Genomic DNA, 115,343 nt, shown 5'->3' with positions numbered 1-115,343 from the left:
GACAATTTCTCTTGCTGCAAATGCATTGAAAGAAGCCGGAGCAAAAGACGTTTACGCTTCTTGTACACATCCCGTTTTATCAGGACCAGCCTTACAACGTATTGAAGATTCAGCAATTGAACGCTTAGTTGTAACAGACTCTATTTACCTATCTGATGATCGTAAAATTGCTAAAATTGACGAAGTCAGCGTTGGTGAATTAATCGGAGATGCGATTAAACGTATCCACGAAAACAAACCAGTTAGTCCGTTATTTGAAACAAAAAATAAATAATTACAAAAAACCGCCCACATCATTTTTCTGATGTGGGCGGTTTTTTCTCTAAATCATTTTATCTAAAAAAATATTGTAACCTGAATATTTATTAGGCATTCATGATATACGATAAGTGTAGAGAAGTTAAGGCGGAGGCAAGCGCAAAGGAACATGCGCTTTGCGACGAGCATCGCAACAAAGTGAGAAGCGTAGGAGCAGAGACTTTCCCCTTTCAGTGAGGTGGTGCGTATGAGCGTACTTCCAAAATTTACAGAAAGGAGAGGCCTGTTGTCAGCATATGAAACAATTCAGACGATCCTAGGGTTTGGTATGTTTACCATTGCTTTGATTGCGCTGATTGTGAAATTGCTTAAAAATGACAATAAAAAATAACCGTTTACTTTGATCGAGTACGGTTATTTTTTGTAACAAAATCGGTCACCGTCTTAAACGGTTCTACATCAGAGAGGTATGTTGACGCATATCTCTCTTTTCGTTTTCATTATAGCACATTTTCCCGAAAAGTACGAATAAATTTAGCGTTAATCCGTGAAATTATAAAAGCTGTTAAAAATGACAATAAAAAATAACCGTCTACTTTGACCAGTACGGTTATTTTTAAATAATACAATTGGTCACCGTCTCAAACGGCTCTACACTAGAGAGGTATGTTGACGCATCTCTCTCTTTTCATCTACATTCTAGCATAGATACAATGTAGATGAAAAGAGGTGCCTGCTGCTAAAGGTTCTTGTCATTCTTTAGCGATTGAGCAGTGCATCAACGCTTAGTTCAGTCATTTCAGAAACTTGCATGTCGGCTCCGATTAAGGGTTGGCTGGCCGACAAGCCGACGGCATAGATGCCCGCGGCTTTCAAGCCGTCAATGCCTGATTGTGCATCTTCAAAGCCAATGGCGTTTTGCGGTAGCACGCCAATACTGTCAGCGGCGGCTAAAAAGATTTCAGGATCAGGTTTGCCTTTACTTAACGAGTCGGGATCGACAATTGTGGCGAAGTACGCGCGCACGCCTAATTTTTCCAAAATCAGGGGCGCGTTTTTTGAAGCCGAAGCCACGGCACAGGGAATGTGACGTGCTTGGGCTTGCTGTAGCAATGGCACGACACCAGGTAAAACATCTTCTGTTGTTAAATGTTCTAATAATTGAACGTAGTGATCATTTTTTTGCTGAGCTAAGGCTTCTTTTTCTGCTGGAGTAAACGCATTTTCACGGTGGCCATGGGCTAAAATGCGGTCCAAGGAATCCATCCGACTAATGCCTTTTAATGTTTCGTTGAAGGTTTCGTCAATGGGAATACCTAGCGAATCGGCCAACGCTTTCCAAGCTTGATAATGAAATTTGGCAGTGTCAGTAATGACACCATCCAAATCAAAAATAAATCCAATCGTCATTGTGGTTCGCTCCTTTATTGATAATGTACTTCTTTTGGTCGTTCGGCGGTTAACGGAATCAACGCGCCCTGAACCAATAATTGTGTGTCTTTATCTGCTGTAATCGTGACACTGGTTTGTGTTAATGAAAATTGATACGTCACGCCTTGATGAATAAACTGGAACGCCAGCGCTTGCCAATGTTCAGGTAAGTTTGGACAAATTGATAACTCTTTCTGGCGCGTGTCAACGCCTGCATACGTCGCTAAAGTAACGTGAATCGTCGCAGCCATGACCCCTGTATGAATTCCTTCAGCGGTCGTGCCACCTTGAATGTCACGATAATCGGAATACAACGCTTCTTGATAAAGTTGCCAAGATAGCTCATGGAATTGCGCCATTTCTGCCAATTGGGCATGAACAATTCGTGACAAAGTCGAACCATGAGACGTCCGTTTTAGATAATACAAAAGATTTTTTTCCAAATAATCCGCAGGCAATTGATACCCTAAATCTTCTAAAATTTGATCCACCCGAGTTTTGTCTAAGTTGTAGAACAACATTAACGTGTCGGCTTGTTTCGCCACTTTGTAATCATCGGGAGATTCTCCTTCGGCTTTTAAAATTCGATCCATGCGGTAAATATTGCCGTATTTCTCTTTCATCGCTGTCCAGTCAATCTCTTTTAAGCCGAAATACCCTTCATATTGCGCAATAATACCGTCAGAATTAACTTCAATTTCCAGTGAATTTTGAATTTGCTGCATGCGGGCTAGATCAGCCGAAGAGGTCTGCGTTTTGGCAAAAAGTTGTGCCTGTTCTTCCTCAGAGAAAAGTGCCAAAATGTTGGTTAATTCTTCGAATAGCCAAACCACCATCAAATTCGTATAGGCGTTGTTTTTCAAGCCGCTTTCCGCTTGGTCTGGATAGCCCTCGTGAAACTCATCAGGTCCCATCACTTTATCAATAAAGAACCGTCCTGTTGCGTCATCTAACGTCGCAGCGCTGTTCCAAAATTGAGCGATTTCTAACAACATTTCGCCGCCATATTGTTTCATAAATTCATGATCCTGTGTACTATGCCAATACAACCAAGCATTGTAAGCAATCGCTAAGGACACATGCCGTTGCAAAATACTATGATCCTCGCCCCAATGTCCATTCAACGGATTTAAGTGAAGTTTTTGCGTGGTTTCACGCCCATCACGCCCTGATTGCCACGGATACATTGCGCCACGATACTGGCTGGCCGCCGCATTCTCCTTCGCTTTCTCTAATCGGTGGTAACGATACAGCAACAATTGTTTCGCTGTGTCAGGATAATGTTGAATATAAAAAGGTAAAATAAAAATTTCATCCCAGAAAATATGTCCACGATACGCTTCACCATGCAAGCCTCGGGCGGTAATCGAGACGTCTAATGCTTGGGCTTGGTTACTAAAAGGCGAAGCCGAAGCCAGCAAGTGATAACTGTGAATCCGTAAAAGTTTTTGAGACATCAAATCGCCTGTCACAGTAATGTTGGCTTGTTGCCAAAGAGTTTGCCAAGCGCGGGCGCTTTCCTGAGCGGCGGCCGCAAAAGAGTCCTTCGGCGTAAACGGTACCTGCCAACTTTGTTCGGCGTGGCTGGCTTGCACAAAGACTTGTTTTTCTAGCGTATAGCGCGTTCCTTGGTGCGCCATCACGGTCACCACTTGGGCGATTTTTTCCGCTTCTTCTTGAATCATAATGGCTTCTTTTTCAAAAAAATCACCGGTTATCAAGGCCGTTTCTCGGACGCTCAAGTTGGATTGATTGGTACAAACCTCAATCACGGTTTTGTTTTCCTGCGCGCTTAATGCTGTCACCTGAAAATGTTTCGCTGTTAAGTTGCGATACCGCACCACGTTATAGTTGTAGACACTGCCATCCGTGACGGTTTTCAAAGTAATTGGGGCTGAAAAGTTTAACGGCTCAAACGTATATTGCAGATGATAGTCATTCGGCTGTGCCATATTGGCGATTTTTTTCGTCGTTAATTTAATTTGCTGATTGTCCGCATCTTTCAAAATCATTTCTGCGACAAACAATCCCGTTTTCAAGTTCAATTGACGATGTAATTGTTGTAGCGTGTCTGGAGAAATCGTTAACCAGTCGGTGGCATTGCCAATTTTTAAAGCGATGTGTTGGTTGTCAGGAGCATTGACGAAATCTTCATTTTCCACTACTTGACCCGCAACTTCCGAAGCCGCTGTATTATAAAGCCCCGCAATATAGGTCGCTGGATAATGATCATCAGAAATCGTCATCTCAGGTGTCGTGCCGCGCAAGCCTAAAAAGCCATTGCCGACAGTTAACAGGGACTCCACCGCATATTCATTTTTCCCAGGTACGTAGCCATAATAATCTAAATGCCAAGCCAGATACTGCCGTTTTTCTTCAAATGCTGCCAGCAGATTCGGTGCCGCCGCTTGTTCGGCTGCCGTTAAAAGTGGCGTGTTCAACTGTTCCGCGAATGCTTGAATCACCGCTTGCGGAACCAGCGCCAACGTTTCCTCTGGCGAAAAGAAATCCGCTGGGAAATCAGCCACAATCCCCCCCAGAATCGGCGCAGCCTCTGCCACAATCAATTGGCACAGTTCAGGAACCGTTTCTTCGATAGTCAAGGCTTCAAAAGGGAATGTTTTTTGGTGAAGCGGTTCCAATTTATGGTTAAAAAAAGTCGTCGTTAGTTGGTTCGTTGCGAATGTTAATTCTAAAATGGTCATGTTTGGCGCCTCCTTGTAAACTTGTATAGACATGTTGTGTTTGACTACAGTATAGTATGAACGAATCAGAATTACAAGGATTTTCCCTAGATTCTTGGGAAAACTTTTCCAGAAGGGGGCAGCAACAGACTGCGCTGGGTCCGAAAAAAAGGCGGTCAATCAGTGGTTTGGCTGGGGGAGTTTGTGGCGTAAGCAAGGCAGAAAGTGCGGGGGATTTTTCTGACCAGCTCTAGGTTTTTCGGAGGGAATATGCTATGCTTTTAGAAAAGAAATTGTTGGTAGAGGAGGATCGGCATGAACAAGTTTCATGACATATTTTTAGAATTAGAACAACAAATTGTCCAAGGCGACTATCAGCCAGGCGATTTATTACCTAGTGAAAATCAATTAGTGGAAACTTACAATGTTTCCCGTGAAACAATTCGGAAAGCCTTGAATTTACTGATTAACGCTGGCTACATTCAGAAAAAACAAGGCAAAGGCTCGATTGTGCTCAACTTTAAAAAGTTTAATTTTCCTATTTCAGGGGTGACCAGTTACAAGGAGTTACAACAAACGCAGCATATTGAAAGTCATACTCATGTGGTTTCCTTAGAAGAAATTCCTGTGGAGCGCAACTTGGCTCAGTTGACTGGCTGGACGGAAGGGGCCCCTGTGTGGCGCTTAGTTCGGCAACGGGAGATTGAAGGGGAAGTCGATATTTTAGATATTGATTACTTGATTAAAGAGATTGTCCCTGAACTGCCGAAGCACCGTGCCGAAGATTCGATTTTCGATTATCTGGAAAACGACCTTGGCTTGGCGATTAGTTATGCCCAGAAAGAGATTACCGTGGAACCGCTCACAGAGATGGACAAGCAGCTGATTGGTGAAGTCGAAGGCAATCATGTCGTCGTGGTCCGCAGTATCATGAACTTGGAAGATACCCGCTGTTTTGGCTATACGGAATCTCGTCACCGCTTAAACAAATTTAAGTTTGTGGAATTCGCTCGTCGCCGTAAATTGTAAGTCTTAGTGATGAACAAATATAAAAACGGCTGTCATTAAATGGAAATTGACGGTTTTTTCGCAAGAACCGCCGGTAAATGTATAAGATTTTAGGAGAAAACGTCAAAAAGTAGAGGTCTAACTCTTACTTTTTGACGTTTTTTCCTTGTTTTTTAAACGAATTTGACGAAAAAATCATTAAATAACATTTATAAATATCAAAAAGTGCTGAAATTAAAGCTTGAAATCAAGAGGAACGCTTGGTTTTAAAGGAATCATCAATTTTTACGAATGGCTGTTAAATATTTAAAATTACGAAGAGGGCAGATTCTTGTATAATAAGGCTATAGCTTCGGAAGCGCAGAAAAAAGAACCGCGCGCTCTGGAAATTCATACAGTAAAAGGAGATGTACATATTATGATGAAAAAGAAAATGATGGCAAGTTTATTAGTTGGTAGCGCAGTGGTCGGCGCAAGTTTAGCACCTCTTTCGGCACAGGCGACTACGACAGGGAATACGCCAGTGCAGGTAGAGTTTGGTGGAGGGGTGTTGCCAGACCAAGGTGATGAAATTGGTACTGTAGATCCAGATCCTGGTACATCTAATACAGATTTTGATTTATTGGCAGTTCCGAAAGGATTGAACTTTCCTTTGACAAAAATTGGCGAAGATTTATCTGCTATCAAGTTGCCTACTAATGAACGCTTTAGAAGTGTTATGGTAGGGGACTTACGAGGAACGAAAGAAGGTTGGCATGTGACCAGTGAAATAGCTGGATTGACTAACGGCACAGAGCAATTAGCTGGGACTATCGACATAGCTTTAACTGCTAGTTATGCACAATATCTCACTCCTGAAACTGAAAAAGGATATTATGTAGCCGCAATTGTCCAAAATGGAATAAATATTGCTAATGACCCAACGGCGCCTGATTTCAGTGGAACAAGCATAAAAATTGGTGGTGGTGCTACTTTATTAATGAATGCTACTGTTGGAAAAGGTCAAGGTACTTGGGCAGGGCGTTTTGATGATATGACATTAAACGTCACAACTCCAATGCAACAACTGAAAAAAGGCGCCTACACAGGCAACATCACATGGAACCTCGTCGCGGGACCATCAATCTAAGCACAAGCAACGAAAAACAGAGGACGGACCATCAGCTGGTAACTGCTGCTGGTCTGCCCTCTAATAATCATTCAATCGTAAAGGAGAAGAACACAAATGAAAAAGAAAATGATGACAAGTTTATTAGTTGGTAGCGCAGTTGTTGGCGCAAGTTTAGCACCACTTTCGGTACAGGCGACTACGACAGGGAATACACCAGTCACAGCAGAATTTGAAGGCGGCACGTTGCCAGACGGCAACGGCGATGCCAATACCGTTGATCCAGACCCGAATGGCTCAAACAGTAACTTCGATTTACTGTTTATTCCTCGCGAATTTAATTTTGGGAAATTATCAATTTCTGATGATTTAACGAAACCAATTCTTAACCAAAGAGACCCAGAAGCCATCAACGGCCATACAGAAATGATTGGTGTTGGTGACGTACGCGGCGGCAAAGAAGGTTGGCATTTAACGGCCCAATCTAATGGCCTAAAATTAGGCACTGAAAGCTTACAAGGCAACATTAAAGTGGCGCTGATTACTCAACTTGATTTGGAATACGAGGCAACAAGCAATAGTTATGTAGCTCTGACGACAGCAGTCTCTGCGCCAGAAGTCAGACCACAACTGGCTGCTCCGCAAAATTGGACCCTTGATTTAGGCGGGGAAGCCCAATTAATGGCTAACGCAGCAGCTGGTCAAGGCCAAGGATTATGGCAATTTTCACTGTTTAATACAGCTTTAAACATCACAACACCAGCCAACAATATTAAAGCAGGGGCCTACACAGGCAGTATCACATGGAACCTCGTCGCAGGACCATCTGTGTAAGTCCAAACAAAAAAGTCATCCCCTTAGGATGACTTTTTGCTTATTTCTCTGTGAAAGTGCTGTCTGTTTTGACAGTTTCAGCAGGCGGTGTTTGCGCCGCTAGCAAGTCGCGAATTTCTTTTAAGTAATCTTCGCTCGTTGGTACCACTTCTTCTTCTGCCGCTTCTTCTTTTTTGCCGCGGTTTTTCATTTTGTTGGCCGCTTTGACAATTAAGAAGAGGACGAAGGCCGTAATTAAAAATGTAATAAGTGCACTAATCACGCTACCAATATTGAATTCAACGCCTTCGACTTTATAGACAAGGGCTCCCAATGCATCGTCGGCACTCTTTTTCCCAGTCGTCAAGACAAAAATCAGACTAATTAACGGGGTAATCAAGCCTTCCACCACTTGTGTCACAATCGCTGTAAACGCACTACCAATGACAACACCAACGGCTAGGTCTAAGACACTCCCGCGCATGATAAACTCTTTAAATTCTTTAATCATTCTTTTTTCCCTCCTCACTTTAAAAACAGTATACCGAATCTTCTTGAAAATTTGAACTGAAAAACTCTTATCATTCAGAAAGCACCTGAAGCTGTGTTATAATGGAGCTATTGGAAAAAACATTAAAAAATGCTTTAGAATTTACGCGATACATATATTTCACAGCATTCTTTAGGTAAGATGAAGCAAATGAAGGAGCGATGCGGCAATGTCTGTTCAATTAGTTAAAGGCGTGAATTTACACGTCATTCCTACAGAAAAATATAAAACGGTGCGTCTTTTAGTCCGCTTTAATACACGATTAAATCATGAAACCATTACAAAAAGAACGCTGTTGTCCAGTTTGATGGAAACCAACAGCTTGAATTACCCGAATCAAGTCAAGTTAAGTGAGCGTTTGGCGGAACTTTACGGCGCCAGCTTTGGGATTGGCGTTTCCAAAAAAGGCAATCAACATTGGTTTAATATTTCTATGAACATTGTCAATGATCATTATTTACAGGATAGTCAGGTTCTCGCCGAAGCGGTGGACTTTTTGAAGGAAATTATTTTTGCCCCCAATATTCAAGCGGGCCAATTTGAGGCGGAAACCTTCCAACGGGAAAAAGAGAACTTGAAAGCGTACTTGGAAAGTATTGTGGAGGATAAGCAAACCTATGCCTCTTTGGTGCTTCAAAGTGTCTATTTTAATCAATCGGAGGATCAAAAAATCCCTAGTTTCGGGACTGTTGCGGCGTTAGCTGAGGAAACAGCGGCGTCATTAGCGGCATATTATCAAAAAATGCTGGCGGAAGATCAAGTGGATATTTTTGTTTTAGGTGATGTCAATGAGGCGGAGTTAGTGCCATTATTCAAGCAATTACCGTTTACGCCTCGTGAAGAAGGCAAAGCCGCGATTTTCTACAATCAACCAATTCGCAACGTGATTGAAGAGCGGACCGAGCGTGAGGTGTTAGCCCAATCGAAATTAAACTTGGCTTACAACACGGATATTTATTATGGCGATAGCTATTATTTTGCGTTGCAAGTGTTTAATGGGATTTTTGGCGGTTTCCCGCATTCTAAATTATTTATGAATGTCCGTGAAAAAGAGCATTTAGCGTATTATGCTTCTAGTAGTATCGACACTTTCCGTGGCTTCATGACGGTTCAAACAGGGATCGATGGCAAAAATCGGAATCAGGTCTTGCGTTTGATTTCGACAGAATTGGAAAATATTCGCTTAGGTAAGATTAGCGAATTAGAAATTGAACAAACGAAAGCAATGCTAAAAAATCAGTATATCTTAGCGTTAGATAATGCAGGCGCGTGGCTGGAAAAAGAATACTTGAACGAATTAATGCCACAGACGATGCTGACGGCGGAGGAATGGATTGCGCGGATTAATGCCGTGACTATTCCAGAAATCCAAGAAATAGCCAAGCGCTTGGAACTTCAAGCAATCTTCTTTTTGGAAGGAGACACGGAAAATGATTAAAAAAGACTATGCACAAATTAAAGAAACATTGTATACAGAAACACTGGAAAATGGTTTAAAGGTTTACCTATTACCGAAAAATGATTTCCAAAAAACGTATGGCTTGTTTACGATTGATTATGGTTCAATTGACAATACGTTCGTGCCAATTGGTCAAGAGGAAATGATTGAAGTGCCTGACGGAATCGCCCACTTTTTAGAACATAAAATGTTTGAAAAAGAAGATGGCGATGTCTTCCAAAAATTTGGGCAACAAGGGGCTTCAGCGAATGCCTTTACCAGTTTTACGAAAACGAGTTATTTGTTTTCAACGACGGATCAAGTGACACAAAATCTAGAAACGTTGCTTGATTTTGTGCAATCGCCGTATTTCACGAAGGAAACGGTCGAAAAAGAAAAAGGCATCATCGGACAAGAAATTCAAATGTATTTAGATGATCCTAACTGGCGCTTGTTCTTTGGTATTTTAGGTAACCTTTATCCGAAACATCCATTGCATATTGATATAGCCGGCACAGTGGCAAGTATTGCGGAGATTACCGCAGAGGATTTGTATACATGTTACAATACGTTTTATCATCCAAGTAATATGACCTTGTTCGTGGTAGGGAAAATGGACCCCGAAGCGTTAATGGCGTTCATTCGTGAAAATCAAGCGGCGAAAGAGTTTCCTGCCGCCCAACCTATTCGTCGGCATTTTCCTGAAGAAACAGCTGCTGACATTGTCAAAGAGAGCGCCATTGAAATGGCAGTCACACGGGCAAAAGTGCTTGTTGGCTTGAAAGGCTTAGATGAAGTGCCAACAACGGGTCGTGACTTAATGAAATATCAAGTCACCGTGAACTTGTTGTTACAATTATTGTTTGGTAATACCTCTCAAAACTATTTGGCTCTTTATGATGAAGGCTTGTTAGATGATAGTTTTAGTTATGACTTTAATTTAGATCGCAGTTTCCATTTTGCGGATATTGGCGGCGATAGTGAGCAACCAGAAGTCTTAGCAGAACGAATTGAAGCTATTTTATTATCTGCCACAACAAGTCCAGAATTAACGGAAGAAAATTTGTCCTTATTGAAGAAAAAAATGATTGGTAAATATTTCCAATCCTTAAACTCTTTAGAGTATATCGCCAACCAATTTTCACAATCATTGTTTGGGGAAACCACGCTGTTTGATAAGATTGAAGTCATTGAAAGCATTCAATTAGCCGACGTCCGCCAAGTAGCAGAGACCTTGATTCGTGAAGAAGGATTGAGCCGTTTCTACATGTATCCTAAAGGAGAAACCGAGCAATAAACCAACTGTTTAAGAAAAAGAAAAATCTTTGAAATCTTTCAATTTTGTTATCCTCAGTTGGCTTCTTTTGTGGTATTCTTAAAGGACGGGAATGTTTTCCTTGGCAATTGAAAAAGACTGATGAGACAATCGATAAATTAACAAAATAGACTGGAGAAGATGGACGAGTGGCCAGCGTAAATATTGGAGAAACACTAAAAGAAGCAAGATTGCAGAAGAACATCTCAATTGATGAACTGCAACAAATGACAAAAATTCAAAAAAGATATTTAGAAATTATTGAACAAAACGATTTTGAGTCCTTACCAGGCACCTTTTATGTGCGGGCGTTTATCCGCCAATATGCAAGTGCGGTCGGCTTAGATGGCAATCAATTGGTAGATATCTATGATGGCAAAGAACCAGCAATTGTCGAAGAACCCAAGCCAGTGTATGAAGAGCTTGAAGGATCACGTAAGCAATTGCATGACGAAGAAAAGCAATCCAGTTGGTTACTGCGGAACTTACCAGCCATTGCCTTTTCGTTAATTGGTTTAGCCATTGCGGTCGTGGTGCTGTATATTATGTGGCAAGATCAAAAAGCCGAACCGATTATTCAAACACCGGCAACTAGTGCCAGTGTGGAAAAACCCAAAGAATCAAGTCAAGCCCCAGAAAGTAGCACACAAAGTAGTACACCGCCGTCTTCTTCAAGCGAACCAGAGAAGAAAACAGCTGTGGCTGTGGTGAGTGATGCCAATAATCAAGTAACTGCAACGGTTAAAGATGCGAATAGTCCAATCAACATTACCTTTAAAGGGACTGAAGGCTCTTGCTGGATTGGCGTGATGGTCGATGGCAACTATACGTACCAACACACCCTGCAAGCAGGAGAGACCCAAACAACAGCTTTACCTGCGAATGCCGCCAATGCAACACTGATTCTAGGCGCCTCAAATAACGTCGCCATTCAAGTCGATGGCGCCGATTTAACACTGGAAAAAACGCCAGTTTTAATTCGTAAGGATGTTACATTAGGGATTACGTATCGTTAGAAATGGTGTAAGAAGAATCTGGATAAACTGTCAAACGGCAATTATTCCAGATTCTTTTCTTTTTTTCGTGACACTGCCAGCAAGATAACGTAAAATAGAATAGGAGAAGGAAGGGGCAATTGAAGTGAATTTACCAAATAAATTAACAGTTTTAAGAATATTTATGATTCCGATTTTTATTATTATTGTGTCGGTGCCGATGGACTGGGGAACGATTAGTTTTGGCGACACAACGTTAGCCGTTACCCAATTAGTGGGCGCGATTATTTTTGCAGTTGCTAGTTTTACAGACTGGTTGGATGGCAAAATTGCCCGTGCGCAAGGCTTGGTGACGAACTTCGGAAAATTTGCGGACCCATTAGCGGACAAAATGCTAGTGATGACCGCCTTTATCGTCTTAGTTGGTCAAGGCAAAGTACCCGCTTGGATTGTAGCAATTATTGTTTGTCGTGAATTGGCAGTAACTGGTTTACGGTTGTTATTAGTCGAACATGGCGAAGTAATGGCAGCAGCTTGGCCGGGAAAAGTAAAAACAGCTACCCAAATGGTTGCAATTATTTTACTGTTCATTAACAACATTCCATTTTCAGCACTCCATCTACCACTAGATCAAATCATGCTATATGCCTGCTTGATTTTCACCATTTACTCTGGTGTTGATTATTTTGCTAAGAATAAAGATGTTTTTAAAGGTTCGATGTAAAGAGAGAATCAAAACGCTTGGCTTGTGCCAAGCGTTTTTTAGTATTCATGATTGAATAGGCAAATAAACTGTGCTTGTTTAAAGGGAACAAGGAAGGGTACACTGCTTTAATGACCGATAGCTTTTCAGCGCTATGGAATGGAACAGGAGGAGATAATTATGAAAAAAATCGGGTATCTTTGTTGTATTATTTTGTTCATATTTTTAACGGAGTGTAGTCATAATGAAAAAGAAAGCGGACATCTTTTAGATAACAATTCGTTTCCATTGATACTTACCACGATCACTGAACAGGAAGAAGACCTAACAAAAGGTTCAATTTTTTTTAATAAGGATAAAACCATGACGTTTGAAAAAGAATATTTGGTTAATCCAAATAATGAAGACACACTAAAAACAAGTAGAGGAGAAAAAGAGGTGTATCAAAATATTAAAATAAAAGAAAATAGAGATAGTTATGAAATTACTGGTCAGTTGGACAAGAAAACGAACACAATAACGTTTAAAAAAGTTGATAAAGGAAAACGTCTATCTGATGCAGAAGGAAATGTGTATGGCGATTTCGGTGGTAAATAGAAAAATGGTCAGAAGTTTTAAAGGGCAAATATAATACAATTCCGTTTTAATTGAAACTAGATATTTTAACAATTGGCTGCCGCTTAATTAGTATTTCAATGTGAGATACTAGTTAAGCGGTAGCCAATTTTTGTCACCGACTTTCCTTTACGACAAATAATGCGGATCGGTCTTAGTCGTGCTAATGTTGTCGCGGATTTTTTTCAAGGAATCGGCATTTTGATCAAAATTGTGATACATCGTATTTGTATATAAAATATCCATTACCGTTAAGTAACTAATCCGTGAAGCCAAGGATTCCGCACGAAACAAGCCTTCTTCAGTGACGACAATAATTGCTTCGTCGGACAAGCCTGCCAACTCTGAACCGCTGTTACCGGTTAACGTAATCATTTTTGCGTTGGTTTTTTTAACTTGTCGTGCTAGGTTGATTGATTCTTTGGTTTTGCCTGAATGGGAAAAAATAAACACGCAATCTTCACTGGTTAATTTTGTGACAAAACTTAACTGCATGTGGTAATCAAAAATGTAGTTGCACCGATAGTTGGTCCGAATGAATTTATGGAAACTATCAAAAGCCACAATCGAGGAGCCGCCTTGCCCAAAAAAGTGAAGCGTTTTGGCAGAGTACATCAAAGCCAACACGTTATCTAACAGCTCCTTTGTTAAGAACTGTGTGGCGTTACTGAGGGAATAAATATTGGCTTGTAAGACTTTTTTAGCAATGGTAATACTATCATCATCTGGTGAAATATCATCGGCGCCATTCACGCTATTGATGTTTTGAAAAGTCGGCTGATAATTAGAATTTCTAGCAATATCAATTTTAAATTCTTGGAACCCAGAATAGCCAATCTTTTTTACAAATTGATACACGGAAGATTGGGAGACGCCAATTTCGTTGGCAAGACTTTCTAACGTCATTTGTGTCAATAATGATTCAGAATGAACAAAGTAATCGGAAATTTTCTTTTCTGTGAGGCTCAAATTCGGTTTTTTGATCCGAATCCGTTGATCCAAATAGTGGTTTTTCATTAACACGTTCCTCCAATCTTATTTTTTAAAATAGAATGAATGCCTTTTCATTGTTGGTATAGACTGATTATAGTGGAAAAAGAGGACAAATACAATTTCTCTTTTTCTCCACAAAAAAGAAATTCTTTAAAAAAAGCCAAAAAAAAATAAATAATCTTTTTTCTGAAAAATGAAGGGGTCTTGAAAAGACTTCTCTCAACTAAAGAAAGTAGCCAGTAAAAAGAACGTGATACCAAGAGATTTACTTGTGTTTTTTGTATGAAAGCTCCTTAAAAATAAAAACGTTTTACCTTTTGAGTAGGCAAGATTTTTGCTAAAAAATAAAAAATATTTTTTAATTAGTGTAATCGTTTACATTATTTTTTTTATCCTTTATGATTGAAGTATCAAAAGAGGCAGGTGAAAGAAAAATGGACATTGGCTTTATTGGACTTGGGAAAATGGGTTTGAACATGGCATTAAATGTTCACGAACAAGGCTGGCCCATTATTGGCTTTGATGTAACAAAGGAAGCAAGAGCGACTGCTAGAGAACAGGGTCTTTCCGTTGTAGATTCGTTGCCGGAATTATTGAAAGCGCTTAATAAAAGGAAGGTGATTTTTTTAAGTACCCCCGCTGGTCAGATTACCAATCAATTAGTGGCAGAATTGGTAGAGCAATTAGCACCAGAGGATATCATTGTGGATAGTGGCAATTCAAATTTTCATGATAGTGTTGCGAATGCTCAGCTTGCTAAGGAAAAAGGAATTTATTTTATTGATTGTGGTACTTCTGGTGGCATCAAAGGAGCGCGGGAAGGAGCGTGTTTAATGGTTGGCGGTGCGCCTGAAGCTGTCAAGGTGTTAACCCCATTTTTTGAAGATTTAGCTTGTGAACAAGGGTATCTTTATGCTGGAAAATCAGGAGCTGGTCACTATTTGAAAATGGTGCATAACGGGATTGAGTACGTCATGATGCAAGCCATGGGCGAAGGATTCAATTTATTAGAAGCTGCCGAATATGATTTTGCGTTGGAGAAAGTAGCCGATGTGTGGAATCACGGCTCGATTATTGAAGCTCGCTTGATGGGCTTAGCGAAAGAGGTTTTTGCGGAAAATCCTACGTTAGCCAATTTAGAAGGGAAAGTTGCAGCAAATGGCGAAGCCAAATGGATGATTGAAGAAGCATTGCGTTTGGAGATGCCCGTCCCAACTACGGCGTTGTCCTTATTTACTCGAAATGAAAGTATGCTAGCAAATCATTTTTCAAACAAAGTGGTCGCTTCTTTGCGACAAGGATTTGGCGGGCATGAAGTCGTAAAAAGTCAGTAAAGGAGTTTAGTCATGTTAAAAAAACAAAAAATTGCCATAGTGAATTCCAGTAGTTTTGGTCAAATTTTTCCTGAACACTTGACGCGCTTAGAAAAAATAGGCACCGTGAAGCATTTTACAGTCGACAGTGAAATTGGTGGCAAAGTGTTAGCGGAACGTTTACAAGGATATACGATTATTATTGCTAGCGTGACGCCATTTTTCACGAAAGAATTTTTTGAACATAAAGATGAATTGTTGCTGATTTCTCGCCACGGCATTGGGTATAACAACATCGATTTAGACGCTGCAAAACAGCATGACACAATTGTTTCCATCATCCCAGCTTTAGTAGAACGAGATGCCGTGGCGGAAAACAATGTCACAAATTTACTAGCTGTTTTACGGCAAACCGTGGCTGCAGATGCCAGCGTTAAAGCAGATCAATGGGAAAAACGAGCGAATTTTGTCGGTCGGACGTTATTTAACAAAACTGTGGGTGTCATTGGTGTTGGGAACACAGGAAGTTGTGTCGTGGAGACGTTACGAAACGGATTTCGCTGTGACGTGTTAGCGTATGATCCCTATAAATCCGCCACTTATCTGCAAAGTTATGGAGCCAAAAAAGTAGACTTAGATACGTTGCTAGCTTCAGCAGACATCATTTGTTTATGTGCCAATTTAACTGAAGAAAGTTATCACATGATTGGCTCGGCGGAAATTGCCAAGATGAAAGACGGCGTCTATCTTTCCAATAGCGCACGAGGCGCCTTGATTGATGAAGAAGCCATGATTGCCGGTTTGCAATCGGGCAAAATTGCTGGGCTTGGGACAGATGTTTTAGAAGAGGAACCAGGTCGGAAAAATCATCCTTATCTTGCGTTTGAAAATGTAGTAATGACGCCGCACACCTCCGCTTATACCATGGAATGCCTGCAAGCGATGGGAGAAAAATGCGTGCAAGATGTGGAAGACGTGGTGCAAGGTATTTTACCTCAACGGGCAGTGCAAGAAGTCAGTCGTTACGTTAGTTAAGAAGGAGGAGGAGCATGTTAACTGATTTAAAAGTGAAAGTTGGACCGCAATTTTATCGTTACCACGAAGGCGCCTTAGCTTCGGTGCCGTCACTTTTCAAGGAATATCACGCCCAACGAATTTTGGTGGTGCATGGCACCGTATCCTTTGAAAAAGCTCAGCCATTTTTGCCCTTCTTGGCAGATTCAGAGTATCAATTCTTCTATCACACTTACACAGGAGAATGTAGTTATTTTGGCGCCGAACAAATTTCACAGCAAATAAAGGAACACCAGATTGACTTTCTTCTGGGAGTCGGCGGCGGTAAGTTAGCCGATTTAGTGGGCTACAGCGCCCATTTAAACAATCTGAATTTTGGCTTAGTCCCTACTTTGGCTAGTAACTGTGCGCCGTGGACACCGTTAGCTGTGATGTATCAAGAAAATGGCGCGGCCGAAGGCAAAACGGAACATTTCTTTCGCCAAGCTGCGTTTTTAATCACTGATCCTAAGTTGCTTCTGGATGCGCCCCGTGATTATTTTGTCGCTGGTTTAGCTGATACGTTAGCGAAATGGTATGAATCAGAGACCATTTTACGCCAAGCCCATTTGCAAGGGGAACCCTTTTTGCAATTAGCGGGAGCGACCGCCAAGCTTTCGCAAGAAGCGATTATGCGGGACTCAAAAACAGCCTTAGCAGCGATGGACGAGGGCAAACTCACGCCTGAATTTGTCCATCTTTCAGAAATTGTTTTCGCTGTTTCTGGATTAGTCGGCGGCTTCGGCGACAAATACGCCCGCAATGCAGCAGCACACGCCATGCATGATGCTATGAGTAAATTTTTACCAAAAAGTCATGACTATTTACATGGCGAAAAAGTAGCTTACGGCATCTTCTATCAATTAGCATTGGAAAAAAGGTGGGCCATCATAGACGCATTAATCCCCTTTTATCAAGAGCTAAACTTACCCATGTCGTTACGACAAATGGGCCTTTACCCAGAAGAAGAAGCAGTACTCGATGCAATGGTTCAATTTATTGATTCAAAAGAAAAGGTTCATTTAATTCCTATTGAGATTTCGGAAGAACGTTTACGTCAAGGGATTGAAGAGCTAGAAAAGTATATCCAAAACCAAGGATAAGAAGGAGGAACTATGGAAACGTTAAGTGTTTTACAAAGTTTGATAATGGCGCTTTGGGTGGCAGCAATTATGTCCAGATGGCTTGGAGGAGGAGCAACGTTAACGTTGCGTTTCTCGCCCTTAATGACAGGGTTAGTAGCAGGTTTAGTGATGGGCGATGTCCCGAAAGCGATGATCGTCACCGCAGCATTACAAATGATTTACATGGGTGTTTTTTCACCAGGTGGCTCTATGCCAGCAGAACCATCAATTGCGGCAGCGATTGCTGTGCCAGTTGCGTTGCTAGGGAATTTGAAGCCGGAAGCGGCTATCGCCGTAGCGGTTCCTGTCGGTCTTTTAGGAAGTTATTTATATCAATTCCGTTTCTTTATTAACACGTTTTTAGGGAAGTATACCGATCGTGCGGTGGCTGAACTAAATTCTAAAAAAATTGCCCGCTCAATTATCTGGTATCCAACGATTGCCTCATTTATTTTATTCGTTCCATTAGTCTTTTTTGCTCTTTATCTAGGGGCACCAGTCATTGCCGATATTATTAAAGCATTAGAAGGAACCGTTGTGATTCACGTGTTAGAAGTAGTCGGTGGTGGTTTAGCCGCAATTGGGATTGCGACAACGGTCTATGTCATTGGTCGAAAAGATTTCTTGGTTTTCTTTTTCCTTGCATACTTCATGAGTATCGTCTTTAAGTCATTGGAAATTACCATGGTAACGTATGCCATCTTTGGCGTAATTATTGCGTTAATTTTTGTGCAAGTCCAAAAAGGCAAACCTGTAGCAGAAAGTGCTGGTTCCGCCAGTGCCACCACTGATTTTGATGATGATGACGATTACGATGACGGGTTTTAAAAGAAAAAGGAGGAACTGAAATGACGGAAACAACAGAAAAAGTCGTGCCGAAAACAACGAATTTAGCACCAGAAGAAATTACCAATAAAGATGTTACAAAAGCCTATCTCCGTTGGCATTTTGCCAATGAAATTCCCCATTCCTTTGAACGTTACTTGGCGCCTTCGTTATTGTACGCAATGATGCCACTTTTAAAGAAATTATATAAAGACGATGAACAATTAAAAGCCGCTTATATGCGTCAACTGCTGTTTTTCAATACGCAATTAAGCTGGGGCGGCGGGGTCATTACTGGGTTGATGGCTTCCATGGAACAAGAGCGGGCCAAAGAAGAACATGAAGGCCGCGAAATCATGATGCAAGATGATTTAATGTATAACACCAAAGCTGGCTTGATGGGCGCGTTAGCGGGGATTGGTGATGCGATTGACTCAGGTACGGTTCAATATATTTTTATTGCGATTGCGGTGCCGTGGGCGCAACAAGGTAGCGCATTAGGTGCGATTTTCCCCTTTGTCGCGTTTGCCCTTTATCAAGTACTGCTAGGTGTGTTCTTTGCGAGACAATCCTTTAAAATGGGGCGGAATGCCACAGGCTTAATGCAAAGTGCGGGGATTCAAAAAGCTATTGAAATGTTATCTGTTTTAGGGTTGTTCATGATGGGAATTTTAGCTGGTAATTATGTCAAAGTTTCTTCAACCCTTCAATTTAAACTTTCTGGCCGTGAGTTTGTGGTCCAAGATATCCTTGATCAGATTGTCCCAGGACTCTTGCCGCTAGCTGTCGTAATGGGCGTGTATTGGTTCTATACGAAAAAAGGCTTGAAAGTTACGCAAGCATTATTGTGGTTAACAGGTATTTTAATTGTCTTAGCAACAGTCGGTATTTTATAAAAAGAAAAGGACGTGAATCAGATGGGCGTAGTAAATTTAGCAAGAGTAGATGAACGATTAATTCATGGACAAGTGATGGTGACCTTGTCCCAAAAAAGTGGCGTTAATTCCATTTTCGTTGTCGATGAAGTGGTGGCAAAGGATAAATTTATGCGTGATTTATACAAAAGTGCAGGCAGTCGGACAGGACAAAAAACCATTGTCATTACGCCGGAAAAAGCTAAATTTTATTGGGATGAATACCAATTCAAAGAGTACAACTGTATTTTAATCGCTAAAACCGTCTCTGTAATTTATGACTTAGTAAAACACGGAGTCCCTATGAAGGAGTTAAACATCGGCGGTATTGCACAGAAGAATCCAGAAAAAGATTTATTAGTAACCAAATCAGTTTATTTAAACAAAGAAGATGCCGAAAAATTAAAAGAGCTACATGAGGTGTATGGCGTAGAAGATATTTATTTCCAAGCAACGCCTTCTGCACCAAAAACTAGTTTAAAAGAGGTTTTAGGCAAATTTAATTTATAAAAAAGGTCAGTCGCTTGAGTCATTGCATGACTGTTTGAAATAATGACTCAAGCCACTGAATTGAAGGAGGAACTTTTATGTTAGGGATTGTGATTGCTACACACGGTGCACTAAGTGACGGTGCGAAAGACGCAGCTACCGTGATTATGGGCGCAACCGAAAATATCGAAACCGTTAATCTAAATAGTGGAGACGATGTCCAAGCACTAGGCGGGCAAATTAAAACAGCGATTGAGAACGTCCAACAAGGGGATGGCGTGTTGGTCATGGTTGACTTATTAAGTGCGAGTCCTTACAATCAGGCAGTTTTGGTGATTAACGAACTCGAACCAGCACTACAAAAGAAAATCTTTGTGGTGAGTGGTACCAACCTACCAATGGTCTTAGAAGCGATAAACCATCAATTATTGGGCACACCGATTGCTGAAGCGGCGCAAGCGATTGTTGCGCAAGGCAAAGAAAGTGTGCAAGCATGGGATATTTCTATGACTTCCTTTGAGGATGAAGAGGATGAGGACGATGATTTTTAAGAATGTAGTAAAGGGTGAAAGCAATGAAATGGGGATTTAGATGGTACGGAGCGGCAGGCGATGCCATTCCGTTAAAACACATTCGACAGATTCCAGGAATTACTGGCGTTGTCGGTACCTTGTTAAATAAACTACCAGGTGATGTTTGGACAGTAGCCGAAATTCAGGCACTTAAACAATCGGTGGAACAAGAAGGATTAGCACTTTTAGGAATTGAAAGTGTCGCTATTCATGATGCCATTAAAGCGGGAACGGATCAACGAGACCACTATATTGATAATTATCGCCAAACGTTACGTAACTTGGGGAAATGCGGAATTTCCTTAGTGTGCTACAGTTTCAAACCTATTTTTGGTTGGGCTAAAACGGACTTGGCGTATGAGAATGAAGATGGCAGCTTATCGTTGTTATTTGATCAAGCTGTGGTAGAGCACATGCAGCCAGAAGACATGTATCAATTAATTCACAGTCAGTCAAAAGGATTCCGGTTACCAGGTTGGGAAGAGGAGCGTTTGCAACAATTTCAAGAATTGAAAGCTATGTATGCCGGCGTAACAGAAGAAGATTTGGTCGAAAATTTGCGCTACTTTTTAGAACGTGTGATTCCTGTCTGTGAAGAAGAAAATATCAAAATGGGGATTCACCCCGATGATCCACCTTGGGAAATTTTTGGTTTGCCAAGAATCACTAAAAATTTAGCGGATTTGAAACGAATCCTTTCCTTAGTGGACTCACCAGCAAATGGGATTACATTTTGTACAGGTTCCCTTGGTGCGGATCCGACGAATGATTTGCCTACTATGATTCGTGAAATAGGTCACAGAATTAATTTTGTTCATTTCCGCAATGTGAAGTATTTAGGTGAGCATCGTTTTGAAGAAACGGCGCATCCTAGTGTCGCTGGTTCGTTAGATATGGCGGAATTAATGCAAGCACTGGTAGACGTAGGGTATGAAGGCGTTATTCGCCCTGACCATGGGCGGGCAATTTGGGATGAAAAAGCGATGCCTGGTTATGGTTTATATGATCGAGCAATGGGGTTGACCTATATTCAAGGACTGTACGAAGCAACCAAAGCCAAACAAAATAGGAAGTGACAGAATGGAAACAAAAGTTGAAAAAAATCAACTGTATCAACAATTAGCGACATGTAAACTTTTACCACTATACACTGCAACAGATTTACGCTATTTGCCACAAGTAGAATCAGTCTTAGTAGAAAACGAATTACCGTTTATTGAAGTCACTTTTCGGAGTCAGCTGGCCTTGCCTGCCATCAAACAACTTGCTGCTTCAGGAAATTTAATAGTAGGCGCAGGAACTGTTCGAACCTTGAAAGAAGCCCAAGAGGCAGTAGCGAGCGGTGCACAGTTCATTGTTTCCCCAGCGATTGTTCCAGAAGTCATTGATTTTTGTCTGGCAAATGAGGTGCCTATTTTTCCAGGAACAGCTACGCCTGGGGAGATTCAGCGAGCGCTGGCGTATGGCTTACGAGTGGTTAAATTTTTCCCAGCCGATATTTACGGCGGGTTAAAAGCCATTAAAAGTTTAAGCGGTCCGTTTTATGATGTTCAATTTTTACCAACTGGTGGGATTGATGAAACAAACTTTATAGAGTATGTGGAAGCAGAAGAAGTATTAGCAGTGGGCGGATCCTTTATTTTATCGGAAAAGATGCTTCAAGAAGATGAAGCTTCGGCACGCCAGCATGTTCAATCTTTACTCACGAAAATCAAAGAACGACAAGCAAAATAAAAAGATGGGCTAAGTTTTGTTACTTAGTCCTCTTTTTTTTCTGTCCAAATACTACTGTCATTATTTTAGTTTTCATTTTGTAAAAATAGTATAGGAGAAAAGCAATCAGTTATGTATAATTAGTGAAAGAAGGTTGCGTGAAGTAAAAATAAAAAGGAGAGCAAAGGATGTTAAAAAATGTAGAAGTGTTCTGGCAAAACTTTTTAGATAAACATGAATTAGATATGTTGATGCCCGATGTGTGGATGTTTGGTGATGGCTCTTCTGAGATGGGTAACCGTTTGGGTCAATTGGTTGTTTCTGGTCGTAAGACAGCGACATGTTCTTCTTTAGATATTTATAAGATGGAAGAAGAACAACTCCCTAAAGCTGGTCAATACGACATAATTTTAGATGGTCAGTCTCAACCGCTGGCTATTATTCGAACAACCAAAGTTGAAATTATGCCCATGAACAAGGTCTCAGAATCTTTTGCACAAGCGGAAGGTGAAGGAGATTTGACATTGGATTATTGGTATGAAGAGCATGCGCGGTTCTTTAAAGAAGAACTGGCCCCCTATCAGCTACAATTTTATCCCGACATGCTGTTAGTTTGCCAAAGTTTTGAAGTGGTGGATCTTTATACAGAAAAAGAATAGACAGAGAAGCGGTGACTGACACTATTGAAACGAGCAGTCGTCGCTTTTTTTACTGATTTTTTGAAAAAGTTGCGTATGTTTATATAGACAGGGTGATAGAAAAGAGATGTGTATTTTAAGTGTCGAGGAAAAGATGGTACAATAACCTAAGGAATACTAACAAGGAGTGAATGTTATGAAAGAAGAATTTTCATATGAAATTTTAGAAGAAGTCGCTGTGTTATCTGAGAATGCTCGTGGCTGGCGTAAAGAATTGAATTTAATTAGTTGGAATGGTCGTCCACCAAAATTTGATTTGCGTGAGTGGGCCCCTGATCACGAAAAAATGGGTAAAGGCATCACCTTAACTAACGAAGAATTTGCTGAATTAAGCAAAACAATTAAATCCATGTAAAAGGAGCACCCTGTCAATGAAAAGTATGACTGGATTTGGAAAAAAGACCATTCAAAATGAAAATTATCAATTGGATGTTGAAGTCAAAAGTGTCAACCAGCGGTTTTTAGATATTCTATTGCGTATGCCAAAGGAACTGAATGCCTATGAACTGGTGATTCGGCAAGTAATCAAACGCACGTTAAAACGTGGACGTGTGGAAGTCTATGTAAATCTCCAAAAAATCGGCAACAATCAAAAAGAAGTACGCGTGCAGTGGGACTTAATTGATCAATTATTAACTTCGGTAGATCAACATTTAAAGGAAAACTATCCGGAAGCAACGTTTGATGCAGGGGACACGGTCAACCATTTATTAAAGCAAAATGATTTTGTCGAAATAGTGGAAGCAGAAATCGTTGATCAGACATTTGAACCATTTCTTGTTCAAGCATTTGAAGCAGCCATCGCTAGTCTTGACCAAAGCCGTGTGCAAGAAGGAACGCAAATTAAACAAGTCCTGCTTGACTATGTAGCAGTGTTGACCCAATCAATTCAAGAACTGCAAGCGTTTGTGGGCGTTTTTGAACAAGAATACCGTCAACGTTTTGAAGCGAAATTAAACGAATGGTTAGGTAGCCAAGTGGATGAAACACGCTTATTAACAGAAATGGCCATTTTATTGGAAAAAGGCGATATTCATGAAGAATTAGATCGTTTGGATATCCATATTGATAAGTTGCATCAGTTGCTTGACGAAACAGAACCAGTGGGCCGAGAACTAGATTTCTTAATTCAAGAAATGAACCGTGAAGTCAATACGATTGGTTCGAAATCAAGTCCAATTGAAATAAAAAATAGTGTCGTTCAAATGAAAACAACCTTAGAAAAGATTCGTGAACAAATTCAAAATGTCGAATAGAGAAAATGGTTTCGTGTTTTTCCAGAAAACGCTATAATATAGAAGTAACGAATAAATGACAGAGGTGAAAGCAATGACTAAATTTTATGATGTAACCTTTCAAGAATTAAGTGGTCGTTCTGTGGTAAAAACAGAAGTCGCTTCAGACAGAGAACCATTTGACGTCTGGCAAGATGCTTGTGCAAGCTATTCTGAAACAGAATTAAATATCCAAATTAACGAAGACACGTTTGTTACTTTGAATCGTCATTTTGTTGTTCGCATTGACGTGAAAGAAGTTGACGGCCCTGTCGACAAACAAGTTCGTCGTCGCGATGAATTGATGAACGTGGTCAATACGCTTTCTAATATGGGCTTATAAAAAATGCCACCAAGCATTTCACGCTTGGTGGTATTTTTTTTAATTAGAATAAAAGAAACAAGCCAACGGCGCATAGGAAAGAAAGAACTGCGGCACTTAAAAAGATTGTCCGCATGGATGCAGTTTTACTGCTTTCTTTGCCGTGTTTTTTCTGACGTTCTAAACGTTTTTGAAGCTGACGGGTAATTACTGAGAAAATCAGCCCGAAAAGGACTAAAACACTTGTGGCAATCGATTTGGGAATAAAATGATTCGGTTCTGCAACGGTGGTGTCCCCAGAATGTTCGTTTGATTCTTCCGCAGCTTCCGCTGTTGTTTGTTTTGGCTTAACTTCTTGGTAAGCCACTTTTGGCGCTTGAACCGTACTATTTAATAATGTCAAGGGCGTGTCGACTTGCACCTGCCCTGCTACTAATTTAAAAGTAGGCTGACTGCCTTTGGGAACGACACCGTATAAATCGTTAGCCAAAGTGACTTTTTTGTGATCAATGGTTTGTGGTCCTTTGTCTAAAAGTTTTTTGCGTTCGTATGTCGTATAGGCATAGTCCAGCAAAGCATTCCCAGCCACATGCCGTTCGTATTCACCATCTTGGTTTTGCCAATTACCAACGCCTAAAATGACTTCAATTAAACGGAAATCTCCTTGTTTGACAGTCGCAATATAGTTAAAGCCGCCTGTTGGACTAGAGCCTGTTTTTAAACCATCCACGCCTTGATAACCATACTTAGCGCCTGGTAAAGAATAATTGTATGCTTCAAACGTTTCCTCGTAAGGCGTGCCGACCATTGTTTTCACCACTGGTTTATTGGTGATTTCTAAAATTTCTGGATAATTTTTCAGAAAATGATAAGTTAGTGAAGCTAAATCTCTAGCTGTAGAGACGTTATCGCCATTTGGGTCAATTCCTTGCATTTGATACAGGCCGTTAAAGGCACTTGCTTGCGCCCCACTGCAGTTGTAATAGGTAGTATTTGTCATCCCTAATTCAGCCGCTTTTTGATTCATTAAATGAACAAAGTCAGTAGGCTGGTCCCCTGAAATTAAATTTGCCAACATGAGAGTCGCCACATTAGAAGAGGGGACAGCAATCATTTTTAATAGTTCACGGACTGGATAAGCAACACCTAACGTAATTTTGTTATTACTAATGGCATATATTTTAGAAATATCGACATCTTTTTGCGTAGCAGTCACAGTGGTATCCATTGTAAATTTTCCTTGCTCCATTGCTTCAAAGGCCAAGTACATGGTCATCACTTTGGCAATACTGGCAGGATTCCACGCTAAATCTGGTTGCTGCGACCAGAGAATTTCTCCAGAATCAGCATCAACAACGATGGCTGCTTTGGGAATGCCATCCTCTTTCAGGGTCGTCCCCATTTTTTTAGCAATCGCGGTAATATCTTCTTCTGCGTGAGTCACAGTAGGTTGGGCAAAAAAGGCCCCACAACTGACGACTAAGCCTAGCAGAAACAATGTAAATGGTTTAATTCGTGCGATGTTTCTCAGTCCTTTCTTATTCACGTTTTTTCATCCTAAAGGAGTCATCACTTCATTTTACTTAAAAAATGGCTGCCTGTATAGGAATTCTAGGTAATTTGTTTAAAAAAAGAACAAGTTATGAAAGCCAAATTAAAGAAGAAATGTTATTTTTTCAGTGAATCTCCAAGAAAGTCTTGAAAATTGCAGAAAAAAAGTGCAAAATAGAACTAATACTGTGAAATTATGTTTTGAAAGGAAGTCGTTATGTCAGAGCGCGGGTTATTAATCGTATTGTCAGGTCCTTCAGGAGTGGGGAAAGGGACTGTAAGAAAGGCTATTTTCGACAGTGAAGAAAATGATTTTCAATATTCAATCTCAATGACCACTCGGAAACAGCGAGAAGGCGAAGTGGATGGAGTAGATTACTATTTCCGTTCAAGAGAAGAATTTGAAGCGATGATTGAAGCTGGAGAAATGTTGGAATATGCGGAATATGTTGGTAACTATTATGGGACACCATTAACGTATGTTAACCAGACGCTAGATGAAGGCAAAGACGTCTTTTTAGAAATCGAAGTCCAAGGGGCTAAACAAGTCAAAGACAAAGTGCCTGATGGCGTATTTATCTTTTTGACACCCCCCGATTTAGCGGAATTAAAATCAAGAATTATTGGCCGCGGAACAGACGAAATGTCTGTGATTGAAGAACGAATGGCTGTGGCCAGAGAAGAAATCGAAATGATGGCGCTGTATGATTATGCGGTAGTGAATGATGAAGTTCCTTTAGCCGTGCAACGAATTAAAGACATTATCGCGAGTGAGCACTTCCGTGTTGACCGTGTAATTGGAAAATATATTAAAATGTTAGAGGAGATGTAGCCTTATGATGTTAAAACCGTCAATTGACTCATTATTAAAAGAAGTCCCTTCAAAATATTCTTTGGTTATTTTAGCAAGCAAACGTGCGCATGAATTAGATGAAGGCGTTCAACCAACCGTTGAATCCTTTGATTCTGTAAAAAGTGTAGGTCGTGCGTTAGAAGAAATCGAAGCAGGAACAGTGATCAGTGATCCAAATCCTGAAGAAAAACGCGAACGTCTACGCATTGAACGTGAAGAACGCAAACGCCAACGTGAACAAGAACAAAAAGAATTAGAAAACCGTTTACGTGACGAAAAAAATTAATTGAATGAAAAACAAGTCTATGATTGAAGCTTTCTTCAAGTAAAGGCTTGTTTTTTTGTGATTGCAAATGTTGTGGGATGACTTTTGTGGTATACTGTTTTTGTAGATAAGTTATGACGGTGGCTACTTCTGGAAGGTGGTGGTGCTTATGAGCATAAGTACTGAAATCTATGAAAGGGGAAAGCCGTATTTGTCCGCATTAGATGTAATCGGACTAATTTTCGACTTTGGTTTATATACCATTGCGTTGATTAGTTTGGTTGTCACTTTGCTAAAAAAAGACAAAAAGAAATAACCAGTCATAAACTTTGAACGGTTAACTGGTTATTTCTTTTTAATTAAGTAAAAACTAAGTTACTGTCATGATTCTACAGTTAGAGAGATGGACCAACATCTCTCTTTCAAAATGATTATACCATAAAAAAATGTAGAGTGCTAACACTAGTTAGCAGTGTAAGTTTCAAAGTATTTTAAGAGGATTACTAAAAGCTACTTTCTTAGATCATTTGTTTAGGAAAGCTAGCTTTTTATATTTTAAGGGGAAATTAACTAAGCTTAACAACAACGAGACACACAAGACAAATCAGTCAATCTTTAGTACAATAGGCAAAGAGAATTTACATAAAAAGGAGGACGCACCATGCAAAAAGTAGCCAAAGTTATTGTGGATGTACCAACGATGCAAACCGATCAACCATTCACTTATTTAGTTCCTGAAAATTTAAATGAGCAATTGGCTGTCGGCATGCGTGTAGAAGTGCCTTTTGGTAACGGTAATCGGCATGTTCAAGGGTTTGTTCTAGCCATTGAACCAATGGCTGCAACGGTTCTTGACGAAACCAATGTTCAGTTGAAAGAACTAGTGGCGGTGTTGGATTTAAAACCTGTCTTAAATACAGAAATGTTGGCTTTAGCTGATTATATGAAGGAAAAAACGTTTGCTTTTAAAATCACTTGTTTGCAAACCATGTTGCCTAGCGTAATGCGTGCCGATTACCAAAAATATATTTATTTAACGGATGAGCTTTCTGAAGAATTACAAGATCAGTTATTTTATGGTTTAGAGGAAATTTCGTGGGACCAAGCGCAAGAACGTGGGCTTTTGCCTCAACTAATGGCGTTGCGTAAACAGCAAAAAGTCGATATTCGCTACGAAGTTACGACGAGAAATAAAGTAAAAATGGTCCGCTTCATTCAAGCCGCTAAGGAATTTGAACAACTAGAGGAAATTCGTTTGGGTTTACGCAAGGGAGCTAAGAAGAAAGAGCAACTTCTTTACTATTTACAACGCTTGGGCACTGAAAAAATCACCGCTGTGAAGGAAATGAAAGAATTAGGTTTCAGTACCGCGCTTTTAAATGAAGCGGCCAAAAACGGCTGGTTAACGTTCATTGAAAAAGAAGCGTATCGTGATCCGTTTGCTAATCAGACGTTTGAAAAAACGACTGCGTTATCTTTGAATGCAGAACAACAGGTGGCTGTGGAAACAATCTTACAATCTGTCCAAGAACAGCAAAGCCAAACCTACTTATTGGAAGGTATTACAGGAAGTGGGAAAACAGAAGTTTATCTACAGGTCATTGCAGAAGTTCTTAACCAAGGCAAAACAGCCATTATGCTTGTCCCTGAAATTTCTTTAACTCCGCAAATGGTGCAACGCTTTAAAAGTCGCTTTGGCGAACATGTTGCTGTAATGCACAGTGGCTTATCGCAAGGTGAAAAATACGATGAGTGGCGGAAGATTGAACGAGGAGAAGCGGAAGTGGTGGTTGGCGCGCGTTCAGCCATTTTTGCGCCAATCGAAAACATCGGCGTGATCATTGTTGATGAAGAACACGAGGCAAGTTATAAACAAGAAGAAACCCCGCGCTACCACGCGAGAGATTTAGCGATTTGGCGTTCGGAGTACCATCATTGCCCTGTTGTTTTAGGCAGTGCCACGCCGTCCTTGGAATCACGCGCTCGCGCACAAAAAAATGTTTATCAGCGGTTACGATTAACACAGCGTGCCAATCAAGCGGCAACCTTGCCTACGATTGATGTAGTGGATATGCGGCAAGAAGTAGAAAATGGCAATGTCTCTTCTTTTTCCATGTCGTTGCAAGAAAAACTCCAAGAACGCTTAGAGAAAAACGAACAAAGTGTTCTCCTACTTAATCGCCGTGGCTATTCGTCATTTGTGATGTGTCGCGATTGTGGCTATGTGTTGCCGTGTCCGAATTGTGATATTTCCTTAACTTTGCATATGGATAGTAAAACAATGAAATGTCATTATTGTGGGCATGAAGAACGGATTCCTTATCGCTGTCCTAACTGTGGCCAAGATAAAATTCGCTACTACGGAACAGGCACACAAAAAGTAGAAGAAGAATTACAAACGTTATTACCAGAAAGTCGTATTCTCCGAATGGATGTTGATACGACCCGTCGCAAAGGTGCGCATGAAAAGATTTTGCGAACATTTGGTGAAGGACAAGCGGATATCTTATTAGGCACACAAATGATTGCCAAAGGACTGGACTTTCCAAATGTGACGTTAGTCGGTGTCTTAAATGCTGATACCGCCTTGAATTTACCCGATTTTCGTTCCAGTGAACGGACCTTCCAATTATTGACACAGGTCAGTGGCCGAGCTGGTCGTGCTGAAAAACCGGGAGAAGTCATCATTCAATCTTTTAACCCCGAGCATTATGCGATACAATTGGCAAAAGCCCAAGATTATGAAGATTTTTATACAAAAGAAATGTATATTCGTCATCGTGGGGATTATCCACCGTACTATTTTACGGTCCAAATTACGGCTAGCCATCCTGAAGAAAATGAAGCAGCGAAACAAATGTTTCAAATTGCGACGAAATTAAAACAAGGCTTATCGCCGCAAGCCATTTTGTTGGGACCAACGCCCAACGCAATTATGCGTGTCAATAATCGATACTTTTATCAAGTGATTATCAAGTATAAACAAGAACCAATGCTTCAACCATTATTGAAAGAAATTTTAACCGATACACAACGAGCAACGGCTCGTGGCTTAAAGCTTTCCATTGATGCAGAACCCATGAATTTTATTTAAAAAATACAGCTTTGAAAGGAGCACTTATGCGCTATCCAGTTGTGATTCACCCGAACGAACACTTAAAAATGAAGGCTCAACCTGTGACGATTATTACCGATGAAATTGTGCAGTTACTAGAGGATATGTATGAAACAATGCTGGCCCATGATGGGATTGGCTTAGCAGCCCCGCAAATTGGTAAAAATTTGCAAATGGCAGTGATTGAAATCGATGAAGAATCTGGTCGTTTTGAACTAATTAATCCAGTGATTATTGAAAAAAAGGGAACCAGTATTGATGTGGAAGGCTGTTTAAGTATTCCAGAAACATATGGAACCGTTGAACGAGCAGATGAAGTGACTGTCCGTTATTTTGACCGTGAAGGTGAAGAAATGGAAGTTACGGCTTACGGTTATTTAGCTCGAGCTTTTCAACACGAAATTGATCATTTGAACGGCGAGTTATTTATCGATAAAATGATTGAGAAAATTGCACCAGAAGATTTAGAAGCGTATATGGAGGAACATTTTGATGACTAAAATTGTATTTATGGGCACACCAGCCTTTTCTGTTCCGATTTTAGAAAGTTTAATCGAGGCAGGCTATGACGTTCAAGCGGTTGTCACGCAACCAGATCGACCAGTTGGCCGAAAAAAAGTGATTACCCCAACGCCTGTCAAAGAAGCAGCTTTAAAACATAACTTATTAGTCTTACAACCAGAGAAAATTTCAGGTTCTCCTGAAATGGAAAAAGTGATTGACTTAGCACCAGATGTAATTGTGACAGCAGCCTTTGGACAATTTTTACCAGAGAAAATTTTAAAAGCGCCCAAACTAGGTGCGATTAATGTCCATGCCTCACTTTTACCAAAATATCGTGGCGGCGCACCTGTACATTACTCGATTATTGAAGGAGAAAAAGAAACAGGCGTCACGATTATGGAAATGGTGAAAAAAATGGATGCTGGCGCGATTTTAGCGCAACGTGCAATTCCGATTACGAAACAAGACGATGTAGGCACCATGTTTGAAAAATTAAGCATTCTAGGAAAAGAACTTTTATTAGAAACGTTACCCAAGCTAATTGCTGGCGAAATCACGCCTATTCCACAAGTGGAAGAAGAGGCTACTTTTTCACCAAATATTACCCGAGAACAAGAACGAATTGACTGGCAAAAAACTGCTGAGGCAATCGATAACCAAGTGCGTGGTATGCGTCCTTGGCCAACAGCGTTCACAACCTATCAAGGGACCAACTGGAAAATTTGGGCAGTGACACCACTGACTGAAACAACAACTAGCGCCCCAGGAACGATTATCCAGCGTAGTAAAAAAGCGCTATGGATTGCTTGTGGTGAAGGGACAGTCCTTCAAATTGATCGCCTGCAACCAGCAGGTAAAGGTCAATTAACGATTCAAGAATTTTTAAATGGCGTTGGTCAAAATGTCGCAGAAAAAGATAAGGTGGACTAACAAAAATGGCTGAAAAAATCCCCAAGAAATTAAAACGTTCTGTTCGATACGTTGCTTTAGAAACCATCGAACGTGTGGATAAAGGTGGGGCGTACTCCAATCTTTTACTTAATGAAATGATGACAAAATCAGAACTAAGCGAGAAAGATGGCCGCTTGTTTACAGAACTTGTCTACGGCACAATTAGTCGCAAATTATTGTTGGAATACTACTTAACACCATTTGTTAAGAAACCGCAAAAAGTCGATAATTGGGTGAAAAATTTATTGATTTTATCGTTATATCAATTACTTTATTTAGATAAAGTGCCCGATCATGCAGTCATTAATGAAGCGGTTGAAATTGGCAAACGTCGTGGCAATCCTGGGATTGGTAAATTCGTGAATGGCGTGCTGCGGGCGTTCCAACGAAATGGAGCACCTAGTTTGGCCGCAATTAGCGATCCAGTTGATCGTTTAGCCACGGAAATTAGCATGCCACGTTGGTTAACAGAAAAATTACTTGCCCAATTAGGCGAAGAAGAAACACGGCAGTTAGGTTTATCATTATTTGAAAAAAGCCATGCGAGTGGCCGAGTAAACACACGGTTTATTTCACGAGAAGAAGCGCTGGAAGAATTACAAGAAACAGGGATTGCCGCGAAGGAAAGTCAACTTTCCCCTTATGGTGTTGTCGCTGAAAAAGGCTACTTAGCTGGCAGTGAACTGTTTATTAACGGTTGTTTAACCATTCAAGATGAAAGCTCTATGCTCGTGGCTCCAGCGATGCAAATTGAACCGCATCATCGTGTCTTGGATGCTTGTGCGGCTCCTGGTGGCAAAACGACTCATATCGCAACTTTTTTAGAGGCTGAAGCAGGTGGTCGTGTGACCTCTTTAGATATTCATGCGCACAAAATTAAGCTAATTAATGAAAATGCGCAACGCCTCCATGTGGCGGATGTCGTCCAAGCAGAAAAGCTTGATGCGCGACAAGTGGCCGAAGAATTTCCCGCAGAAACCTTTGATCGGATTTTAGTTGATGCACCATGTTCAGGCTTAGGGCTAATGCGCCGTAAACCAGACATTAAATACCATAAAACGGCCAATGATTTTCAAAATTTACCTAAAATTCAGTTAGAAATCTTAGAAAGTGTTGCCCCAACACTAAAACAATGGGGTATAATGGTCTATAGCACTTGTACTATTACGCCAGAAGAAAATCAGGAAGTAGTGGCAGCCTTTTTAGCCAAACACCCTGAATTTGAAAAAATTGAAATTGTTGCAAATGAAAATGTCCAAGCAGTAGTAAAAGAGCAAGAACTGGTTCTGTATCCCCATCAATACATGACAGATGGCTTCTTTATTTGCTGTATGCGGAAAGTTAGTTCAAATGAGGTGAAATAATTTGGAAATCAACGTTCAATCAGATGTCGGTCGCAAAAGAAATACGAACCAAGATTATGCCAACGTTTTTGAGAACCAACAACACATAACCTTTGCTGTTTTAGCAGATGGCATGGGTGGTCACCAAGCAGGTGATGTCGCTAGCCAAATGGCAGTCAATAATTTAGGTGAGAGTTGGTCCAATGCGTCTGTCGACTCAGCTGAAAAATCTGCACAGTGGTTAATTCAAGCAATTCAAAAGGAAAATGAAAAAATTTATGAACGCGGACAATCGAAACCAGAGTATTTAGGAATGGGGACAACCGTGGTTGGTGCCATCCTTTTACCGGATTCATTTGTCTTAGCAAATGTGGGGGACAGTCGTGCTTATTTAGTTCGTGACCAACACATGTTACAATTAACAGAAGATCATTCTTTAGTGAATGAACTAGTAAAATCAGGGGAGATTACTCGTGAGATGGCTGCAAATCATCCACGAAAAAATGTCCTAACACGTTCTTTGGGAATGCCTGGCACTGTCGAAGTCGATGTAACCAATCATGAATGGCTGCCTAATGACTATTTACTGTTATGTTCGGACGGTTTAACCAATATGGTTCCTGAGACAAAAATTTTAGAAATTTTAGAGACGTCAGATCCCTTAGAATCCAAATTAAGCCAACTCGTTGCCCAAGCAAATGAAGCAGGTGGTTTAGATAACATTACCGTGTTAGTGATACACTTTGACGAACAGAAGGAGGAAAACCAATGATAGAAATCGGCAAGAAGCTGAATGGTCGATATCACATTATTGGCAGCATCGGAAGCGGCGGCATGGCCAACGTCTATTTAGCACACGATTTAATTTTAGACCGAGACGTTGCAGTAAAAGTCTTGCGCTTTGACTTCCAAAACGATCAAGCCGCCATCCGACGTTTTCAGCGTGAAGCACTAGCCGCAACTGAGCTGGTTCACCCGAATATCGTCAGTGTGTACGATGTAGGCGAAGAAGATGGACTACAATATTTAGTCATGGAATATGTGAAAGGAATGGACTTAAAACGGTACATCCAAACGCATTTCCCAATTCCTTATTCCACAGTTGTGGACATTACGCAACAAATTTTATCTGCTGTCGCAATGGCACATGAACATAGAATTATTCACCGGGATTTAAAACCGCAAAACATTCTGATTGACGAACACGGCACAGTCAAAATTACTGACTTTGGGATTGCGATTGCCTTGTCAGAAACGTCAATTACGCAAACGAACACAATGTTAGGTTCGGTGCATTACTTATCGCCAGAACAAGCGCGCGGAAGCATGGCGACCAACCAATCAGATATTTACGCTGTGGGAATTATTCTCTATGAAATGCTAACAGGGAATGTACCTTTTGATGGTGAATCAGCCGTAACGATTGCCTTAAAACATTTCCAAGAAGAAATTCCTTCTGTCAAAATGTTTGATCCAGGGATTCCTCAATCATTGGAAAATGTGGTTCGTCACGCAACCGCAAAAGACCCAAGCGATCGCTACAAAACAGCGAATGAGATGGCAGAAGACTTATACACGTCCTTGTCAGCCAGTCGTTTAAACGAACCTGCGTGGGAACCAACGGCTTTATTAGGAGAAACGAAAGTATTAACTCCGATTCCCGAAGACATCGCTGAACCGGAAGAGACAACGCCTGTCGAAGTCCCAGAAGATATCGCAGATGACATTTTAGCTGAACAACCACCGAAGAAAAACCGCAAAAAATTGTGGATTGGCTTAGCAATTGCGGCATTAATTGCTTTAGCAATAGGTGGCTTAGCCTTTGCAATGTCGGGCGGTAAAGACGTTGAAGTTCCTGATGTTACAAATGAAACGAAAGCGGACGCTTCACAAGCGCTACAAAGTGCCGGGCTGAAAGTCGATAGTGAAACCAAAAAAATTCCCGATGATAAGATTGAAGAAGGCAAGGTGGTCAAAACAGACCCCGAAGCAAAATCATCTGTGAAAAAAGGCCGATCTGTTACTTTATATATCAGCTCTGGAACAGAAAAAATTGAGATGGCCGATTATACAAAGGAATCGTATGAATCTGCTGTCGAAGCCTTGAAAAAACTAGGGTTTTCAGAAGACCAAATTACAACGAAAAAAGAATACAGTGATTCTGTGTCTACAGATAACATTATTAAACAAAAACCAGCTGCAGGTAAAAAAGTTGATCCGAAAAAAGACAACGTCACTTTAACGGTCAGTGAAGGACCAGAAGCGGTTACTTTGCCTAGTTACGCCGGTTATTCTTACACAAATGCAGTAAATGCACTGGCACAGTTAGGCATTTCTGAATCTCAAATTACGCGTGTCGACCAAGCAAGCGATACGGTAGAACCAGGTTTAGTCATTACGCAAGACCCCGCACCAGGGGGCACCGTGACACCTAAAAATGGTCAAGTGACATTATATGTAAGTAAAGGTAGCGACAAAGTGACACTTTCTGATTATAGCGGAATTTCTTACGATAATGCGGTAAGTCGCTTAATTGCTTTAGGTATCCCAGAATCTCAAATTAAACGAGTGGACGAAGAAAGCGACAAGGTTGAAAAAGATACCGTGATTAGTCAAGAACCAGCTTCTGGTACCGCTGTTGATCCGAAAAATGACACGATTACTTTACATGTCAGCAAAGGCAGTGACTCAGTAACTGTTCCTGATATTTCAGGTTATTCGCCAAAAGCTGCAGAAGACAGCATCAATAACGCTGGCCTTAAAATCAATGAACAAGGATTATCTGGCTCTGGCGATGGCCAAGTCGTTGAACGAACTAGCCCATCCGCTGGCAGCAAAGTCAAAAAAGGCGACTCTGTTACAGTTTATTATTCAAAAGCAAATGATTCAAAAAGCACCACTAGTGAAAGTAGTACGAGTAATTAAGACAAGAGGTTGGGACAGGAGGGTTTAGCTTCAAGAACCAAGTAGGTACTGTTTAACATCTATTTGCTTTTCAAATAGTGTTTCTCAGCAATAAGAAGAAGCTGCTCCTGTCTCGCCATTTATCTTAAGATTTAGGTCTAGGAAGGTAAGTCATTTCGACTTATGTCCTAGGCTCTTTTTAATTAATAGAATCGAGAGGCTCCCTTGATTTCTCTGCCACTATCCTGTATATTCGAAAGTAGTTAGGAGTGGTTTATCTGAAAGGTCAAATCAGAAAAGCGTTAAGCGGTTTTTATTATGTATACGCAGATGGAGAAACATATCAAACAAGAGCGCGAGGGAATTTTCGTAATCGAAAAATTACGCCACTCGTGGGAGATGAAGTACTTTTTGAAAGCGATAATTTAACAGATGGTTATGTGTTGGAAATTTTACCAAGACGAAATGAATTAGTGCGCCCGCCTGTTGCAAATGTGGATCTAGGTGTGGTTGTCATGAGTATGGTTTCGCCAAATTTTTCGTTTAATTTGTTGGATCGTTTCTTAGTCAGCTTAGAGTATAAGGATATAGAACCAGTTATTTATTTAACGAAAGTTGATCTATTAGATGAGCCGCAACGTCAAGAAGTCACTGAAATTAAACAGATTTATGAAGCGTTAGGTTATGCGGTAATCGCTTCGGAAGACGTAGAAGCCACCAAAGAATTAGAACGCTTTTTCCCAGAACGGTTGACTGTTTTTATGGGACAATCAGGCGCTGGAAAATCAACATTGTTGAATCAAATTTCACCAGAATTACAACTAGCAACTGCGGAAATTTCCCAATCTTTAGGACGGGGCAAACATACGACCCGTCACGTGGAATTGATTCCGTTATACGACGGTTTGGTCGCTGATACACCAGGATTTAGTGCCATCGATTTCTTGGAGATGGAAGCAGTGGAATTACCAAAGCAATTTCCTGAATTTGTTGCCGCGGCCTCTCACTGTAAGTTTCGTGAATGTATGCACCACAAAGAACCTGGTTGTGAAGTGAAACGTCAAGTGGAAGCGGGAACCATTGCGACGAGTCGTTACGAAAATTATTTACAGTTTTTAATGGAAATCGAGAATCGACGACCTGTTTATAAGAAAAAATCATAGCAAATATAAAGGGAGCGAGCCAAATGAAACTAGCACCATCCATTTTAAGTGCCGATTTTGCCAATTTAGAAAGAGATATCCGTTTAGTAGAAGAATTAGGAGCAGATTATATTCATGTTGATGTCATGGACGGTCAATTTGTGCCCAACATTACCTTAGGACCGAATATCGTTTCAGCGATTCGTCCAGTGACAAAACTACCATTGGATGTTCATTTGATGATTGTACAACCTGAAAACTATATCAATGCCTTTGCGGAAGCCGGTGCGGATATTATTACTGTCCATCAAGAAGCAACACCCCATATTCATCGTGTCTTACAAATGATTAAAAATGCGGGTGTGAAAGCTGGCGTAACCATCAATCCTGGGACACCACTTTCGATGATCGAAAATGTATTAGATTTGGCAGATCAAGTCTTGGTAATGACTGTCAATCCAGGCTTTGGCGGACAATCATTTATTGAAAACTCACTAGAAAAAATTGCTCAATTAAAAGAATGGAAAGAAACAAAAGGATACACCTATGAAATTGAAGTCGATGGCGGGATTGTTCCTGAAACTGCCGCACGCTGCAAAGAAGCTGGTGCGGAAGTGTTCGTTGCAGGCTCCTACATTTATAATGCTGAAAATCCTCAAGAACGAATCGATGCACTGAGAGCAGTGCTAGACAAATGAGTCGTGTCTTACTGGTAGCTGGGGGCAATCCAAGTGATTGGCCAACCATTGAACCAGCTACGTATGATTATTTCGTAGGTATTGATCGCGGCTGTCTCCATTTATTAGAGGCCGATTTACCGTTACAATTAGCGGTGGGCGATTTTGATTCATTATCACGAGAAGAATACCATTTTGTCCAAGAAACTGCCGAAACACTCATCCAAGCACCTGCTGAAAAAGATGATACAGATACACAATTAGCGCTTCAAGAAGCTTTACAACGATTTCCACAAGCAGAGATGACGATTATCGGTGCGACAGGGGGCAGAATTGACCACTTATTAGCCAATCTTTGGTTACCCTTTGAACCACGATTTCAAGGCGTACTTCGCCAAATCCGTCTATGCGATCGTCAAAATAGCATCCAGTATTACGCCCCTGGTTCGTATATCGTACCAAAAGAGCCAGATAAAGAATATCTGGCCTACTGCTGTTTGACGCCTGTAGAAAACTTGACGCTACGACGCAGTAAATATTTATTAACCAATCAAGATGTTCCTTACCCAACATCGTATGCAAGTAATGAATTTATCGAAGAAGCCGCTGCTTTTTCCTTCGATGCAGGGATGATTGCGGTTATTCAAAGTAAAGACAAGTAAAAAGAGGTTGGACCTTCATCAATGCGATGAAGGTCCAGCCTCTTTTTTTATGCAATAAAAAAAGCCGAACAACGAACGTCCAGCTTTGCTTATTTAAGTTTATTAAACACGTTCGATTTTACCAGATTTCAAAGCACGAGTTGACACCCAAACTTTTTTAGGTTTACCATCGATTAATACGCGAACTTTTTGTAAGTTAGGTTTCACAGTGCGTTTTGTTGAGTTCATCGCATGTGAACGGTTATTACCACTTGAAGTCTTACGACCAGTGAAGTAACATACTTTTGCCATTTTAAGTTTCCTCCTTTGCCTTGATCTTGGAGCGATAATATTCAGCTCATACTAACTTAATTTATCATATTAGGCACTGATTTGCAAGAAGATTTTTTTCTATGATTTGACTTTAGCAATCAAAAAGAGTAAATTGAAATCTTGCTAGAATGTTCACTTAGAAGTGGAAGAATGAAAATATCTGACAAACTTCCTTTTAATTAAAGGCTGGATATGATAAAATGTTATGGAAGAAAATAGGGCGAATGTGCTCTTATAAGGAGGCTTTCATCAATGGCTGTAAAAATTCAAACACCCGCAGGTACCATTGAGATTACCAATGATGTGATCGCTACAGTAGTTGGCGGAGCTGCGACAGATATTTACGGAATTGTCGGAATGGCAAGCAAAAATCAAATTAAAGATAACTTAAACGATATTTTACGTCGTGAGAATTACTCACGTGGTGTCGTTGTTCGTCAAGAAGACAACGGAATCGCAGTGGATGTCTACACGATTGTTAGTTATGGTACAAAAATTTCTGAAGTTTCTCGTAACGTCCAAGAAAAAGTAAAATATAATCTTGAAACATTATTAGGTGTCACTGCGAATTCAGTTAACGTTTTTGTTCAAGGAGTTCGTGTATTACCGGATTAGAGGTAGTGTACTGTCAACGATGCAATTGCACAAGGAAGTCGTGTGTTGCCGTTAGCGGTAAATCTGAAGGAGGATTTTTTAGGTGAATGTAACAGAAATCAGCGCAGGTCAGTTCCAGGAAATGGTCCAGGCAGGTGCGACTCGTCTGCACACAAATGCAGAATATGTCAACTCATTAAACGTTTTCCCTGTACCCGATGGTGATACAGGAACAAATATGAACTTATCAATGACCAGTGGTGCAAAGGCTGTGGCCGATTCTCGCTCTGAAAAAGTAGGAGAATTAGCAGGTGCGTTATCCAAAGGGTTATTAATGGGTGCTCGTGGAAATTCTGGGGTTATTTTATCTCAATTATTCCGCGGCTTCTCAAAACAAATTCCTGAGGTTACAACATTAAATGCCAAAGACTTGGCCGCTGCCTTTACACATGGTGTAGAAACAGCGTATAAAGCAGTGATGAAACCCGTTGAAGGAACAATCTTAACTGTTTCTCGTGAAGCGGCGCGTTCTGGTGAACGTAAAGCGAAAGAAACAGATGACTGTATCGAAGTTATGACAGCTGTTGTAGCAGGTGCTAAACGTGCTTTAGCGAAAACACCTGATTTATTACCTGTCCTAAAAGAAGTCGGCGTTGTAGATAGTGGGGGTCAAGGACTACTATTTATCTATGAAGGATTTTTAGAAGCGCTTAGTGGTGAATTTTTACCAACTGAAACGTATGAACCAAGTCCTGCCGAAATGGACGAAATGGTTAATGCTGAACATCATCGTGGTGTTAGTGGTCACGTTGCGACAGAAGACATTAAATTTGGCTATTGTACAGAAATTATGGTTCGTATCGGCGAAGGCCCAACCGTGGACAGCGCTTTTGATTATGAAACATTCAGAAACTACTTAAATGAACTAGGCGATTCTCTATTAGTCGTTAACGATGACGAAATTATCAAAGTTCACGTACACACTGAGCATCCAGGTGAAGTGATGAACTACGGCCAAAAATTTGGTTCGTTAGTAAAAATAAAAGTAGACAATATGCGTTTACAACATGAAACGTTAGTTGAACGCGATGCTCAGCAAGAAGCGTTGACTGAAAAAGTTCGCGTACCGTTTGCTGTGATTGCTATTGCAGCCGGTGAAGGCGTTCAAGAATTATTCCGAAGTTTAGGTGCAAGCTACATTATTAGTGGTGGCCAAACAATGAACCCAAGTACGGAAGATATTTTAAAAGCAGTCAAAGAAGTGAATGCAGAGCAAGTCATTATTTTACCAAACAATAAAAACATCTTTATGGCGGCTGATCAAGCAGCAGAAGTTGCCGATGTACCAGTAGCGGTTGTTCCATCTAAAACCATTTCTCAAGGAATGACAGCAATGTTAGCTTTCAATGATCAACAATCATTAGAAGAAAACAAAGCAAGTATGACGGAAATGTTAGACAGCGTTGTGAGTGGTCAAGTAACCACAGCTGTTCGTGACACAACCATTGATGACGTTGAAATTAAAAAAGATGACTTCTTAGGAATGATTGATGGTAAAATCGTCGTTTCTGAAGCAGATCGTTTTAATGCATCATTAGACACGTTGAACCGCATGATTGATGAAGACACTGAAATCGTGACAATTATTGTCGGCGAAGATGGTTCTGTTGAAGAAGCTGAAAAGCTAATCGCTATTTTAGTTTCTGAAAACGATGAACTAGAAACAGAACTTCATGAAGGTGGACAACCTGTATATCCATACTTATTCTCAGCAGAATAGGTTTTCGTGATGAAAAAATAAAAACGAATAGGCTGGTTCATTAGTTAGGGCTAATGAACCAGCCTATTTAATGAATGATCCATTTTTTTGCGTATATTAATGAGGAGGGGATTTTATGGACATCACAGATTTAGTCAGCGTATTGCCCGGTGTTGGCCCAAAACGTGCTGAAAATTTACAAGAACTGGGGATTGCTACAATTGAAGACTTATTGACGTATTATCCCTTCCGCTACGATGATATCCAAGAAAAGGATTTAAGCGAGATTCAGGATCAGGAAAAAGTTACGCTAAAAGGGCTAGTGGTTTCGGAAGCAGTCGTTAGTCGGTACGGTTATAAGAAGAGCCGGTTAACGTTTCGAATGATGCAAGAACATGCGGTCATTAATGTTTCCTTCTTCAATCAACCTTTTTTAAAAGACAAAGTAGTTCTTTCCGAAGAAATTGCTGTTTATGGCAAATGGGACGCCAAGAGAAAATCATTAAATGGCATGAAAATCTTAGCTTCTAAAGGAGACAATGAAGATTTCGCCCCCATTTATCATGTGAATAAAAAAGTCCGCCAAAGCACGTTGGTTCAGTTAATCCGCACTGCTTTTGAAGAGTATGGTTCACTGGTTGAAGAGATTTTACCGAATGATTTATTAGAAAAGTACCGCTTGATGCCTAGAAAAGAAGCAATGTGGGCGATGCATTTTCCCAGTAATCCAGAAGAAAGCCATCAAGCCAAACGGCGAGTAGTCTTTGAAGAGTTTTTCCTTTTCCAACTTAAAATGCAAGGATTGAAGAAACAAGAAAAAGCGGAAAAAAATGGTTTAGCTATTCAATATGACGTGGATCGCTTAAAAACGTTCACCCAAGGACTGCCTTTTGAATTGACAGGCGCCCAAAAAAAAGTGACCAATGAAATTTGTCGAGACTTGCGAAGTCCGAAGCATATGCAACGATTGCTTCAAGGTGACGTGGGGAGTGGGAAAACGGTAGTGGCTGCGATTGCGCTATACGCCACCATGACCGCTGGCTTTCAAGGAGCGTTGATGGTTCCGACTGAAATTTTAGCGCAGCAACACATGGAAAGCTTACAGCAGTTGTTTGATCCATTAGAAGTGCGAACGGCCTTATTAACAGGTTCCACCAAAACGAAAGAACGTCGTCTAATTCTCGAAGAACTGGCCAATGGCGAGATTGACATTGTGGTAGGGACCCATGCTTTGATACAACAAGATGTCAGTTTCCATCAATTAGGTTTGGTAATCACCGATGAGCAACATCGTTTTGGTGTGAATCAGAGAAAAATATTAAGAGAAAAAGGCTTAAAACCAGATGTTCTATTTATGACGGCCACTCCGATTCCTCGAACGCTGGCAATTACAGCCTATGGCGAAATGGATGTATCAATCATTGATGAAATGCCAGCTGGACGGATTCCAATCGAAACACGTTGGATTCGGCCGCCGCAGTTAGATACTGTTTTAGAATGGATGGAAAAAGAACTGGCTCGAGGACATCAAGCCTATATTATTTGTCCCTTGATTGAAGAATCAGAAGCCTTAGATGTGAAAAACGCAACAGAAATTTTTGAACATATGCAAAGCTTTTATTCCCCAAGATATCAAGTGGGATTACTACATGGTAAAATGAAAAATCAAGAAAAAGATGACATTATGCAGGAGTTCAAAGACAATCAGCTACAATTATTGGTTTCTACCACCGTTATTGAAGTTGGCGTGAATGTACCAAATGCCACGGTGATGTTAATTATGGATGCGGACCGGTTTGGGTTAGCACAGTTACATCAGTTACGGGGCCGTGTGGGGCGTGGCTCCAGTGCATCTTATTGTATTTTAGTGGCCAATCCGAAAAATGAAATGGGCGTTGAGCGTATGAAAATCATGACAGAAACCACCAATGGTTTTGTCTTGAGTGAGCGTGATTTGGAACTTCGCGGACCTGGGGAAGTGTTCGGTGCACGGCAATCAGGGGTGCCTCAATTTGCGGTAGGAGATATCGTGACGGACTTTAACATTTTAGAAGTTGCGCGCCAAGAAGCAAGTGCCCTATGGCAAGTGAAAGAATGGTGGCAATATCCTGCTTATCAAGGCTTAGCCAATCGAGTGAAACCCCAAGATGAGGCGGCCCAATTTTTCGATTAGAAGAGGTAATTTTTGAAGCCAGAAAGTAAAAGCCAATGCGTATTTCTTTGAAAAAAATATGTTATACTTGTTAGGAAACAAAAAAGTAGGAGGGAATCACTCATGAAAATTGCTGTAGATGCAATGGGTGGAGATAACGCCCCACAAGCAATTGTTGAAGGGGTTATGCTAGCCAAACAAGACTTCCCAGACATTGAATTTCAATTATATGGAAAAGAAGCCGAAATAAAAAAATACATCACCGATGAAAAAAACATTACGATTATTCATACCGATGAAAAAATTGCTAGTGACGATGAGCCAGTGAAGGCAATCCGTCGTAAGAAAACTGCCTCCATGGTTTTAGCAGCGCAAGCAGTTAAAAATGGGGAAGCCGATGCGATTTTTTCTGCAGGCAACACCGGAGCGCTATTAGCAGCGGGTCTGTTCATTGTCGGCCGCATCAAAAATGTGGAACGTCCCGGTTTGATGTCAACTTTACCTGTCATGGGAGAACCAGACAAAGGGTTTGACATGTTAGATTTAGGAGCCAATGCAGACAATAAACCAGAACATTTGGTTCAGTATGCCGTTTTAGGTTCATTCTATGCTGAAAAAGTTCGGAACGTTCAGAATCCTCGTGTCGGTCTATTAAATAACGGAACTGAGGAAACAAAGGGCAGTGAATTAACGAAAAAAGCCTTCGAATTGTTAGCAGCAGATGAAACGATTAATTTTGTCGGAAACGTTGAAGCACGAGAATTATTAAATGGCGTAGCTGACGTGGTGGTGACAGATGGCTTCACAGGGAATGCCGTTTTAAAATCCATCGAAGGCACAGCTATGAACATGATGAGCTTGCTGAAAACAGCGATTCTTTCTGAAGGTGTCAAAGGAAAAATGGGCGCCTTATTATTAAAGAATGCGTTGCGTGGCATGAAAGACGAAATGGACTACTCAAAACATGGGGGAGCGGTTTTATTTGGCTTAAAAGCGCCAGTCATTAAAACGCATGGGGCCACGGGTCCTGATGCCGTCCGCTACACCATTCGTCAAATTCATACAATGTTAGAAACCCAAGTTGTCCCACAATTAGTGGAATATTATGAAGGCAAAGCAGAGTAATTTGCAATTGTCTTGACATCAGTTTGTTACTCAAATGAAAAAAAGATGGACAAATACCCAAATTGTGAGTACAATGTATCTTAGCGTTTTAGTAAAAGAAAGAACCTTTTTTCAAAAGCAGTGGAGGTGAATACAGTTGACTCGTGAAGAAGTACTTCAAAAAGTAGCGAAGATTATCTCAAACCACTTTGATATTGAAGCGGATCAAGTAACAGATCAATTAAACATTAAAGATGATTTGAACGCTGACTCAATTAGCGTAATGGAGTTTGTTTTAGAACTTGAAGATGAATTTGGAACAGAGATTTCAGATGAAGATGCAGAAAAAATTGAAACAGTTGGTGCCGCTGTAGATTATATTGTGAGTAATTCATAAAAAATAATAAGACAAAGTCGATTAACATTCCTGTTAATCGACTTTTTTTGCGTACATAATGGTTATTTTATTAAGCAATAAGGCTATTTTTACACATATTTTTGTAAAAAAAATCATACATGTAAAAAAATAACTGCGAAAAAAGTTATTTTATCTTGCTTTTTATGGAATAATTCTATAAAATTATGAAAAAACAATGAGCTGTAAATTAACATTGATAAAAATTAGAAAGTGCTATCATTAAATATTAGTTAATTTATATAATGTTTTTGAAAGGACGTAAGGGGTGCGTATGGATGCAAGGAAATGAACAATTACTAGAGGTTTCAGGATTAGAAACAGCATTTAGAATCAAAGATGATTATTATAATGCCGTCGATGATGTTTCATTTGAATTGAAGAAAAATGAGATTCTAGCAATCGTCGGAGAATCTGGTTGTGGAAAAAGTACCTTAGCAACAACGATTATGGGCTTACATGATCCCAATCATACCAAAATTACTGGGGAAATTTTATACAACAATTTAAACTTAACTACGTTTAATGAAACATTGTACAACAAAGTCAGAGGAAACGATATTGGGATGATTTTCCAAGATCCGTTGTCTGCACTGAATCCGCTCATGCGAATTGAAGACCAAATTAAAGAAAGTCTCACGTATCATACCAAAATGACCGCACAACAAAAACAAGCACGGGCCATTGAACTGTTAGATCAAGTGGGAATTCCCAACCCAGAGCGTGTCGGGAAACAGTATCCTCATGAATTGTCTGGCGGCATGCGCCAACGGGTGATTATTGCCATTGCAATCGCGTGTAAACCACCGATTTTAATTGCAGATGAACCAACAACGGCCTTAGACGTTACCATTCAGGCACAAATTCTCGATTTGTTAAAAGATTTACAAGAAGAAACAGGGAGCGGCATTATTTTAATTACCCATGACTTAGGTGTAGTTGCGGAAATGGCTGATCGTGTAGCGGTTATGTATGCGGGTCAGTTTGTAGAAGTAGCCACTGCTGAAGAATTGTTTAGTCATCCGAAACATCCATATACACGTTCCTTACTTCAGTCCATTCCCCAAGAGAATTCTGATGAAGAAGAACTTCATGTGATTGAAGGGATTGTTCCTTCGTTAACCAAATTACCTAGAAAAGGTTGTCGGTTTGCCCCACGAATTCCTTGGATTGATGCATCGGAACATGAAGAAAATCCAACATTACATGAAGTTGCACCGAATCATTATGTTCGTTGTACATGTTATAAACATTTTCATTTTAGAGACGGGGAAGGGGAAGCGTAATGACAGAAATTATTCAAATTAAAGATTTAAAAGTTCATTATCCAATTCGCAGCGGCTTCTTCAATCGAATCACTGATCATGTTTTGGCGGTTGATGGTGTGGATTTCATGATTGAACAAGGTAAAACGTATGGGTTAGTTGGTGAATCGGGTTCTGGAAAATCAACGACAGGAAAAGCAATTATTGGTTTAGAAAAAATTACAAATGGTGAAATTATTTATCAAGGACAAGATGTAACCAAGCCGCGAAGTCGAAAAGCGATTGGATACAACAAAGATGTCCAAATGATTTTCCAAGATTCGATGTCAAGTTTAAACCCTAAAAAACGAGTACTAGATATTATCGCCGAACCAATTCGAAATTTTGAACGGTTAAGTGACCAAGAAGAAAAGAAAAAAGTCAAAAGTTTGTTGGACATTGTGGGGATGCCAGAAGATGCGTTGTACAAATATCCTCATGAATTTTCTGGTGGACAACGCCAACGTTTAGGCGTCGCCCGAGCGGTGGCTACCAGCCCCAAATTAATTATTGCAGATGAACCTGTTTCAGCACTGGACTTATCTGTGCAAGCACAGGTATTGAATTTTATGAAGAACATTCAACAGGAATATGGGTTAAGTTACTTATTTATTTCCCATGATTTGGGCGTAGTTAAACATATGTGTGACAACATTGCCATTATGTACAAAGGCCGTTTTGTAGAAATCGGTACACGCCAAGATATTTACACTAATCCACAACACATTTATACCAAACGCTTACTTTCAGCAATTCCTAAAATTGACGTAGCGAACCGAGAAGCTCACAAAGAAGAACGAAGAAGAGTTGAGCAAGAGTATCGGGAAAATCATAAAGACTATTATGATGAAAATGGGCGGGTTTATAACTTACATGCGATTAGTCCAACCCACCAAGTAGCGTTAAAAAATGGAGGTGCTGAATAATGTGGAAAACAATTTTACGCCGTTTGTTATTGATGATTCCGCAAGTGATTATTTTAAGTGTCTTGATTTTCCTGTTGGCTAAAATGATGCCAGGTGATCCGTTTACAGGATTGATTAATCCGAACCAAGACCCGAAAGTGATTGAAGCCATGCGCGAAGCTGCCGGGTTAAATGATCCTTGGTACGAACAATATTTCCGTTGGATTGGCAATGCCTTACATGGAGATTTTGGGCATAGTTTTATCTTTAAGTTACCTGTGTCCACGCTCATTGCTGGTCGGGTGGGGAATACGATTGCATTGGCCGCTGTGTCAGTTATAATCACGTATTTAATCGCCATTCCTTTCGGTTTAATTGCTGGCCGTTACCAAAATTCATGGTTTGACAAAATGGTGGTTATCTACAACTTCTTCAGTTTTGCCGTGCCATTATTCATCTTTGCCTTGATTATGCTCTTTATTTTTGGGTATCGCTTAGACTGGTTCCCAACGAGTGGAACCGTGACTGTTGGTTTGGCTGAGGGAACGTGGCCGTATTATTTAGATAAACTGAAGCATTTAATTTTACCAGGGGTCACTCAAGCGTTGCTAGGGACAGCGGTCACTATTCAATATTTGCGCAGTGAAGTGATTGATGTTAAAAACATGGACTTTGTTCGTACTGCTCGTTCAAAAGGAGTGCCAACGAATAAAATTTTTAATCGACACATTTTTAGAAATGCAGCATTACCAATTGCCTCTCAATTAGGTTATGAAATTACTGCTTTGATTGCCGGATCAGTCGTTATTGAAAAGATTTTTGCTTTCCCAGGAATTGGAAAATTATTTATTGATAGTATCATTCAACGTGACTATTCCGTTATTACCGCTCTCGTGTTGATTTTGGGATTGGCAACCCTTATCGGAACCTTAATTTCTGATATTGTAATGAGTATTGTTGATCCAAGAATTCGAATTCAGTAGAAAAAACACGAAGAAAGGGTGATAAAAATGGAATTGACAGAAGAAAAAAGAGAAGAAGTCTTACAAGAAAGTATTCCACCAATGGGCTTTCGGATGATTGCGCGAGAATTCGTCAAAGAAAAAATGGCGATGTTTTCTTTAATCCTTTTGGTCATTATCTTATTAGCCGTTTTTATCGGTTCGTTAGTGTTAGACCAAAGTGCCGTTATGCATGTAAGTATTTTAGATAAGTATGCGGAACCAGGTACCGTTACAATGAATGGCACCAAGTTCATTTTAGGTGCCGATGAAGGGGGTCGTGATGTTTTAGGACAATTGATTATCGGGGCTAGGAACTCGATTTTAATCGGTTTTGCCATTACGATTATTACGTCTATTATCGGGGTCGGTTTAGGGATTATTTCCGGTTATTATGGAGGCATGATTGATAATATTTTGATGCGTATCGTGGATTTTATTATGATTTTGCCAATTATGTTAATTATTATTGTGTTCGTTTCCGTGATTCCTAAATATAGTATCTGGTCCTTTATTTGGATTATGTGTGCGTTTTATTGGGTTGGAAAAGCGCGGTTGTTCCGCAGTAAAACGTTATCTGAAGGGCGCCGAGATTACGTTAGTGCCTCTAAGACAATGGGAACAAGCGATTTTAAAATTATGTTTCGAGAAATTATGCCGAATTTAAGTTCATTAATTATTACGAACTTAACGATTAATTTCGCGGCCAATATCGGGATCGAAACAACGTTAACTTTCTTAGGCTTCGGGTTACCACAAAGTGTCCCAAGTTTAGGAACCTTAATTGGCTACGCCAGCAGTGGGGATGTATTAGTCAATAAACAATGGGTTTGGTTACCTGCATCAATTCTAATTTTAGTCTTGATGTTAAGTATAAACTATGTTGGACAAGCATTTAAGCGCTCAGCAGATGCACGACAACGATTAGGCTAATTAGCCAAAAAATGAGGGAGGAAAAGAGATGAACAAGAAACGGATTTTAGGTGCAATCACGTTAGCTTCTGTGTTAGTATTCGGGTTAGCTGCATGTGGTGGCGGCAATAAAGGCGGGGGCAATAAAGCAACGGAAACAGAAGACATTTCAAAAATGCCAATCGCTGTTAAAAATGATAAAAAAGCAATTGATGGCGGGACATTAGATGTCGCTGTAGTTATGGATACACAATTCCAAGGACTTTTCCAGCAAGAATTTTATCAAGACAACTATGATGCACAATACATGCTTCCAACGGTACAGCCATTATTTAACAATGATGCAGACTTTAAGATTGTCGATGGGGGTCCTGCGGATCTGAAATTAGATGAAGATGCCAATACAGCAACCATTAAATTACGTGACAATTTGAAATGGTCTGACGGTAAAGATGTGACGGCAGATGACGTGATTTTCTCTTATGAAGTCATTGGTCATAAAGACTATACAGGGATTCGTTATGATGATAACTTTACGAATATTGTTGGTATGGAAGACTACCATGCTGGTAAATCGCCAACCATTTCTGGCATAGAAAAAGTCAATGATAAAGAAGTTAAAATCACTTATAAAGAAGTTCACCCAGGAATGCAACAATTAGGTGGCGGTGTTTGGGGTTCAGTTTTACCAAAACATGCCTTTGAAGGAATTGCTGTCAAAGACATGGAGTCAAGCGATGCAGTTCGTAAAAACCCTGTGACTATTGGACCATACTACATGAGTAATATTGTGACAGGTGAATCTGTTGAATACCTACCAAATGAGTATTACTACGGTGGCAAACCTAAATTAGATAAATTAGTGTTCAAATCTGTTCCTTCTGCGAGCATTGTAGAAGCGATGAAAGCGAAACAATACGATATTGCATTATCAATGCCAACAGATACGTATCCAACATACAAAGATACTGAAGGGTATCAAATCTTAGGACGTCCCGAACAAGCCTACACGTATATTGGCTTTAAAATGGGTACGTTTGACAAAGAAACCAATACAGTGAAATACAATCCAAAAGCTAAAATGGCAGATAAAAGCTTACGTCAAGCCATGGGCTATGCAATTGACAATGATGCAGTCGGCCAAAAATTCTACAACGGCTTACGAACAGGGGCAACAACGTTAATCCCACCAGTCTTCAAGAGCTTGCATGATAGCGAAGCGAAAGGCTATACGCTTGATTTAGACAAAGCGAAAAAATTATTAGACGATGCTGGTTATAAAGACGTAGACGGCGATGGCATTCGCGAAGACAAAGAAGGCAAACCACTAGAAATCAAGTTTGCTTCAATGTCAGGCGGCGAAACTGCACAACCACTTGCTGATTACTATGTCCAACAATGGAAAGAAATTGGCTTAAACGTAACGTATACAACAGGACGCTTAATTGATTTCCAAGCCTTCTATGATAAATTGAAAAATGATGACCCAGAAGTAGATATCTATCAAGGCGCGTGGGGCACAGGTTCAGATCCTTCACCAACCGGCTTATATGGTCCAAACTCAGCCTTTAACTATACACGTTTTGAGTCAGAAGAAAATACTAAATTACTTGATGCGATTGATTCAAAAGCATCATTTGATGAAGAAAAACGTAAAAAAGCCTTCTACGATTGGCAAGAGTATGCCATTGATGAAGCGTTTGTAATCCCAACGCTTTACAGAAATGAAGTCTTGCCTGTCAACGACCGTGTAGTTGACTTTACTTGGGCAGTTGATACGAAAGATAATCCATGGGCAACGGTGGGTGTCACTGCGGAAAAACGTTAAACAACGTTCCGCTGATTTAATAGAGATAGAACGAGGTCGGGACAGAAGTGTTTAACTCCGAGAAATAAGGAGGAGTTGCTTCTGTTCCCGCCGTTTATCAGTTTTTGAGCGTGGCGCAAAAATCCAAAGTGATTTTTGTCCCACGCTCTTTCTATCTCTTACGTAAACAAACGCTTTTATCTCAGTCATAGCTCTATTTATTTATTTTTTTCTAAAAAATAATGAGAACACAGTGAATAACAGGCTTTTTCTGAATAGAACCATTTAAAAAAAGTGAAAAAAAAAGTATAATGAAACAAGGTGTAAATAAATGTAAAGGAATGTGGAGAATGGACAATCAGTTAACAACAGAGTTAAAAGAACGTTACGGCATTGTTTTCCATGATGTCAATCTATTAGAGCAAGCTTTTACTCATTCATCCTATGTGAATGAGCATCGCTATTTAAAATTATCCGATAATGAACGTCTTGAATTTTTAGGAGATGCAGTTTTAGAATTAATTGTTTCACAATATTTGTATTTAAAATTCCCAGAACTTCCAGAAGGAAAATTAACGAAGATGCGCGCAGCCATCGTTCGGGAAGATAGTTTAGCCAAATTTGCGAAAGAATGTCACTTCGACAACTACATTTTATTAGGTAAAGGAGAAGAAGCATCGGGCGGACGAACACGTGCATCATTATTATGTGACTTATTTGAAGCCTTTTTAGGTGCCCTCTACTTAGACCAAAAATTTGGCGCAGCCAAGAAATTTATTGAAGACGTTATTTTTCCGAAAATTGATGCCGGTGCTTTTTCACATGAGATGGATCACAAAACACAATTACAAGAAGTTTTACAACGCAAAGGCGATGTTTCAATTGAATATCGCTTAATTAAAGAAGAAGGCCCTGCTCATGACCGCACCTTTTTCACTGAAGTTTACATGAATGGTGAACTCATTGGGTTAGGCCAAGGAAAATCGAAGAAGTTAGCTGAACAGGATGCCGCTGAGCGGGCACTGAAAAGTATTCCTCAGTAAGGCTGGAAGGAGCAATATTCGTGTATTTAAAACGAATTGAAATTACAGGATTTAAATCATTTGCAGATAAAACCATTATTGAATTTGAAGATGATGTGACAGCAGTGGTTGGTCCGAATGGAAGTGGGAAAAGTAATATCACGGAAGCTGTTCGCTGGGTATTAGGTGAACAATCTGCGAAAAACCTTCGCGGTGGCAAAATGAACGACATTATCTTTGCCGGTTCGGAAGGTCGTAAGCCGCTAAATATTGCGGAAGTTACCGTGACGTTAGACAACAGCGACCATTATTTAGCATTGGATTATAGTGAGATTAGTGTCACCCGTCGTTTAAAACGAACGGGCGAAAGTGACTTTTTTATTAATAAACAAGCGTGCCGTTTAAAAGACATTCAAGATTTATTTATGGATTCAGGGTTAGGCAAAGAATCTTTTTCAATTATTTCACAAGGGAAAGTTGAAGCGATTTTTAATAGTAAACCTGAAGACCGTCGTGGGATCTTTGAAGAAGCAGCGGGCGTTTTAAAATACAAACAACGGAAGAAAAAGGCTGAACAAAAGCTTTTCGAAACTGAGGACAACTTAAGCCGTGTCCAAGATATCATTTACGAGTTGGAAGACCAATTAGTTCCTCTAGCCGCCCAAGCAGATGCGGCTAAAAAGTATTTAGCTTTGAAAGAAGAACTTACCGAAATTGATGTCAATTTAACTGTGACCGAAATTCAAGAAGCAAAAGCTATTTGGGAAACGAAAACGCAAGAATTAACAGCCATTGAAGAAAAGTTAGCCGGCGCAAGTAAGCAAGTCCATGACTTAGAAGGCAAATTGGTACGTTTACGCAGCAAGCGCAATCGTTTAGATGAACAAATTGAAACGGAACAACAACAATTATTACAAGTGACAGAAGCGTTGAAACAAGCAGAAGGACAAAAAAATGTTTTAATTGAACGTTCCAAACACACCTCCCAAACGGCAAGCGAATACGAAGAGACATTGGCAGAAACGGCCGAAAAAATTGTTCGTTATCGAGAAGAATTGCAGACGCTGGAAACAGCAATCGCAGAAAAAACGGCACAACGTCAGACGTTAAAAGAAGCATTGGCTTTGGCAACGAAAGATGTGGAAAAATATAGTAAGTCTTCTAAAGAATTGATGGAGGAATTGCGCAGCCAGTATGTGGAAGTCATGCAAGAACAAGCCAATACAGCCAATGACTTAAAATATTTAGAACGACAATATCAACAAGAAACAGCTAAAAATCAACAATCGCTAGCAAAACACGAAGCGCTAGAAGAACAGATGGTTGAAGCTCTCGCAATGAAAGAGACGCTAGAAAAAGAGCAAAAAGTTGCAAAACAAGGCTTACAAGAACAGCTGGAAGAATACACTGCGTTGAAAGCAACGCTTGAAGCCAAACGTGAACGATTAGCACAGCGTCAAAATGATATGTACCAAGCGATGAATCAAGTGCAACAAGCGAAGGCACGCCAAAAAAGTTTGCAAGAAATTCAAGAAAATTACGCTGGCTTCTATCAAGGCGTGAAAGCTGTATTGCGTCACAAAAACCAACTAACTGGGATTGTTGGCGCAGTGGCTGAGTTAATTGAAGTGCCTAAAGAATATACGTTGGCGATTGAAACGGCCTTAGGTGGTGCGGCGCAACATATTGTTGTGGAAAATGAGAAAGATGGTCGAGCAGGCATCACCTTCTTAAAACAACAACACAGTGGCCGAGCAACCTTTTTACCATTGACTACCATTAAGCCGCGCTCTGTATCGGCGATGGTTCAGAATCGTTTGACTGGTGCACCAGGATTCGTAGGGATTGCCAGTGAATTAGTTCGTTATCCAGAACAAGTACAAACCGTTATTCAAAATCTCTTAGGCGTCACGATTTTAGCGGCAGATTTAACGAGTGCCAACCAGTTAGCAAAATTAGTCAATTACCAATATCGCGTTGTCTCATTGGAAGGCGATGTGATGAATCCTGGCGGTTCGATGACTGGGGGAGCCAATAAACGTGGCAACCAAGGAAGCCTATTTTCACAAGCGCAAGAACTTCAAACAATTACTGAACAAATGACTCAATTAGAAACACAACTAAGAAGTGTAGAACAAGAAGTCCAAGCGCTCTCGCAAGAAGTGAAAACAGCCACGGAACGTGCAGAAATGTTGCGCTCTGCTGGTGAACAAAATCGTTTAAAACAACAAGAAATTGACAATAAATTAGCCAATCAAACAGAAACGATTACTCGTTTAACAAAAGAAAAACGCTTGTTTGAATATGAATCACGTGAATTGCATCAATTCTTAACCGAATATCAAACGAAAAAAGCCACATTGACAGAGCAACAAGCAAACTTAACGGCAACGAAAGAACGTTTAGATGCTGAAATGAAACAAGTGGAACAAGAAGCTAGCCAAATGGAAACCTTTAAAGCCCAAGCGCAAGAACGCTTGACGACAGTTCAAGCAGAACAAGCAGTAGCGGCGGAACAATGTGCCCATTTTGCTCGTCAAAAACAAGACAAACAAGAACAATTGGACGAATTGTTGATTCGAGAAACGGCCATCCGTCAACAGCTACAACAATTAAGTAGCCATTCTAGCGATCACCAGTTAACCGAAGAAGGCTTAGCGGCACAAGTCGCGCAATTAGCGGAGAAACAAACAGCGTTGCAAACGTCTTTACAAACGGCACGTAGTCAACGACAAGCGTTGCAAGAAGAAGTAGACGAGTTAGATACAAAATTAGCGGAAGAAAACAAACGCCAACAACAGTATTTAGCAGATAAAACACAAATCGAAGTCCTAAAAAATCGTGCAGAAATGCAATTAGATAGCTCATTAAGTTACTTACAGGAAGAATACAGCTTAACCTTTGAAGCTGCCTATGAAGCGTATTTCCCAATCGATGATTTGGCGCAAGCGCAGCAAACAGTGAAACGCCTAAAACAAGAAATTGAGCGGTTAGGACCTGTTAACTTAAGTGCCATCGAGCAATTTGAACAAGTCGATGAGCGCCATCAATTTTTAGTCAGTCAACGAGATGATTTATTAAATGCGAAAGAACAATTATTTGAAACCATGGATGAAATGGACCAAGAAGTGAAAGAACGGTTTAAAGAAGTCTTTGAAGCAATTCGTGGCCAGTTCAAAGTGGTATTTCCTAATATGTTTGGTGGCGGACGGGCAGAACTGGTGCTAACCAACCCAGAGGATCTCTTGAATACAGGGATTGAGATTGAGGCGCAACCACCAGGGAAAAAATTACAACATTTAAGCTTGTTGTCTGGAGGCGAACGAGCATTAACGGCGATTGCATTACTCTTTTCAATTATTCGTGTTCGACCAGTTCCGTTCTGTATTTTAGATGAAGTAGAAGCAGCTTTAGATGAAGCCAACGTTGCTCGTTTTGGCCATTATTTAAGCGAATTTGAAGATGGCACACAGTTTATTGTGGTGACGCATCGTAAAGGGACAATGGAAGCCGCAGATGTTTTATATGGCGTGACTATGCAAGAATCTGGGGTTTCAAAAATCGTTTCAGTTCGCTTGGAAGAGGTCAAAGAAGGTGGCGCAATTGAAAAAAGCAATTAGCCAGAAGCAAGGAGGAGCGAACGTTTGATAAAATTAGTTGCTATTGATTTAGATGGAACATTATTAAATAGCCAAAAAGAGATTTCTTTACGGAATAAACAAGCACTGATGGCTGCGAAACAAGCAGGCGTGAAAGTTGTTATCTGCACAGGTCGACCTTTGGCAGCCATTGGTCCTTACTTAGAAGAATTAGGTTTACAAGATGAAGGCGATTATAGCATTACTTTTAACGGCGGGTTGGTTCAAAAAAATGATACAGGGGCCATTATTGAGAAAACATTGATGCCCTTGGAAGCGATTCATGAGCTGTACCAATTAGCAACCACACTCAATATGCCGTTTGATGTCTTATCCGATGAGGTCGTGATGCAACTGCCTTCTGCCCCAAATTATCCTTCAATTTATAGTTCTCTAAACAAATTATTAACCTTTGAGTCCTACAAATTAGAAGAGTTAACCCCGAATCGAATTTATAATAAAGTTGTTGTTGCGATTGATGAAGCGTATTTAAATGAACGCATCAAGGAAATTCCAGCCTCTTTTTATGAGCGCTTTGAAATTATTAAAACGCGAAATAACTTATTAGAATTTATGCCAAAAGGGATTACGAAAGCCTATGGTATTTCCTTGTTAGCCAAAGATTTAGGAATCCGTGCAGAAGAAATCATGACCCTAGGGGACGAAGAAAACGATTTACCGATGATCGAATACGCTGGCTTAGGTGTCGCCATGGCAAATGCGATTCCATTAGTTAAAGAAGCCGCAGATGTCGTCACAGACACGAATGACCAAGATGGCGTTGCCAAAGCGGTCGAAAAATATATTTTAACGCCGTTGGAAGGAGGCCAATAAGAATGGGATTTTTTGATAAAATTAAAAAAGCTTTTTCCGCTGAAAAAAAGGAAGAAGAAAAACAAGAGATAATTGAAGAAACAGTAGACGAAACACCTAGTGATGAATCAGCGCCTGCTGAATCAAAAGAAACCGCAGCAGAAGAGGCGCAAATAACGCCAGAAACGACAGCGGAAGAAGTCACAGAAACAGCCGATTTAACAGATAACGCTGAAATGGAAAAATTAGCTGATGTAGAAGAAGCGTTAGATGAAGAGCCAGAAGAAATCCTGACAGAGGAAACACAAGAAGTTGTTGTGGAAGCGCCTGAGGAAGAAAATAACGTCGTGACTCCTTTGGCAGAAACAACAGACACGCAGGTTTCAGAAGAAATTGAAGAGTCAAAAGAAGAGCAGGTCCAAGAAAAATATGAAAAAGGCTTGGAAAAAACGCGTAAAACATTTGGTCAACGGTTGAACGAATTGTTTGCTAATTTCCGAAGCGTCGATGAAGATTTCTTTGAAGAATTAGAAGAAACGTTAATTGGTGCAGATGTAGGCTTTGATACATCCTTAAAAATTACAGAAGCCTTGCGACAAGAAGTGAAACTGCGAAATGTGAAAAAACCAGCTCAAGTTCAAAATACCATCATTGAAAAAATGGTTGATTTGTATGAAGAAGCAGGAATTAATGAAAATAATGCGATTAACTTACAGCCAAATGGCTTAACCGTGATTTTATTTGTCGGTGTTAATGGAGTCGGTAAAACAACCAGCATTGGTAAATTAGCCCATCAATACAAGTTGGAAGGAAAGAAAGTTTTAATGGCAGCTGCCGATACGTTCCGAGCGGGCGCCATCGATCAATTAGTTGTTTGGGGCGAACGGGCTGGCGTTGAAGTTGTACGTGGGAATGCTGGCGGCGACCCAGCAGCGGTCGTTTTCGATGCAGTGGAACGTGCCAAGGCAGAACAGGCCGATGTTTTGCTAGTGGATACAGCAGGTCGTTTACAAAATAAAGTCAACTTAATGAAAGAATTAGAAAAAATCAAACGAGTCATCCAACGAGAAATTCCAGATGCGCCTCACGAAGTTCTCTTAGTCGTGGACGCAACTACTGGGCAAAATGCGATGACACAAGCCAAACAGTTCAAAGAAACAACCGATGTCACTGGTTTAGTTTTAACCAAACTAGACGGAACAGCCAAAGGTGGTATTGTCATTGCTATTCGGAATGAATTACACTTGCCAGTGAAATTAGTTGGTCTAGGTGAAGGCATTAACGATTTAGAACCATTTAATGCCAACGATTTCGCAATGGGCTTATTTAAAGGCTTATTAAAAGATGTTTAGTTGTAGAAAATAAACAGGTTTGGGAAGAACGTGGGACAGGAGCCTGGGACAAAAATCACTTTGGATTTTTGTCCCAGGCTCAAAACCTGATAAACGGCGGGAACAGAACCAACTCCTTCGGAAATAAGTCGAAATTCTCCAAAAATTAAAGAGCAATTTTCGGAAATTTCTTCTTATTTCTCGGAGCTAAACGGTTCTGTCCCGACCTCCTGTCCCGCCGTTTATTTTAGGATTGGGACGGATGTTCTAAGTTCTTCCTAAATTGTTTCTGAAAAAATGAAGGAGTGAGGGAGAAGATGACAGAACAAATGTGGATTGAGAAGTTAGGATTAGAAGCGCATCCTGAGGGCGGTTATTTTAAACAAACCAATAAAAGTGAACAATTGATTCCGACCAAACGAGGCGAACGGGCGTTGCATACAGCGATTTTGTTTCTATTAAATACAGAAAGTCCGTCACATTTTCATCGTTTAAAAGCGGATGAATTATGGTTTTTTCACGATGGTCAGCCGTTAACCGTTCACTGTATTTTTCCTGATGGAACGTATCAAGCTGTTCAGTTAGGGAAAGACTTAGTTCAAGGACAACAGCTTTCGTTCTCAGTTCCTGCCGGCACAATCTTTGGCTCTACAGTAGCGGCAGGATTTGCGTTAGTCAGTTGTGTGGTTACACCAGGCTTTGAGTTTGAAGACTTCGAGTTATTTACTCAAGCGGAATTGTTAAACGATTATCCACAACATAGTGAAATCATTCAGCACTTGGCTTATCGAGAATTACCTTAAGAAAACGTTTTAGTAACATTTCTTTTATGAATATGCTAGTATAAATCAAACAAGCTTGTTGATTTTGTCGCAACGCACAGTTAGCTGTCGTAGATGATTAAAAGAAAGGGATGAATCACATGGGCACAATGGTTTTTGTTAACTTCCCAGTAGCGGATGTCCAACGTTCTACAGCCTTTTATGAAAAACTTGGATTCAAAAAGAACGAGGAATTTTCAACAGAGGAAGCTAGTTCGATGATGTGGGATGATCAATTTTGGATTATGTTGTTGAACCATGACTTTTATGGAAAATTTATCCAAGAAAAGCAAATTATTGATGCGCAAACAACCAGTGGGGCATTAATTTCCTTTAGTTTAGAGAGTGCCGAAGCCGTAAAACAGTTTGGCGAAACCGCCAAAGCTAACGGAGGCAACTGCTACCGAGTTGATATGGGAATACCAGAAGAGCAAATGTATGGCTTAGAAGTGCAAGATTTGGATGGCAATAGCTTAGAACCTGTCTGGATGAAGATGTAAAAAGAGCCGCAAAATCTCTACAGAAAAAATATTATAACCAAACAAAAATATACGCCATTCTTCAAACTTAGATTAAAAAGTCTAACTTTGAAAATGGTGTATATTCTTTTACATTTGAATTACTTCATCAAATTTACTAGAAATATCATTGTTTACATGATGAAGAACAGCAAGGACTGTTTTAGAACTTTCAGCTAATAGGGATAAAACTTTTTCAGTATTTTCTTTATCTGTTGAAGAAGTTGGTTCATCTACCAATAAAAATGGACGATTTTCATATAGCGCCCGAGCCAAGGAAACTAACATAGCCTCACCACCACTGATTGTGGCAGTAGATTGATTGGAAATTATTTCAAAATTGGCACCAAAAACTTTTTTACCAATTTCATGTAACTTCTCTTTATTAGGTTTATTGAAAGAAGTAATATTTTCTGCGACTGTCCCATCATAAAGCTTGGCTTTTTGGGAAACATAGCCAATCATTGTCGAGAAGTCGACTGTGCGTAATTCTTGTTGTTGATTCAATAATATTTTTCCTTGATACTGATTTATCTCTTGTGTCAATAATTTTAGGAAAGATGATTTTCCACTTCCGTTTTTACCAATGATTATATACTTTTTTCCTGAATATAATTCTAAATTAATCGGACCAATATTTTTTTCTTCATAAGTAATCAAAACATTATTAAATAAAATTGTTTTGGGAACTATAGAAGAATGAAGAAGTTTAGGTTCGGTGGAAAGCAAGACATCATTAACTTTGCGAATCTCTTTTGTAGAATAAAGTTCTGTTAATACAGTTGAGAGCCAAAAAATAGGAGTAGTAATTGTTTCGACAGATTGTGTTATCGCTAATAGTTCGGGAAAAGTCAATTCTTGCTGGCGAATTAAAAAAATACCTATTAATAACAAACCAATTTGAATAAACCACCCACAAGTATCATTAATAACTGTTATCGTTGATTGGAAAAAATTATTCTTGAAAAAATGTTTTTCAGCTTCTTTGTTTTTTTGAGAAAAACGAGGAAAGAGATGTTTGCCAATAGAAAAAATTTTTAATACTGCTAAGTCTTCAAAAATATCTTGCAATGTTTGTACAATATTAGCTTGTGAATCATTAAATTTTTTTTGATATATAGCGATTTTTTTGACAAAATGTTTCGTTGTAAAAAAAGAAATCAACGTTAAGGCTAATAAATAGAGCCAAATATGCCAATTAATTGTTAGAATTAATAGCGAACCTAGAGAAAATGAACAAATAAAATAAATCAAACTAATTAGCGCACCTAGATATTTTTTTATCACAAAAGGATTGTCAATCGTCATTATTTTAACAACTTTTTCTGTAGGATATTTTTTTATTAAAGTAGCCAGCGGTAACCGAATCAAAGCTTGGTACATTTGATTATTCATTTTTTTTAAAGAACTGGCAAAAAAATGTTGTTGAACAATTTGTGATCCTAAATTAATTAAAACAAGACTAAATAGAATTCCTAAGTTGATACAAACTAAGATGTAAAAAGGGAAAGTTTGTTCTTGTTTAATATAATTTGAGTCGAATAAAATCAGTAGCGAAAAAATCGGTTTGTAGGTAGCGAAAAGTAATGTCATCAGAAATGTAGCAAGGAATAACTTTCGATTTTTACTGAATAAAAATTTAAGCATCGAGGTGGGATGTCCTTTCTATGAATAATTTTTCTAATATAAAATATGGATTTATTATCTTTTCTTCTGTTTGTTTTAAATAAGAATCAAAGTCTTGAGAAATCTCCTTATACAAATAATCAAGGAGAGTTAAATTTTCTAATGTCAAACAGATAGTTTTTGCACCTAATGACCTTGGATAGAGTGAAATTGATGTGTCAGGAGATATCCAAATAGATGAAAAGAAGTTATCTATTTGTTTCTGATAATCAATTTTTAGTGATTTTACGGAATGTAAATCTGTAATTATTAAAGGAAGGTCCTTATCTAAAGAGTAAGTAACGATTTTTTTATAAATATTATTTGCATTGGCGAACAGAATATTGTTTAATGCTTTTCCTATAGGCAGGCAAGAATTAATTCTCCAAAAATTTGGTTTTATTTTTTTTATCAAAACAGAAAGCTCATCTAAAGTTTCAAAATTTTGACTAGACACAGTAGTAGCTAGGGTTAAAGGTATGTTTTTTTTAATTATTTTATTAATATTTTGTATAGTTGATTTATAGCTGCCTCGCCTTTTTCTTAAAATATCGTGAATAGCCGAGGGACCATCTACACTAATTATAAAAGAATCAATTACATTTGAATCCAGAAGATTTTCATCTATAATAGTTCCATTTGTGTATAACGTAGTATGAAACCCTAAATGTTTAGCAGTATAGAATATTTCTTTACTATATTGATAAAGAAGGGGTTCCCCACCAGTGAAAGATATAGAGTTACATCCCTGAATTTTTAAAGAAAGTAAGATGTTTTTACAATGTGCAAAAGGAATGCTTTGATGGGAGACTTCAGAATCTGTTGCATAACAAAATGAACAATTTAGATTACAATTATCAGTTAACATAATATTAGCATGTCTTTTTTTCAAAAAATCCCTCCCCGTGTAGTAAATGTATATAATACGCTAAAGGAAAATAATTGTAAGAATGATTTAATACATAAGTAGAATAGACTGATTTCAACATACTTAAATAATATTCTTTCTTGTCCAAAAGTATCTCATATAAAAGGTTGTCAGTTAATTCACCTAAAAAAATTTCATTATCAGCATATAATTGTAACTTGTTATCTATGAAAAGTTGTGTAGGTAATCCAGATTTTTTTTCATGACAGGAGTTACCGGAACATGCATGTACATTGCAGGGATGATTTTGAATTAAACTTGTTTTTAAATGTTTTTTTTCAAGTAATAAGTATTTATTAGAGTGATTACAAATTAAATGAATAACACTATCATATATATTCAACGGACTATCTATATCAGGACAGATGATTGGATTACATATTGTATAACCATTGAAACTTTTTGAAATATCCAATGCTTTAATAAGTTTACTTTTGCTGAAGCTTTTATCAATTTCAATATTATAAAACAAAATGTCTCTTAAACTGTTCAGTTTGTTCAACGAGGATAGAGAAATGCTTCGGTAGGAACACTGGAAAATTTTTGGTAGTGGAGATTCATCACAAATAAAACGATTGAACAACTTATTAAAATTTACGGATGGAAATTTAGTTTGTAGTGTAGAGACTAAATTTTGAGAAGGCTCGGTTAAAACAATTGTTTGAATATTGAGCTCTAATGCTTGCTGAATAATATTTAATACGTTGGCTTCTGATAAACCAGAAGCTAGCGTTATGCTAGGGAATTCTAAATTTGTGTACTTCATCAATATGCTCCTCCAATATATCAAATAGATTACACATCACAGGGTCTACGGAATTGATATCTCCATTAGAAAAATGATACGCTCTTGAGCGACATCCTCCATGACAATTTTTAAAAAAGGCACAACTTTTTTTATGACGGCATTCTATATCATTTTTTTTAGTTTCCATTAAGGCACACATTTTTTCCAAGGGAGTGTGTAAGATATTTCCTAAACAAAACATAGATGAATGATCTATGCGTAATGAGGGACAAATACCCACATTGCCTAAATGATCGATAAATAAAAAACTCTTTTGTATGCCACAGTCATTAGCATAGATACAATTTTTTGAAATGTTGCATTCATTTTCAAATGTAAATTGAGTAGAACTAGTTTGTTGATCGACTGCAATAACTTTATAAGCTTCAACTAATCTGTAAAACTCTTTAATGTCGACACAATCAGCTCTACCTGTAGGAATTATAATATCCATCAAATAATCAACTGTAAGTTCTTGTTTTAAAAAATTAACGAAGTCTTCAATTTCAATGTTAGATTTTCCATCTAATATTGAATTCACTCTGACAGGAACTCTTTCTTCTTTTAATAATTTGATAGAATTTAATGTTGTATTGAAGGCTCCTACTTTTCCTCTAAATGTATCATGTTGTTTATCTGTTAAAAAATCTAAGCTTGTAACAATACTAATATGAAATTTTTTTATTAAAGCAAGATGCTTATTTTTTAGAAGAGTTAGATTAGTAAATATTTTTATTGAAAAACCTGATTTAAATAGATATTCCAAAATATCAACTATGTCCTTTCTAAGAAGAGGTTCTCCACCAGTTAATTGAACTTTAAAAATACCTAAAGATTTGGCTTGATCAATAAGTTTAAATAGCTCAGCAGTAGTTAGAGTATCTTTTATAGAATATAAAGATTCATTATAGCAATGCTGACATTTTAAATTACATTTTTTACTTAATTCTATAAACAGCATCTCTACTGAATAGTTTTTTATAAAAAAATTATCGCAAGATAATTGTGAAATGGAAGTCAATATATTTTTTTCCTTAAGTTCCATAATTAAAGAAGAAATTTCTACATATTTATCTGAATCAATACCGTTTAATTTTTGTATTTCATTAAGCAAATGAAACATATCTTCATTAATAGTGGTCTTTTTTTGGTCTTTTTTCTCAAATAAAAAATAGTGTTGGTCTTCTTTAATAATAGAAAAAGCATTATTAAAATATAATTTCATAAAACGACTCCTTTGCATAATAACTTAACAAGAGTGGAAAAACTATCCACTCTTGTTTTTTAATGTATCATTCAAAAATTAGGCGCGTATGTTTGAAGCGCTACAATGACATGTGCCGCAAATAATATGATTTTCTGTAGGTTTTTTTGTATCAGAGACAAATGCAGGATTAATAGATGTGATTTTTAACGTTCCAAAAAGATTGTTTTTTTGGTTCACATGTACATGATTTACTTCTACGTTGTATTTTTTAGTTTTGATTTTCATAAAGAGTCCTCCTAATTGTGTAATTTTTATCAAAAATTAGAAAAACCATAAAATATAAAAATTAATATAAATAATAATCACCTCCAGTCTATATTTGTATTTTTCTGAATTTTTGATTAGAATTATGTTAACAAATAAAATTAAGAAAAAATCAGTTTGTACACTTTAGTCACAAGTATTATAAAAAGGAGTGATGGTGGTGAAATGGAATTTTGGGAAAGTTTATAAGGAGGTAAGAGAGTCTAAAGGTATTTCGCAGAAAAAAATTTGTCATGAAGCATTATCCAGAACAACCTTATCCAAATTAGAAAATTGTAAAATAATGCCCAGTTATCAAACTATGGAGTATTTATTACAACAAATAAATATGAGTTTTTCTGAGTTCGAGTATATATGTAATGTTTATCAGCCCCAGGAAAGAGAGTGTATCATTGAAGAATTCAATTCTTTAATAAATAATACAGACAAAGTGAATATCAAGGACTTGCTAAAACGATGCGAAAAATTTTTAAAAATAACGGATGATTATTATATCAAAGATATTCAGATGCTATTAAAAGCTCAGTTAGCCTTCCAATTAGAATCAATGAGTAGCAATGTGTGCAAATCGAAACTGCTAATTAGTCAAATTTGGACTAGATTAGAGAAAATGGATGTATGGTATTATAATGAGATTCGCTTACTTAATGGTATTTTGTTTTATTTCCCACTTGAAACAATCGAAGCCATATCCGATAAGTTATTGTATTCTTTAAAGAAATACAGTACATATGCTAAAATTAAAGATCTTGAAATATCTATATTGACTAATTTATCAACCATTTATTTGAAAAATTGTAAGATGGCTGAGTGTGAAAATGTTTTGCTTCGAATGAAACAACTAGCACTAGATTTAAAACGATATGATTTTTTAGGCGTTTATTTTGTTAGAATGGGAATTTGTGAAAAAAATAGCGTACTAATAGAGCGAGGAATGAAAATCTTAACATTAACCGATGAAAACGAATTAATCGAAGAATTGAATAAAGAAATCGAATTTTTTAAGATGACTGAACAATAGAGTATAAATTAAGAGCCGCAAAATCTCTACAGATTTTGCGGCTCTTTTCCTACAAAAAACTATTGTAAATTATTGGCATTAGTAGCTTCAACGCCATAAGAATCAGCTACTTTTTTCAAGCTAAATCCTTTTCCGTAGACTTCACTCGCACTCATTGAAATCAAAAAAGCTTCTTCATCAATCTCAAGAATGGCTTCTTTTAAGCGGGGAAAATCTTTTTCACGAATGACAGTCATTAAGAGCATGCCTTTCGCGCTTCGATAACCGCCTTCGATTGGCACCAAGGTCACACCTTTATCTAGTTCACGTAATAAGCGTTCTTGAATAGCGACATATTTTGGTGAAATAATCATCACATTCTTCGAGCGAACCAGACCAACTTGAATCATGTCAACGACACGACCAATTGTAAATAAACAAATTAAAGAGAATAGCACAATATCTGCATTAAAAGCATACATTGCTGATAAAATGACTAAACCATCGACGAATAAAATAGCAATACCTAAGGAAACTTTGAAGTATTTATTGACAATTTGTGAAATGATTGCTGTCCCACCAGTTGAAGCATTGCCACGGAAAACCAAGCCTAGGCCAGCACCTGTAATAATACCGCCAAATAATGCTGCTAGAAAAATATTATGTGTTAAAACAGGCATCCCCGAAGTAATTCCTACAAAAAATGGATAAATAAGACTGCCATAAATGGTTTTGACACCGACCTCTTTCCCAAGAAGTAAGAAACAAAGCACTAAAAGAGGAATATTGATGGCGTAAAGAACAATGGCGGGACTAATCCCGAAAACATAATTAATAACAATACTAATACCATTGGCTCCGCCTGCGACAAGTTTATTTGGCAATAAGACCGCATTGATTGAAATGGCCAAAATGAATGCACCGACTGTTACATAGGCGGTGTCTTTTAAACGTTGGGCTGTAAAAAATTTGTTCATAAAATACCTCCAATTATTTATTAGTTTAGTGAATGATGACATAAAAAAAGACAGAACATGAGAGACAAGCCTAATCGACTTATGTCCCACACTCTAAATCTTCAACTAATCAACTGAACACTTTTTCCTTATACTAACATGAAATACGACAAGAAAACATAGTGAACAAACAATTTTTGGAAAAGCCCTCAATTTATTGAAGGCAAAAAAGTCAAAAAGCGGCCAGCCCAAATAGCTTCATGATGTTGGATAATTTGTGCCGCGGTTAAATGTCCATTATCCAAGGTGGAAGTGGTTTTCGGTGTCATCAAACACGTATAGCCTAAACCATGAGCCATCCGAATTGTAGTGTCCACACAAAACTCGGTTTGCACGCCAGCAATTTCTAACGTTTGAATGTCGTGTTCCGTCAATAAATCATTTAAATTTGTTTGGTAAAAGGCATTCGCATGTGTTTTGCGGATGAAAAAATCTGTGGGCTGTGCATCCAGCTTTTCAAAAAGTTGCCAAGAGTCTGAGCCAAAAGGTAGTTCAGTTTCTTCATGTTGAACAAAAATAATGGGCGCATGGTGTTGGCGGTAGACAGCAATACGCTGATTGACCTTTTCCAACACTGCTGGCAGACGGTACAATTGCTGCGTCGGACTTTCGATGCCTTTTTGAAAGTCAATTAAAAGTAATGCACGATTTTTCATGAGCAATCCCCACTTTCTATAAACTAGTTGTTTTCAGTATAACGGAAAAAGGTGCTCTCTAAAAGTGTCTCGAAAATTCCCAAGCGAACGTTCAAAAAAACAGCATATTTACTCGTTTTCCTATATAATAGTAAGAGAAACAGATAGTTTGTAGAAAGAAAGGCGACAAGATGAATTATAGAGAATTAATGCAAAAGAAAAATGTTCGTCCTTACGTATTGATGGCTCGTTTTGGTTTAGAAAAAGAAAACCAACGTAGTACACGAGAAGGGCTTTTAGCGACAACTGATCATCCAACGGTTTTTGGTAACCGTTCTTATCATCCATATATTCAAACAGATTTTAGTGAAACACAATTAGAACTAATCACGCCTGTAGCAAATAGCGGCACAGAAATGCTTCGTTTTTTAGATGCCATTCACGATGTGGCTCGTCGTTCGATTCCAGAAGATGAAATGCTGTGGCCATTAAGTATGCCGCCACAATTACCAACAAAAGATGAAGAGATTAAAATTGCTAAATTAGATCAATATGATGCAGTGTTATATCGTCGTTATTTGGCAAAAGAGTATGGCAAACGAAAACAAATGGTCAGCGGAATTCATTTTAATTTTGAGTATGACCAAGCCCTGATTCAGCAATTATATGATGAACAATCCGAAGTGACAGATTGCAAACAATTTAAAACGAAAGTGTACATGAAAGTTGCCCGTAACTTTTTACGTTATCGCTGGTTAATTACGTATCTTTTTGGGGCTTCACCAGTTAGTGAAGACGGCTACTTTAGAGTCTATGACGACCAACCGCAAGAACCCATTCGCAGTATTCGGAATAGTACGTATGGCTACAGAAATCATGACAATGTGAAAGTATCGTATGCCTCATTGGAACGCTATTTAGAAGATATTCATCGCATGGTGGAAAATGGTTTACTTTCTGAAGAAAAAGAATTTTATGCGCCTGTGCGCTTACGTGGCGGGAAACAAATGTCTGATCTGCCTAAAACAGGTATTCGCTATATCGAGTTGCGTAATTTAGACTTAAATCCTTTTTCACGTTTAGGCATTGTGGAAGATACCGTGGATTTCTTACATTATTTCATGTTGTATTTATTGTGGACAGATGAAAAAGAAGAAGCGGATGAATGGGTAAAAACTGGCGATATTTTTAATGAACAAGTGGCTCTTGGTCATCCTCATGAAACGATTAAGTTAATTGCAGAAGGCGATCGGATTTTTTCAGAAATGATTGATATGTTAGATGCTCTAGGCATTCGTAAAGGCAAAGAAGTTGTCGGTAAGTATTATCAACAACTGCGGAATCCACAAGACACCGTTTCTGGCAAAATGTGGACGATTATTCAAGAAAACTCCAACAGTGAACTGGGAAATATTTTTGGAAACCAATATCAAAGTATGGCCTTTGAACGCCCTTATCAATTAGCTGGTTTCCGTGAGATGGAATTATCCACACAAATTTTCTTGTTTGATGCGATTCAAAAAGGTTTGGAAATCGAAATTTTAGATGAACAAGAGCAATTTTTGAAACTGCAACATGGCGAGCACATTGAATACGTCAAAAATGCCAACATGACTAGCAAAGATAACTACGTGGTACCATTGATTATGGAAAACAAAACCGTGACAAAGAAAATTTTGTCTGCAGCAGGGTTCCATGTGCCTGGCGGTGAAGAATTTTCATCTTTTATTGAGGCACAGGAAGCACATTTACGCTACGCCAATAAAGCGTTTGTCGTGAAACCAAAATCAACGAATTACGGTTTAGGAATTACCATTTTTAAAGAAGGCGCTTCGTTGGAAGACTTTACGGAAGCGTTACGGATTGCTTTTAAAGAGGACACAGCGGTTTTAATTGAAGAATTTTTACCTGGAACAGAATATCGGTTCTTTGTGTTAGATAATGATGTAAAAGCCATCATGTTGCGCGTGCCAGCCAATGTTACGGGAGATGGCAAACACACTGTAGAAGAATTGGTGGCCGCTAAAAATAGTGATCCATTGCGGGGGACCAATCACCGTGCACCACTAGAGTTAATCCAGTTAAATGATTTAGAAAAACTAATGTTGAAAGAACAAGGTTTAACTATCTATTCTGTGCCAGAAAAAGAGCAAATCGTGTACTTGCGAGAAAATTCTAATGTTAGCACGGGCGGGGATTCGATTGATATGACCGATGTCATTGATGATAGTTATAAACAAATCGCCATTGAGGCCGTAGCTGCTTTAGGAGCCAAAATTTGTGGTATTGATTTAATCATTCCTGACAAAGACGTAAAAGGCGCACGTGATAGCTTAACGTACGGGATTATCGAAGCAAACTTTAATCCAGCCATGCACATGCATGTGTATCCTTACGCTGGAAAAGGACGCCGTTTAACAATGGACGTTTTAAAACTTTTATACCCAGAAGTGGTTCAATAAAAAAAGAATACCGCCAAAAAATTCATAATAGATTTTTTGGCGGTATTCTTTATAAAAACGTTTTCTTGGTGAACCCAATAGGTTATACTAAAACTATTACCAATGAAAGTTGTATGACGGTGGCTCTGAGTTAGAGAGGCAGGTGATGCCTATGTGTATCCGATGCACTTTAACGAAAGGAGCATTTTTTTTGTCAATCGAAGCGACATTGGAATTGATGATTAGTTTTGCAACCCTTGTTGCGTTACTGATTTTCGGTATCCTTGAAGCAACGAAAAACGATAAAAAATAACCGTTCATAAGCTTAGACGGCTGAACGGTTAAAGAACAATAAAAACTTAACTCAGTAAGCCACCAGTTCTTATAACTGGCGCTGGTATAAAGGAGAGGTATGTTACCCGCATACCTCTCTTTTTCATCTTTATAATAGCACAATTCTATTATAAATGGAAGCGCTCATAACTTTCCTTGAGCTTTTTATGAGTGAAATAGCTTTTGCCAAAAGCCTTTTTTAGCTGTTGGCTCTTCTTTTGGCGTTTCTGTTGCTTGAGGATATTTTTCTGTAACGTCAATCACAGGTTCATCGACTGCATGTTTTTCAGCTAACAGTAAGCCGAGAGAGTCAGGGTTGTTCTCCACAAAATTGTTAACAATCTTAAAGGTTGCGCCATGCTGATTTAATAATTTAATATAGGTACTTTGCAGGTCAGAAGAGATTTCGCCATTTAAAAGTACTGTAACTTCAGGATGCTTCGCTAATTCTTCTAATAAATGTTTTTGGTTCTGTGCATCTTTCATTTCAGCGACGGTCATGGAGAGACGGCAGCGTTCACGAAATGTGCCCATGTATTTGTGTTGTTCTTCAGGATTAACGAGGGGCGTACCGTACATTCCTTTATCCAGACGTTGTTGTAAGTCATCATTCGCCATTCAGTAACACTCCTTTCCTAACGTTTCCCTCCATTATAGCATATCTTAGATAAGTCGTTGGTCAGTCGGCTTGAGAAGAAGTTTTTAATAAAGGAAAAAAAGTGGTTGCATTTGTGATGGTTTTCTCATACACTGTAACTAAGAATGAGAATCATTCTCAATTAAATAAAAATGGAGTTTTCTCATGAAAAAGATTGGTTTGTTTGTTCTACTATTACTTTTCAGCTTATTGTCATTAGTGATAGGGGTGAAGGACATTGCACTTTCTCAGTTGTTTCAATTAGATGCGCAGCAACAATTTGTTTTATTTACCACCCGTGTTCCCCGCACGTTGAGTTTAATCATTGCTGGTAGTACGATGAGTATTTCTGGATTGATTATGCAGCAACTCACACAAAATAAATTTGTCGCTCCTAGTGTCGCTGGAACAACCGATAGTGCAAGGTTGGGTATTTTAGTTGCAATGTTATTTTTCCCAACAGCTCCGTTTCTCTATCGAACGGCAATTGCTTTTATTTTTGCGCTAAGCGGGACCTTGTTATTCTTAGCGCTCATTCGATTATTACCAAGTAAGAATCAAGTGATGGTCCCTTTGGTGGGCGTGATGTTTGGTAACATTCTAGGTTCAATTGCCACATTTTTTGCCTATCAATACCAATTGGTTCAAAATATGTCTGCTTGGTTACAAGGAAATTTTTCCACAGTTATGAAAGGGAATTATGAATGGTTATTCTTAATGATTCCTTTGTGGTTTGTTATTTATTTATTTGCTTATCATTTCACTGTCGTTGGTATGGGTGAAGCATTTGCAAATAGTCTTGGCGTCCATTACCAGAGAATTCAGTTTTTAGGTTTGACGCTGGTTGCTTTAGCAAGTGCCATCGTTTTATTGATGGTGGGGAATATTCCGTTTTTAGGGGTTGTGATTCCCAATCTCGTGTCTTTACGTTATGGCGATCATATGAAAAATACCTTGTGGTTAACTGGGATTTGCGGGAGTTTGTTCTTGTTAATCTGTGATATTTTAGCACGAGTATTGATTGCCCCCTATGAAATTCCTGTCAGCGTGGTTGTCGGAATATTAGGGAGCATTTTGTTCATTTTATTATTACTAAGGGGGCGCAAACAATGAAACGGCCTTTAAAAAAATGGCTTTCATTACTTTTGCTTTTAGCTGCCGTAGTAATTGTGAGCCTTTGTTATTTAACTTATAACACGTATGGCAATTGGTCCTTTGCTTTGGCGTTACGAGGCAAAAAGTTATTGGCTTTTATTTTTGTTGGAATCGCTGCGGCTTTTTCAACTATTAGTTTTCAAACAGTCACGCAAAATCATTTCCTAACGCCAAACATTTTAGGGATGGATTCCTTGTACGTCTTTGTGCAGACGGTGTTATTTTTTCTTTTAGGAGGCGCACAAGCGTTAGGTCAAGTAAGTCTTGGGTCGTTTTTGATGAACGTCTTTTTAATGGTGTTTTTAAGTACTAGTTTATCGTATTTTCTATTACGCAAAAATCAATCCGACTTATTTTTATTATTGATGATTGGCATGATTTTAGGTACTTTTTTCAGTAGTATTAGTACGTTTTTACAAGTGATTATGGATCCTAACGAATACGACTTACTCCAAGGAAAGTTGTTTGCCAGTTTTGGTAACGTCAATAGTCAGTATCTCGTTTTCGTTGGTGTGGCGGTACTCATGATTTGTGGGATACTTTGGCGGGAAAGTTACCGTTTAGACGTTTTACATTTAGGGAACCATCAAGCACAGAATTTGGGGATTGCTGTGAATCAGTTTCAATTAGTGTTGTTGTGTTTGATCAGTAGTCTGGTCGGCTTATCAACAGCATTAGTGGGACCGATTACATTTTTAGGTTTTATCGTAGCCAATATGAGTTATCAATTTATGAAAACCTATCGCCACCGAGAACTGTTTGTGGCAGGAAGTTTAATAGCAGTCTTTTTACTGGTGTTTGGTCAATTGATGGTTGAACAGGTCTTTCATTTGAATACCCCGCTAAGTGTGGTGATTCAATTTGTTGGGGGCGTTTATTTTATATGGAAAATTATTGCAGAAAGGAAGCAACGCACATGATCCAGATGAGTGATGTATCAAAAAAATATGGCGATAAATTTGTCGTTTCAGACATTGATTTACCTATTTCTGAAGGCAAATTAACGGCCTTTATTGGACCAAATGGCGCTGGGAAAAGCACGCTGCTAGCCATGATGAGTCGCTTAATTCCCAAAGATACCGGGGAAATTTATCTGGACAAGCAAGAAGTAAAAACCTGGAAGCAATCAGCTTTTTCACAAAAAATTGCCCTTTTAAAACAAGCCAACGGTGTACAACTTAAATTAACTGTGCGAGAACTAGTCAATTTTGGCCGCTTTCCTTATTCCAAAGGTCGCTTAAAAAGCGCTGACCATGAAAAAGTAACAGAAGCACTGGAACAATTGGGCTTAACTGAAATGGCAGAAGAATACATTGATACCCTTTCTGGGGGCCAATTACAAAGGGCGTATATTGCCATGATTTTAGCCCAAGATACCGATTATATTTTATTGGATGAGCCCTTAAATAACCTCGACATGAATTATGCGGTTCAAATGATGCAGATTCTTAAACGCTTAGTAGATGAACTAGGAAAAACGATTCTGATTGTTCTACATGATATTAATTTTGCCGCAAGCTATGCAGATGAAATTGTCGCCATGAAAGGCGGAAAGCTCTATGCGCATGGCGCAACAGAAGAAGTTATTCAAACAAGTATTTTAAATGATCTTTATGAAATGAATATCCGGATTTGTGAAATTGAAGGAAAACGCTTTTGTCTTTATCACTAAATCGGGCAATTTAAAAATAACGTTTTTGGAGGAAAAGAATGAAAAAGAAATTTTTAGCAATGATGGCAGTTTCAATGATGGGACTGTTAATGTTAAGTGCTTGTCAAACAAATAAAAAAACAGCAGATTCTGCAACAACAGAAACAACAGCTAAAACGGAAGTCACAGTCAAAGACACCAATGGTCAATTAACCGTTCCCAAAAATCCTCAGAAAGTCGTTGTTTTTGACAATGGTTCCTTGGATACAATGGACGCACTAGGTGTCGGTGACCGCGTGGTAGGTGCGCCAACCAAAAATATCCCTGCGTATTTGAAAAAATACCAAAAAGTTGAATCAGCAGGCGGCATTAAAGAACCAGATTTAGAAAAAATCAATCAACTAAAACCAGACTTGATTATTATTTCTGGTCGTCAACAAGATTATCAAGAACAATTAAAAGCCATTGCGCCAACCATTTACTTAGCTGTAGATGCCAAAAATCCTTGGGCATCAACGAAACAAAATATCGAAACGTTAGGCACTATTTTTGATAAAGAAGAGGTAGCCAAAGAAAAAATAACTGGCTTAGAAAAAGAAATTGCTGACGTGAAAAAACAAGCAGAAGCTAGCGCGAATAATGCGCTTGTTGTGTTAGTTAACGAAGGTCAACTTTCCGCTTACGGAAAAGGCTCTCGTTTCGGTTTAATTCATGATACATTTGGCTTCAAAGCAGCAGACGATAAGATTGAAGCTTCCACTCATGGGCAAAGTGTTTCTTACGAATATGTTTTAGAAAAAAATCCTGGGATTCTCTTTGTGGTAGATCGCACCAAAGCAATTGGTGGCGACGATTCAAAAGATAACGTCGCTGCAAACGAATTGATTCAAAAAACCGATGCTGGTAAAAATGATAAAGTTATTATGCTTCAACCGGATGTTTGGTATCTAAGCGGTGGTGGATTAGAATCAATGCATTTGATGATAGAAGATGTTAAAAAAGGATTAGAGTAAAATTGTTTTAGAAAAGAGGGATTGAAACCTCTTTTCTTTTTTTGATGAAAAACAAAAAAGTTTTAAATTAAAAATGTGGTTGACGGCCTCGAAAATGTTTGCTAAACTATCCGTAAATCAGTATGATTGATGAAACAAATAAAAGAACAAAATGTGATGAGAAGGAAAGTACTTTTTAAAATAGCTTGCAGAGAGCCTCGTTTGGTGAGAAGAGGTAGTGACGTTAAAGGGGAAAATGGCCTTTGAACAGGTTGGTTGAAGCCGTTTGCTTAAACCAATTCAGGTGCGCCTGTTATAGCGCTACAGTATGATTGTACTGGAAACGAGCGGATCTTTTTTAGCGAAGAGATCAACAAAGGTGGTACCGCGATTGCATAAGCATTCGTCCTTTTTAGGACGAATGCTTTTTTTATTTGTTTAAAAAATATGAGGGGGCAACAACATGAAATTGGGGAAAAAAGTAGTAGGTTTGATTGCAACAGGGTTTCTTTTAGCCGCATGTGGCGGAACCAAAGAAGCGGCAGAGAAAGTAGATTCGGGAAATTTAGCAGCTGAACAAAAAATCAGTATTAGTTCACCTGCACCAATCTCAACATTGGATACAACACAAACAACAGATAAAAATACCTTTACAATGGCACAACATTTATTTGAAGGCCTTTATCGGTTTGATGATGATAGTGCCACGGTGCCAGCTCTAGCTAAAGATGTCAAGATTAGTGACGATGGGCGCAAGTACCACTTTACCTTGCGGGAGGGGATTAAGTGGAGCAACGGCGAGCCAATTACGGCCCAAGATTTTGTTTATTCTTGGAAAAAATTGGTGACACCAGCGACGATTGGACCGAATGCCTATTTACTAGACAGCGTTAAAAATAGTTTTGAAATACGCAACGGTGAAAAGTCAGTCGATGAATTAGGGATTTCAGCCCCTAATGACAAAGAATTCATTGTTGAATTAAAACAGGCCCAACCTTCCTTCTTAGCAGTCGTTTCGATTGCTTGGTTAGCGCCACAAAATCAAAAATTTGTCGAAGCGCAAGGTAAAGATTACGCCTTGGATAGTGAACATTTACTTTATAGCGGGCCATTTACGCTAGCCAATTGGGATGCGACTTCAGATACTTGGACATTGAAAAAAAATCCAGAATACTATGATGCGGATCAAGTGAAACTGGAAGAAGTTGCGGTTAGTACAGTCAAAGAAGATAATACTGGGATTAACTTATATCAAGCGAATGAACTAGACTTAGTTCGCATTAACGGACAATATGTTCAACAATATCAAGATGATCCAGGCTATGTCAGTCATCCAGATGTGGCCAACTACTTCTTAGATTTCAACAAAAAAGAAGGAACGCCATTAGCGAATGTTCATTTACGAAAAGCGATTGGCCAAGCAATTGATAAAGAAGCCTTAACACAAAGTGTCTTAAACGATGGGTCAAAACCCCTCAACGGATTAATTCCAAGTAAACTTTATGCGAATCCAGAAACAGATGAAGATTTCCGAGCTTACAGTGGCGAATATTTGAAAAATGATGTCAAAAAAGCCCAAGCAGAATGGACGAAAGCCCAAGCGGATGTCGGTAAAAAAGTGAAACTTTCATTGCTGGCGGCAGATACAGATCAAGGAAAACGAATTGCTGAATATGTTCAAAGTCAGTTGCAAGAAAATCTGCCAGGTTTAGAAATTACCATTTCGTCGCAACCAAGTAATAATGTGAACCAATCGCGACGTGAAAAAAATTATGAGTTGTCTCTTTCAGGATGGATTGCCGGCAGTAGTGAATTAGACTCTTACTTTAACTTATATGCAGGAGAATCAAGTTACAATTATGGCAATTATCATAATGCCAAATACGACCAATTGGTAGAAGATGCACGAACGATTAATGCCAATAATCCAGAGAAACAGTTTGCAGAATACAAAGAAGCGGAAGACATCTTGCTGAACCAAGATGCTGCCCAAGTACCGCTGTATCAAAGTGCCTCAAATTATCTAATCAATCCTAAATTGAAAGGCATTAGTTATCACTTGTATGGGGATTATTTCCACTTGCGCAATGCTTATTTAACAGAATGATTCAGGAAGAAGGAGTAAAAAATGGAAAAATTAGTCGAACGATTTTTAACTTACGTGAAAGTTAACACCCGTTCAGATGCCAACAGTCAAACCACACCGACGACGGTCGGGCAAGTGGTTTTAGCCAAAATGATTGAAACAGAACTTCATGAATTAGGTTTGGCCGATGTGCATTATAACGAACAAAACGGTTTTTTAACGGCACGGTTGCCTGGTAACCAACCTGCAGCGAAGAGCATCGGCTTGATTGCACATCTGGATACGGCGGATTTTTCAGCAGAAAATATCCGTCCCCAAGTCATCACTAATTATGATGGCCAAGATGTCCTCTTGAATCAAGAACAAGGCATCGTATTATCGGTTGCTGAATTTCCCAATTTAAAAGAGTATCAAGGGGAAACGTTGATTACTACAGACGGAACCACACTTTTAGGAGCAGATGACAAAGCGGGAATTGTCGAGATTTTAGCTGCTGTTGAGTATTTTTTGGCACATCCAGAAGTAGCGCGGGGGGATGTTTGGCTCGCCTTCGGTCCAGATGAAGAAATTGGACGCGGGGCCGATCAATTTGATGCACCGAACTTCCCAGTCGCTTTTGCGTATACGATCGACAGTGGCCGTGTGGGGCATTTCGAGTATGAAACGTTTAACGCCGCGCAAGCTGTGATAACAATTGAGGGAACCAGTGTCCATCCGGGAACGGCCTATGGTTCGTTAGTAAATGCCATTAAATTAGGCGAACAACTTGATCAATCACTACCGCAAAAGGAAGTACCAGAACAAACACGTGGAAATGAAGGATTTTATTTACTCAATAAATTTACAGGAAGTATTGAAAAAGCAGAACTTGTCTATATCATTCGGGATCATGATCGAGAAAACTTTCAAGCGAGAAAGCAATTTTTGGAAAAACAAATCCAACGTTTAAATGCGCTGGCGGATAAACCCAGACTAACAATTACTTTCCAAGACCAATACTATAATATGAAGGAAATCATCGAAAAAGATTGGACCCCTGTGGAATTAGCCGTCCAAGCAATGGAAAGTTGTGACATTGAACCAATTATCACACCTTTTCGTGGCGGGACAGATGGTTCTAAGATTTCTTTCATGGGCATTCCCACGCCTAATCTATTTACAGGAGGCGAAAATTTTCACGGGCAATATGAATTCATTACCGTTGAATCAATGGCCAAAGCTGTTCAAACGATCATTGCCATCATTCGCTTAAACGCTAATTAAAGAAACACGCGAGGAAAATGCCGATTTTCCTTGCGTGTTTCGCTGTTTTTCTGTAAAGTATGTAGAAAAGTAGGGAGTTTTGCTCATGAATTATCCATTGATTTTTGTAGAAAACCAACGAATTGAAACCGAACGCTTGATTTTAAGACCTGTCACATTAGCCGATGCAGAAGATATGTACGAATATGCTTCAGATGAGGAAACGACGCGTTTTGTGTTTCCTAAAAATGAAACCAAAGAAGAAACAAGAGCCAGTATTGCGAAATATTTTATGGGGGAACCTTTAGGAAAATATGGGATTGAAGTGAAAGAAACAGGTAAAATGATTGGCACGATTGATTTGCGGGTCAATGAAACCAATAATATTGGAGAATTAGGCTATGTCTTGAACCGTGCCTTTTGGGGCAAAGGCTACATGCCTGAAGCCGCGACGGCGTTAGTTGAACTGGGTTTTGCAAAAATGAAACTCATGAGAATCTTTGCTTTACATGATCAAGACAATCCAGCTTCTGGTCGTGTCATGGAGAAAATTGGTTTTACCTACGAAGGAACACTACCCAATGCTCGAATTAGTAAAGGAAAAATTGTCACAGATGTTTATCGTGGGATGACACTGGAAACATGGCAAAATCGACAAAAATAGAAGCGGAAGACAAGTTAAGAGAGGAATTAGAGAAATGTTGATGTTTACAGAAAAAGAATTCGCAGCCTTTGAAGTTGCTGGATTAGATGAACGAATGGCGGTTATCCGTGCGCAAATTCAACCGATTTTTCAAGAATTAGATACGTATTTTGCCGAACAACTAGCGCCTGAACTAGGAACGGAGTTGTTTGTCCATATTGCGCAACATCGCCGTCGCACCGTGTATCCACCAGAAAATACTTGGTCAGCACTTAGTCCGAATAAGCGCGGGTATAAAATGCAGCCGCATTTTCAATTAGGCATTTGGGGCGACTATGTGTTTATGTGGTTGTCATTCATTGATAATCCTAAAAATGAAAAGCAGATTGCGCAAGCCTTTTTAGAGAATCAGCAATTATTCCAAGCATTACCAGAAGATACGTATGTTTCCTTGGATCACACGGTTCCTCAAATTACTCCGCTGCCAGAAACGGATTTAGAAAAAGCCTTAACTCGTTTTAGAGATGTAAAAAAAGGTGAGTTTGAAATTGGGCGCATCATTCCCAAAGATAGTGCCTTGTGGCAAAACCCTGAAAAAGCACGCGCTTATATGTTGTCAACCTATCAACAACTCCTGCCATTGTATCAATTAGCTGTTGCCCAATAAGAGAAACAGACAGTTATTTTGTGTTTTAGTGTTATTTTATCGAATTATCCAATCGTCAAAAATGAGAAAAGCTCACAATGTTAGTTTTGAACACTAACATTGTGAGCTTTTATGGGGTTTGGCTAGTAAAAATTTAAGAAATTAAAGATGCTTTTTTTAAAAAAGGGGATAGTTTTTACTGTTTTCCCTTATTTCCTTTAAATAACGTAGCGTAAAAGACACGATATATAAGGAACTTGTTGAAATAAGGGTTATCAACTGGAAAAAACTGTTGTTTTGAAGAGTCTTTTTTTTGCTATTATAGAGCTATGAAAATAGGTTGTGAGAGATATTTAAATGCAAAAGGAGGTTTTTAAATGAAAAAAAAGCGTTATTTAATGATTGTGTGTCTACTATTTTCCCCTAGTTTTTTTATAAATGTTGAAGCGTCTGATGGTGGTTCTAGTTCGGTGGGGATTGAATTTTACCAAAATCCGACAACACCCGCTCCTAAAGATCCCCCACCGAAAACAGATGCGCCAGCTGCTGATCCCAAGGAACCAGCTGGTCCTCCGCAAGGAGATCAACGAAGTGGTGGTTCGACACAGACCACCACAACTGGCTCAACGCTCCCTCGTACAGGGAGCAAGAGTCAGGCAAATTTGAACATTCTCGGCTTCGCCTTAATCGGTTTGGCGGGAATCGTACATAGAAAGAGGGGACGACATGAAGCGAAATAAATGGCAACGTCTTGCAGCTATTGGCTTATGTAGTTCTTTGCTAGTGAATGCCTTTTCGGGCGTGACGGCAGTTGCGGAAACTGTGACGATTGAAAGTAGTCCGACCGCCGAAAGTAGTACCAAGGAAGAGACGCCAGCCAGTAGCGTGAAAGAAGAAACAACGAAAGCCAGTACGGAAAATAGCCAAGTAACGACTGACACAAGTCAGGAAGAAGTAGAGCAGACAGAAAAAACAGAAATCATTCAAGAAGAAAATATACTTGAACCATCCAGTGTTCAAGCGAAAATTATGCCTAGGGCATTTGTCTGGGCAGCTACAGGGACAACGAATAAAACTACGGTTTGTCTTAATGATGTAGTTGATTATCGGTTGAAATTTGAAAATATTACAACAGATGACACAAATTCAGATATTGTTGGTCCGATTCGAATTGAATCAAAATTGGCAGCAGGAATGACTAGACCCACTTCAGTTATTATTAAAGTTGGCCCCGAGGAACAAAATGTAGTTCTAGGGGAAGGCTCTCATAATGCCAATAGTGGTGGCGAATATTTTGTTTGGACAGAGTCCACTAGGACGGTCACTGCATTTATTAATCGTCTACACGGGAGAACTTCTGGAAATACTGGGTATATCAAAACGTTGTATTTTCAGACAAGAATTACTTCTGGTATACACAATGAAAAAAAATATATCGATTCCACGATTCGATTTAATGGTTTTGGTGCAGTCAATAGACGAAATGAAATGACATATGTGGATAAATTTGCTGGTAACTTAGGTTTAAAAGGGAGTTTAAAATTTTACGATGAGGATGGACAGTCTAGTAAGGAACAAATGAGCCTTTCCATGAATCCAGTACTATTTAAATCAACCAACTCTAAAGTTGAAGGAACACTGTTAAGATATCCTTTAACTATGACAAACGCTGGCAATGGACTTTATAGTTTTAATACAGGACTAAAAACTGTAGGCACTAGTAATGGGGGTTCGTGGCTTTTCTTTAGTAACGACATTGCGATTAATTTTGCTACAGCTACCACCAATAGAATTGATAAAATTGTGTTAACGCCGCCTAAAACAACATTTCCAGATAGCCGAACAGGTGTGATGACTTCCAGAGCATATACATCAACAACTTATACGAGAAGCAACTATGATATTTCAGCATATAACTTTACTAAAGCGACTGGTAAGACGTGGCGCATAACTAATCTTAATCCTCATAGCGGAGTAAGTACTAATATTATGTTTAGTGACAATCTTGTGGGAACAACAGGACAATTTAATGCAGGAAATAATAGTGCAACGATTACCTACTATATTTATTACAAAAAACTTTATGAGAATTTTGTTAATAGTAGTGGACAAAAAATCGCACCACCCCCGGGATTCACTCAGGGTAAGAAAACAGTTATAAATAGTGAAGCGTACACTTTCAAACAAGCAGGCACCTTACCAGACACCTACACAACAGGTGGTAAAACCTACAAGTTCAAAGGTTGGTACAAAGGTAAAACAAAGCCAAGTACCTTGACAACTACCAAAGCACCAAGCTATGCGGTGACGTATGATGGGAATGATGACTTGAATGTGGTGTATGAGGAAGTAGTCACCAAAACCTATACATTACCTAGCAAAGAAATTACTTTTGGCTATGTAGACGAAAAAGGTAATTTAATCAATCCTGCTAATTTCACATTGAAAGCAACGATGTCTGAAACAACGAAAAGTGGTACAACAACACCTTTTTCAACGATTACAGGAACCAATGTAACGACAACGAATCTTAAAAAATTAACGATTCCACAAAAAGTCTATACCTTACCAGAGTCTGTGGAAGGTACCACATATGGTACACGAAGTGTTACACATGAAATTCCGAAATACTATCGCACCATTTCAATCTCACCAACGGCAACTTATACAGGGGATAAAACGAAATATCCACTTGCGAATGAGGTCAGAAAAGATATTGTAAATCCAAGTACGGTTGTTAGTTCAAGTCCTGGTACAAATGCATATGAATTAGGTAAAACCAGTAATACATCATATAACACCAAACAATATTATTGGAACTGGGATACGACTGAGACACTTTATGCAATGGGTGTTTACTCTGGTAACGTAGGAGCGACTTACAATTTAGCTACCCCAGATAAAACTGTTTATTATTATTTAGAAAACCGCCGTGTTACCGAAAACTTCGTAGCCACAAGCGGTGCCAAAATCACACCGCCCACAGGTTTCACCCAAGGAAAACAAACGGTGATCACAAGTGATGATTATACGTTCAAACAAGCTGGCACCTTACCTGACACCTACAAAGTCGGCACAAAAACTTACAAGTTCAAAGGCTGGTACAAAGGCAAAACCAAACCAAGTGCCTTGACAACTACGAAAGCGCCAAGCTATGCAGTAACGTATGATGATAATGATGATTTAAATGTGGTGTATGAGGAAATGATTCCACAAGATACGTGGATTTACCCAGGTTTCTATGCAGAATTTGTCGATGAAAATAGTCAAGCATTCAATGAATCATTAACGTTTTCTGGTAACTATACTCAATTTTTAAGAAAAGCGGATAACACGATAAATCAAACGGGAACACGTACACCAATCGTTGGGACAAAAGATACTTCAAAAAACAACAAGTATAAAATAGGAACACAATCACGAGTCGCTATGCCTGCAAATTTTGATACGCAAGTCAGTGATATTTATAATCTTCGTGGCTACACAATTGATGATATCACCATCACGAATACGTTGAATTATGTCGATAAGATTGAAGCAACAACTACAGAAATTCCTGTAGCAAGGTATCCTATCGGTTATGTGGGAGTCAATCCTGTTTTCAATAATGGGGACCCTACTTTTTTAAATGCCGTAGATAAAGGCTTTAAAAAAGGAACAGATAATAAATTTGCTATGAAAACAACTTTTGGTGCAGGTAGTTCCAATACAACCTACCCTCGACTATTAAGAGTGGCGGTCTCTGATAATCCTCCAGAAAAGCAAATGGTATTAATTGGCTTTGATGGGACTTCTACTTATAAACAAACCATGAACTATAAAGTCACACGGAAACAAGTCACCGAAAACTTCGTTGATGCCAACGGTGCCAAGATTACTGCACCAACAGGCTTCACCCAAGGTAACCAAGTACCAATGAACAGTAACACCTTCAAGTACACAGCCGCAAAAGCTTTACCAGCGACTTATACTGCAGGTGGCAAAGTCTATACGTTCCAAGGGTGGTATAAAGGGAAAACCAAGCCAAGTACGTTGAACAAAACCACAACACCAACGTTTAATGCGACTTTTGATGGCAATGACGATATGACCGCCATGTATAAGGAAGAAATACCAACGGCTAGTGTCACATTAACTCGACCAAAAGAAGTGATCGATACGAATACCAATGTAATTTGGACAACGACGATCACGAATACTAGCAAAGCACCCTTACAAAATCTTACCTTGAAAAAAGGGCCCAATTGGTCAGCTGGTCTGACGATCCCGACCTTTATGGAAGTGACACCAGAAGGAGAAACGACAAAATCAATCCCAGTAAATAGTACACTTTGGACAGAGGGGGTTCCTTTACCAAATGCTGTTCCTATCGGCAAAAAAGTTTCAATTGCTTTCACAACTCGCGCAACAGGGAAACCAAACACTGTTTTGAAAGCAGAAGTTGTAGTATTTGGTGGTATTAAAGATAGTACAGTGGATAACTTCGTGAGAATTCGTCCAAATGATCAAGAAGTAGTCACACCAACGACCGAAGGCTTCATTAGTGTGCCAACCTTCGACTTCGGCCAAGTGGGCGTTGCAGGAACTAAGCAACAACACAACTTGAAACAAGCCGCGGATTACTACGGTAACGGCACACGGAATCCGTATCTGCGGATTAAGAAAACGCAACCGAATTGGAGCTTAACGGCGCAACTGTCGCAACCAAAATCAGCGACAGACAGCTTGCCTACAGCGACCCGCTTATTATTAGGGGCGGCGCATGTCTCTAGCTTCACCAATTACAATCAACCAACCGAGTTGAAAAATGCGGTCGGTACCACGAGTGCCATTAGCTTAACAGCCAACAACACGGCGACGAGTATTATTGCCAACCAGCAATTCACAGGTAGTAATGTTTACCAGTTGGACTTCACCTTCAATAATGTCAAACTTGAAGTGCCAGCAAATCAAGGTATTAAAGGGCAACAATACAAGGCCGCGGTTACGTGGAATCTTGTGACTGGACCTTAACAAGAATACGTGAATAAAAGCTAAACCGCCCTCAAAAAGTCTAACTTTTTGAGGGCGGTTTATTATTTTTATGGAAAGCCAATTTTATCTAACGGATAATAACGAAAAGTCAAAACACCTTCCACACTCTCTTGTTTAACAAAGCCAAAGTAACGACTGTCATCTGAGCGCGGGCGATTATCCCCCAAGACAAAATACATGCCTTCTGGAACGGTCAGGGATTGGGTGGCTTCTAAGGTCTCTAGCGTAAAATCTTGGGTATAATTTTCATTTTTAGAGACATTTCGTTTAGCACTTGCTAAGTAATCTTCACTGAGTGATACACCATTAATATAAAGGGTATCATCGCGATACTCGACTGTTTCGCCAGGTAAACCAATTAAACGTTTGGCTACTCGTTGGCCGTTGCGAGGACTAGGGAAAGCGATAATATCAAAGCGCTGTGGCTTTTTAATCGAGGTCACCCATAAACGGTCGTTGTTATGAAGTGTTGGTTCCATTGAAGAGCCGTTCACCGCAGCAGGGGAGAAAACATAGTGTCGAATCAGCAAGACAGCGACGACTAACAAAACCAACTGAACCAATCGTTTTAATAATGAGGACATGGACTTCACTCCTTTGTCCTTTTAGTGTACTACAGACAAGGAAAAGAAAAAAGTTTTCCCCTTAAGAAAGGTGTGCTAAAAAACGTTTCATAAAGCGTTGGCGAATTAAAATACCAACATAAGCAGCTGCGACAGCCTTGATGATACCAGGAATAATAAACGGAGCAAACCCGCCAGCGAAAGCGTTTGGCCACGGCAGATTTGCGGAATATTTCAACCAAATCATACCGAAAACTAAGGTAACTAAGGCGCCGGCAATATTTGCGATAATGGCCCAAGTATAGTTAAAGGTTGTTTTTTCTAAAATATAACCAGTTAATAAGCCGTTGAAGATAAACCCGATTAAATAGCCGCCAGTTGGTCCAAAGAGTACACCGAACCCGCTAGACATCCCAGCGTAAACGGGTAAACCAATTAATCCTAATAAGAAGTAAATTAAAATAGCGTAGGTCCCCGTTCGCTTACCCAAAACGGTAGCGGTTAAGCCGATGGCAAATGTTTGTCCGGTTAGTGGGACAATCCCCAATGGAATTGTAAATTGTGAAAGTACAGCAATAATCACAGCGAATTCTGCTGCTAAAATTAAAGAGCGTAACGATGCTTTATTCATAAGAAGCCTCACTTTCTATTGTTAACCAATTATTTTTGTTTGGTTAACAATAGTTTAGCGGAAGTAAACAATTTTGTAAAGAGGGCAAAGAAAAAAACCTTGCCAAGAAAGGCAAGGTTTTGAAAGAAGGTAAGAACCGCAGTTCGACCTTTTGAAATCTTAAAGTTTTTGGTTGTAGTATTCAACGACAAGTGCTTCGTCGATTTCTGGGTAAAGTTCATCACGTTCTGGTAAACGAGTGAAGCTACCTTCTAATTTTTCAGTGTCAAAGCTTACGAATGCTGGACGTCCAACAGTTGCTTCAACCGCTTCTTTAATTGTTGAGATGTTTTGAGATTTTTCACGAACACCGATCACTTGACCAACTTCAACGTGGTATGATGGAATATCAACACGTTTGCCGTCTACAGTGATGTGGCCATGGTTAACTAATTGACGTGCTTGACGACGAGTAGTTGCAAGACCTAAACGGTAAACAACGTTATCTAAGCGTTGTTCTAGTAAAACCATGAAGTTAACACCGTGTTTACCTTCTTTGATTTTGCTTGCTTTAATGAACAACGTACGGAATTGACGTTCGTTCATGCCATACATATGACGTAATTTTTGTTTTTCAGTTAATTGCATTCCGTATTCAGAAACTTTACCACGGCTGTTAGGTCCGTGTTGTCCTGGTTTGTAAGGGCGACGAGCTAGTTCTTTACCAGTACCTGATAAAGAGATACCTAGACGACGAGATACTTTCCATGATGGTCCAGTATAACGAGACATTAAAAATTCCTCCAATAAATAAATGTTTTTTTGGAGTAAAATAATTAGATGAAAAATTCATATTCGTTCAGTTCATTCTTCAACCTTCGCCTTTGCAGCCGCGGTTACGCAGTTGAACCAAGTTTGGCAATGAACTGTTGACGAGTTATTATTCTTCTGCTGCAATTATTTTACACAAAATCTAGTATACTTAATAGGATAGGAAACGTCAAGGTTTTAAAGTGAAATCTGAAAAAAAGGTAGACAAAAACACTTTTCCTCATTAGAATAAGGGGAGATGTTTTGAAAATATAAGTTGAAAACGGAATGAAAGGGAGTTTACAATGAAGTCTGGTTCACCATTGTTTGAACAAATTGATAAATCCATCGACAAGAAAGTGAATTTATTCTCAAACAGCTTTTCCCGCTACGCTGTTCGTGCAATGCTTGCTTGTCTATTTTTAACGTTGGGAACAGCCGTTGCTTTTGCAATCGCAATTAAAGGAGAAGGAATTTCTCATGGTTTAGGGAAAATGCTTTACGCCTTCATGTTCAGTTGGTCACTTGTGATGATTTTATATATGAATGCCGAACTTGGTACCTCGAATATGTTGTACATGACTGTTGGGGTCTATCGTAAAAAAGTCAACTTTTCCTTAGCTGCAAAAATTTTATTTACCTGTATCTTATTCAATTTAATTGGTGGCGTCTTGTTTGGCTTCTTGGTATCACTTACAGTACCGTTCCAAGATTTGCCAAAAGATAGTTTCTTCTTTACATCGATTGCTGGAAAATTAGAAAAAACCACCCTGCAAATTTTAGTTGAAGCTATGTTCGCCAATATTGTAGTTAATACAGCCGTATTAGTGAGTATGCGAATGAAAGATGATGCCGGCAAAGTCGCGGCCATTATTTTCATTATCTTTATCTTTGCGTTCCTTGGTTTTGAACACGTGATTGCCAACTTCCCAGCCTTCAGTTTAGCTTACTTTGCTTCGAACGGCGCAATTGAAGCTTTCACAGCTGGTAATGTTGTTCATAATCTGTTCTGGGCCTTTATCGGTAACTTTATCGGTGGTGGCTTAATTATGGGTCTCGGCTATGCCTGGTTAGATAAAGACAACAAAAACTTAACGTATTTTGATTAATTGACCAACCAACTATACTAAAACATGGTACACTGTTTTAGTATAGTTTTTTTATTATAAGGAGCGAAGGAATGGACACACTTCAATTTCAGAAGAACCCAGAAACAGCAGCAAAAATGTCTGCTTATATGAAACACCAATTTGTTTTTGCAGGCATCCCCGCCCCAGAACGTCAAGCGTTAAGTAAACAACTTTTAAAAGAAAGTCATACGTGGCCAAAGGAAAAATTATGCCAAGAGATTGAGGCTTATTATCAAAAAACAGAACGAGAATATCAGTATGTCGCTATTGATTTAGCCCTTCAAAATGTTCGGAGATTTTCATTAGAAGAGGTCGTAGCGTTTAAAGCCTATGTTCCACAAAAAGCGTGGTGGGATAGTGTGGATGCTTGGCGAAAATTTTTTGGGTCGTGGGTGGCGTTGCATCTGACTGAATTGCCAACGATTTTTGCCCTTTTTTATGGCGCTGAAAATTTCTGGAATCGGCGTGTTGCGCTGAATTTACAGTTGATGTTGAAAGAAAAGACCAATCAGGACCTGTTGAAAAAGGCGATTATTTATGATAGAACTACAGAGGAGTTCTTCATTCAAAAAGCGATTGGCTGGTCATTACGCCAATATAGTAAAACGAATCCGCAATGGGTCGAGGAATTGATGAAAGAATTAGTGTTGAGTCCTTTAGCACAACGAGAAGGCAGTAAATATTTAGCGAAAGCGAGCGAATAAGGAGAAATGATGGAAAGAAAACTTTTTGCATTTGATATTGATGGGACGTTGTTAAATTCGGAGAAGAAAGCATTGGATAGCACGAGAGAAGCGCTAGCAAAATTGCGGGAGCAAGGACACTTAGTTACGCTGGCAACTGGCAGAAGTCGTTATATGGCGCAAGAGGTGATTTGGGATTTAGATTTTACTAATTACGTATTATGCAATGGCGCCGCGGCTTTTGTGGATCATGAGCAATATTATCAAAATTTATTGCACGCTGAAGCGTTGGAACGTTTGGCACAAGACAGTGATCAACGCGGCTTAGGGTTTGCTTGTGTGGGCTTAGATGATATTAAGAAGAGCAACCAGCACCGTGCTGAAAAAATGGAAATTGCGATGAACTCTTTTCATTTTCATTCACCTGCTTATGATGAACACTTTTATCGTCAAAATGATATTTACCAAGCGCTGGCTTTTTATGACGCAGAAGATCAGTGTACGTTTGAAGAAGAATACCCAGAATTTCGCTTTATTCGCTGGCATCAACATAGCGTAGATGTTGTGCCTAAAGATGGCTCAAAATCAGCTACGTTAACGTATTTAGCTAAACGTGTGGGCATTGATGCAAAAAATATCATTGCCTTTGGGGATGGCGAAAATGACCGAGAAATGTTAAGTCATGCAGGAATTGGCGTTGCAATGGGCAATGCGAGTCCTTCCATTCAAAAAGTGGCTACGATGGTCACAGATACAAATGATAATGATGGGATTTGGAAAGCCTTAAAAGAAATGAAGGCCATTTAAAAAAACTGGGCCGTTTGTCTGAAAACAAACGGCCCAGTTTTTTTTTTATTCGATGACTAAAACGCCCTCTTTTAAAGCAAATGGATTTTCTTTGTTAATATGATCGTAGAACATAATGCCATTAATATGATCAATTTCATGTTGAACCACAATCGCTTCGTAGTTTTTTAAACGAACTTTGTGTTTTTCGCCAGCCATGTCAAAATAACTGACGGTAATTTTGTTATGGCGAACGACATATCCAGGCACATCCCGATCGACAGATAAACAGCCTTCCCCTTCACCTAAACAGACATCTTGCACAGAATGGCTCAAAATTTTAGGGTTGTACATCACCATACTTAATGAAGGCGTTTCGTTTTCTGGGTCGTTGCTAGGAACATGGACAGCAATAATTCGTTTAGAAATGTCTAATTGTGGTGCAGCTAAACCAACGCCACCACGTAATTGTAATTCTTCAGCTTTGACTGGATCTTGACTATTTTTTAAGAAAGTCAACATGTCTTCGCCTAATTGTCGGTCTTCCTCAGTGATAGGGACAGGCACTTCTTCTGCCACAGCACGAAGTGTGGGATTCCCTTCACGAATAATATCTTTCATTGTAATCATTCAATGGTTCCTCCTTTGAAACATAAAAAAATTCTTCTTTTATTTATTCATGCGCTGAAATAATCAGTTGTTTACCACCATTTAGTGTATCACAAAATCACCAAAAAAGGGGCTAGATTGTTTAAAAAAACTATCGAATAATAGAGATTAAGCTTGCATTTTAGCGGTGTTTCCTGTAAAGTAAGCTTGTGTGGAAACACACCATCTATCACTTGGTTTAGCGAGTCACCAACGCTTCACTCAGTGATCAGACGAATAATAGAGAAAGAGGTGGAACAAATGGCAATTTCACAAGAAAGAAAAAACGAAATCATTAAAGAATACGCACGTCATGAAGGAGATACTGGTTCTCCAGAAGTACAAATTGCTGTCTTAACTGAAGACATTAACCAATTGAACGAACATGCGCGTACACACAAAAAAGATCACCATTCTTACCGTGGTTTAATGAAAAAAATCGGTCACCGTCGTAACTTGTTAGCTTACTTACGTAAAACTGACATCCAACGTTACCGCGAATTGATCCAACGTTTAGGATTACGTCGTTAATCATTACGTATAAAGCGAGGTTCAATCAGAATCTCGCTTTTTATCTTATTGTCACTATTGAAGGTCCTCTTTGGAAAGTTTTTAGGAACTACTAACCAAATGAAAGAGCAGCAACGACTTGTTACTTTTTCATTTGTTTAGTAGCCGTCTGACTTTTCCAAAGAGCAAGAGTAAAGGAGAAGAATTATGACAGAAAAACAAGTCTTTAAAACAACTTGGGGCGGCCGCCCACTAGAAGTAGAAATCGGCCAATTAGCCAAACAAGCCAATGGAGCTGTCTTAGTACGTTACGGCGATACGGTCGTTTTAAGTGCTGCTGTTGCCTCTAAAGAAGCAAAAGATGTAGACTTTTTCCCATTAACTGTAAACTATGAAGAAAAAATGTATGCGGTAGGAAAAATTCCTGGCGGCTTCATTAAACGTGAAGGTCGTCCAAGTGAACGTGCGACATTAACCGCTCGTTTAATCGATCGTCCCATTCGTCCAATGTTCTCAGAAGGCTTCCGTAACGAAGTCCAAATCACAAACATCGTTATGAGTGTGGATCAAGATTGTACACCAGAAATGGCTGCAATGTTTGGGTCTTCCTTAGCGTTAGCAATTTCAGATATTCCGTTTGATGGACCAATTGCTGGTGTTGACGTTGGTCGTATTAATGGCGAATATGTCTTAAACCCAACGGTAGAACAAGCAGAACAAACAGATATTGAATTAACTGTTGCTGGAACAAAAGAAGCCATCAATATGGTTGAAAGTGGTGCCAAAGAAGTATCAGAAGAAGATATGTTAGGTGCCTTACTTTTCGGTTTTGATGCCATCAAAGAACTAGTGGCGTTCCAAGAAGAAATCGTTGCCGCTGTAGGTAAACCAAAAATGGACGTGGACTTATTACAAGTGGACGCTGATCTTAAAAAAGAAATTTTTGATGCGTACTACAATACAATGAAAACAGCCGTAATGACGGAAGAAAAATTAGCACGTGAAGTTGAAATTGACAAAGTAAAAGATACAGTCAAAGAAGTTTACGCTGAAAAATTTGCGGAACATGAAGAAGAAGCGCAATTACTAAAAGAAGTGAAACAAATTGCGGAAGATCTTGAAAAAGATGTCGTACGTGAGTTAATCACGATCGATAAGATTCGCCCGGATGGCCGTAAATTAGACGAAATTCGTCATTTATCATCAGAAGTAAGTATTTTACCACGTGTGCATGGTTCTGGCTTATTTACTCGGGGTCAAACACAAGCTTTATCCGTTTGTACATTAGCGCCTTTAGGGGAACATCAAATTATCGATGGGTTGGGTGTCCAAGATAGCAAACGTTTCATCCATCATTATAACTTCCCACAATTCTCTGTTGGTTCAACAGGACGCGCGGGCTCACCAGGTCGTCGTGAAATCGGTCACGGTGCGTTAGGTGAACGTGCCTTAGCACAAATTATTCCATCAGAAGAAGACTTCCCTTACACAATCCGCTTAGTAGCGGAAGTGTTAGAATCAAATGGTTCTTCTTCACAAGCAAGTATTTGCGCGGGAACATTAGCATTAATGGATGCGGGTGTGCCAATTAAAGCGCCAGTTGCAGGTATTGCAATGGGTCTTGTTAGTGATGGCGAAAACTACACAATCTTAACAGATATTCAAGGTTTAGAAGACCACCTTGGCGATATGGACTTTAAAGTAGCGGGAACGAAAGACGGAATCACTGCTTTACAAATGGACATCAAAATCCAAGGAATTACAGAACAAATTTTAACGGAAGCATTAGACCAAGCGAAGAAAGCACGGATGGAAATTCTAGAAGAATTAACAACAACGATTGCTGCCCCTCGTGAAGAATTAAGTCAATATGCACCGAAAATTGAAATGATTCAAATTAAACCAGCGAAAATTAAAGATGTCATTGGTAAAGGTGGCGAAACAATCAACAGCATCATTGATGAAACTGGTGTTAAGATTGATATCGATCAAGACGGTAACGTAAGTATTGCTTCATCAGATGCTGAAATGATTAAAAAAGCCATCAAGATTATTGAAGAATTAACCAAAGAAGTCGAAGTCGGTCAAGTTTACTTAGCAAAAGTTGTCCGCATTGAAAAATTTGGTGCATTTGTTAACCTAATTAAAGGCAAAGATGGCTTGATCCATATTTCTCAATTAGCAAACGAACGTGTGAACAACGTTGAAGATGTCGTGAAATTAGGCGACGAAGTCCTTGTCAAAGTAACTGAAATTGACAAACAAGGCCGTGTCAACGTGTCAAGAAAAGCATTATTAAACGAAGAAAACAAAGAAAAATAATTTCTTTTTAAACCAACGAAAACCAAGGAAGCTTCCTTTCTTTTCGTTGGTTTTTTCGTTGAAAACAAGCCCTAAAAAAGAAATGATAAAAAAAGCTAAAGACGATCGCCAACTCTTTTGTTTATAGTCAATTAGTGGTAAAATTAATACTATCAGTCTGAAGAATATCTGGGGTGTCTTTGTGAAAAAATTTAATCCAAATAAAAATATAATCATTACCTTAATTTTAGTCATTATTTTAGTAACCATTATTAGTTTAACTGCTGCGCAACGTTCTGAAAAAGGCAAAACCAATGTCGTTCAAGGTGGCGTCAATAATAGCGTTAGTATGGTGGACCGTGTGATTTCTTTTCCAGCTCGTGTGGTGGAAAACGGCTTGTCTTCAATGGGCAATTTAATTAACATGTTTAAAGAAAACGAACGTCTAAAAGAAAAAATTGATAGCTATAATGAATTAGCTGTCCAAAACAATAACTATAAACGCGAAATTGATAGTTTAAAACAAGAATTGAATCTGAACGAAACGTTGGCCAACTATGAAAAAGTAACTGCGAATGTCATTACGCGTTCGCCTGATACTTGGCAAGACTTATTAATTATCGATAAAGGAACCAATGACGGCATTGAAGCGGGCATGGCGGTCATGGCGCAAAAAGGGTTAGTGGGGCGTGTCATTGAAGTCAATGCAACGACTGCAAAAGTGGAACTACTAACGTCTAAAAATGTTAACTCGAACCATTTCCCTGTGCGAGTAACTTCCGCAAATGGCGAATCGTTTGGTTTACTTAAAAATTACGACAATAAGACGAATGCATTAATTGTGTCACAATTAACTGGCGATGCCACTCTAAAAGAAGGCGATGTCGTTCAGACTTCTGGCTTAGGTGGTAATTCCCCAGCCGATTTAGCGGTAGGGACAGTTATTAAAGTGAAACCAGATAGTTTTGGTTTAGATCGTGAAGTGTATGTGAAACCTTATGCGGATGTCTATGGTATCTCCGTTGTGACGGTCGTGAAAAGATCGGCAGGGGAAAGCGAATGATTCGGAAAGAGTATTTAAAATACGTCACACCTATTCTCTTGTTTTTCTTAATGTTAATTGATGCTCATTTAACAAAGTCTTTTGAAACGTGGACAAGTAATGTTTACTTCGCCAGTTCACATCTGTTATTACTTGCGTTTATGTTTGCCGTTCCTAATTTTTCTAAACGTTATTTATTAATTACTTCGTTAATTTTAGGCTTTATTTGCGATAGCTACTACATTGGCATTATCGGGATTTATACAGTCGCACTGACGCTTTCGGTTATGTTGATGTATACATTTAAAGAAGTAATTCAAACAAATTTACTAACTGGTTTTTTTGGGATCGTTATTTTTACCACGTTGTATGAACTGATTGCGGTACTGATTCAAGTGGCCTTTCATTTAGCGGATGTCAGCCCGATTTTATTTATTACGCGTGTGTTGGGCCCTACATTGCTATTGAACATGGTGTGGTATGTTATTTTATCTTATCCGCTGAAAAAACTGTTTTCCGTAAAATAAAAATTGAAAATTTTGTTCGTTTGCGAAAAATGCTCAGTTGTTAGCGTTTTTCGCTTTTTTTATTTTCTTTAAATAACAAAACGATGAGAAGCTTACCCTGGAGCCTTGAAGAAAGTTGTGAAAAAAGTGAAGCTTTTTTTTGTCATTTACAAGAAGAAAATTGAAATATTACTGTAACATCCATATTATCTCAGTGACATACAGCTATGCTACAATTGCTCTATCGTTGAAAAAGAGAAATTTATTCAAATTTTAATAAATAATAAAAAAGCTTAACAAAAAAGGATTTTCGGAGGACAACAGATTGAAGAAAAGTGTATTATCGGCTCTAATGGTATGTTCCATTACCTTAACAAGCGTAGCGTTGCCATCCGCAGCATTTGCAGATGAATACGATACAAAGATTCAACAACAAGATCAAAAAATTAATGCGTTAACTAGCCAAATGTCAGATGCAGAAGCAAAAGTTGCCGCGATTGAAAATGATATGGTTGAAACGGCCAAACAAATCGATACATTAACAGCTAAAAAGAACAAGCTATCATCAGAAGTATCTAAATTATATAGTGAAATTTCTGATTTGAATGTCCGTATTCAAAAACGTGAAGTACAAATGACAAAACAAGCACGCGATGTCCAAGTGAATGGTCAAAGTGATTCAATTATTGATGCTGTCTTAGATGCAGATTCAGTAGCAGATGCAATTGGTCGCGTTCAAGCGGTCTCAACAATGATGAGCGCCAACAATGAATTACTAGAACAACAAAAAGAAGACAAAGCGACTGTTGAAAAGAAAACAAAGAATGTTGAAAAACAAATTGCTGAATTAGAAGCAGCAACAAAAGAACTAAATGACAAAACAGAATCATTAAAAACATTGAAGATTCAACAAGAAGTGGCTAAAAATGATTTAGAAGCACAACGTTCTGAAGAACAAGGGAAAAAAGACGGCTTCATTAAACAGAAAAAAGAAGCGGAAAAACGTTTAGCAGAAGAACAAGCACGCCAACGTGCAGCTGCTAAAAAAGCAGAAGAACAAGCGGCAGCGCAAGCACAAGCCGCAGCACAAAAAGCGGCAGCAGAGCAAGCGAAAGCAACAAAAGCAGCCAATGAGGCAGCAGCATCTGCTGCTGAAGAAAAAGCCGCAACACCAGCAGTAGAATCATCAACAACTACTGAAAGTACCACAACGCAAGAAACAACAACTTCAAGTACTGAAACAGAAAGTGTTGTAACAACACCTGTGGCAGCAGCACCTGAAAAAGAAAAAGAAGTTCCTGTAACTAACCCAACGACTCCTGAAAAAGGTAATGAAGCAAAACCAGGGAATGGTGGCGTGACTTCAGGAAAACAAGCCGCAATTAATGCAGCTTTAGCAGATGTTGGTAATTCTTATGCAACAGGTTGGAATCAGCCAGGCGAATGTTTAGTTTCCGTTCGTCGCTGGTTAGCGGCAGGCGGTATTAACTTCGGTTATGGTGGTCCAAACAGTGGCTATGTTGCTTCTGGTGCAACACAAGTTAGCTGGAGTAACGTGCAACCAGGCGATGTTGTTCAATATGAAAGTGCCTATAGTCCAGATAGCTGGATTGGTGGCGTGCATACTGTCTTAGTTACAGGTGTAAGTGGTGGAAGTGTCCAAATCGTTGAAGCGAACAACCCAGGAGGTTCTGGTTATGTTTCTTCTAACTCTAACTGGTCACCAGCACCACCAGCAGGATTCCGCGCTGTTGTATGGCGTTTTCCAGGCTAAATAGTCATCTATTAATAATTGATAACAAGGAGTGGTAACTAACAAAAATCGTTAGTTGCCGCTTTTTTTATTCATTTAATTTTAAATATATGCATAAAATGTATCTGAAAATATTGTAATCTGGCCATTTTTTTGCAATTATAGAGGTATATACATATTAGGAGCGGAGGAATCAGCATGAGCGGAACGCACGATACAAAACAAGCAATCGCTTCAGCTTTAATAGAATTATGTGAACAAAAGGATTTTCGTAAAATAAGTGTCCAAGATATTACCAAAAAAGTGGGCTTGAATCGCCAAACATTTTATTATCACTTTACAGATAAATATGATTTATTACGTTGGATTTATCGTCACGATGCATTGATTTACTTAGAAACAGATATTTGTTTGGAAAACTGGGAGGAACAAGCCCTGAAGTTATTAAAAGCGATTAAAGAGAAGAGCCATTTCTACTATACAACGGTGACCTCAGATTCAGAAGTTCTTCTTAATGTTTTTTCCGCTTCGACCAATCGCTTATTTATTTCATTATTTGAACAAGTCGATGTTGAGAACCATTTAACAGATAAAGACAAACAATTTTATGCGAATTTCTTTTCTTATGGATGTAGCGGTGTCTTAACGAAATGGATTCTTGAGGAATATCCTCAGACTCCTTTGGAAATGGCGACGCAATTATTCCGTTTAGCGAAAGATACAGAATTTATGGCTTATCATTTGTATGAACAAGAAGCCAATGAGTAATGTGTGAAGGATAAAAAGTTTTATGAAGGAGTGAAACGTTGTGGTAACTGTGTTATTTGTTTGTTTAGGCAATATTTGTCGCTCGCCAATGGCAGAAGCGATTTTTCGTCAGAAAGTCCAACAAGCCGGTTTAGAATCGACTATTCAAGTGTTTTCAGCAGCTACTAGCCACTGGGAAGTTGGCAGTCAGCCACATAAGGGAACCAGAAAAATTTTGGAGCAACAAGGAATTTCCTATCAAGGAATGCGGGCGACACAAATCCAGCCAAGTGATTTTAAAAAATATGACTATATCATTGGGATGGATACGAATAATGTGGCCGATTTAAAAGCATTAGCTCCTCAAGAAGAGCAACCGCGGATTCATTTATTTATGGAAGTTGTGGCTGGTAAAGAAACCATGGACGTACCTGATCCTTATTATACTGGAGATTTTGAGGAAACTTACCGCTTAGTGGAAGCAGGTACCTCAGAATGGTTGAAAAAAATAAAAGCACAGCTGAAAGATTAGGACTATAGTCCGATAGTACTTTCTGTTTCCCCTTGGTACAATAGTGTTAACAAATTGTTCAGGGAAAAAGAGACAGGAGGGAAGTAAGATGAACAGTAGTTATTTATCCTATGTTTTTGAATTGAGTTTGTATTATTTATTGTTGATAATGAGTCTGCCGCTAGTGTATGCTGTCACGTATCATTTATCTTTTAGTAGTATGTATACAAGTGAATGGTTAATAATCTCTGTTTTCTTATCTCCGTTAGTTTTATTATTTGCAGGTATTCGTTATGGTTTTGCTCGTTTGAAACAGCAAGAACGCCAAGTGATGAAATAAAGCAAAAAATCCTTGAAAAGTGTCAAAACTTTTCAAGGATTTTTTTATTAAGCCACCCAATCGGCTAAAGTTTTTTGCTCCAATTGGAAAGCCTTCAACATATCGTCGTTGGCGTCTTTAATAGGCGTTGTTGCTGCTAATGTTCCTTGAACAGCAATTCGCGTCGTTGCTTGTAAATCGCCACAGGTAATTAAGGTAATCATATTTTGACCAGGAACGTCATCAATTAACTCAACACGGGTTGGTTCGATTTTTTCTACAGAAGTTATTTTGTATGTATAAACAGTAGATAAATCAGTGATATAAATGAGTTCGTCTTTTTTGGTTCTTTCTAAAGGTGAAAATAAGGAAACACCATCTTCCGTTCGATGACTAGCCAAGGCATAATTGTTTTTCCCCATGACTTGATCTTCTTTCATGGTCCCGGCACCAGTTAATAAAGCGACATTTGATAATCCTTTAAAAATGGGCAAATTAATTTCGACACTTGGTATCGCAATGGCACCAATCACAGGTAAGTTTTTGTTTTCAAATTGGGCTTTCATCACCGCTTCTGTGCTCAAGGACTCAACTGAATCAAAGTCAAACGTTGTTTCACGAGCCATATTTTTCTTCACATCGGCTGGTTTCAACTTGCTAACGGCGTACGAGCGGCTATTTTGTTGAACCACCCAACTGCGTATCTGATTGTTAAAAATTAAGGCCAAGCCAATGATAAATAGTAAAACTAATAAACTGTTGATTAACCAATTTTTTCCTCTTTTTTTCTCTTTTGGGCGCATATTCTCCCTCCTTTTAATGTATCAAGTTTACCACAATTTATTTGAAAAACCTATTTATTTTCTTTGGGGAATAGGTAAGCTGGCCGGACCTTAATTTAATAAAAAACAACTGAATCGATTGATTTTTCAAAAAAATCCTCATTTTGTAATGGAATTTTAAAGTAAAAGAAACAAGCTTTTCTTTTGAAAATATTGTAAAATGGTAAGGAGGCTAGTAGAGGGGAGATGGGAATTTGCTTGATTTAATTTATGTACATATAGATGTAACCAGCAACGCGGTTTTATCTAAAGGAATTACCCATTCCGATTTTGTTCGTTCAATTGTGCATCATCCACAGAACTTACTATTATTAGATCCTTCTGCCGAAGCTGGCGAATACGATATGCATTCAGGCTTGAAAATTATTCGTGGAGAAGAAAGCGTCAATCGCTATTTTCAATCGCTACAACGTCGTTGGATGACTGAAGAGATTAAATGGATTGACTTTTCCGATGTGACGATGCTAAAAGAGCTAACGCCATTAGAAATTTCGGAACTTCTTTATTTTGGACACATGAAGAATAGTTTGCATTCGCCTTTCTTTTATAAGCTACAAAATGATTTTGTCTTTTTTGAATTTGCAGATCAGATGACGCGTGTCTATTATCGTTATATTGATGAATTTTATCGAATCTTTGCTGATAAAATTACACGTGTTGTTTTAGAGAAAGTCAACCAGAAAAAGGCCTTCTTTAAACGAAATACGCCTGTCGAAAAATTAAGTCCTGAATTACTTAAAAATATGAAAGGTATCTTGCAAGAAGGTGTTATTTTTTGCTTCCAACAAACGGAAGTGGATAAAGAAGAATATCGGATTCCTATTTACTTGGTGGAAGATTCACTTAGCAAGATGAAAAATACCTCTTACCAAAAAGAAGAAATTTTGGCAACGCTTGTCTATAATAGTGAAAAACGCATTTGGCACATTGAACAAGAGAATGATTTCGGTGAAATTTTTATGTTGGCCCATGAAGGCTGAGAGAGCTCTAACTTTATCAACTAAAGTAGGGCTTTTTTTTGTAGCTATGATTTGGATGAGAAATCAAGTATAATAAAATGATAAAAAGGAAAGAAGGTTGTTTAATGAAAAAAATACTCTATGGCTCTATGACTGGCTTGGCACTCTTTTTGGTAGCTGGCTGTACATCCAAAACACCCACAGCTGTTTCATCAACAAATGAACAAAAAGAAACAGTAATATCAACTAGCGAAACAAGTACATCTGTACAACAAGAAGCAACGACGACATCAGAGAAGACAAGTGCGGTAGCTGTCTCTTTAGAAAAAGTAACGACAGCATTTGAGAAAAAATATCCAGAAGCTAAAATAACAAGTCTGCAGTTAGATACAGATTTTGGACGTTATTTTTATGAAATAGAAGGCGTGGATCAGCAAAAAGAATATCAAGTTGAAGTGAACGCAGAAACAGGCGAATTCACAAAAGAAAAAGTCGAAACCTTGGATGCCGATGAACAAAATGGCGTTAAAATGCAAGAAGAGGCACTTGATTTAACAAATATCATTTCCAGAGAACAAGCCACAACCTTGGCTGAAAAAGCAGCGAAAGTCGGCCAGGCAACAGATTGGAAGTTAGAGAAAGAATTAGGAATCACCTATTGGGAAGTGAAAGTGAAAGAGGGCCAACAAAAAATAGAGGTAAAAATCGATGCTCATTCTGGTAAAATTTTGACAACTGAGCGGGACGATTAATGGATAAAAAGTAGCTGGCATGCGTTTGAGTAGGAGTTGATTATCTTAAATGCTGATCAGCTATTTTTTTGCTTGTTCGACAAACGTGTTTTTCTAAAGTCCCTATGGTAAAATAACGATGTATTAGTGGTTGAGAGCGTCAGAACATAGGAGGAAATTTGTTTGGCTAGAAAAATGGATTTACGTATTTGGGTAGAAGGAACAGTCGTCGCAGCAATGGCAATGGCCCTCTCTTTTTTACCGATTGAATTTGCCAATAGTGGCTTGGACCTATCGTTGGGAATGGTCCCATTAGTTCTTTATTCGTTTCGTCGTGGGTTGCTTCCCGGAGTTGCAGCAGGCTTTGTTTGGGGCATGTTAAATATTATTCTCGGCACAGCCATGAAAAATTTCTTGTCCGTTCCACAGATTATTTTTGAATATCCCTTTGCTTTTGCGTTTGGAGGAATGGGTGGCGTATTCGCTAGAAAAATTCAACTGTATTTTCAAGCGAATCGTTTAAAATCAGCCATTCGTACGATTATTTTAGGAAGTGTTGTCGCAGTCTTCGCCCGCTGGTTTTGGCATTTTTGGGCGGGTGTATTGGTTTGGGGCATGTATGCACCAGAAGGAATGAGCCCATATCTCTATTCCTTTGTTCTAAACGGTACAAGTACCGTCGTCAATTGTTTGTATGTAAGTCTAGTTCTAGGCTTATTGGCAAAAGTAGCACCGCAATTATTTGTTCCTAAGAAATAAGTTGAGTCCTAAGTCAGAAGTTTCATGGGATTTTGACTAAAGTCATAAATAAAAGAAACCACCAACCTGCAATCGCCAGGGTTGGTGGTTTCCATTTATTTTATAAAGACTTCAATATTCTAGTAAATTTGACGTTGGTGACGATTAGCTAACGTGCTGACTTTCATGACAGAAGCAACAGGAATCATGCGCAACTGTTGTTCATCCGTTTGTAAACGAACGACGATATTGTCCGAAATATTTTTTGAGACAATCCAGCCGATCACCGTTTCGAATTTATGCGCTGTAGGGACTTCTTTCAATTGTAAGACCACTAAGGATTTTTGGGCGGCAGCGACTTGGAGCTCTTGTAAAAGCGCACTGCGTTCCTTTTCTTTATTCTTTTGATCTTGAGAATCTTCTAAAAATGCCGAAAAGAAATGTTGGGAAGAGAGCGTAATCAGTTTAGAAATGCTCTTGATGGTAGCTTTATGTTGATCCATTCTTCTGCCTCCTTTACGAATAAAATAGAATAAAACTCAAATGACTAATTACCTGTATTTTACCTAATTTTGTGATAAAATTCAAGAAAATATGTTCGCCTTCAATAATTATGAGAATTTACCAACGTTTCTGTTTTTCGAAAAAGAAAGTAGTATAATGTGTGAGCATATAAGAAATACATAAGATTATCGGATGTAGTCAATAGATAGAAAAGGATGAATAGTATGTCAAAAAAACCATCAGGTTACCAAAAAAAAGTTCTCACGGTGTTGTTGGTATCGTTTGGCTTTGGCGGATTGTTAGCGCAGTTTTCGCCGATGAAATCAGGTGGGTTTTCAAGTTGGTTTGATGATTCATATGTTAAAGCTAGTGCTGAATCAAGTAAAACAAAAGAACCAGCACCAGTTAAAATTGAGAAAAAAGTCAAACCTTTAAGCTATGGACAACAGGTCAATCAAGAAATTGAAAAGAAGCAATATAATGGACATCTGGATTTGCCGTTAGAATTGCAGACAGATGCTAAATGGAAAGACACCGCATACGGATTTGGCAATGTGGATAAGCCGAATACAATCGAAATTAATGGCTGTGCGATTGTGTCGCTTGCAATGGTTGGTTCATACATGGATCACCAAGAAGTTACTCCTCTAGATGTGTTAGCTTGGGCAAAAAATGACTTCTTTATGGAAGGACAAGGGACGGCGTGGTCTATTTTTAGTGCATATGCTGAAATGAAAGGCTATAACTGTCAAGAAATTGGGGATATTGAAACAGTGGCAGCTTTCTTGAAGGAAGGTCATCCAGTCATTATTTCTGTAAAACCGGGCTATTTCACTACAACTGGTCACATTATGGTGATGAGTGGTGTGGATGAAAAAGGCGATTTCTGGATTAATGATCCAAACGATTCAGAAGAAAAGGGCCATTCAAAACGGACATTTACAGCCGAAGAAGTAATGAATGAAGCGTTAAACTTCTGGGCATTTTATTAGGAATAAGAAAAGGTGTGGAACAACAGGCAGTACCCTTTGTTCGCATCTTTTTTAGCAAATAAAAGGAGGCAGGACAATGGAGCGATGTACTTGGGCAACGAATACAACTGAAGAGATGCAAGCCTATCATGATGATGAATGGGGACGTCCAGTTCATGAAGAGCAACAGTTATTTGAGTTATTGACCTTGGAAAGTATGCAAGCGGGCTTAAGCTGGGCGATTATTTTGAATAAACGAGAAACGCTCAGGGCAGCTTATGATGCGTTTGATTATCGGAAAATTGCGCGATATGATGAGGAAAAAATTTTAGCTTTACTAGCAAATCCTGGTGTGATTCGTCATCGTTTAAAAATTCAAGCGACCATCACGAATGCGCAAGTTTTTCAAGAAGTTCAGGCAGAATTTGGGTCCTTTGATCGCTACCTCTGGAACTTTGTCGATCAGCAACCAATCGTTAATCACTGGCAGCACCCAGAAGAGGTTCCAGCCTCCACGGAATTATCGCAACAGATTAGTCGAGCGTTAAAAAAACGAGGATTTAAATTTTTAGGTGCCACGACAGTCTATTCCTTTTTACAGGCGGCGGGATTGGTGAATGATCATTTAGAAACGTGTCAGTATAAATAAGTATAGAAGAATTAAAAAGGAAGGAACTAGCAAAACGAATGGCTAGTTCCTTCCTTTTTTTGCAGTGATTATGGACACTCATTTAACATCGTTGAAACAGTTTTCGCCAACTTTTCTATTAAGAATAGTGCAGGTAGTTGGGACGTTACGTCTGCAATGGAACTTTTCTCAGTTGTTATATAGTAGGGGATTGTGACTGTTGAAAGTTGAGCAATCGTGCTTTTTTCACTATTTGTAATAGCAATTACATCAATCCCCATTTCGATAAAATAATCAATATTTTGCCGAACTTTTTGTGTTTCACCCGAAACTGATAAGGCGATAACGCCCACTTTTTTAGCCGTTTCTTCGGATAATTTGCTAACGGGATGGGAAAAAAGGTGGGATACAGAAGCAGATAAATTGTAGATACTGGAAAAATAAATTTCACCAAATTCAGCTAGGACTTTGGACGTTCCTTCGCCAATAAAAAGAACAAATTCTTTTTTTGCCAGTAATTCCGCAGCTTGAACAATCCGTCCTTCTAATAATTCTTCTGATGAGCGTTGCAAAAAATGAATCAGCATTGTTTCATCTAAAGATTTTGGTTGGGCTGTTTTTTTTCGTTCGCTTAGATAATTCTTCAATTTAAATTTAAAATCTGTATAGCCTTCACACTCGAATTTTTGGCAAAAACGCCAGATTGCCGTTTTACTGAAATGAATTTCATCTGCTAATTCTCGAATTGTCATATAAGGAACTTTTTCAATATTGTGGCTAATATACTTGTAAATCTCTAATTCTGTTGGATTTAATTGTGGATCGTAGGTTAAAAACAGCATGCTGATCCCTCCTGTCGTTTGTGAACGTAATGTCCTTTTTTAGGGACATGGTCTTATTTGTAGATTATAGCACTCAATCAGAAAACTAGCTATAAAAAAAGGCGCCACTTAGCTACAATCAATAGAGAAACAACTAAAAATTCATGAAACAGAAGAGAGAGTGGGGAAAAATGAGCAATAAAAAATTAATTATCAACGCTGATGATTTTGGTTACACGCCAGCGGTAACGCAAGGAATTATTGAAGCACACAAACGTGGCGTGGTTACTTCAACAACCGCATTACCAACTTCTCCTTATTTTTTAGAGGCCATGGAGAGTGCTCGAATCAGTGCACCGAATTTAGCTATCGGTGTCCATTTAACATTGACATTGAACCAAGCAAAACCTATTTTACCTCGAGAAATGGTCCCTTCCTTAGTAGATGAAGCTGGTTATTTTTGGCATCAATCGATTTTTGAAGAAAAAGTCAATTTAGAAGAGGTTTATAACGAATGGGATGCTCAAATTATTTCATTTATGAAAAGTGGCAGACGCCCTGATCATATTGATTCTCATCATAACGTTCATGGAAAAAATGAAAAGTTATTAGGTGTGGCTTTGGCACTTGCTCGCAAATATCAATTACCTTTACGTAACGCCTCAAGAAGTATTGAAACAAAAGACTATTTAGAGTTATATCAGGATGTTCGCACGCCAGATGAAATGTTGTACCAATTTTATGACAAGGCGATTTCAACTGAAACCATCTTGCAATTGCTTGATATGGTTGTTTGTAGTGAAGGAGAGGTCTTTGAAATCAATTGTCATCCTGCGTTTATCGATACTATTTTACAAAAGCAATCAGGGTATTGTATGCCTCGAATTCGTGAAGTGGAAATATTAACGTCCCAAGAAGTCAAAGAAGCGATTGAAGAACGCGGCATCTTGTTAGCCAATTATGAATCGCTAGCAATGTAAATCAAAGAAGCGTGAATAGCGTGTGAGTAAGTTCTTAATCCGAGCGCTTACTTACACGCTAAATTATTGAAAGAAAGAGGACGTACATGAGTAAAGAACAACCAATAAATCTGAATATCAGCGATTTTTTAAAAGTTTTCGCTGTAGCATCAGTTATTTTACAAACGGTTTTATCATATGTGTTGACACATTCTCCACAAACGGAAGCAATGAATTCAATCGGTAGTTTTTACCGAATGACTAAATATTCGGCACCCATGTTTATTTTTGCAATTATTTACAACACGGTGTTAAAGAGCCAAGCTGAATCGTATCTTGAATTTTTAAAGGAAAAATTTTATGAATTGGTGCTTCCTTATGTGGTCTGGTCCAGTCTCTATCTATACGCTTTTCCTAGTTTACAACAACGAATGCCCTATGAAACGCCCCTAGGATTTCTAGGAAAAGTTCTCAGTGGTGATGGCGCGGCACATCTATGGTATGCCGTAATGATGTTGCAATTCCAATTATTTATGCCGTATTTTATTTGGTTGGCAACAAGAATTATAAAAAACAAAAAAGTGATTTTACCAATTGTCTTTTTTACAATCGGTGCGCATATCCTTTGGTGCTTCTGGTACCAGAAAATGATTTTTCCATATGCAGAAACTTCTCTTTGGTACTTAATAGATCGTTCAGGGCTTAGTTATCTCATTTATGGTATTTTCGGGGTCATCGCAGCGAAGTATCAGGGGGAAATTTTTACTTTCTTGAAAAAGACGAGAGTGGTGCTATTTCTGTTGTTTCTTTTTATTTTTTGGCAGGCAGTCCAAGGGAATTTATTTGATGGAACACAGATGACACCGAACGATCTACCTTATTTGGATCCTCTTCAAAGTGCCTATAGTTTACTAATTATCGGGTTGGTTTTTTATTTGGGAACGCAAGGAATAGCCAAAAAGATTCGTCTTTTACCAATGGTTAAATGGATAGCCACTTATGCGTATCGCAGTTATTTAGCGAATGTTATTGTTTTTCAATTGGTCTTGAAACTGGTCCATCCGTTTTTAACCAATCAACCAGTCAGCTTGGTTATTCTTGTGTTGTATATGGGTACATTTGTTGGCTCGTTTGGACTCACGGTTGTAATCGAGTATTTTTTCAAAAGCATCTTTAAGTTGGGACGCCTTGTATCTATATAGGGACATGTTCTTAAATAGAAATCATTGTCCAAAATCATGGGAAAGCATACTCAATTGTCACAAGAATTGTTACACTCTTTGAGGAATAAGTTCTGCTTATCCAATTAAATAGTAAGCTCAGTAAATAGTTAGGGGAGAAAGAATAAATGATAGGTCTTATTTTAACGGGACATGGGGTATTTTCAACTGGAATGCATCAATCAGTTAGTATGATTGCAGGAGAGCAAGCAAATGTTCAGGCAGTCCCTTTTTTCAATGATACAGGGCTTGATGTATTAGAGTCAAACATTCGTAAAGCCGTTGACTCTATGCTGGAGACGTGTCCAGCAGTGGTCATTTTAACTGATCTTTTAGGGGGTACACCGTTTAGAATTTCAATGACTGTCGCAAGTAATTATCCAAATGTCGAAGTGCTAGCAGGAACAAATTTACCGATGGTTCTTGAAGGGCTTGCATTACGCACAATCAGCACGAACGTAGAAGATTTTGTTTCAATGGTCACAGATTCAGCCAGAGACGGGATCGTTCATAAAAAACTAGAACAACCACAAGCAAATACTCAAGAAGAAGCAGACGGAATCTAACCAATTAGAAAAGAGGAGGAAGCACTATGCCGAATATTTTATTAACAAGAATTGATAATCGCTTGATTCATGGTCAAGTCGCAACACAATGGAACGGTTCTTTAGGCGCCAACTTAATTTTAGTCGCAAATGATGCAATTTCTGAGGATACAATGCGCCAACAATTGTTAAACATGGCGGCCCCTGCAGAAGTACAAACCCGTTTTTTCTCCATTAAGAAAACGATTGAGGTCATTCATAAAGCCTCAGAAAGACAAAAGATTTTTCTGTTAGTTGATAATCCTGTTGATGCATTGCGCTTGGTAGAAGGTGGTGTGCCAATCGAAAAATTAAACATTGGTAATATGCATATGGAAGAAGGCAAAAAACAAGTAGCTACCGCTGTTGCGGTTAATAAAACAGATGTAGACGCCTTTAAAAAGCTACAAGAATTAGGTGTTAAACTTTCGATTCAACGTGTACCGTCAACGCCAGAAGAAAGTTTAGATGCATTATTTTCATAAAAAAGTAATGTTGGACAATAATTTTGAAGAGAAGAAGTGGGAAGAATGATTATTCAAAGTAAAAACGTATGGATTAACGAACAATTTCAACCAGCTCAAGTTGAAGTGTCAGAACAACGAATTGTTGCAATTCTACCGTACAATGAAAAAGCTGTCGATAAAGAATACGGAGCAAATCGCATTCTTCCAGGATTTATTGATATTCATGATCATGGTTGGCATGGTGGGGATGCCAATCATGCCAATCATGAATTTATCAAAGAGTGGCAAGCTTACCTTCCAGAAGAAGGGATTACAGCCTTTTTACCAACAACGTCAACCACATTTCCAAAAGACTTGGAACATTCATTTGAAGTGATTGGTTCATTTATTGAGGAAGAGCAAGGAACCAACGGGGCACAAATCATAGGGATTCATGCGGAAGGACCAATGATTTCTGAAGAATTTCGTGGCTCTCATAATCCAGAGTTATTAGTAAAACCATCCGTTGAAACATTTAAAAAATGGCAAGAGTTAGCAAAAGGGCACATAAAATTAATGACGTTGGCACCAGAAAATGATGTAGAGAATGCCTTGACTACATATTGTCATGAACATGATGTAGTCATTTCAATTGGCCATACGGCTGCAACCTATGAACAAGCAATGGCAGCTGTCGAAGCAGGTGCAAAAAGTTTTACCCATACGTTTAATGGGATGGAAGATATCAGTCATCGAAAACCAACCGCAGTAGTTGCTGCTTTGGATAGTGAAGAAACGTTTGCTGAAATTATTGCTGATGGGGTACATGTTGATTATTCATTAGTACGTGTGTTAGCCAAACTAAAAGGCAAGGACTATTTAATTGCTGTGACAGATTCTATCTGGGCCAAAGGGTGTCAACCAGGCGTTTATCCAAAACCAGAAAAAGGGATCGAAATGGTTATTGATGAACAAAATGTGGTCCGTTTAGCGAATGGCAAGTTAGCTGGAAGTACGAACCATTTAAATAATATGGTTCGCAACCTTGTTGAAAAAGCATTACTTCCAGAAGTGATTGCTATTAATTCAGTCACGAAAAATCCAGCTCGTTTGTTGAATGTGAACGAATCTATGGGAGAAATCAAACTAGGGCTTTTAGGTAATTTTACAATTATTGATGAGAAATACGAAGTACTAGAAACCTTAGTAAATGGTGAAACAGTTTATAAAAAGTAGACGAAGTCTAATAGGAGGAAAAAAATGTTAGTACAGGCAATTTTGGTAGGAATTTGGGCTGGGATAGCAGGGGTTGATAAGCTTGTCTTACAGACACATATTCATCGTCCGATTGTTACAGGATTGATTGTGGGTTTAATATTGGGAGATGTCAACACAGGGTTAATCACTGGAGCAACGCTAGAGTTAGTTTGGATTGGTGCAGTAGCAATCGGCGGTGCGCAACCACCCAACGTAGTAATTGGGGGAGTTATTGGAACAGCGTTAGCAATTATCACAAAATCTGACCCGCAAGTAACCGTAGGGTTGGCTGTTCCTTTCGCAGTTGCAGCGCAAGCGTTAATTACCTTGTTATATACAGCGATGTCACCAATTATGCATAAATTTGATGCTTATGCAAAAAAAGCAGATACAAGGGGCATCGAAAGATTGTCTAGTTTTGTCCCAATCGTTTTATTCATTTGTTATTTTTTTGTAGTATTTTTATGTATTTTCTTTGGTGCTGATAAAGCATCTAGTTTCATTTCTATTCTACCCGAATGGAGTATTCATGGCTTGAGCGTTGCAGGTGGTATGATGCCAGCAGTAGGTTTCGCCATGTTATTAAAAACGATGTGGGAAACATCCTACGTACCGTTCTTTATTTTTGGTTTTGTTATGGCTGCCTATTTAGGATTAGATACATTAGCGGTTGCAGGTTTAGCTGTCGCAATTGCTTTATATGAATTTTACGCACAAAGAAATAATACAGTCACTGCATCAAATAATAATGGAGGGTTTGAAGAAGATGGCATCTGAAGAAACATATAATGATACGATATCCGAAAAAGTAATAACAAAAAAAGAGTTAAAAAAAATAATGTTCCGTTCGTATCTGCTACAATCTTCATTTAATTATGAAAGAATGCAAGCAGGCGGCTGGACCTACTCATTAATTCCAGGATTGAAAAAGATTCATCGTGATAAAGAAGACTTAGCTCTTTCTTTGGAAAATCATTTACAATTTATGAACACGAATCCACAATTGGTGACGTTCATGCATGGTGTGATTATTGCAATGGAAGAGTCAAAAGAATCACCAAAATCCATTCAAGCGATTAAAACAGCGTTGATGGGCCCGTTAGGCGGAATTGGGGATGCGTTATTTTATTTAACCGTTTTGCCGATTGCAGCAGCGATTGGTTCACAACTATCATTAGAAGGCAATATCTTAGGACCAATTGTTTTCTTGTTGTTATTTAATATTCCGTATATGGCTGCCAAAATTGGGTTAATTAATCTAGGTTATAAAATGGGCGTCAAAGCAATTTCGGTCTTAAGCGAAAGTACCAAAAAATTATCTCGTTCAGCAACAATTGTAGGAATTTCCGTGGTGGGCGCGTTGATTCCGAAGAGTGTACAATTAACGACAACTTTTGTTTTTCGCTTGAAAGACACTAAGTTAGACCTTCAAACACAATTGTTTGATACAATCATGCCCAATTTATTACCTTTAGTGTTTACGCTGTTTTGTTTTATTATGTTGAAAAAAGGACGCACGCCGATTGCTTTAATTATTTTTACTGTGATTTTTGGGTTGTTAGGTTCTTTAATCGGGATTATATAAAAAAGATTTGGAACAATAGCCAAAATCGCTATTGTTCCAAATCTTTTTCTAAATTTAATCGAGTGATTATTCTTTATACGCCCACTTGAAGTCGTATTTAGCACCTGTTGGATGATAAATAATTTCTTTCACGTTTGGTGCACGTAAGTGTGATTCTGCTTTTTGGTAAATTGGCACAACACCCATATCAGCAATTACTGTTTTTTCAGCGTTGATTAGATCTTCCCAGCGTTTTTCAGGATCGTTAACATCTGTGGTTTTGGACGCAGCAATGAATTTATCGTATTCAGGATTGCTGTAACGTCCACGGTTATTAGAAGTTGAGCTTTCTAATAAATCTAAGAAGTTAATTGGGTCTGAATAGTCGGCACTCCAACCACGAACAGCGATTTGGAAATCCCCTTTTAAGGTACGATCTAAACGAACGGCCATTGGGACAGGCGTCACAGTTACTTTTAAGCCTTCCAAAGTATCAGATAGTGATCCTTGAAGATATTCGCCCATTTTTTTAGCGCCTTCAGAGTCGTCTACCATTAAATCAACCGTTAAGTTGGAAACACCAAGTTCTTGTTTCGCTTTGTTCCAGTATTCCACAGCTTTTTTCTTGTCGTATTTGACTAATTTGTCGCTACCAGCTTCTTTAACAAAGTCTTCACCCGTTTTTGGTGATTTCGCGACATCCACAGGAACGAAGCCTTGTGAAGGAAGAGAGCCATTGGCTAAAATGTTTTTAGCTAATGAATCGCGATCGATGGCATAAGACATAGCACGACGTAAGTTTGCGTTGGTCAATGGTGATTTTTCATCTGCTTGATTCATTTCTAAATAGAAAGAAGAAGCGGCTTTTAATTGGACCAAGTCAGGCGAGTTTTGCATTTGTTGGGCCAGTTCGCCAGATAAATACGTATCATCCACTTCACCAGTTTCATAAAGATTTAAGGCAGTTGGGGCTTCTTTCACCACGTTGATAGCGACTTTATCTAACTTGACAGTCTCTTTGTCCCAATATTCTTCATTTTTAGTTAGAGACCATTTAGTATCTGTTCCGGGACCATCAAACTCAGTTAGCGTAAACGGACCATTGTAGACTGCTTTATCGCTACTCTTTGTATAATCTTTACCAAAACGTTCAACGATATCTTGACGTTGCGGCAAGAAAGAAGGGAAAGCCAATAAATCGTCAAAATATGGTGTTGCTGTTTCTAGAGTGATTTCTAATTCATGATCATTGATTGCTTTAATGCCCAATTCTTCTTTAGGTAGTTCCCCTTTAGAAATTTTTTCAGCATTTTTTACTGGTTCAAACATGTAGGCATATTCTGAAGCAGTGGCAGGATCCACTGTTCGCTGCCAACCGTAAACGTAATCTGCAGCAGTAACTGGTTTGCCATCAGACCATTTTGATTCTTCACGTAATTTAACTTTGTAAACTAAACCGTCTTCTGAAACAGTCGCTTTTTCGGCTGCACCAGCAGGCGCGGGTTTGTTGTCTTTATCTAAACGATAGATTCCTTCGTAGACATTATTTAAAGTGGTAAAACTCACTTCATCTGTCGCAAGGGACGGATCGGCACTAGGCATTTCTTGGGATTCAACCATTGTGTATACTTGGTTGTCGCTGCCGCCGTTGCTTGCTCCTTTATCGTCACTGCCACCGCCGCAGGCCGCTAAAGCTAAGCTTGATAATACAAGTAATGAAGTAAATAAAACAGATTTCTTCATTTGACACGCTCCTTTTCATTTTTAGCAATACTCTCAGTATAATGTAAAAATGAAAAGGAGAAATTAAAAAATCGTTAGAAATGATTATTCTTTTATCAATTTTTAAAAAATGTCTAATCTTTTTTATGAAAAAAGTGGACAAACGTTGATAAGTAAAGATTTGAGGTGATTTCCATACAGAAAACATTCGATTTTTGAGTATTTATTCATCATTGATTTGATTTTTTTGACATAAAATAAACATCCCTTTTACAAAAAACAAATGAGAAGAAAAAAAGATTGTTACAAAAGCAAATAAGTGCTTTTGTAACAATCTTTTTAATCTTTTAATCGTTGGATGTTAATGACAGTTCCTGTGTAGGCATCTGCAGTGAATTCGTATTGAACAATGCCGTCGTCTTCAATGCGGCAAATTCCTCCAGTATACGTTTTGGAGTGGATGGCGAATTTCCGCAAGGGCTTTTTCTCAAACTCAATCCACGAACCTTCAATCGGTCCTTCTTTTAAAAAAGCAGCTTTTACATTTTCTAAGACGAGATCAGCGGAGATTGTTTTTTTCTTATGGTAGAACAAGGTTGAGGCAATGCCGCCTACTAAACCAAGACCAACGCCTAGCGCTAAGCCGCCTTTAAAGTATGTCAACTCATTTTCTTCGTTCATTTGTATGACCTCCCTTGGTCGGTTTCTGCTTACTATTACTTTTGTCAGTATCACTCTTATTTTACCATAGAGAAGGGGCCGCTGAGAAATAAAAAAAGTTTTTCAATCATTCTTTTAGGGCATTCTCATTGTCACGTTTAAAAAGAGAAAGCGATGTGCATTTTCTAGTATTTGCGTTATAATAAGAGTGAAATCATATGAAAGGAGTACCTATTTTTATCGACAGGATAAAGTGACTTTTTAGAGAAAAAGTGACGCTTGGTTGGCGTAATTTCCAACAAATCAAAAGCAATAGGACATACATCTATGGAAGAAAAAACATTTCAACGAATCAAGGAATTAACTGAATTACAAGGAACCAGCGGATTTGAAGACGACATTCGCGCGTACATGAAAGAACATATCACCCCGTTAGTGGACGATGTTCAATATGATGGTTTAGGCGGTATTTTTGGGATTAAACGTTCAAAAGTGGAAGCAGCGCCACGCGTAATGGTAGCAGCTCACATGGACGAAGTTGGCTTCATGTTAACTCAAATTAACGATAATGGTTTATTCCAAGTGGTTCCTTTAGGTGGCTGGAATCCCTATGTTGTTTCAGCACAACGTTTTACGTTAAAAACAAGTAAAGGGAACTATCCATGTATTTCTTCATCTATTCCGCCACACTTGTTGCGTGGTACGAGTGGTCAAAAACAATTAGAAGTCTCTGATGTGTTATTTGATGCAGGATTCTCTTCAAAAGAAGAAGCTGAAAGCTTTGGCGTTCGTCCAGGGGATTCCATTGTTCCACAAACAGAAACGATTAAAACAGCCAATGGCAAAAATATTATCAGTAAATCATGGGATAACCGCTATGGTTGTACGTTGGTATTAGATGCATTGGAAACGTTACAAAATGAAGAATTAGGCCACACATTAATTGCTGGAGCAAACGTACAAGAAGAAGTTGGTTTACGTGGTTCTAAACCATCTGTTCATAAATTTAATCCAGATATCTTCTTTGCGGTGGATTGTTCAGCGGCAGATGATATTCACACGAAAAAAGGGACGTATGGTCATTTAGGTGAAGGAACGTTATTACGGATTTTCGACCCAGGTTTGATCACATTGCCTCGCTTACGTGAATATTTATTAGATACAGCAGCGACACACAATATTCCGTATCAATATTTTGTTTCTAAAGGCGGAACGGATGCTGGGGCAGCGCACACAACTAATAATGGTGTACCAAGTACAGTCATCGGCGTTTGTGGTCGTTACATCCATACGCATCAAACAATGTTTAGTATTGCGGATTATGAAGCAGCGCGGGAAATGTTGTTACAAGCATTACGTGGCTTGGATAAATCAACAGTTAATACAATTGTTTACGGAAAGTAGAGGATGTTTAAATGATTTATCCCAATTCATTAGAAGAACTAGCAACTTATGTTGAAAAAGGTAAAAATGTTTTCTTCTTTACTGCTGATTGGTGCGGAGACTGTCGTTTCATTAAACCAGTCATGCCTGAAATTGAAGAAGCATTTCCAGCTTTTCAATTTATCGAAGTCGACCGCGATCAGTTTATTGACGTGGCTGCCGAGTGGAATATTTTTGGTATTCCGAGTTTTGTCGTAATTGAAAACGGTCAAGAGTTAGGACGCTTAGTAAACAAAGACCGAAAAACAAAAGAAGAAATCAGTGCATTTTTAACTAGCTTAGGCTAATTTTCATGAACCAGAGGAACCATTAAATTAAGAGAGAATCAGCTGGACAAAAGGGCGTTCTGCGCAAGGGTCCTAAATTCATTTTTGACTCTAGTTTCTTAGTCAAAGAAGCCTTTTAGATCAGCCTCCATCGGGAAGGTGACGAAAATGGAAGAACAAATGTATAAAAATATTCTTGTCGGCGTAGACGGTAGTGATCAAGCCAATTTAGCTTATGAACGTGCAATTGAGGTTGCTCGTCGAAACGGAAGCCGAGTCATTGTTGCAAATATTTTAGAAAATCAAGTGTATACAATGATGGGGTATTCGACGTTAAATGATCAATTAATTGATCAAGAAACAGCCGCTGCGGAAGAATTAATGGCCGATTGTAAAAAGTATGCTGAAAGCGTTGATTTTCATAATGTTGAAACAGTTACCATGTTTGGTTCACCCAAAGAAGTCATGAGTCATGAATTACCTGAAAAATACAATGTTGATTTAATTATGGTGGGACAATCAGGATTAAACGCAGTCGAACGTGTGGTCATGGGAAGCGTCAGTAGCTACATTATTCGTCAAGCCCCTTGCGATGTCTTAATTGTTCACTCTGAAGAAAAATAAGCAAAAAGAGTTATTGATTGAATAGAGAGTTGACCTAACGTTTCTTTTGTTTTTTCAAAGGATCAGCGGCTTGTCACTCAAAATTGAGGACTTGGAGAATAAGTCGTAGTGACATATTTTCCAAGTCTTTTAGTTTTTCGACAAAAAAGTATGCACAATGGGTCAATTTTTGATAAGATAAGACAGGAAAACGACAGAGGAGGAACAAAAATGATTTTTGCATATAATAAAGAACACGTTGGCGATGTCTTACTTGTCATCGTTGCGGACGATCAAGGTGCGGAAAACCAAGTAAAACGTGTCGGCGATGTGGCACGTGTAAGTTTAGTTGAGGCGCCAGAAACAGTGGTAGCTTGGAATATTTTCAATGCTTCAGCGCTTCTAGGTGACATTAATGGCACCGGCCAAGTGACTTTAACAGACGAACAAATCAAAAAAGTCAATACAGCGATTAAAGATGCGGGATTTTCAGAAACCCTTGAAAAAGACGACAACCCTAAAATTGTGGTCGGCTTTGTCAAATCATGTAAAAAACACCCAGATTCAGATCATTTATCTATCACACAAACAGAAGTAGACAACGGCGAAATCTTACAAATTGTTTGTGGCGCACCGAACATCAAAGCAGGACAAAAAGTAGTTGTTGCCAAGCCAGGCGCAATGATGCCTGATGGTTTAATGATTTGGCCAGGGGTTTTACGTGGGGAAGAAAGTTTTGGAATGATTTGCTCAGCAAAAGAATTACGTTTACCAAATGCACCTGCTAAAAAAGGAATCTTAGAATTGCCTTTTGATGCAGAAGTTGGTTCTGCATTTGCGGTAGGAGAATAAAAGAAAGAAACGACCTGTTGTTTGAATAACAGGTCGTTTCTTTCTTTTATTGATTGCTTCGATTATTTTGTTGTGTTAAAGCTGATTTATCAATGGTTAAATCGATGGTTGCTTTCATTTCTTTAGAACCACGATAATAAGTCACTTCCATTTTGTCGCCAACTTTTTTCTTGTAAAGCGCGCTTTGTAAATCTGTAGTAGAGCTTACGTCTTGGCCGTCAACTTTCGTGATAACATCGTATTTTTCCAATCCAGCCTTTTCAGCAGGGGTCGCTGCTTCAACACCACGAACCACTACGCCAGTTTTTACAGAAGCTGGAATTTTTAAAATTTGTTCTTGTTGTTGTGAAGAGATACCTGTTAAATCAGACATCGTAATCCCAAGAGCTGGTCGTGTCACTTTACCATCTTTTTCTAATTGGTTGATAATGTTGACTACGTCATTACTTGGAATGGCAAAGCCCATCCCTTCAACGCTCACTTGACTAGTTGATTGCACAATTTTTACTGAGTTAATTCCAATGACTTGTCCTTCAATATTGATTAGTGGACCACCAGAGTTTCCTGGATTAATGGCAGCATCGGTTTGAATGGCATTAATATTGATGGTTTCACCAGACTCGTTTTTATTGGTAATATTTCTATTCACAGAAGAGATGATTCCTTGTGTGACAGAGTTAGCATAATCAGAGCCTAGAGGGGAACCAATTGCAATAGCAGGCTCACCGACTGTGATTTTACTAGAATTTCCAAACTCAGCGACTTGATCAACTTTGTCGGAAGAAATTTTAATCACGGCTAAATCCGTGTAAGCATCGGTTCCGACTAATTCGCCTTTCACTTTGGTACCATCAGATAAAACAACTTCCAATCCTTGCGCTTTATCTACGACGTGGTTATTTGTCACGACATAAGCCGTTTTACCATCTTTCTTATAAATAACCCCACTACCTTCACTGGCTGCTTCTAAATCGTTACCATTGTTGCCAGAAGAGTCTTGAGTACCTTCATTCCCACCGAACAATCCCCCAAAAGGATCATCTGCCGAAGAATTGTTGCTAGCACTTTGCATATTAATGACAGAAACCACAGAATTTTGAACTTTTTTCACGGCTTTTGTGACATCGCTAGACACATTGTAACTTACATTGCTGACTTTTGTGTCGCCGTGATTAGTGGACGTCGTCGTCGCCGCATTATTTCCGCCGTTGGGTGTGGGAATAATCCCAGAATAAGCGCCTCCTAGAATAAGGGCGCCACCAAGTAAGCCGCCAGCTAAACCAATCCCAAATTTTTGCAATAAACTTTTTTTATCTGAATTAGGTGTAACATCTTTTCGTTGCATAAAATAACCTCCCAATAAGTGCATCTGAATTTTCTATATTAAGTATATCTGTTTCCTACTCCTTTAGTCTATCGAATAGCTTTGAATTTTTTATGAACAACTTAGGGAAAAATTACAGAAAAAATACGAATGAAAAAGTTATACACAGAAAAATGTGAACAAATCGGGAATAACTCTGTGTATAGTTTTTAAGAAAGTTATCCACAGAATGTGGATAATGTGGACAAATCAGTGGCGAATATGTGTTTGTATTGAAAAAGCTGTTAAATAAAGTAATTTTTTAGTTTGTTCTGTGGATAACTCT

Annotated in this window: 115 protein-coding genes and 1 other annotated feature (1 of these 116 only partly in view); of the genes, 91 read left to right on the top strand and 24 right to left on the bottom strand. The window is 38.9% G+C overall.

The window, feature by feature from the left end:
• Together IGL90_RS12890 and pepG1 are read left to right on the top strand one after the other, a co-directional pair.
• Window positions 1–274 carry the final stretch of a ribose-phosphate diphosphokinase gene (locus tag IGL90_RS12890; RefSeq protein ID WP_002381060.1) on the top strand. Its footprint begins 698 nt before the window's first position, so only the last 274 of its 972 coding nucleotides appear in the window; its start codon lies beyond the left edge, outside the window; it ends in the stop codon at window positions 272–274.
• A gap of 231 nt (window positions 275–505) precedes the next feature.
• Window positions 506–649 carry a type I toxin-antitoxin system toxin PepG1 gene (pepG1, locus tag IGL90_RS12885; protein ID WP_002392696.1) on the top strand — a complete coding sequence of 48 codons (144 nt, stop codon included), beginning with the start codon at window positions 506–508 and terminating at the stop codon, window positions 647–649.
• Window positions 650–1,017: 368 nt separating this feature from the next.
• On the opposite strand, the gene pgmB is transcribed toward pepG1, so the two are convergent.
• Together pgmB and IGL90_RS12875 are read right to left on the bottom strand one after the other, a co-directional pair.
• On the bottom strand, window positions 1,018–1,668 hold the full coding sequence (gene pgmB / locus IGL90_RS12880; RefSeq protein WP_002367457.1) for a beta-phosphoglucomutase: 651 nt from the start codon (window positions 1,666–1,668) through the stop codon (window positions 1,018–1,020).
• 14 nt (window positions 1,669–1,682) lie between these two features.
• Window positions 1,683–4,427 (bottom strand): glycoside hydrolase family 65 protein, encoded by a 2,745-nt coding sequence (locus IGL90_RS12875; RefSeq protein ID WP_048737419.1) that lies wholly within the window; start codon window positions 4,425–4,427, stop codon window positions 1,683–1,685.
• A gap of 261 nt (window positions 4,428–4,688) precedes the next feature.
• Between IGL90_RS12875 and treR the strand changes: the two genes are divergently transcribed.
• The 3 genes from treR to IGL90_RS12860 all read left to right on the top strand — a co-directional run bounded on the left by treR (window position 4,689) and on the right by IGL90_RS12860 (window position 7,323).
• Window positions 4,689–5,402, top strand: a complete 714-nt coding sequence (treR, locus tag IGL90_RS12870) for a trehalose operon repressor (protein ID WP_002354877.1) — start codon at window positions 4,689–4,691, stop codon at window positions 5,400–5,402.
• A 400-nt stretch (window positions 5,403–5,802) separates the two neighbouring features.
• Window positions 5,803–6,510, top strand: a complete 708-nt coding sequence (locus tag IGL90_RS12865) for a WxL domain-containing protein (protein ID WP_025186757.1) — start codon at window positions 5,803–5,805, stop codon at window positions 6,508–6,510.
• A 96-nt stretch (window positions 6,511–6,606) separates the two neighbouring features.
• On the top strand, window positions 6,607–7,323 hold the full coding sequence (locus IGL90_RS12860) for a WxL domain-containing protein (RefSeq protein ID WP_048737421.1): 717 nt from the start codon (window positions 6,607–6,609) through the stop codon (window positions 7,321–7,323).
• A gap of 40 nt (window positions 7,324–7,363) precedes the next feature.
• Here the strand turns inward: IGL90_RS12860 and mscL are convergent, their stop codons facing one another.
• Window positions 7,364–7,813 (bottom strand): large conductance mechanosensitive channel protein MscL, encoded by a 450-nt coding sequence (mscL, locus tag IGL90_RS12855; RefSeq protein ID WP_002354883.1) that lies wholly within the window; start codon window positions 7,811–7,813, stop codon window positions 7,364–7,366.
• A gap of 208 nt (window positions 7,814–8,021) precedes the next feature.
• On the opposite strand from mscL, the gene yfmF reads away from it, so the two are divergent.
• The 5 genes from yfmF to IGL90_RS12830 all read left to right on the top strand — a co-directional run bounded on the left by yfmF (window position 8,022) and on the right by IGL90_RS12830 (window position 12,900).
• A complete protein-coding gene (gene yfmF, locus IGL90_RS12850; protein ID WP_048737424.1) occupies window positions 8,022–9,290 on the top strand; it encodes an EF-P 5-aminopentanol modification-associated protein YfmF in 1,269 nt (422 codons plus the stop codon).
• Window positions 9,283–10,587 (top strand): EF-P 5-aminopentanol modification-associated protein YfmH, encoded by a 1,305-nt coding sequence (gene yfmH, locus IGL90_RS12845; protein WP_048737426.1) that lies wholly within the window; start codon window positions 9,283–9,285, stop codon window positions 10,585–10,587. The genes yfmF and yfmH overlap by 8 nt, the downstream gene beginning before the upstream one ends.
• Window positions 10,588–10,754: 167 nt before the next feature.
• Window positions 10,755–11,621 (top strand): RodZ domain-containing protein, encoded by an 867-nt coding sequence (locus IGL90_RS12840; RefSeq protein ID WP_002359020.1) that lies wholly within the window; start codon window positions 10,755–10,757, stop codon window positions 11,619–11,621.
• Between the two features lie 124 nt (window positions 11,622–11,745).
• Entirely contained in the window at window positions 11,746–12,324 is a 579-nt protein-coding gene (gene pgsA / locus IGL90_RS12835; RefSeq protein ID WP_002365382.1) for a CDP-diacylglycerol--glycerol-3-phosphate 3-phosphatidyltransferase, read from the top strand.
• Between the two features lie 159 nt (window positions 12,325–12,483).
• Window positions 12,484–12,900: a hypothetical protein gene (locus IGL90_RS12830; RefSeq protein ID WP_048737428.1), complete on the top strand. Its 417-nt coding sequence runs from the start codon at window positions 12,484–12,486 to the stop codon at window positions 12,898–12,900.
• Window positions 12,901–13,047: 147 nt separating this feature from the next.
• Here IGL90_RS12830 and IGL90_RS12825 read toward each other — a convergent pair whose 3' ends face one another.
• Window positions 13,048–13,935, bottom strand: coding sequence for a MurR/RpiR family transcriptional regulator (locus IGL90_RS12825; protein WP_048737430.1), 888 nt, complete (start codon window positions 13,933–13,935; stop codon window positions 13,048–13,050).
• Window positions 13,936–14,309: 374 nt separating this feature from the next.
• On the opposite strand from IGL90_RS12825, the gene gnd reads away from it, so the two are divergent.
• From gnd to IGL90_RS12760, 13 genes are all read left to right on the top strand, one after another.
• Window positions 14,310–15,245: a phosphogluconate dehydrogenase (NAD(+)-dependent, decarboxylating) gene (gnd, locus tag IGL90_RS12820; protein ID WP_002378979.1), complete on the top strand. Its 936-nt coding sequence runs from the start codon at window positions 14,310–14,312 to the stop codon at window positions 15,243–15,245.
• A 12-nt stretch (window positions 15,246–15,257) separates the two neighbouring features.
• Complete coding sequence (locus IGL90_RS12815) at window positions 15,258–16,259, top strand: D-isomer specific 2-hydroxyacid dehydrogenase family protein (RefSeq protein WP_010778003.1); 1,002 nt, start codon at window positions 15,258–15,260, stop codon at window positions 16,257–16,259.
• 14 nt (window positions 16,260–16,273) lie between these two features.
• Entirely contained in the window at window positions 16,274–17,380 is a 1,107-nt protein-coding gene (locus IGL90_RS12810; protein ID WP_010778002.1) for an iron-containing alcohol dehydrogenase family protein, read from the top strand.
• A 12-nt stretch (window positions 17,381–17,392) separates the two neighbouring features.
• On the top strand, window positions 17,393–18,229 hold the full coding sequence (locus tag IGL90_RS12805; RefSeq protein WP_002354902.1) for a PTS mannose/fructose/sorbose/N-acetylgalactosamine transporter subunit IIC: 837 nt from the start codon (window positions 17,393–17,395) through the stop codon (window positions 18,227–18,229).
• Window positions 18,230–18,249: 20 nt separating this feature from the next.
• Window positions 18,250–19,122, top strand: a complete 873-nt coding sequence (locus IGL90_RS12800) for a PTS system mannose/fructose/sorbose family transporter subunit IID (protein WP_002354903.1) — start codon at window positions 18,250–18,252, stop codon at window positions 19,120–19,122.
• 21 nt (window positions 19,123–19,143) lie between these two features.
• Window positions 19,144–19,650: a PTS system mannose/fructose/N-acetylgalactosamine-transporter subunit IIB gene (locus tag IGL90_RS12795; RefSeq protein WP_002354904.1), complete on the top strand. Its 507-nt coding sequence runs from the start codon at window positions 19,144–19,146 to the stop codon at window positions 19,648–19,650.
• 77 nt (window positions 19,651–19,727) lie between these two features.
• Window positions 19,728–20,180 (top strand): PTS sugar transporter subunit IIA, encoded by a 453-nt coding sequence (locus IGL90_RS12790; RefSeq protein ID WP_002354905.1) that lies wholly within the window; start codon window positions 19,728–19,730, stop codon window positions 20,178–20,180.
• A gap of 23 nt (window positions 20,181–20,203) precedes the next feature.
• A complete protein-coding gene (gene uxuA / locus IGL90_RS12785) occupies window positions 20,204–21,277 on the top strand; it encodes a mannonate dehydratase (RefSeq protein WP_010778001.1) in 1,074 nt (357 codons plus the stop codon).
• Window positions 21,278–21,281: 4 nt separating this feature from the next.
• Window positions 21,282–21,935, top strand: coding sequence for a bifunctional 4-hydroxy-2-oxoglutarate aldolase/2-dehydro-3-deoxy-phosphogluconate aldolase (locus IGL90_RS12780; RefSeq protein ID WP_010778000.1), 654 nt, complete (start codon window positions 21,282–21,284; stop codon window positions 21,933–21,935).
• 167 nt (window positions 21,936–22,102) lie between these two features.
• A complete protein-coding gene (locus IGL90_RS12775) occupies window positions 22,103–22,573 on the top strand; it encodes an ASCH domain-containing protein (RefSeq protein ID WP_002354908.1) in 471 nt (156 codons plus the stop codon).
• A gap of 175 nt (window positions 22,574–22,748) precedes the next feature.
• Entirely contained in the window at window positions 22,749–22,967 is a 219-nt protein-coding gene (locus tag IGL90_RS12770; RefSeq protein ID WP_002381076.1) for a YdbC family protein, read from the top strand.
• Between the two features lie 16 nt (window positions 22,968–22,983).
• The gene (locus IGL90_RS12765) at window positions 22,984–23,868 is read left to right on the top strand and encodes a YicC/YloC family endoribonuclease (RefSeq protein WP_002398169.1); all 885 of its coding nucleotides are present in this window, start codon (window positions 22,984–22,986) and stop codon (window positions 23,866–23,868) included.
• Window positions 23,869–23,923: 55 nt separating this feature from the next.
• A complete protein-coding gene (locus IGL90_RS12760) occupies window positions 23,924–24,229 on the top strand; it encodes a hypothetical protein (RefSeq protein WP_002383233.1) in 306 nt (101 codons plus the stop codon).
• 43 nt (window positions 24,230–24,272) lie between these two features.
• Here the strand turns inward: IGL90_RS12760 and IGL90_RS12755 are convergent, their stop codons facing one another.
• Window positions 24,273–25,754 carry a DUF1958 domain-containing protein gene (locus IGL90_RS12755; RefSeq protein ID WP_002398168.1) on the bottom strand — a complete coding sequence of 494 codons (1,482 nt, stop codon included), beginning with the start codon at window positions 25,752–25,754 and terminating at the stop codon, window positions 24,273–24,275.
• A 222-nt stretch (window positions 25,755–25,976) separates the two neighbouring features.
• Here IGL90_RS12755 and gmk point away from each other — a divergent pair, with 222 nt between their 5' ends.
• From gmk to IGL90_RS12695, 12 genes are all read left to right on the top strand, one after another.
• Complete coding sequence (gene gmk / locus IGL90_RS12750) at window positions 25,977–26,591, top strand: guanylate kinase (protein WP_002354915.1); 615 nt, start codon at window positions 25,977–25,979, stop codon at window positions 26,589–26,591.
• A gap of 4 nt (window positions 26,592–26,595) precedes the next feature.
• Window positions 26,596–26,898 carry a DNA-directed RNA polymerase subunit omega gene (rpoZ, locus tag IGL90_RS12745; protein WP_002354916.1) on the top strand — a complete coding sequence of 101 codons (303 nt, stop codon included), beginning with the start codon at window positions 26,596–26,598 and terminating at the stop codon, window positions 26,896–26,898.
• Window positions 26,899–27,046: 148 nt separating this feature from the next.
• Window positions 27,047–27,193, top strand: a complete 147-nt coding sequence (locus IGL90_RS12740; protein ID WP_002383235.1) for a putative holin-like toxin — start codon at window positions 27,047–27,049, stop codon at window positions 27,191–27,193.
• Between the two features lie 345 nt (window positions 27,194–27,538).
• Window positions 27,539–29,971: a primosomal protein N' gene (gene priA, locus IGL90_RS12735; RefSeq protein WP_048736975.1), complete on the top strand. Its 2,433-nt coding sequence runs from the start codon at window positions 27,539–27,541 to the stop codon at window positions 29,969–29,971.
• Between the two features lie 26 nt (window positions 29,972–29,997).
• Entirely contained in the window at window positions 29,998–30,492 is a 495-nt protein-coding gene (def, locus tag IGL90_RS12730; RefSeq protein WP_002371656.1) for a peptide deformylase, read from the top strand.
• Window positions 30,485–31,426, top strand: a complete 942-nt coding sequence (gene fmt, locus IGL90_RS12725; RefSeq protein WP_002398166.1) for a methionyl-tRNA formyltransferase — start codon at window positions 30,485–30,487, stop codon at window positions 31,424–31,426. Before def (IGL90_RS12730) ends, fmt begins: the two co-directional genes overlap by 8 nt.
• A gap of 5 nt (window positions 31,427–31,431) precedes the next feature.
• Window positions 31,432–32,811 (top strand): 16S rRNA (cytosine(967)-C(5))-methyltransferase RsmB, encoded by a 1,380-nt coding sequence (gene rsmB / locus IGL90_RS12720; protein ID WP_002354921.1) that lies wholly within the window; start codon window positions 31,432–31,434, stop codon window positions 32,809–32,811.
• A 1-nt stretch (window position 32,812) separates the two neighbouring features.
• On the top strand, window positions 32,813–33,562 hold the full coding sequence (locus IGL90_RS12715) for a Stp1/IreP family PP2C-type Ser/Thr phosphatase (RefSeq protein ID WP_002354922.1): 750 nt from the start codon (window positions 32,813–32,815) through the stop codon (window positions 33,560–33,562).
• A complete protein-coding gene (gene ireK / locus IGL90_RS12710) occupies window positions 33,559–35,715 on the top strand; it encodes a serine/threonine protein kinase IreK (protein WP_048736973.1) in 2,157 nt (718 codons plus the stop codon). Before IGL90_RS12715 ends, ireK begins: the two co-directional genes overlap by 4 nt.
• Window positions 35,716–35,963: 248 nt before the next feature.
• Entirely contained in the window at window positions 35,964–36,857 is an 894-nt protein-coding gene (rsgA, locus tag IGL90_RS12705) for a ribosome small subunit-dependent GTPase A (RefSeq protein WP_002359046.1), read from the top strand.
• A 23-nt stretch (window positions 36,858–36,880) separates the two neighbouring features.
• Window positions 36,881–37,534, top strand: a complete 654-nt coding sequence (gene rpe / locus IGL90_RS12700) for a ribulose-phosphate 3-epimerase (RefSeq protein WP_010825550.1) — start codon at window positions 36,881–36,883, stop codon at window positions 37,532–37,534.
• Window positions 37,531–38,175: a thiamine diphosphokinase gene (locus IGL90_RS12695; protein ID WP_002361010.1), complete on the top strand. Its 645-nt coding sequence runs from the start codon at window positions 37,531–37,533 to the stop codon at window positions 38,173–38,175. The genes rpe and IGL90_RS12695 overlap by 4 nt, the downstream gene beginning before the upstream one ends.
• Window positions 38,176–38,277: 102 nt before the next feature.
• Here the strand turns inward: IGL90_RS12695 and rpmB are convergent, their stop codons facing one another.
• Window positions 38,278–38,466, bottom strand: coding sequence for a 50S ribosomal protein L28 (gene rpmB / locus IGL90_RS12690; protein ID WP_002354928.1), 189 nt, complete (start codon window positions 38,464–38,466; stop codon window positions 38,278–38,280).
• A 273-nt stretch (window positions 38,467–38,739) separates the two neighbouring features.
• On the opposite strand from rpmB, the gene IGL90_RS12685 reads away from it, so the two are divergent.
• From IGL90_RS12685 to IGL90_RS12610, 16 genes are all read left to right on the top strand, one after another.
• Window positions 38,740–39,102, top strand: coding sequence for an Asp23/Gls24 family envelope stress response protein (locus IGL90_RS12685; protein ID WP_002354933.1), 363 nt, complete (start codon window positions 38,740–38,742; stop codon window positions 39,100–39,102).
• An 82-nt stretch (window positions 39,103–39,184) separates the two neighbouring features.
• Window positions 39,185–40,861, top strand: a complete 1,677-nt coding sequence (locus tag IGL90_RS12680; RefSeq protein ID WP_002354936.1) for a DAK2 domain-containing protein — start codon at window positions 39,185–39,187, stop codon at window positions 40,859–40,861.
• Window positions 40,862–40,976: 115 nt separating this feature from the next.
• Entirely contained in the window at window positions 40,977–43,013 is a 2,037-nt protein-coding gene (gene recG / locus IGL90_RS12675) for an ATP-dependent DNA helicase RecG (protein ID WP_002359051.1), read from the top strand.
• A gap of 102 nt (window positions 43,014–43,115) precedes the next feature.
• Window positions 43,116–44,117: a phosphate acyltransferase PlsX gene (gene plsX / locus IGL90_RS12670; protein ID WP_002354938.1), complete on the top strand. Its 1,002-nt coding sequence runs from the start codon at window positions 43,116–43,118 to the stop codon at window positions 44,115–44,117.
• Between the two features lie 136 nt (window positions 44,118–44,253).
• Window positions 44,254–44,493 carry an acyl carrier protein gene (gene acpP, locus IGL90_RS12665; RefSeq protein ID WP_002354939.1) on the top strand — a complete coding sequence of 80 codons (240 nt, stop codon included), beginning with the start codon at window positions 44,254–44,256 and terminating at the stop codon, window positions 44,491–44,493.
• A 263-nt stretch (window positions 44,494–44,756) separates the two neighbouring features.
• Window positions 44,757–45,797 carry an oligopeptide ABC transporter ATP-binding protein Opp2D gene (opp2D, locus tag IGL90_RS12660; protein WP_002367425.1) on the top strand — a complete coding sequence of 347 codons (1,041 nt, stop codon included), beginning with the start codon at window positions 44,757–44,759 and terminating at the stop codon, window positions 45,795–45,797.
• The gene (gene opp2F / locus IGL90_RS12655; RefSeq protein WP_002354942.1) at window positions 45,797–46,741 is read left to right on the top strand and encodes an oligopeptide ABC transporter ATP-binding protein Opp2F; all 945 of its coding nucleotides are present in this window, start codon (window positions 45,797–45,799) and stop codon (window positions 46,739–46,741) included. The genes opp2D and opp2F overlap by 1 nt, the downstream gene beginning before the upstream one ends.
• Window positions 46,741–47,703, top strand: coding sequence for an oligopeptide ABC transporter permease Opp2B (opp2B, locus tag IGL90_RS12650; RefSeq protein WP_002354943.1), 963 nt, complete (start codon window positions 46,741–46,743; stop codon window positions 47,701–47,703). The genes opp2F and opp2B overlap by 1 nt, the downstream gene beginning before the upstream one ends.
• A gap of 27 nt (window positions 47,704–47,730) precedes the next feature.
• Entirely contained in the window at window positions 47,731–48,654 is a 924-nt protein-coding gene (gene opp2C / locus IGL90_RS12645) for an oligopeptide ABC transporter permease Opp2C (protein ID WP_002365358.1), read from the top strand.
• A 28-nt stretch (window positions 48,655–48,682) separates the two neighbouring features.
• Window positions 48,683–50,461 carry an oligopeptide ABC transporter substrate-binding protein Opp2A gene (opp2A, locus tag IGL90_RS12640; RefSeq protein ID WP_002395965.1) on the top strand — a complete coding sequence of 593 codons (1,779 nt, stop codon included), beginning with the start codon at window positions 48,683–48,685 and terminating at the stop codon, window positions 50,459–50,461.
• A gap of 329 nt (window positions 50,462–50,790) precedes the next feature.
• The gene (rnc, locus tag IGL90_RS12635; RefSeq protein WP_010777995.1) at window positions 50,791–51,483 is read left to right on the top strand and encodes a ribonuclease III; all 693 of its coding nucleotides are present in this window, start codon (window positions 50,791–50,793) and stop codon (window positions 51,481–51,483) included.
• Between the two features lie 20 nt (window positions 51,484–51,503).
• Window positions 51,504–55,082 (top strand): chromosome segregation protein SMC, encoded by a 3,579-nt coding sequence (smc, locus tag IGL90_RS12630; protein ID WP_010825549.1) that lies wholly within the window; start codon window positions 51,504–51,506, stop codon window positions 55,080–55,082.
• A gap of 24 nt (window positions 55,083–55,106) precedes the next feature.
• On the top strand, window positions 55,107–55,934 hold the full coding sequence (locus IGL90_RS12625) for a Cof-type HAD-IIB family hydrolase (RefSeq protein WP_002359053.1): 828 nt from the start codon (window positions 55,107–55,109) through the stop codon (window positions 55,932–55,934).
• Window positions 55,935–55,936: 2 nt separating this feature from the next.
• A complete protein-coding gene (ftsY, locus tag IGL90_RS12620) occupies window positions 55,937–57,265 on the top strand; it encodes a signal recognition particle-docking protein FtsY (protein WP_010777993.1) in 1,329 nt (442 codons plus the stop codon).
• 296 nt (window positions 57,266–57,561) lie between these two features.
• On the top strand, window positions 57,562–58,047 hold the full coding sequence (locus IGL90_RS12615; RefSeq protein ID WP_010777992.1) for a cupin domain-containing protein: 486 nt from the start codon (window positions 57,562–57,564) through the stop codon (window positions 58,045–58,047).
• Between the two features lie 119 nt (window positions 58,048–58,166).
• Window positions 58,167–58,565 (top strand): VOC family protein, encoded by a 399-nt coding sequence (locus IGL90_RS12610; RefSeq protein ID WP_002354951.1) that lies wholly within the window; start codon window positions 58,167–58,169, stop codon window positions 58,563–58,565.
• 108 nt (window positions 58,566–58,673) lie between these two features.
• On the opposite strand, the gene IGL90_RS12605 is transcribed toward IGL90_RS12610, so the two are convergent.
• The 5 genes from IGL90_RS12605 to IGL90_RS12585 all read right to left on the bottom strand — a co-directional run bounded on the left by IGL90_RS12605 (window position 58,674) and on the right by IGL90_RS12585 (window position 63,455).
• On the bottom strand, window positions 58,674–60,230 hold the full coding sequence (locus IGL90_RS12605) for an ATP-binding cassette domain-containing protein (RefSeq protein WP_010777991.1): 1,557 nt from the start codon (window positions 60,228–60,230) through the stop codon (window positions 58,674–58,676).
• Window positions 60,223–61,140 (bottom strand): radical SAM protein, encoded by a 918-nt coding sequence (locus tag IGL90_RS12600; protein WP_010777990.1) that lies wholly within the window; start codon window positions 61,138–61,140, stop codon window positions 60,223–60,225. Before IGL90_RS12600 ends, IGL90_RS12605 begins: the two co-directional genes overlap by 8 nt.
• Window positions 61,121–61,942, bottom strand: coding sequence for a hypothetical protein (locus tag IGL90_RS12595; RefSeq protein WP_010777989.1), 822 nt, complete (start codon window positions 61,940–61,942; stop codon window positions 61,121–61,123). Before IGL90_RS12595 ends, IGL90_RS12600 begins: the two co-directional genes overlap by 20 nt.
• Window positions 61,914–63,188 (bottom strand): radical SAM/SPASM domain-containing protein, encoded by a 1,275-nt coding sequence (locus IGL90_RS12590; RefSeq protein WP_010777988.1) that lies wholly within the window; start codon window positions 63,186–63,188, stop codon window positions 61,914–61,916. Before IGL90_RS12590 ends, IGL90_RS12595 begins: the two co-directional genes overlap by 29 nt.
• A 78-nt stretch (window positions 63,189–63,266) precedes the next feature.
• Complete coding sequence (locus tag IGL90_RS12585; protein WP_010777987.1) at window positions 63,267–63,455, bottom strand: hypothetical protein; 189 nt, start codon at window positions 63,453–63,455, stop codon at window positions 63,267–63,269.
• A gap of 193 nt (window positions 63,456–63,648) precedes the next feature.
• Between IGL90_RS12585 and IGL90_RS12580 the strand changes: the two genes are divergently transcribed.
• Window positions 63,649–64,515 (top strand): helix-turn-helix domain-containing protein, encoded by an 867-nt coding sequence (locus tag IGL90_RS12580; protein WP_002415662.1) that lies wholly within the window; start codon window positions 63,649–63,651, stop codon window positions 64,513–64,515.
• A 59-nt stretch (window positions 64,516–64,574) separates the two neighbouring features.
• Here IGL90_RS12580 and IGL90_RS12575 read toward each other — a convergent pair whose 3' ends face one another.
• Together IGL90_RS12575 and IGL90_RS12570 are read right to left on the bottom strand one after the other, a co-directional pair.
• A complete protein-coding gene (locus IGL90_RS12575; RefSeq protein WP_002365354.1) occupies window positions 64,575–65,471 on the bottom strand; it encodes a YitT family protein in 897 nt (298 codons plus the stop codon).
• 188 nt (window positions 65,472–65,659) lie between these two features.
• Entirely contained in the window at window positions 65,660–66,166 is a 507-nt protein-coding gene (locus tag IGL90_RS12570) for a cysteine hydrolase family protein (RefSeq protein ID WP_010820308.1), read from the bottom strand.
• Window positions 66,167–66,336: 170 nt separating this feature from the next.
• Here IGL90_RS12570 and gshAB point away from each other — a divergent pair, with 170 nt between their 5' ends.
• Complete coding sequence (gene gshAB / locus IGL90_RS12565) at window positions 66,337–68,607, top strand: bifunctional glutamate--cysteine ligase/glutathione synthetase (RefSeq protein ID WP_002361023.1); 2,271 nt, start codon at window positions 66,337–66,339, stop codon at window positions 68,605–68,607.
• A 190-nt stretch (window positions 68,608–68,797) separates the two neighbouring features.
• Complete coding sequence (locus IGL90_RS12560; RefSeq protein ID WP_021164442.1) at window positions 68,798–68,899, top strand: putative holin-like toxin; 102 nt, start codon at window positions 68,798–68,800, stop codon at window positions 68,897–68,899.
• Between the two features lie 185 nt (window positions 68,900–69,084).
• On the opposite strand, the gene IGL90_RS12555 is transcribed toward IGL90_RS12560, so the two are convergent.
• Window positions 69,085–69,537, bottom strand: coding sequence for a YueI family protein (locus tag IGL90_RS12555; RefSeq protein ID WP_002359057.1), 453 nt, complete (start codon window positions 69,535–69,537; stop codon window positions 69,085–69,087).
• Window positions 69,538–69,721: 184 nt separating this feature from the next.
• Between IGL90_RS12555 and IGL90_RS12550 the strand changes: the two genes are divergently transcribed.
• The 10 genes from IGL90_RS12550 to IGL90_RS12505 all read left to right on the top strand — a co-directional run bounded on the left by IGL90_RS12550 (window position 69,722) and on the right by IGL90_RS12505 (window position 82,984).
• Window positions 69,722–70,669, top strand: coding sequence for an ABC transporter permease (locus IGL90_RS12550; RefSeq protein ID WP_048737629.1), 948 nt, complete (start codon window positions 69,722–69,724; stop codon window positions 70,667–70,669).
• A complete protein-coding gene (locus tag IGL90_RS12545; RefSeq protein ID WP_002371665.1) occupies window positions 70,666–71,631 on the top strand; it encodes an iron chelate uptake ABC transporter family permease subunit in 966 nt (321 codons plus the stop codon). The genes IGL90_RS12550 and IGL90_RS12545 overlap by 4 nt, the downstream gene beginning before the upstream one ends.
• Window positions 71,628–72,383 (top strand): ABC transporter ATP-binding protein, encoded by a 756-nt coding sequence (locus IGL90_RS12540; protein WP_002354962.1) that lies wholly within the window; start codon window positions 71,628–71,630, stop codon window positions 72,381–72,383. The genes IGL90_RS12545 and IGL90_RS12540 overlap by 4 nt, the downstream gene beginning before the upstream one ends.
• Before the next feature lie 38 nt (window positions 72,384–72,421).
• Window positions 72,422–73,375 (top strand): siderophore ABC transporter substrate-binding protein, encoded by a 954-nt coding sequence (locus IGL90_RS12535; RefSeq protein WP_002359060.1) that lies wholly within the window; start codon window positions 72,422–72,424, stop codon window positions 73,373–73,375.
• Between the two features lie 147 nt (window positions 73,376–73,522).
• Window positions 73,523–73,768 (top strand) — a binding site (T-box leader).
• A gap of 49 nt (window positions 73,769–73,817) precedes the next feature.
• Window positions 73,818–75,461 carry a peptide ABC transporter substrate-binding protein gene (locus IGL90_RS12530; RefSeq protein WP_048737631.1) on the top strand — a complete coding sequence of 548 codons (1,644 nt, stop codon included), beginning with the start codon at window positions 73,818–73,820 and terminating at the stop codon, window positions 75,459–75,461.
• A gap of 21 nt (window positions 75,462–75,482) precedes the next feature.
• Window positions 75,483–76,703 (top strand): peptidase T, encoded by a 1,221-nt coding sequence (pepT, locus tag IGL90_RS12525; RefSeq protein WP_048737633.1) that lies wholly within the window; start codon window positions 75,483–75,485, stop codon window positions 76,701–76,703.
• A gap of 85 nt (window positions 76,704–76,788) precedes the next feature.
• The gene (locus tag IGL90_RS12520; protein ID WP_048737635.1) at window positions 76,789–77,346 is read left to right on the top strand and encodes a GNAT family N-acetyltransferase; all 558 of its coding nucleotides are present in this window, start codon (window positions 76,789–76,791) and stop codon (window positions 77,344–77,346) included.
• A gap of 34 nt (window positions 77,347–77,380) precedes the next feature.
• A complete protein-coding gene (locus tag IGL90_RS12515) occupies window positions 77,381–77,992 on the top strand; it encodes a YktB family protein (protein ID WP_010821902.1) in 612 nt (203 codons plus the stop codon).
• 356 nt (window positions 77,993–78,348) lie between these two features.
• Window positions 78,349–78,711, top strand: coding sequence for an LPXTG cell wall anchor domain-containing protein (locus tag IGL90_RS12510; RefSeq protein WP_104859342.1), 363 nt, complete (start codon window positions 78,349–78,351; stop codon window positions 78,709–78,711).
• Complete coding sequence (locus IGL90_RS12505) at window positions 78,698–82,984, top strand: WxL domain-containing protein (protein ID WP_174078521.1); 4,287 nt, start codon at window positions 78,698–78,700, stop codon at window positions 82,982–82,984. The genes IGL90_RS12510 and IGL90_RS12505 overlap by 14 nt, the downstream gene beginning before the upstream one ends.
• 68 nt (window positions 82,985–83,052) lie before the next feature.
• Here the strand turns inward: IGL90_RS12505 and lepB are convergent, their stop codons facing one another.
• The 3 genes from lepB to rpsD all read right to left on the bottom strand — a co-directional run bounded on the left by lepB (window position 83,053) and on the right by rpsD (window position 84,970).
• Window positions 83,053–83,589, bottom strand: coding sequence for a signal peptidase I (gene lepB / locus IGL90_RS12500; RefSeq protein ID WP_010712890.1), 537 nt, complete (start codon window positions 83,587–83,589; stop codon window positions 83,053–83,055).
• 61 nt (window positions 83,590–83,650) lie between these two features.
• Complete coding sequence (locus tag IGL90_RS12495; protein ID WP_002354975.1) at window positions 83,651–84,199, bottom strand: biotin transporter BioY; 549 nt, start codon at window positions 84,197–84,199, stop codon at window positions 83,651–83,653.
• A 159-nt stretch (window positions 84,200–84,358) separates the two neighbouring features.
• Entirely contained in the window at window positions 84,359–84,970 is a 612-nt protein-coding gene (gene rpsD, locus IGL90_RS12490) for a 30S ribosomal protein S4 (protein WP_002365342.1), read from the bottom strand.
• 323 nt (window positions 84,971–85,293) lie between these two features.
• Here rpsD and IGL90_RS12485 point away from each other — a divergent pair, with 323 nt between their 5' ends.
• The 3 genes from IGL90_RS12485 (at window position 85,294) to IGL90_RS12475 (ending at window position 87,608) form a co-directional block, all read left to right on the top strand.
• Entirely contained in the window at window positions 85,294–86,097 is an 804-nt protein-coding gene (locus IGL90_RS12485) for a formate/nitrite transporter family protein (RefSeq protein ID WP_002365340.1), read from the top strand.
• Window positions 86,098–86,168: 71 nt separating this feature from the next.
• Entirely contained in the window at window positions 86,169–86,822 is a 654-nt protein-coding gene (locus IGL90_RS12480) for a DNA alkylation repair protein (protein WP_002354978.1), read from the top strand.
• 9 nt (window positions 86,823–86,831) lie between these two features.
• On the top strand, window positions 86,832–87,608 hold the full coding sequence (locus IGL90_RS12475) for an HAD family hydrolase (protein WP_002361040.1): 777 nt from the start codon (window positions 86,832–86,834) through the stop codon (window positions 87,606–87,608).
• Window positions 87,609–87,653: 45 nt separating this feature from the next.
• On the opposite strand, the gene def (IGL90_RS12470) is transcribed toward IGL90_RS12475, so the two are convergent.
• The gene (gene def / locus IGL90_RS12470) at window positions 87,654–88,217 is read right to left on the bottom strand and encodes a peptide deformylase (RefSeq protein WP_048737604.1); all 564 of its coding nucleotides are present in this window, start codon (window positions 88,215–88,217) and stop codon (window positions 87,654–87,656) included.
• Window positions 88,218–88,496: 279 nt separating this feature from the next.
• Here def (IGL90_RS12470) and rpsO point away from each other — a divergent pair, with 279 nt between their 5' ends.
• From rpsO to IGL90_RS12430, 8 genes are all read left to right on the top strand, one after another.
• Window positions 88,497–88,766 carry a 30S ribosomal protein S15 gene (gene rpsO / locus IGL90_RS12465; RefSeq protein ID WP_002354983.1) on the top strand — a complete coding sequence of 90 codons (270 nt, stop codon included), beginning with the start codon at window positions 88,497–88,499 and terminating at the stop codon, window positions 88,764–88,766.
• A 186-nt stretch (window positions 88,767–88,952) separates the two neighbouring features.
• Window positions 88,953–91,067: a polyribonucleotide nucleotidyltransferase gene (gene pnp / locus IGL90_RS12460; RefSeq protein ID WP_002367402.1), complete on the top strand. Its 2,115-nt coding sequence runs from the start codon at window positions 88,953–88,955 to the stop codon at window positions 91,065–91,067.
• A gap of 181 nt (window positions 91,068–91,248) precedes the next feature.
• Window positions 91,249–92,109: a rod shape-determining protein MreC gene (mreC, locus tag IGL90_RS12455; RefSeq protein ID WP_430604655.1), complete on the top strand. Its 861-nt coding sequence runs from the start codon at window positions 91,249–91,251 to the stop codon at window positions 92,107–92,109.
• A complete protein-coding gene (gene mreD, locus IGL90_RS12450) occupies window positions 92,106–92,615 on the top strand; it encodes a rod shape-determining protein MreD (RefSeq protein WP_002354987.1) in 510 nt (169 codons plus the stop codon). The genes mreC and mreD overlap by 4 nt, the downstream gene beginning before the upstream one ends.
• A 331-nt stretch (window positions 92,616–92,946) precedes the next feature.
• Window positions 92,947–94,368, top strand: a complete 1,422-nt coding sequence (locus tag IGL90_RS12445) for a CHAP domain-containing protein (protein WP_025192717.1) — start codon at window positions 92,947–92,949, stop codon at window positions 94,366–94,368.
• 177 nt (window positions 94,369–94,545) lie between these two features.
• Complete coding sequence (locus IGL90_RS12440) at window positions 94,546–95,115, top strand: TetR/AcrR family transcriptional regulator (RefSeq protein WP_002354991.1); 570 nt, start codon at window positions 94,546–94,548, stop codon at window positions 95,113–95,115.
• 40 nt (window positions 95,116–95,155) lie between these two features.
• The gene (locus IGL90_RS12435; RefSeq protein WP_002387365.1) at window positions 95,156–95,626 is read left to right on the top strand and encodes a low molecular weight protein-tyrosine-phosphatase; all 471 of its coding nucleotides are present in this window, start codon (window positions 95,156–95,158) and stop codon (window positions 95,624–95,626) included.
• 88 nt (window positions 95,627–95,714) lie between these two features.
• Window positions 95,715–95,945: a hypothetical protein gene (locus IGL90_RS12430; protein ID WP_002387364.1), complete on the top strand. Its 231-nt coding sequence runs from the start codon at window positions 95,715–95,717 to the stop codon at window positions 95,943–95,945.
• A gap of 47 nt (window positions 95,946–95,992) precedes the next feature.
• Here IGL90_RS12430 and IGL90_RS12425 read toward each other — a convergent pair whose 3' ends face one another.
• Window positions 95,993–96,727 (bottom strand): class A sortase, encoded by a 735-nt coding sequence (locus IGL90_RS12425; protein ID WP_002354994.1) that lies wholly within the window; start codon window positions 96,725–96,727, stop codon window positions 95,993–95,995.
• Window positions 96,728–96,960: 233 nt separating this feature from the next.
• Between IGL90_RS12425 and IGL90_RS12420 the strand changes: the two genes are divergently transcribed.
• The 3 genes from IGL90_RS12420 (at window position 96,961) to thiT (ending at window position 99,215) form a co-directional block, all read left to right on the top strand.
• Entirely contained in the window at window positions 96,961–97,746 is a 786-nt protein-coding gene (locus IGL90_RS12420; RefSeq protein WP_002354996.1) for a hypothetical protein, read from the top strand.
• Window positions 97,747–97,823: 77 nt separating this feature from the next.
• Window positions 97,824–98,477, top strand: a complete 654-nt coding sequence (locus IGL90_RS12415) for a PepSY domain-containing protein (RefSeq protein ID WP_016614830.1) — start codon at window positions 97,824–97,826, stop codon at window positions 98,475–98,477.
• A gap of 162 nt (window positions 98,478–98,639) precedes the next feature.
• Window positions 98,640–99,215 (top strand): energy-coupled thiamine transporter ThiT, encoded by a 576-nt coding sequence (gene thiT, locus IGL90_RS12410; protein ID WP_002354998.1) that lies wholly within the window; start codon window positions 98,640–98,642, stop codon window positions 99,213–99,215.
• A gap of 119 nt (window positions 99,216–99,334) precedes the next feature.
• Here thiT and IGL90_RS12405 read toward each other — a convergent pair whose 3' ends face one another.
• Window positions 99,335–99,697 (bottom strand): hypothetical protein, encoded by a 363-nt coding sequence (locus IGL90_RS12405; protein ID WP_048737602.1) that lies wholly within the window; start codon window positions 99,695–99,697, stop codon window positions 99,335–99,337.
• A 216-nt stretch (window positions 99,698–99,913) separates the two neighbouring features.
• On the opposite strand from IGL90_RS12405, the gene IGL90_RS12400 reads away from it, so the two are divergent.
• Together IGL90_RS12400 and IGL90_RS12395 are read left to right on the top strand one after the other, a co-directional pair.
• Window positions 99,914–100,690: a peptidase C39 family protein gene (locus IGL90_RS12400; RefSeq protein WP_002355000.1), complete on the top strand. Its 777-nt coding sequence runs from the start codon at window positions 99,914–99,916 to the stop codon at window positions 100,688–100,690.
• A 76-nt stretch (window positions 100,691–100,766) separates the two neighbouring features.
• Window positions 100,767–101,318, top strand: coding sequence for a DNA-3-methyladenine glycosylase I (locus IGL90_RS12395; RefSeq protein ID WP_002378947.1), 552 nt, complete (start codon window positions 100,767–100,769; stop codon window positions 101,316–101,318).
• 68 nt (window positions 101,319–101,386) lie between these two features.
• Here the strand turns inward: IGL90_RS12395 and IGL90_RS12390 are convergent, their stop codons facing one another.
• The gene (locus IGL90_RS12390) at window positions 101,387–102,139 is read right to left on the bottom strand and encodes a MurR/RpiR family transcriptional regulator (protein WP_002365331.1); all 753 of its coding nucleotides are present in this window, start codon (window positions 102,137–102,139) and stop codon (window positions 101,387–101,389) included.
• 143 nt (window positions 102,140–102,282) lie between these two features.
• Between IGL90_RS12390 and IGL90_RS12385 the strand changes: the two genes are divergently transcribed.
• The 7 genes from IGL90_RS12385 (at window position 102,283) to IGL90_RS12355 (ending at window position 108,169) form a co-directional block, all read left to right on the top strand.
• Window positions 102,283–103,098, top strand: a complete 816-nt coding sequence (locus IGL90_RS12385) for a carbohydrate deacetylase (RefSeq protein ID WP_048737601.1) — start codon at window positions 102,283–102,285, stop codon at window positions 103,096–103,098.
• A gap of 86 nt (window positions 103,099–103,184) precedes the next feature.
• A complete protein-coding gene (locus tag IGL90_RS12380) occupies window positions 103,185–104,279 on the top strand; it encodes an acyltransferase family protein (protein WP_048737599.1) in 1,095 nt (364 codons plus the stop codon).
• A 146-nt stretch (window positions 104,280–104,425) separates the two neighbouring features.
• Window positions 104,426–104,863: a PTS sugar transporter subunit IIA gene (locus tag IGL90_RS12375; RefSeq protein ID WP_002361048.1), complete on the top strand. Its 438-nt coding sequence runs from the start codon at window positions 104,426–104,428 to the stop codon at window positions 104,861–104,863.
• Between the two features lie 26 nt (window positions 104,864–104,889).
• A complete protein-coding gene (gene agaV, locus IGL90_RS12370; protein ID WP_002355007.1) occupies window positions 104,890–105,366 on the top strand; it encodes a PTS N-acetylgalactosamine transporter subunit IIB in 477 nt (158 codons plus the stop codon).
• Between the two features lie 45 nt (window positions 105,367–105,411).
• Window positions 105,412–106,563 carry an N-acetylglucosamine-6-phosphate deacetylase gene (gene nagA, locus IGL90_RS12365; RefSeq protein ID WP_048737598.1) on the top strand — a complete coding sequence of 384 codons (1,152 nt, stop codon included), beginning with the start codon at window positions 105,412–105,414 and terminating at the stop codon, window positions 106,561–106,563.
• 24 nt (window positions 106,564–106,587) lie between these two features.
• Entirely contained in the window at window positions 106,588–107,361 is a 774-nt protein-coding gene (gene agaW / locus IGL90_RS12360; RefSeq protein WP_002355009.1) for a PTS N-acetylgalactosamine transporter subunit IIC, read from the top strand.
• Window positions 107,333–108,169, top strand: a complete 837-nt coding sequence (locus tag IGL90_RS12355; protein ID WP_002396861.1) for a PTS system mannose/fructose/sorbose family transporter subunit IID — start codon at window positions 107,333–107,335, stop codon at window positions 108,167–108,169. Before agaW ends, IGL90_RS12355 begins: the two co-directional genes overlap by 29 nt.
• A 66-nt stretch (window positions 108,170–108,235) precedes the next feature.
• Here IGL90_RS12355 and IGL90_RS12350 read toward each other — a convergent pair whose 3' ends face one another.
• Together IGL90_RS12350 and IGL90_RS12345 are read right to left on the bottom strand one after the other, a co-directional pair.
• Window positions 108,236–109,891 carry a peptide ABC transporter substrate-binding protein gene (locus IGL90_RS12350; RefSeq protein ID WP_002355011.1) on the bottom strand — a complete coding sequence of 552 codons (1,656 nt, stop codon included), beginning with the start codon at window positions 109,889–109,891 and terminating at the stop codon, window positions 108,236–108,238.
• A gap of 318 nt (window positions 109,892–110,209) precedes the next feature.
• Complete coding sequence (locus tag IGL90_RS12345; RefSeq protein WP_002361052.1) at window positions 110,210–110,551, bottom strand: PepSY domain-containing protein; 342 nt, start codon at window positions 110,549–110,551, stop codon at window positions 110,210–110,212.
• Between the two features lie 306 nt (window positions 110,552–110,857).
• Between IGL90_RS12345 and pepA the strand changes: the two genes are divergently transcribed.
• From pepA to ytpR, 4 genes are all read left to right on the top strand, one after another.
• Window positions 110,858–111,934: a glutamyl aminopeptidase gene (gene pepA / locus IGL90_RS12340; protein ID WP_002355013.1), complete on the top strand. Its 1,077-nt coding sequence runs from the start codon at window positions 110,858–110,860 to the stop codon at window positions 111,932–111,934.
• Between the two features lie 11 nt (window positions 111,935–111,945).
• On the top strand, window positions 111,946–112,260 hold the full coding sequence (locus IGL90_RS12335; RefSeq protein ID WP_002355015.1) for a thioredoxin family protein: 315 nt from the start codon (window positions 111,946–111,948) through the stop codon (window positions 112,258–112,260).
• Between the two features lie 147 nt (window positions 112,261–112,407).
• On the top strand, window positions 112,408–112,863 hold the full coding sequence (locus IGL90_RS12330; protein WP_002385249.1) for a universal stress protein: 456 nt from the start codon (window positions 112,408–112,410) through the stop codon (window positions 112,861–112,863).
• A gap of 210 nt (window positions 112,864–113,073) precedes the next feature.
• On the top strand, window positions 113,074–113,694 hold the full coding sequence (gene ytpR, locus IGL90_RS12325) for a YtpR family tRNA-binding protein (protein WP_048737596.1): 621 nt from the start codon (window positions 113,074–113,076) through the stop codon (window positions 113,692–113,694).
• Between the two features lie 46 nt (window positions 113,695–113,740).
• Here ytpR and IGL90_RS12320 read toward each other — a convergent pair whose 3' ends face one another.
• Window positions 113,741–115,039, bottom strand: a complete 1,299-nt coding sequence (locus IGL90_RS12320) for a S1C family serine protease (RefSeq protein WP_002368406.1) — start codon at window positions 115,037–115,039, stop codon at window positions 113,741–113,743.
• Window positions 115,040–115,343: the final 304 nt, after the last annotated feature.

The organism is Enterococcus sp. DIV1307a (genome assembly GCF_050537425.1).
GTDB lineage: Bacteria > Bacillota > Bacilli > Lactobacillales > Enterococcaceae > Enterococcus > Enterococcus faecalis.
Note: the sequence above shows the minus strand (reverse complement) of the source record. Positions and strands in the feature narration are given on the sequence as shown.

Bases quoted from the DNA above. Each gene is read 5' to 3' on its own strand.
- IGL90_RS12355 (WP_002396861.1), top strand. From the start codon at position 107,333: ATGGAGGGTTTGAAGAAGATGGCATCTGAAGAAACATATAATGATACG.
- IGL90_RS12875 (WP_048737419.1), bottom strand. From the start codon at position 4,427: ATGTCTATACAAGTTTACAAGGAGGCGCCAAACATGACCATTTTAGAA.
- uxuA (WP_010778001.1), top strand. From the start codon at position 20,204: ATGAAATGGGGATTTAGATGGTACGGAGCGGCAGGCGATGCCATTCCG.
- lepB (WP_010712890.1), bottom strand. From the start codon at position 83,589: ATGTCCTCATTATTAAAACGATTGGTTCAGTTGGTTTTGTTAGTCGTC.
- IGL90_RS12350 (WP_002355011.1), bottom strand. From the start codon at position 109,891: ATGAAGAAATCTGTTTTATTTACTTCATTACTTGTATTATCAAGCTTA.
- IGL90_RS12440 (WP_002354991.1), top strand. From the start codon at position 94,546: ATGAGCGGAACGCACGATACAAAACAAGCAATCGCTTCAGCTTTAATA.
- IGL90_RS12390 (WP_002365331.1), bottom strand. From the start codon at position 102,139: ATGCTGTTTTTAACCTACGATCCACAATTAAATCCAACAGAATTAGAG.
- IGL90_RS12475 (WP_002361040.1), top strand. From the start codon at position 86,832: ATGGAAAGAAAACTTTTTGCATTTGATATTGATGGGACGTTGTTAAAT.
- recG (WP_002359051.1), top strand. From the start codon at position 40,977: ATGGACATCACAGATTTAGTCAGCGTATTGCCCGGTGTTGGCCCAAAA.
- mscL (WP_002354883.1), bottom strand. From the start codon at position 7,813: ATGATTAAAGAATTTAAAGAGTTTATCATGCGCGGGAGTGTCTTAGAC.
- IGL90_RS12765 (WP_002398169.1), top strand. From the start codon at position 22,984: ATGAAAAGTATGACTGGATTTGGAAAAAAGACCATTCAAAATGAAAAT.
- IGL90_RS12740 (WP_002383235.1), top strand. From the start codon at position 27,047: ATGAGCATAAGTACTGAAATCTATGAAAGGGGAAAGCCGTATTTGTCC.
- mreD (WP_002354987.1), top strand. From the start codon at position 92,106: ATGATTCGGAAAGAGTATTTAAAATACGTCACACCTATTCTCTTGTTT.
- IGL90_RS12480 (WP_002354978.1), top strand. From the start codon at position 86,169: ATGGACACACTTCAATTTCAGAAGAACCCAGAAACAGCAGCAAAAATG.
- ftsY (WP_010777993.1), top strand. From the start codon at position 55,937: ATGGGATTTTTTGATAAAATTAAAAAAGCTTTTTCCGCTGAAAAAAAG.
- treR (WP_002354877.1), top strand. From the start codon at position 4,689: ATGAACAAGTTTCATGACATATTTTTAGAATTAGAACAACAAATTGTC.
- IGL90_RS12535 (WP_002359060.1), top strand. From the start codon at position 72,422: ATGAAAAAGAAATTTTTAGCAATGATGGCAGTTTCAATGATGGGACTG.
- agaV (WP_002355007.1), top strand. From the start codon at position 104,890: ATGCCGAATATTTTATTAACAAGAATTGATAATCGCTTGATTCATGGT.
- IGL90_RS12540 (WP_002354962.1), top strand. From the start codon at position 71,628: ATGATCCAGATGAGTGATGTATCAAAAAAATATGGCGATAAATTTGTC.
- pepA (WP_002355013.1), top strand. From the start codon at position 110,858: ATGGAAGAAAAAACATTTCAACGAATCAAGGAATTAACTGAATTACAA.
- IGL90_RS12445 (WP_025192717.1), top strand. From the start codon at position 92,947: ATGGTATGTTCCATTACCTTAACAAGCGTAGCGTTGCCATCCGCAGCA.
- ireK (WP_048736973.1), top strand. From the start codon at position 33,559: ATGATAGAAATCGGCAAGAAGCTGAATGGTCGATATCACATTATTGGC.
- yfmH (WP_048737426.1), top strand. From the start codon at position 9,283: ATGATTAAAAAAGACTATGCACAAATTAAAGAAACATTGTATACAGAA.
- opp2C (WP_002365358.1), top strand. From the start codon at position 47,731: ATGGAATTGACAGAAGAAAAAAGAGAAGAAGTCTTACAAGAAAGTATT.
- opp2F (WP_002354942.1), top strand. From the start codon at position 45,797: ATGACAGAAATTATTCAAATTAAAGATTTAAAAGTTCATTATCCAATT.
- IGL90_RS12320 (WP_002368406.1), bottom strand. From the start codon at position 115,039: ATGCAACGAAAAGATGTTACACCTAATTCAGATAAAAAAAGTTTATTG.
- IGL90_RS12495 (WP_002354975.1), bottom strand. From the start codon at position 84,199: ATGAATAAAGCATCGTTACGCTCTTTAATTTTAGCAGCAGAATTCGCT.
- rsmB (WP_002354921.1), top strand. From the start codon at position 31,432: ATGGCTGAAAAAATCCCCAAGAAATTAAAACGTTCTGTTCGATACGTT.
- rpsO (WP_002354983.1), top strand. From the start codon at position 88,497: ATGGCAATTTCACAAGAAAGAAAAAACGAAATCATTAAAGAATACGCA.
- IGL90_RS12335 (WP_002355015.1), top strand. From the start codon at position 111,946: ATGATTTATCCCAATTCATTAGAAGAACTAGCAACTTATGTTGAAAAA.
- plsX (WP_002354938.1), top strand. From the start codon at position 43,116: ATGAAAATTGCTGTAGATGCAATGGGTGGAGATAACGCCCCACAAGCA.
- IGL90_RS12605 (WP_010777991.1), bottom strand. From the start codon at position 60,230: ATGCTTAAATTTTTATTCAGTAAAAATCGAAAGTTATTCCTTGCTACA.
- def (WP_002371656.1), top strand. From the start codon at position 29,998: ATGCGCTATCCAGTTGTGATTCACCCGAACGAACACTTAAAAATGAAG.
- rpsD (WP_002365342.1), bottom strand. From the start codon at position 84,970: ATGTCTCGTTATACTGGACCATCATGGAAAGTATCTCGTCGTCTAGGT.
- IGL90_RS12395 (WP_002378947.1), top strand. From the start codon at position 100,767: ATGGAGCGATGTACTTGGGCAACGAATACAACTGAAGAGATGCAAGCC.
- IGL90_RS12345 (WP_002361052.1), bottom strand. From the start codon at position 110,551: ATGAACGAAGAAAATGAGTTGACATACTTTAAAGGCGGCTTAGCGCTA.
- ytpR (WP_048737596.1), top strand. From the start codon at position 113,074: ATGATTTTTGCATATAATAAAGAACACGTTGGCGATGTCTTACTTGTC.
- agaW (WP_002355009.1), top strand. From the start codon at position 106,588: ATGTTAGTACAGGCAATTTTGGTAGGAATTTGGGCTGGGATAGCAGGG.
- IGL90_RS12515 (WP_010821902.1), top strand. From the start codon at position 77,381: ATGTTGATGTTTACAGAAAAAGAATTCGCAGCCTTTGAAGTTGCTGGA.
- IGL90_RS12570 (WP_010820308.1), bottom strand. From the start codon at position 66,166: ATGAAAAATCGTGCATTACTTTTAATTGACTTTCAAAAAGGCATCGAA.
- IGL90_RS12505 (WP_174078521.1), top strand. From the start codon at position 78,698: ATGAAGCGAAATAAATGGCAACGTCTTGCAGCTATTGGCTTATGTAGT.
- IGL90_RS12760 (WP_002383233.1), top strand. From the start codon at position 23,924: ATGACAGAGGTGAAAGCAATGACTAAATTTTATGATGTAACCTTTCAA.
- IGL90_RS12610 (WP_002354951.1), top strand. From the start codon at position 58,167: ATGGGCACAATGGTTTTTGTTAACTTCCCAGTAGCGGATGTCCAACGT.
- IGL90_RS12530 (WP_048737631.1), top strand. From the start codon at position 73,818: ATGAAATTGGGGAAAAAAGTAGTAGGTTTGATTGCAACAGGGTTTCTT.
- IGL90_RS12615 (WP_010777992.1), top strand. From the start codon at position 57,562: ATGACAGAACAAATGTGGATTGAGAAGTTAGGATTAGAAGCGCATCCT.
- IGL90_RS12425 (WP_002354994.1), bottom strand. From the start codon at position 96,727: ATGCGCCCAAAAGAGAAAAAAAGAGGAAAAAATTGGTTAATCAACAGT.
- IGL90_RS12810 (WP_010778002.1), top strand. From the start codon at position 16,274: ATGTTAACTGATTTAAAAGTGAAAGTTGGACCGCAATTTTATCGTTAC.
- IGL90_RS12830 (WP_048737428.1), top strand. From the start codon at position 12,484: ATGAAAAAAATCGGGTATCTTTGTTGTATTATTTTGTTCATATTTTTA.
- IGL90_RS12555 (WP_002359057.1), bottom strand. From the start codon at position 69,537: ATGGCGAATGATGACTTACAACAACGTCTGGATAAAGGAATGTACGGT.
- IGL90_RS12550 (WP_048737629.1), top strand. From the start codon at position 69,722: ATGAAAAAGATTGGTTTGTTTGTTCTACTATTACTTTTCAGCTTATTG.
- IGL90_RS12380 (WP_048737599.1), top strand. From the start codon at position 103,185: ATGAGTAAAGAACAACCAATAAATCTGAATATCAGCGATTTTTTAAAA.
- IGL90_RS12800 (WP_002354903.1), top strand. From the start codon at position 18,250: ATGACGGAAACAACAGAAAAAGTCGTGCCGAAAACAACGAATTTAGCA.
- nagA (WP_048737598.1), top strand. From the start codon at position 105,412: ATGATTATTCAAAGTAAAAACGTATGGATTAACGAACAATTTCAACCA.
- opp2B (WP_002354943.1), top strand. From the start codon at position 46,741: ATGTGGAAAACAATTTTACGCCGTTTGTTATTGATGATTCCGCAAGTG.
- IGL90_RS12815 (WP_010778003.1), top strand. From the start codon at position 15,258: ATGTTAAAAAAACAAAAAATTGCCATAGTGAATTCCAGTAGTTTTGGT.
- IGL90_RS12595 (WP_010777989.1), bottom strand. From the start codon at position 61,942: ATGAAGTACACAAATTTAGAATTCCCTAGCATAACGCTAGCTTCTGGT.
- IGL90_RS12580 (WP_002415662.1), top strand. From the start codon at position 63,649: ATGGTGGTGAAATGGAATTTTGGGAAAGTTTATAAGGAGGTAAGAGAG.
- IGL90_RS12805 (WP_002354902.1), top strand. From the start codon at position 17,393: ATGGAAACGTTAAGTGTTTTACAAAGTTTGATAATGGCGCTTTGGGTG.
- priA (WP_048736975.1), top strand. From the start codon at position 27,539: ATGCAAAAAGTAGCCAAAGTTATTGTGGATGTACCAACGATGCAAACC.
- IGL90_RS12430 (WP_002387364.1), top strand. From the start codon at position 95,715: ATGAACAGTAGTTATTTATCCTATGTTTTTGAATTGAGTTTGTATTAT.
- IGL90_RS12415 (WP_016614830.1), top strand. From the start codon at position 97,824: ATGATAAAAAGGAAAGAAGGTTGTTTAATGAAAAAAATACTCTATGGC.
- pepG1 (WP_002392696.1), top strand. From the start codon at position 506: ATGAGCGTACTTCCAAAATTTACAGAAAGGAGAGGCCTGTTGTCAGCA.
- IGL90_RS12400 (WP_002355000.1), top strand. From the start codon at position 99,914: ATGAATAGTATGTCAAAAAAACCATCAGGTTACCAAAAAAAAGTTCTC.
- IGL90_RS12520 (WP_048737635.1), top strand. From the start codon at position 76,789: ATGAATTATCCATTGATTTTTGTAGAAAACCAACGAATTGAAACCGAA.
- IGL90_RS12865 (WP_025186757.1), top strand. From the start codon at position 5,803: ATGAAAAAGAAAATGATGGCAAGTTTATTAGTTGGTAGCGCAGTGGTC.
- IGL90_RS12790 (WP_002354905.1), top strand. From the start codon at position 19,728: ATGTTAGGGATTGTGATTGCTACACACGGTGCACTAAGTGACGGTGCG.
- IGL90_RS12330 (WP_002385249.1), top strand. From the start codon at position 112,408: ATGGAAGAACAAATGTATAAAAATATTCTTGTCGGCGTAGACGGTAGT.
- IGL90_RS12780 (WP_010778000.1), top strand. From the start codon at position 21,282: ATGGAAACAAAAGTTGAAAAAAATCAACTGTATCAACAATTAGCGACA.
- IGL90_RS12695 (WP_002361010.1), top strand. From the start codon at position 37,531: ATGAGTCGTGTCTTACTGGTAGCTGGGGGCAATCCAAGTGATTGGCCA.
- IGL90_RS12385 (WP_048737601.1), top strand. From the start codon at position 102,283: ATGAAACAGAAGAGAGAGTGGGGAAAAATGAGCAATAAAAAATTAATT.
- IGL90_RS12585 (WP_010777987.1), bottom strand. From the start codon at position 63,455: ATGAAAATCAAAACTAAAAAATACAACGTAGAAGTAAATCATGTACAT.
- rnc (WP_010777995.1), top strand. From the start codon at position 50,791: ATGGACAATCAGTTAACAACAGAGTTAAAAGAACGTTACGGCATTGTT.
- IGL90_RS12575 (WP_002365354.1), bottom strand. From the start codon at position 65,471: ATGAACAAATTTTTTACAGCCCAACGTTTAAAAGACACCGCCTATGTA.
- rpe (WP_010825550.1), top strand. From the start codon at position 36,881: ATGAAACTAGCACCATCCATTTTAAGTGCCGATTTTGCCAATTTAGAA.
- IGL90_RS12375 (WP_002361048.1), top strand. From the start codon at position 104,426: ATGATAGGTCTTATTTTAACGGGACATGGGGTATTTTCAACTGGAATG.
- IGL90_RS12590 (WP_010777988.1), bottom strand. From the start codon at position 63,188: ATGAAATTATATTTTAATAATGCTTTTTCTATTATTAAAGAAGACCAA.
- IGL90_RS12795 (WP_002354904.1), top strand. From the start codon at position 19,144: ATGGGCGTAGTAAATTTAGCAAGAGTAGATGAACGATTAATTCATGGA.
- opp2D (WP_002367425.1), top strand. From the start codon at position 44,757: ATGTTTTTGAAAGGACGTAAGGGGTGCGTATGGATGCAAGGAAATGAA.
- IGL90_RS12825 (WP_048737430.1), bottom strand. From the start codon at position 13,935: ATGAAAAACCACTATTTGGATCAACGGATTCGGATCAAAAAACCGAAT.
- rpmB (WP_002354928.1), bottom strand. From the start codon at position 38,466: ATGGCAAAAGTATGTTACTTCACTGGTCGTAAGACTTCAAGTGGTAAT.
- pgmB (WP_002367457.1), bottom strand. From the start codon at position 1,668: ATGACGATTGGATTTATTTTTGATTTGGATGGTGTCATTACTGACACT.
- opp2A (WP_002395965.1), top strand. From the start codon at position 48,683: ATGAACAAGAAACGGATTTTAGGTGCAATCACGTTAGCTTCTGTGTTA.
- fmt (WP_002398166.1), top strand. From the start codon at position 30,485: ATGACTAAAATTGTATTTATGGGCACACCAGCCTTTTCTGTTCCGATT.
- gnd (WP_002378979.1), top strand. From the start codon at position 14,310: ATGATTGAAGTATCAAAAGAGGCAGGTGAAAGAAAAATGGACATTGGC.
- pnp (WP_002367402.1), top strand. From the start codon at position 88,953: ATGACAGAAAAACAAGTCTTTAAAACAACTTGGGGCGGCCGCCCACTA.
- pepT (WP_048737633.1), top strand. From the start codon at position 75,483: ATGGAAAAATTAGTCGAACGATTTTTAACTTACGTGAAAGTTAACACC.
- IGL90_RS12545 (WP_002371665.1), top strand. From the start codon at position 70,666: ATGAAACGGCCTTTAAAAAAATGGCTTTCATTACTTTTGCTTTTAGCT.
- IGL90_RS12685 (WP_002354933.1), top strand. From the start codon at position 38,740: ATGGCTGTAAAAATTCAAACACCCGCAGGTACCATTGAGATTACCAAT.
- gshAB (WP_002361023.1), top strand. From the start codon at position 66,337: ATGAATTATAGAGAATTAATGCAAAAGAAAAATGTTCGTCCTTACGTA.
- rpoZ (WP_002354916.1), top strand. From the start codon at position 26,596: ATGATGTTAAAACCGTCAATTGACTCATTATTAAAAGAAGTCCCTTCA.
- IGL90_RS12860 (WP_048737421.1), top strand. From the start codon at position 6,607: ATGAAAAAGAAAATGATGACAAGTTTATTAGTTGGTAGCGCAGTTGTT.
- yfmF (WP_048737424.1), top strand. From the start codon at position 8,022: ATGTCTGTTCAATTAGTTAAAGGCGTGAATTTACACGTCATTCCTACA.
- IGL90_RS12770 (WP_002381076.1), top strand. From the start codon at position 22,749: ATGAAAGAAGAATTTTCATATGAAATTTTAGAAGAAGTCGCTGTGTTA.
- IGL90_RS12485 (WP_002365340.1), top strand. From the start codon at position 85,294: ATGAAGTCTGGTTCACCATTGTTTGAACAAATTGATAAATCCATCGAC.
- gmk (WP_002354915.1), top strand. From the start codon at position 25,977: ATGTCAGAGCGCGGGTTATTAATCGTATTGTCAGGTCCTTCAGGAGTG.
- IGL90_RS12510 (WP_104859342.1), top strand. From the start codon at position 78,349: ATGAAAAAAAAGCGTTATTTAATGATTGTGTGTCTACTATTTTCCCCT.
- def (WP_048737604.1), bottom strand. From the start codon at position 88,217: ATGATTACAATGAAAGATATTATTCGTGAAGGGAATCCCACACTTCGT.
- IGL90_RS12405 (WP_048737602.1), bottom strand. From the start codon at position 99,697: ATGGATCAACATAAAGCTACCATCAAGAGCATTTCTAAACTGATTACG.
- IGL90_RS12775 (WP_002354908.1), top strand. From the start codon at position 22,103: ATGTTAAAAAATGTAGAAGTGTTCTGGCAAAACTTTTTAGATAAACAT.